Origin of the sequence: Rhizorhapis suberifaciens, assembly GCF_014200045.1 — a bacterium.
GTDB lineage: Bacteria > Pseudomonadota > Alphaproteobacteria > Sphingomonadales > Sphingomonadaceae > Rhizorhapis > Rhizorhapis suberifaciens.
Genome location: NZ_JACHOV010000006.1, coordinates 1 through 114,921, shown reverse-complemented (window position 1 = coordinate 114,921; position 114,921 = coordinate 1). Strand labels below are relative to the sequence as shown.

Genomic DNA, 114,921 nt, shown 5'->3' with positions numbered 1-114,921 from the left:
AGAGCGTCCAGCGACAGGTTGATGCCCGGCGCGATGATCCCGCCCTTATAGGCTCCGTTGAAATCAATCACATCGAAGGTAGTGGCGGTGCCAAAATCAATGACGATGAGGTCGCCCGGAAATTGTTGATGAGCGGCGATGGCGTTAAGGACGCGATCAGCGCCGACCGATCCAGGCTCTTCCACGTCCAGCGCAATACCCCAATCAGCGGAGGCCTCGCCCGCGACCAAGGCCTCAACCTTGAAATATTTGCTCGCCAGCACCTGAAAATTGTGGAGCGCGCGCGGCACGACCGTCGCGATCATGACGTCGGTCACGTCCTGCATGACACAGCCCTCCAAAATGAGAAGCTGATTTAGCCAGACCGCATATTCATCCGCCGTGCGGCGCGGGTCGGTGGCGATGCGCCAGCGCGTGCGGATGTCCTCACCCTCTATCAGAGCGAAGACGACGTTCGTGTTTCCAGCGTCAATGGCAAGCAGCATGGAGCAAGTCCCTTTGAGTGATTTCGAGGCGGATGGGAACATCTGCCAATTCGAAAATCACGGAAAATCAACAAATGGTCTCGATCCGGAGCAACCTAAGAGGATCGAGTCTAGATCAAAAAAACGTCGCCGGCATGAATGACATGGCTGTTCCCGTTCGCCAAGCGCAGGGTCAGCGCTCCGCCATTGTCCAGGCCCGAAAACAGGCCCTCCACCATAGTACCGTCCGGCAGGTTTACCTTGAGCGCAGTACCGATGGGATGGGCATGCTTCAGCCATTGTGCACGAATGGGCGATATGCCTTGAGCGCGCCAGATGTCCAGCCATCGTGCAAAAATGTCGGTTAAGGATTCGAGCAAGTAGCCGGGATCCACATTACCCGCGCCGAATGCCGCCATGCTCGTGGCTGGCCGATCCGGAAGATCGGGGTGATGCGCAATGTTAAGGCCGATGCCGATGATAATGGCTTCGCCGCTGCGTTCCAGAAGCATGCCGCAGAGCTTGGCCTTGTCGATCAGCAAATCATTTGGCCATTTTATGATCACTTGCTCATCCGGCAGGAACAGGCTGACAGCCTCCTGAACCGCAACCGCCGCCACCAGAGCGAGGGTGCCGGCCGATGGGTCGTAGGGGCGCAGGCGAACGATGGTGGAACAATAGAAATTGTCCTTCGGACTTTCCCAATGGCGCGCCAGGCGACCCCGGCCGCCGGTCTGCTGCTCGGCGCGGAGCCAGAAGCCTTCAGGCACCCCCTGCCCCGCCAGCTGAAGCAGGTCGGCGTTGGTGGAGCCGGTTTCGGCAATGGTGCGGATATTGGCGGTCAGAACAGAGCCTGTGCCGCCGCGGCTGTTGCGCTATCGAGCATCGGGTTCAATAGATAGCCCAGCACGATGACCGCCGCGCATACAGTTATGATGCCGTTTTCGACAAGGCTGGTGCTCCGTGCATATTCGGGCGCGGGTTCATCGAAATACATCGTCTTGATGATCTTAAGATAATAAAAGGCGCCAATGACCGAGGCCGCTATGCCGATTGCCGCAAGCGCCGTGAGCCCAGCACCTACAGCCGCATCGAACACCAGGAACTTGGCCCAGAAGCCGAAAAGCGGCGGAATACCTGCCAGGCTGAACATGAAGATGGCGATAGCGGCGGCAAGGCCCTTGCGGGACTGGGAAAGCCCGGAAAGGCTGGAGATTTCCTCCACCGGATTGCCTTCAGCGTCACGCATCTGCAGGACGCATGCAAAGCTGCCCAGGGTCATCACCACATAAATGGCAAGGTAGCTGAGAACGGCTGCCACGCCTTCCTTCGTTCCGGCAGCTAGGCCGATCAGCGCAAAGCCGATATTGTTGATCGAGCTGTAGGCCAGCAGACGCTTGATATTCGTCTGGTTGATCGCCGCGACGCCACCAAGCACGATGGAAGCAAGAGCCAGGAAGATGATGATCTGCTGCCAGGCGCTGCTTCCTGGACCCATGGCCTCAATGGCCACCCGGACCGTAAGGCCGAGAGCCGCAACCTTCGGGGCGCTGGCGAAGAAGGCGGTGACAGGCGTAGGCGAGCCTTCGTAAACATCCGGCGTCCACATGTGGAAAGGCACGGCGCTGATCTTGAAGCTGAGGCCCGCCAGAACGAAGACGAGACCGAACAGTTCGCCATTCGAAATGCCGTTGCCCATGGCTGTCGAGACTCCACCAAAGGCGGTGGTGCCGGTAAAGCCATAGAGCAGCGAAATGCCATAGAGCAGAATGCCGCTGGCAAGCGCGCCAAGGACGAAATATTTGAGGCCGGCTTCGGCCGAACGCTCGTCCTTGCGCATGAAGCTGGCGAGGACATAGGAGGACAGGCTGGTAAGCTCCAGCCCGACATACAGCGTCAACAGGTCGGCCGCCGACACCATCATACCCATGCCGATCGATGAAAGCACAATCAGGATCGGGTATTCGGCGCGGAGTGTTCCGCCCTGAAGGAAGAAGCGGGGGGCAATGATGATTGATACGGCGGCTGACAGGTAGATGAGCGCCTTGGCAAAGGCCGAAAAAGCGTCCGCGCTATACAGTCCGTCAAAGGCCACGCCCTGGGGCGCCCGGATCATCCAAAGGCCCGCCGCCAGCAGTGAGAGAACCGAAAGCCAGTTGATGGCCTGCGTGGCTCGGTCACCTGCATAAGCCGCAACGATCAGAAGGATGAGGCCCGCGGCGGTCAGGATGAGTTCCGGCATCACCATCAACAGGGAGGTTGCGTCGATCATTAATGTGCCTCCCCTTCGGCGGCATGGTGGGTTTGGGGCTCGGCGGCCTTTGCTTCGCCAGGAGTAAAGTGTGCGTCGCCTGCCGGTTTTACCGGCTCCATTCGGGCAGCAATGGTGATCACGTCCTGCCGCATGGGAGCGAGGAAGGATTCGGGATACACGCCCATCCAGAGAACCACGGCCGCGATAGGCGCCAACAGCCAAAGCTCCCGTCCAGAAAGATCCGGCATGGTAGCGGCATCCTTGTTCACCTGCTCGCCATAGCAGATGCGGCGATAAAGGTAGAGCATATAGGCCGCACCCAGGATCACGCCGGTTCCGCAGATGAGAGCTACCCAACTGCTCGCTTCGTAAACGCCCACCAGAGAGAGCAGTTCGCCTACAAAGTTGCTGGTGCCGGGCAGACCGACCGACGCCATGGTGAAGAGCAGGAACAGCACGGCATAACGCGGCATGTTGATGGAAAGGCCGCCATAGCGGTTGATCTCCCGCGTATGCAGCCGGTCATAGATCACGCCGACGCAAAGGAACAGCGCGCCCGATACCAGACCGTGGCCAAGCATGACCATCATCGCGCCTTCAATACCCTGCTGATTGAAGGCAAAGAGGCCAGCGGTCACTATCGCCATGTGGGCGACCGAAGAATAGGCGATCAGCTTCTTCATATCGTTCTGCACCAGCGCGACGAGCGAGGTGTAGACCACCGCCACCATCGAAAGCGCGAACACCAGCCAGGCGAGATCCGCCGAAGCCTGAGGAAACATGGGCAGCGAGAAGCGAATAAAACCATAGCCGCCCATTTTCAGCAACACGCCCGCCAGGATGACCGAACCAGCGGTCGGCGCCTGAACGTGGGCGTCGGGCAACCATGTGTGGACCGGCCACATCGGCATTTTTACCGCAAAGCTGGCGAAAAACGCCAGCCAGAGCCAGTTTTGAGCACCGGCCGGGAAATCATATTCCAGCAGTACCGGGATCGAAGTCGTACCGGCTTCACGCACCATCCACAGCATCGCAACCAGCATCAACACCGAGCCGAGCAGCGTGTAGAGGAAGAATTTATAGCTGGCGTAAATCCGGTTCGCGCCGCCCCAGATGCCGATGATCAGGTACATTGGAATGAGGCCAGCTTCGAAGAAGATGTAAAAGAGGAAGATGTCCTGTGCGGTGAAGACGCCGATCATCAGCGTTTCCATGAACAGGAAGGCCGCCATATATTCGCCAACCCGCTTGTCGATGCTGACCCAGCTAGCACCGATGCAGATGGGCATCAGGAAAAGCGTGAGCATGATCAGCATTAGCGAAATGCCGTCAATTCCCATGGCCCAGGCGAAGCGACCGAAGATGGGAGCATATTCGGTGAACTGCCATTGCGGGGCATCTACGCCGGTGTCGAAGCTCATCCAGAGGACAATGCCTAGAACCAGGTCGATCAGCGTTGCGAGCAGGGCGACCTGCCGGGCGGCCTTTGCCTCAAGATAAAGGCAGGCGAAGGCGGCGGCCATGGGCACCGCCAGCATCAACGAAAGAATCGGGAAGTCGAGCTGGTTCATATCAGCGCACCATCGCCCAGGTTACTGCCGCTGAGAGGCCGATGAGCATCACCAGAGCATAGGTATAAAGATAGCCGGACTGCATGCGGCGCGTGACCTGGCCGCCCGCAACCACCAGCGCTGCCGCGCCATTGGGTCCGAAGCGGTCGATCGTTCCTTCATCACCACCCTTCCAGAGGAGGCGGCCGATAATGAAGGCGGGCTTTACGAAGAGAACATCGTAAATCTGATCGAAGTACCATTTGTTGAGCAGGAATTGGTACAGCACCCGGAATTGGCTGGTAAACCGTTCGGGCCAGCCAGTCGGTCGCATATAGGCCATATAAGCGATGAAGAGGCCGATCAGCATGACGGCAGCGGGGGTGAGCTTCACCCAGAGCGGCACTTCATGCATGGCGTGCATCAGGTGCGTGTCGAAGGCGATGCTGCCCTTCCAGAATTCTACTCCATGTTCGGCATCGACAAATTGGTGATGGAAGATGAAGCCCGCGAATACCGCACCCAGCGCCAGGACACCCAGAGGGATCAGCATGGACAACGGGCTTTCATGCGGATGATAACCTGCTGTGCCTGTGGGAACGGCATGATCGTCATGCTCGTGTGCGGGCGCTTCTTCCGAAGGGTCTTCATGATGACCATGAACGGCGTGCTGGATATGTTCCGAAGCGGCCCAGCGCGCCTTACCGAAAAAGGTGAGGAAGATCAAACGCCAGCTGTAGAAGCTGGTGAGGAGCGCGGCAAACGCGCCGACATAAAATGCCCCTTCTCCACTGCCAGACGCAAAGGCGGCCTCAAGAATGGCGTCTTTCGAATAGAAGCCCGCAAAGCCGAAGACATTGAGGATGCCCACGCCGGTGATTGCAAGCGTGCCTGCCATCATCGCCCAGAAGGTGAGCGGGATCTCTTTTCGCAGGGCACCATAATAGCGCATGTCCTGCTCATGGTGCATGGCATGGATGACGGAGCCCGCACCAAGGAACAGCAGCGCCTTGAAGAAGGCGTGCGTGAAAAGGTGGAACATCGCAGCGCCATAAGCGCCCACGCCCGCAGCAAAGAACATGTAGCCCAGCTGCGAACATGTCGAATAGGCGATGACCCGCTTGATGTCGTTCTGGCAGGTGCCGACCGTGGCGGCGAACAGGCAGGTGGCGGCGCCGATGAAGGTAACGAACCCAAGCGCTACATCGCTGGTTTCGAACATCGGTGAAAGGCGGCACACCATGAACACGCCCGCGGTCACCATCGTGGCGGCGTGGATAAGCGCGGACACAGGGGTCGGGCCTTCCATCGCGTCCGGCAACCAGGTGTGGAGGCCAAGCTGCGCCGACTTGCCCATCGCGCCGATGAACAGCAGCAGGCAAAGGATCGTCATCGTGTCCCAGCTGGTGCCAAGGAAGCTGATCGTTGACCCTGCCATCGCGGGTGCGGCCTCCAGGATTTCAGGGATGGAAACCGAACCGAAAACCAGGAAGGTGCCGAAAATGCCAAGCATGAAGCCAAGATCGCCAACGCGGTTGACGACAAATGCCTTGATCGCGGCCGCATTGGCACTTGGCTTCTTGAACCAGAAACCGATCAGCAGATACGAGGCAAGGCCGACGCCTTCCCATCCAAAGAACATCTGGATGAGATTGTCCGCCGTCACCAGCATCAGCATGGCGAAGGTGAATAGCGACAGATAGGCGAAGAAGCGCGGCTGATCCGGGTCCTCTTCCATATAGCCCCAGCTATAAAGGTGGACGAGCGCGGACACCGTAGTGACCACGACCAGCATGACGGCGGTCAGCGTATCGACGCGCAGCGCCCAATCGACGTTGAGGTTGCCGGAGCGCAGGAAGGTGAGCACCGGCTGCACATAGGCTTCCGCTTCACCGCCTAGAAAAGCAAGGAAGATCGGCCAGCTCAATGCGCAGGAGATGAACAGCCCGGCAGTGGTGATGATCTTGGCGGGCAGAGCGCCAATAGCCTTGTTACCCAGCCCCGCAATCGCAGCCGCCAACAAAGGGAGAAAGACAATAAGCTGGATATTCATGACAAAGCTCAGCCCTTCATCCGGTTGACATCGTCGACGGCGATGGTGCCGCGGCCACGGAAATAGATGACCAGGATCGCGAGCCCAATGGCCGCCTCGCCCGCCGCGACGGTGAGGACGAACATGGAGAAGACCTGACCCACCAGATCACCCAGATAGGCGCTGAACGCGACGAAATTGATGTTCACCGCGAGCAGGATCAGCTCGATCGCCATCAGGATGATGATGACGTTCTTGCGATTGATGAAAATGCCCAGAACGCCAAGCACGAACAGGATCGCGCTGACCACCAGATAATGCTGGATACCGATCACAGCTCCACCCCCTGCCCAACCGGCTGATTGACGGTGCGGATGGCCTCTTCCGGCCGCCGACGGTTCTGCTTGCTGACATTCTGCGCCCGTACGCCACCACGCGCGCGGTGGGTGAGGACAATCGCGCCGATCATCGCGACCAGCAGGATGATGCCGGCTGCTTCGAAGAGGAAGATGTAGCGGGTATAGAGCAGTTCGCCGATGGCCTCGATATTCGGCTTGGCCGCAGCGACCGGAGCAACACGCTGGCCCAACTCGACCTTACCCGCTTTCCACGCACCGATGCCTAAGACGATTTCCGCCGCCAGAACCGTCGCGATCATCGCGCCGAAGGGCAGATATTCCACGAAACCGGCGCGCAACTCCGCAAAGTCGATGTCGAGCATCATGACAACGAACAGGAACAGCACCGCGACCGCGCCCACATAGACAATGACCAGCAGCATGGCGATGAACTCTGCCTGCAACAGCACCATCAGGCCCGCCGCATTGAAGAAGGCCATGATCAGCCAGAGCACGCTGTGCACCGGATTGCGCGCGAATATCGTCAGCGCGCCGCTGGCGATGACCAGCGCGGCGAACAGATAAAAGGCCAGGACGTGAATCACTTTTGGTCTTCCCCCTTCAGGTGGGCCTGCGCTTAACGGTAGGGCGCGTCTGCGGCAAGGTTCGCGGCAATCGCCCGCTCCCACCGGTCGCCATTTTCAAGGAGCTTGGCCTTGTCGTAGATCAGCTCTTCCCGTGTTTCGGTCGAAAATTCGAAATTCGGGCCTTCGACGACGGCATCCACGGGGCAAGCCTCCTGGCAAAAACCGCAATAGATGCACTTGGTCATGTCGATATCGTATCGCGTCGTGCGGCGGGAGCCGTCGGCGCGCGGTTCGGCCTCGATGGTGATCGCCTGCGCCGGACAGATCGCCTCGCACAGCTTGCACGCGATGCAGCGTTCCTCGCCATTGGGATAGCGGCGCAGCGCATGCTCGCCCCGGAAACGCGGCGAAATCGGGTTCTTCTCGAACGGGTAGTTGATCGTGGCCTTTGGCTTGAAGAAATATTTCAAGGTCAGCCAATGGGCCTTCACGAACTCCCAGAGGGTGAAGGATTTGATGTAGTGGGCGATCATTTTTGCGCACCATTCGTGAAAGCGGAAAACGTTACGTCGAGCGTTACCTCGCAGAGACCGCGATAAGTCCTAACTGGGGTGATCTTCCCGTCCTGCGAGCTGCTATCGTCCTTGGGATCAAAATGACTTATGTCAGCAAGAAAGAGCTTGCCATCATTAGATCGACTAAAGATGCTCAACAAAGCGGATGGAATGCCGCCTTTTCTGTCAGGTTCAAAGTAATTCACAGTGAACTTTTCGGGCCATTCGTCCGACACCCAAAATGTCATCCGGTTGCCTTGGGTCATACCACCGCGAACAAAAAGTTTGCTCGCGTCGACAATTTGCGGCGTTTTAGCATTGGTCTTACCCATCTGCCCATACCACAATGTCAGCTTTTCTGCACTCGCCAAGCCAATTTGAAAGCTGCAATTGAAGCCCTGGTCAGCCTTTTCCAGCACCGCAGCGGCAACGGGCTGGGGTATGAGCGCCAGCATCAAGATTATAAGCGCGCGACGATCCATTTTAGCCCCCATACCTCGTCAGCATGAGGAAGCCTGAGACCAGGAACACCCAGAAGAGCGACAGCGGCAGGAAGATTTTCCAGCCAAGGCGCATGAGCTGGTCATAGCGGTAGCGGGGCACGGTCGCCTTCACCCAGGAGAAGACGAAGAAGAAGAACAGGATCTTGGCGAAGAGCCAGATGATGCCCGGAACGGCATAAAGCGGCGCCCAGTCGAAGGGCGGCAGATATCCGCCCCAGAACAGGATGGCGTTCAATGCGCACATCAGGATCACGTTTGCATATTCGCCGAGCCAATAGAGCGCGAAGGCCATGGAGCTGTATTCGGTCTGATAGCCCGCGACCAGTTCGCTTTCCGCTTCGGTCAGGTCGAAGGGCGCGCGCGCGGTTTCGGCCATGGCGGAGATCAGGAACACTACCGCCATCGGGAAGAGCAGGGGGTTGAAGCCGTTGCCGTTGATGAAACCGTACAGCCCCTTCTGGCTTTCAACGATCGTCGAAAGATTGAACGACCCCGCCCAGAGAACGACCGAGATGAGCACGAAACCGATGGAGACTTCGTAGCTGATCATCTGCGCGGAGGCGCGCATCGCCGAATAGAAGGGATATTTGGAGTTGGACGCCCAGCCCGCGATGACGACGCCGTAAACGCCCAGCGAACTGATCGCGAGGATGTAGAGCAGGCCCACATTGATGTCGGCTAGCACCACGCCCACGTCGAACGGCACCACCGCCCAGGCCATCAATGCGACGGTGAAGGTGATGATCGGCGCGATCAGGAACAGACCACGATTGGCCGCTGACGGAATAATGGTTTCCTGGAGGAAGACCTTCAGCCCGTCCGCGAAGCTTTGCAGCAGGCCGAAGGGACCAACCACATTGGGCCCGCGCCGCAGCGCCATCGCCGCCCAGATCTTGCGGTCGGCATAGATGATCATCGCGACCGCCAGCATCAGCGGCAGGGCGATGAGCAGGATGCCGGCGATGGTGGCGATCAGCCACGCGCCTTCGAACGGCAGGCCGAGGGATTGGAAGAAAGCGGTCATATCAAATCCTCCCCGCTTGTGGGGAGGTGGCGGCCGCGCAGCGGCTGACGGAGGGGGTTATCCTCCGGATGCAGCCTTGCGTCAGGGCACGAGCCCCCTCCACCGCACTCCGTGCGGTCCCCCTCCCCCTTCCGGGGAGGATTGCGTAGGTCCCCATCACTCCGCCGCCTCCGCAAATTCTTCGCCATGCAGCAGCTCAGCCGAGCAGCGCTGCATGGTCGGGCTGGCGCGGCAGATGCTGTTGGTCAGGTAAAAGTCCTTGATCGGGTAGGCGAACTCGCCCTCGGGCTTGAGGGACAGCTTGGGCGGCGCCCATTCATAAGTGGCAAGCCCTTCGACTCCCAGCGCGGGAACCGCCTCGACCATCTTCGCGCGCAGCTGCTCGAAGCTGTCGAAAGGCAGCGTGCGGCCCAGCTTTTCCGAAAGCGCGCGCAGGATCGTCCAGTCCTCGCGCGCGTCGCCGGGGGCGAACACCGCCTTGTCGCCGCGCTGGACCCGGCCTTCCAGATTGACGTACGTGCCGGCTTTTTCAGTATAGGCCGCACCGGGCAGGACGACATCGGCCGCATGTGCGCCCTTATCCCCATGATGGCCGATATGGACCTTGAAACTTTCGGGGAACGCCGAATAATCGGCCTCGTCTGCACCGAGCGAAAATAGCAGCTTGGGCTTGGCCGCCGCCATCGCCTTTATCCCGCCGTCCATCGCATAGCCGAGCATCAGCCCGCCCATGCGTGCGGCGACGAAATGCAGGACATTGAAGCCGTTCCAGCCATCCTTGATCAAGCCGAGCATGTCGGCCAGCGCGAGAGCCGCACCGTGCACGCCATCCTTGGCCAGCGTGCCGCCGCCCAGGATCATCGCGGGGCGCTGCGCATTTTTCAACGCATCAGCCACCGCCTTGGGCAATTTCGTGAGCAGGCCAGCGTCGTTGCCCAGCCATTCGACTGGGTAAGTAAGGTCGGTTTCGGGCCCGATGGCATAGACCTTCGCCCCGCCCTTGCGGATCGCCTTGCGGACGCGGGTGTTGACCAGCGGCGCTTCCCAACGGAGGTTGGTGCCGACGAGCAGGATGACGTCCGCCGTTTCGATGCCCGCGATGGTCGTGTTGAAATTGACCGCGGCAAGGTTCGACACGTCATAGGCAAGGCCGGTTTGACGCCCTTCGAACATCGTGCCGCCGCAGCCCTTCACCAGTTCACGCGCGGCGAACATGGTTTCGCAGTCGAGCAGGTCCCCGGCTACGGCCGCCACACTGTTCCCGGCATTTTTGGCGGCTTTGGCAATAGCGGTGAACGCGTCGTCCCAGGTGGCTTCGACCAGCTTCCCGCCCTTGCGGACATAAGGCCTGTCAAGGCGGCGGCGGACGAGGCCATCAACAGCGTGGCGCGTCTTGTCCGACGCCCATTCCTCGTTCACATCCTCGTTGATGCGTGGCAGCGCGCGGAGCACCTGACGGCCCCGGCTGTCGATGCGGATATTGGTGCCGACCGCGTCCATCACGTCGATGGCGAGTGTTTTCTTCAGTTCCCAGGGCCGCGCCTCGAAGGCATAGGGCTTGCTGGTCAGCGCGCCAACCGGGCAAAGATCGACGACATTGCCGGACAGCTCGCTGGTCAGCGCATGTTCCAGATAACTGGTGATCTGCATATTCTCGCCGCGATAAAGCGCGCCGATTTCCTCAACGCCAGCCACTTCCTCGGCAAAGCGGACGCAGCGGGTGCACTGGATACAACGGGTCATGATCGTCTTGACAATCGGACCCATATATTTGTCGGTGACGGCCCGCTTGTTCTCGTCATAGCGGCTATAGCCCTTGCCATAGGCCACCGCCTGATCCTGCAAGTCGCATTCGCCGCCCTGATCGCAGATCGGACAGTCGAGCGGGTGGTTGATGAGCAGGAACTCCATCACCCCTTCGCGCGCCTTTTTCACCATCGGGCTGTCGGTGCGGATTTCCTGCCCCTCCGCGGCGGGCAGCGCGCAAGACGCCTGCGGTTTGGGCGGTCCGGGCTTCACCTCGACCAGGCACATGCGGCAATTGCCCGCGATGCTGAGGCGCTCATGATAGCAGAAGCGCGGAATTTCCTTCCCCGCCAGTTCGCATGCCTGAAGCACGGTTGCGCCCGCGGGGACTTCGATCTCTACGCCGTCGACGGTTAGTTTAGGCATGATTACTCCGCAGCCTCCATCATCGGGGCGCTGCCCTTGTTCTCGGTGATGCGCCGCTCGATTTCCGGGCGGAAATGGCGGATGAGGCCCTGGATCGGCCAGGCGGCGGCGTCGCCCAGGGCGCAGATGGTGTGGCCTTCGACCTGCTTGGTGACTTCGTAGAGTGTGTCGATCTCGCTGATGTCGGCCTCGCCGGTGCGCAGGCGCTCCATGACGCGCCACATCCAGCCCGTGCCCTCGCGGCAGGGGGTGCATTGGCCGCAGCTTTCATGCTTGTAGAAATAGCTGAGGCGCGAAATGGCGCGGACGATGTCGGTGGACTTGTCCATGACGATGACGGCGGCGGTGCCAAGACCGGAGCCCAGCTCCTTGAGGCCATCGAAGTCCATCGGCGCGTCCATGATCTGCTTGGCCGGAACCAGCGGGACCGAGGAGCCGCCGGGAATGACCGCGAGCAGATTGTCCCAGCCGCCGCGAATGCCGCCCGCATGGCGGTCGATCAACTCGCGGAAGGAAATGCTCATGGTCTCTTCGACGACGCAGGGCTTCACCACATGCCCGCTGATCTGGAAGAGCTTGGTGCCCTTGTTATTCTCCCGCCCGAAGCTTGAGAACCAGGCCGCGCCGCGCCGCAATATGGTGGGTGCGACCGCGATACTTTCGACATTGTTGACCGTGGTGGGGCAGCCATAAAGGCCCGCGCCCGCCGGGAACGGGGGCTTCAGGCGCGGTTGGCCCTTCTTGCCCTCCAGGCTTTCGATCTGCGCGGTTTCCTCGCCGCAGATATAGGCGCCCGCGCCCCTGTGGACGAAGACATCGAAATCATAGCCCGAACCGCAGGCGTTCTTGCCGATGAAACCCTTCGTATAGGCTTCCTTGACGGCAGCAAAAAGGGTTTCGGCCTCACGAATGAACTCACCGCGAATGTAGATGTACGCGGCGCGCGCGCGCATCGCATAGCCCGCGACCAGCGCGCCTTCGATCAGCTTATGCGGATCGTGGCGGATGATTTCGCGGTCCTTGCAGCTGCCGGGCTCGGATTCGTCAGCGTTGATAACAAGGAAGCTTGGGCGGCCGTCCTTGCTTTCCTTCGGCATGAACGACCATTTAAGGCCGGTCGGGAAGCCCGCCCCGCCCCGACCGCGCAGGCCGGACGCCTTCATGATCTCAATGATCTCTTCGGGCGTGTTTTCAAGCAGCTTCTTCGTATTGTCCCAATCGCCCCGCTTCATGGCGGCGTCGATATTCCATGGCTGGAAGCCATAGACGTTGGTGAAGATGCGGTCCTTGTCGGAAAGGGGTGCGATGGTGGTCATCCCTGAACTCCCAGCCCCTCTCCCTTCAGGGAGAGGGATACGAGGCCTTGCGGGCTGTGCCCGCCAGGCGAAGTTGGGTGAGGGTGTGCGAGGTTGAGGAAAAAGCCGAGGCGTTGAGCCCCCTCACCCCGACCCTCTCCCCGCAGGGGAGAGGGAGTCACGTCGAACGCCATCACCACTCCCCCCGGTAATCATGATTCCCGCCGACCATCTCTTTCAGGCTCGTCGGCCCGCCCTCGGGACAACTCGTCTGCCGCTCGATCTGGGGACCAGCCTTTGGGCTCTCGCCCTTCGCCAGCGCCTCCAGAACAGCGTTCATGCTGTCATAGGTCAGGTCTTCGAAATTATCGTCGTTGATCTGCACCATCGGCGCGTTGGCGCAGGCCCCGAGGCATTCGACTTCGGTGAGGGTGAAAAGGCCATCGGGCGTGGTCTTGCCCTTCACCAACCCCTTGTTCTTGCAGGCCGCAAACACATCGTCCGAACCGCGCAGCATGCAGGGCGTGGTGCCGCAGACCTGCACATGATAGCGGCCGACGGGCGCAAGATTGTACATGGTGTAGAAGCTCGCGACCTCCAGCACCCGGATATAGGCCATGCCGAGTTCGCGGCCGATAAATTCCATCACCGGAATGGGCAGCCAGCCTTGTGTGTGCGTCTCGACGCCCACCTGCCGTTGGGCCAGGTCGAGCAGCGGCATCACCGCCGACTGCTGCCGTCCCGCAGGATAGCGAGCGATGATGTCCTTCACCTTTTCGGCATTTTCCGCCGTCCAGGCGAAATTGCCCCAGCGGGCGCGGACTTCGGCTTCGTCGGGAATTTGGGGTGCGTCAGCCATTATGCCTCCCGTGCTCCTGCGAAGGCAGGCGCCCAGATTTTGAGGATTATTCTCACCGGTCACACTCCCCGAACACTACGTCAATCGCGCCCAATATAGCGGTCGCGTCGGCGAGCATGTGGCCCTTGGTCATAAAGTCCATAGCCTGAAGATGGGAAAAGGCGGTCGGGCGGATTTTGCAGCGATAGGGCTTGTTGGAACCGTCGCTGACCAGATAGACGCCAAATTCACCCTTGGGGCTTTCGGTGGCGACATAGACTTCGCCGGCCGGAACGTGAAAGCCCTCGGTATAGAGCTTGAAATGGTGGATAAGCGCTTCCATCGAATGCTTCATCTCGCCGCGCCGGGGCGGGACCACCTTGCGGTCGAGCGATGCGATGGGGCCTTCGGGCATTTGCTGAAGGCACTGCTTCATGATCTTCGCGGACTGGCGCACTTCTTCGACCCGGACCATGAAGCGGTCGTAGCAATCGCCGTTGGTGCCGACGGGAATTTCGAAGTCCATGCGATCATAGATGTCATAGGGCTGCGACTTGCGCAGGTCCCAGGGAATGCCGGAGCCTCGGATCATTGGGCCGGAAAAGCCCCATTTGACGGCGTCTTCCTTGTTCACCACAGCGATGTCGACATTGCGCTGCTTGAAGATGCGGTTGTCGACCACCAGGCTCATCGCATCCTCGAACAGGCGCGGCAGGCGGGTGTCGAGCCAATCGGCGATGTCGGTGAGGAGCTTCAGCGGCACGTCCTGATGGACGCCGCCCGGCCGGTAATAGGCCGCGTGCATACGCGCGCCCGAAGCGCGCTCGAAGAAGTTGAGGCAATCCTCACGGATTTCGAACAGCCAGAGGTTGGGCGTCATCGCGCCTACGTCCATGACATGCGAGCCGAGGTTGAGCATGTGGTTGCAGATGCGGGTCAGTTCCGCGAAAAACACGCGCAGATATTGGGCGCGCAGCGGCACTTCCAAGCCCAGCAGCTTTTCGATGGCCAGCACATAGCTGTGCTCCATGGCGAGCGGCGAGCAATAGTCGAGGCGGTCAAAATAGGGCAGCGCCTGAAGATAGGTCTTATACTCGATCAGCTTCTCGGTGCCGCGATGGAGCAGGCCGATATGCGGATCGACACGTTCGACGATCTCACCGTCCAGTTCCATCACAAGGCGCAAAACGCCATGGGCGGCCGGATGCTGAGGTCCAAAATTGATAGTGTAATTCTGGATCTGGGTTTCGTCGGCAGTTGCGGGATCGCCCTGCATGAGATCTTCGGTTGCGGAGGTCATTTCTTCTCCCCATCTGCCTTGACGGGCGATGGCGCGCCTGGGGCTTCCGGCTTGGCCTTTTCATCGCCGGGCAGCACGTAGGCCGCGCCCTCCCAAGGGCTCATGAAGTCGAAAGTCCGAAAATCCTGGGCCAGCTTGACGGGCTCATAGACAACCCGCTTGGCTTCCTCGGAATAGCGCATTTCGACATAGCCAGTGAGCGGGAAGTCCTTGCGCTGGGGATGGCCCTTGAAGCCATAGTCGGTGAGGATACGGCGCAGGTCCGGATTGCCGGAGAAAATGACACCGTACATGTCGTAGACTTCGCGCTCCAGCCAGCCCGCGACCGGCCAGACATCCGTGATGCTGGGCACCGGTTGTTCCTCGTCGGTCGTGACCTTGACGCGGATGCGATGGTTTTTCGTGAGGCTGAGGAGATGGTAGCAAACCTCGAACCGCTCCGGACGATCCGGATAGTCGACGCCGGCGATTTCCATGAGCTGCTGATAAGCAAGATCGTCGCGCAGCTTGGTCACACTGGCGGGAAGCGCATCACGCGCCACAGTGACGCTGATTTCGCCTACCGCTTCCACCAGATCGACTATGGCATTGCCAAGCGCAGCGCGGATCGCATCAGCTACGCCTTCATTGCTGGCATATTTGGGTGCGGGATGGTTCATATCAGCGTTCAATCGTCCCGATGCGGCGGATTTTGCGCTGGAGTTGCATCACGCCATAGAGCAGCGCTTCGGCGGTCGGTGGGCAGCCCGGGACGTAAATGTCCACCGGCACGATCCGGTCGCATCCGCGAACGACGCTGTAGCTGTAATGGTAATAGCCGCCGCCATTGGCGCAACTGCCCATGGAGATGACATATTTGGGCTCCGACATCTGATCATAGACCTTGCGGAGTGCAGGCGCCATCTTGTTGCAGAGGGTGCCGGCGACGATCATCACGTCCGACTGACGCGGTGATGCGCGGGGAGCGGCACCGAAGCGCTCCATGTCATAGCGCGGCATGTTGACGTGGATCATCTCCACGGCGCAACAGGCAAGGCCGAAGGTCATCCACCAGAGCGAGCCGGTGCGCGCCCATTGGAACAATTCCTCGGTCGAGGTGACGAGAAAGCCCTTGTCCGTTACTTCGGACGAAAGGCCATCGAAAAACGCCCGGTCGGGCGGCGTTCCTTCAGGCGGAAATTGCCCTTCGGTGCGCGGATCAAGTATTACTCCCAATCGAGCGCTCCCTTCTTCCATGCATAAATGAGGCCGAACACCAGTTCGAGAATGAAGACCATCATCGTCGCCCAGCCCGCCCAGCCGATTTCATCCAGGCTGACCGCCCAGGGGAACAGAAACGCCGCCTCCAGATCGAACACGATGAAAAGAATGGCGATCAGGTAGAAACGCACGTCGAACTGGCTGCGGGGATCTTCAAATGCGGGGAAACCGCATTCATATTCCGACAGCTTGTCAGCGTTCGGCTTGTGCGCACCCGTCAGGCGAGACACCGCCATCGGCAGAAACACGAACGCACTCGAAAGCGCCAATGCCACGCCGAGAAACAGCAGGATCGGTAGATACTGGGACAGGTCGACCAAATGGACTCTCGCTAAGCTGCTCGTCTTGAGGCCGGCTTTTAGGCAGATGTACGGTTAGGGGCAAGCCTGCCGCAGCGCAAAATACGTAATATCGCCTACGATTTCGTCCTAGCGCAGGGACTGCGCCACCAGCTTGTGCAATTTGCTGTGGATTACGTCGTTTCCGGCAAGGAATTCCCGGCGTTGCATGAACTGGTCCCCGCCCCGGAAATCGGTCACGAAACCGCCTGCTTCCCGTATCAGCAGGATACCCGCCGAGACGTCCCAGGGTGCAAGATCGCTTTCCCAAAAACCATCATAGCGTCCCGCTGCGACATGGGCCAAATCGAGCGCCGCAGAACCAAAGCGACGGATACCGGCGACGTTGGGCGCAACGGCCCCGAAAATCCGCGTCCATTGAGCGAAATCGCCATGGCCGAAAAAGGGAATGCCGGTCGCGATCAGAGCCTCACCCAGGTCGCGGCGAGCCGATACGCGCAGACGGCGGTCATGCAACCAGGCGCCACGATTCTTTTCCGCCCAATAGCTTTCATCTGTCAGCGGTTGATAGACGAGACCTGTCGTCACCTCGCCCCAGCCTCCACCGAGCTTGGGTTCCTGCACCGCGATGGAGATGGCGAAATGCGGGATGCCGTGGAGAAAATTGCTGGTGCCGTCGAGCGGATCAATGACCCAGCGCGGCTTAGTGGGATCGCCTTCGATCTCACCGGCTTCCTCCAGAAGAAAGCCCCAATCAGGACGCGCTTTCAGCAATTCGTCATAAAGAGTCCGTTCGGCCCGCTGGTCGGCCATGGAGACAAAGTCCGCCGGCCCCTTTCGCGACACCTGAAGCTGCTCTACCTCGCCGAAATCGCGGCGCAGGCGCGGCGCCGCCTTCCGAGCGGCGCGTTCCATGACGGTAATGAGACCTGAATGGGATACCATGATTGTCTCCGCCCCTCCTTTTCAGGGGGAGGGGGTGGGGTGGGTGCGATTACGCTAGCAATCGCTGGAGCCAGTTTGCCGAGAAGTAGCCGGAGCTTACGACATTTGTCGCCCGCACCCACCCCTCGATCCCCTCCCCTTGAAGGAGGGGGTAAGCAAATCAGTCAGCCCGCTTCACATATTCGCGTTCATACACGTCAACCACGATCCGAGTTCCCGTGGTGATATGTGGCGGAACCATGACGCGGACGCCATTGTCCAGGATGGCGGGCTTGTAGGAGGCAGAGGCGGTCTGCCCCTTCACTACCGCGTCCGCCTCAACCACTGTGGCTTCCACCTGTTCAGGCAACTGCACGGAGATCGGGCGTTCCTCATACATTTCGAGAACCACGTCCATCCCATCCTGCAAGAACGCGGCCGCATCACCGATCAGGTCCTGCGGCAGGTTGATCTGGTCGTAGGTTTCCTTGTCCATGAAGACGAGCATGTCGCCCTCGGCATAGAGATACTGAAAATCCTTGGTGTCGAGACGGATGCGCTCAACCGTTTCGGCGGAACGGAAGCGGACATTGTTCTTGCGGCCATCGATGAGATTCTTCAGCTCTACCTGCATGTAGGCGCCGCCCTTGCCCGGCTGAGTGTGCTGAATCTTCACAGCGCGCCACAAGCCGCCTTCATATTCGATATTATTGCCAGGACGAATGTCCACGCCGCTGATCTTCATCGCGCTTCTCGCTTTTTCAAGGATGTTAAAGAGCCGTTGGGCGGCCCTCTATCCTGTGCGGCTTCGGGTGGCAAGGGGGTGGTGGGCGGCTGCGCCCTGCGTCGTCAGATCCCGGAAAGAAGCGCCGCAAATTCCGCAACAGCAGCAGAAGGGCCTTGGGGATGGTTCCAAACCGCGCCGCTTACGGCCAGGAAGTCAGCCCCGGCTTCGACCAGCGGCCTGGCATTTTGCGCCGTAATCCCCCCAATAGCGACGCATGGCAGTTCGAATACGGCGCTCCACCAAGTCAAGATCGATGGGTCGGGCCTGTGCGTCGTTTCCTTCGTGGCGGTCGGATAAAATGCCCCGAAAGCCACATAATCGGCCCCCGCCTCCCCTGCTTCCATGGCGAGATGCCGGCTGTCGTGGCAGGTTACCCCGATCTGCGCCGCGGGGCCCAACAGCCTGCGGGCCTCGCGAGGGTCGCCGTCCCCCTGCCCCAGATGGACGCCGTCCGATCCCAGCCGCTGGGCAAGCGCGATACTGTCATTGATCATGAAGGCAACGTCGCGCTCAGCGCAGATTTTCTGTAATGGAGCGGCAAGGCGGGCGATGCTGTCATCGTCGATGCCTTTCAGTCGCAACTGGAAAGCCGCCACCACCGGCCCCGCGTCGAGCGCAGCCGCCAACTGCTCTGCAAAAGAGTCATCGATGCTTGCCGGCGAGATCAGATAAAGCTGGCATTGCACCCGGCGTTCAGGGGGAGCGAACTGATCGGTACGAACTTCGTTGGGCATTTCATGATCCATATCGGCTGTTCAGGCTGGAACTACCGCCATTGGCGCAGGGCCTTCTACCCCGAAGGCCTGCCCGTCAAGAACTGGTTTGCGCATTATGCGGAGCATTTCGATACCGTGGAGATCAACGCCAGCTTCTATCGCCTGCCCAAAGCAGAAACCTTCGAAGCTTGGAAGCGCCAGGCTCCGGAGGGCTTCTGCTATGCGGTGAAGGCTCCGCGCTTCATCACCCATATGCACAAGTTGAAGGATGAGGGCGCATTATTCCTGGAAAATGTGCGGCATCTTGGGACCCGATTGGGACCAATCCTGTACCAGCTTCCGCCGCGCTGGAAATATGACCCGAACAGGCTGGAAGCCTTTCTCGCGTCACGCCCCAAAGATCTAAGGCATGTTTTCGAATTCCGGGACCCGAGCTGGATTACCGAGGAAGTGCTGGAACTGCTTGGGAGCAAAGGTGCGTCCTTCTGTACCCATGACATGCCGGGGCAGCCTACGCCGCGCTGGGCGACCGGACCTGTCGCCTATATACGCTTTCATGGGGCTGGGCAGAAATATGGCGGCGATTATAGCCGGAAGACGCTGATGAGCTGGCGGGACTGGATTTTGGAGCAGTCCCGCCAGGGCCGCGATGTGTGGGCCTATTTCAACAACGATATTGAAGCACGGGCGATAGCCGACGCCGAGGAGTTGAAAGAGCTACTCGCCCCTTAAATCGCGAGATTGACGAACGTTTTGTTTGTTATCCGTACCATTTGAAGCTCAGGCCGCGACAGGCGTCTTGGCGGTCGACGCGGCGTGGATCTCGTTAATCGCAGAACCGAGCGAGTTGTTGAATTCCTCGTCGCTCATCTGGTGCCGCAGGTCTTCGAGCAGCGCCCGGCTGAAGCTGGCGATGATGCCGCGATTTTTTGCGAGTTCAACGCAAGCCTCGGGACGGGCATAGCCGCCTGAAAGCGCCACGACGCGCAGTACGCGCGGATGGTCGACCAGCGGATCGAACAGGCCGGATTGAACCGGAAGCGAAAGCTTCAGCATGACCTTGTCATCGCCCGGCATTGCGTCGAGCGCCTTCACCAGTTCCTCCAGCAGGATCTGGTCGGCTTCCGCGCGTTCGGGGCTCTTGATATTGACCTCGGGCTCCAAGATCGGAACGAGGCCTGCGGCCAGAACCTGCTGTCCGACTTCGAACTGCTGCTTGACGATCGCAGCGATGCCAGCGCGATTGGCAAGATTGACGACGGAGCGCTCCTTGGTGCCGAAAACGCCAAGAGCCTTGGCGCGCTTTAGCAGCACGTCGAGCTCCGGCATGGGCTTCATGAGCTGAACGCCATTTTCCTCGGCCTCCAGACCCTTGTCGATCTTGATGAAGGGCACGACTCCGCGCTCGATCAGAGCCTGCGGCACCGACTTGCCGCCCGCTTCCCCGTCCATGGTGCGCTCAAACAAGATCGCTCCAATCACCTTTTCGCCGGTAAAGGCGGGCGAGGTGATGATGCGGCTGCGCATCTGATGGATGAGGCCGAACATTTCCTCGTCCGAACTCCAGGCCCCTTCCTCAATGCCATAGCCCTTGAGCGCCTTGGGGGTCGAGCCGCCACTCTGGTCAAGTGCGGCAATGAAGCCATTTCCGTCTGCAATTTTCTTGGTCATGTTCTGGTCGAGCATCTGCACATACCTCCAGTTGTCTCGCCGGATCCAATTCCAGCGAGATGATTACTATTTTGCGGAACCGCGCCTCACTTCGTCAAAGCTTTGACACCCGGTAGTTCCTTGCCTTCCATCCATTCCAAAAAAGCGCCGCCAGCGGTCGAAACAAAAGTGAAGTCGCCTGCCACTCCAGCATGATTGAGCGCGGCCACGGTATCACCGCCGCCCGCAACAGAGACCAGAGTCCCTTCTTTGGTAAGCGCGGCTGCGGTTTTTGCGAGGACAACCGTTGCGGTATCGAAAGGCGGTGTTTCGAAAGCGCCCATGGGGCCATTCCAAACCAATGTGCAACAGGTCTTGAGCACGTCAGCCAGAGCCTCAACCGCAGCGGGTCCTACGTCCAGGATTATCTCGTCGGCGGCGACTTCGTGAACATTCACGGTGCGAGTGGGGGGATTGGGAGCGAACACCTTGGACACGACTACGTCATAAGGAAGGTGAACGGTGCAATTCGCTTTTTCGGCAGCTTCCAGAATGGCTTCCGCCGTGTCCTTGAGGTCGTGTTCACAGAGCGACTTGCCGACATCCACCCCGCGCGCGGCGAGGAAAGTGTTGGCCATGCCACCGCCGATAATGAGATGATCGACCTTGGCGACAAGATGCTTGAGCACATCAAGCTTGGTGGAAACCTTCGCGCCCCCCACGACAGCCGCAACCGGATGTTCGGGCGAGCCCAGCGCCTTTTGCAGCGCATCGAGTTCCGCTTCCATGGAGCGTCCGGCAAAGGCGGGCAGCTTATGGGCAAGGCCCTCCGTAGAGGCGTGCGCCCGGTGCGCGGCCGAGAAGGCGTCGTTGACATAGAAGTCGGCAAGTTTCGCCATGCCTTCGACCAGACGTTCGCGATTCACCTCCTCGCCCGAATGAAAGCGCGTGTTTTCAAGAAGCGCAATCTCGCCTGGCTTCATTTCTGCAACGGCAGCCTCTGCGGCCTCGTTGACGCAATCCGGGACGAAGCGCACCGGGCGGCCAAGCACGTTCGAGAGCGGTCCCGCCACCGGCTCAAGCGAATAAGCCAGATTGCGCTCGCCCTTTGGACGGCCGAAATGGGCCAGGATCAGCACTTTCGCGCCTCGGTCGGACAGTTCGTTGATCGTCGGAACAGCCGCGCGGAGACGGGTATCGTCCGTCACCGCGCCATCCTTCATCGGCACATTCAGATCTTCGCGGACCAGCACGGCCTTGCCGGCAATGTCGCCCATATTATCCAGTGTTTTGAATGGCTTCACGGCTGTTCCTCTAATATCATGGAAAATTCTTCCGTTCGGTTCGAGCCTGTCGAGAACCATTCTCGATGTGCCCTCCTGTTTCTCGAGACACTCGAAGCGAAGGCTGCTCGAACCAAACGGATCAGAGATAGCTTACAGCAAGCCCGCAACGACGCCGGTGGTGTCCACCATGCGGTTGGAGAAGCCCCATTCATTGTCGTACCAGCTGAGCACACGCACCAGCTTGCCGTCGATGACCGCCGTTTCCAGGCTGTCGACGGTGGAACTGGCCGGATCGCCATTGAAGTCAATCGAGACGAGCGGTTCGTCGGTATAGGCCAGCACCCCCTTCATCGCGCCCTGGGCCGCGTCTTTCAACAGGCCGTTGACTTCCTCCACCGTGGTGGTGCGGCTTGGGATGAACTTCAGATCGACGACCGAGACGTTGGGAGTCGGCACGCGGACCGAGGAACCGTCGAGCTTGCCTTTGAGCTCGGGCAGCACCTCGCCAACGGCGCGGGCGGCGCCGGTCGTCGTTGGGATCATCGATAGCGCGGCGGCACGAGCGCGACGCATATCCTTGTGCAGCTGATCCAGCGTGTTCTGATCGTTGGTATAGCTGTGGATCGTCGTCATGAAGCCGCTTTCGATACCGATCGCATCGTGGAGCACCTTGGCGAGCGGAGCGAGGCAGTTGGTGGTGCAGCTGGCGTTGGAAATGACAATATCTTCCTTGGTCAGCGTGTCATGATTGACGCCAAATACGATCGTTTTGTCGACACCGGTCGCAGGAGCGGAAATGACAACGCGCTTGGCGCCAGCGGTCAGATGCGCGCTCGCCTTTTCCTTGCTGGCGAAGATGCCGGTGCATTCCAGGGCGATGTCCACGCCCTGCGCCGCGTGCGGCAGCTTGGCGGGATCACGCTCGGCGGTCACCGCGATGCGCTTGCCATTGATGACGAGCGCGTCGCCGTCTACCCTGACCTCGCCGGGAAAGTTGCCATGGACGCTGTCGCGCTTGAAAAGCAAGGCATTGGACTTGGCGTCGCCCAGATCATTGATGCTGACCAGTTCCAGATCATGGTCGGTGCGCTCCAGAATGGCCCGGGCCACCAGGCGGCCGATGCGGCCAAATCCGTTGATCGCAACTTTAACTGCCATCTTCTTCAAGCTCCTTATTTGCCAAGCGCCAAAACGATCTGCGGCGCAATCTTAGCGGCCGTAAGGCCGAAATAGTCGAACAGTGCTTCTGCCGGGGCGGACGCACCGAAACTGTCGATCCCGAAACGCAACCCATCAAGCCCAGTATAGCGTTCCCAGCCGAAGGTCGTACCGGCTTCAATGGAAACCTTGAGGCAATCCGAAGGGATGATCCCGGCTTTATAGGCGGCGTCCTGCGCGTCAAAGAGGGACCAGCAGGGCATCGAAACGACGTCAGCCCCGATCCCCTGCCCTTCAAGGGCATCTGCAACGCCCATCGCCACTTCCACTTCCGAACCGCTGGCAAGCAGCACTACCCGGCGCGGCGCGCTGGCCGCACGCAGGCGGTATGCGCCCTTTGCGCTGAGGTTTTCGCTCTTTGCCAGGCGGACTTGCGGCAAATTCTGACGCGTGAGGGCCAACAGCGAAGGACCATCCTGATTCTTCAGGGCCAATTCCCAGCATTCGGCCGTCTCGACTACATCGGCCGGACGATAGACGTCGAGATTGGGGATCATCCGCAGGCTCATGACGTGCTCGATAGGCTGGTGGGTAGGACCGTCCTCCCCCAGACCGATGCTGTCATGCGTCATGACATAGACGACACGCGCCTTTTGAAGCGCTGACAGTCGGATCGCCGGACGACAATAGTCAGAGAAGACGAGGAAGGTGCCACCATAGGGAATAACGCCGCCATGCAGCGCCATACCGTTCATCGCCGCCGACATGCCGAACTCACGAATGCCATAATAGACATAGCGGCCGGAATAATCGTCTTTGCTGAACGGGCCGGTCGTCTTGGTCTTGGTATTGTTGGAGCCGGTGAGATCGGCCGAACCCCCCACGGTTTCGGGCAGCAGCGTGTTGACCGCTTCCAGGGCCATTTCGCTCGCCTTGCGCGTCGCTACTGTCTTCGGATCCGCAATGAGGCCGTCTATATAGGCTGACAGCGAGAAAGCAGCAGGCAGATCGCCTGCCATTCGGCGACGAAATTCCATTGCCAGGGAGTGGCTTGAAAGCCTTCCCAGCCATGCTTCATGAGCAGCAGCGGAACGCTCGCCCAGTTTCTTCCATTCCGCCGCCACATCGGCCGGAATGACGAAAGCTTCGTGCGGCCAGTCAAGATGGGTGCGGGCAGCGGCGATTTCATCGGCTCCCAGTGGCGAGCCATGAACGCTATGCGAGCCGGCCTTGTTGGGCGCGCCATATCCGATGGTAGTGTTGCACGCGACCAGCGAAGGACGCGGATCGGCAACCGCCTCTGCCAAGGCACGGCGGATATCGGCGAAATCGTGGCCGTTGCAGGATACCACATGCCAGCCAGTCGCGGCGTAGCGGGCTGGAATGTCCTCACTTGTCGAAAGGCTGGTGGAACCGTCGATCGTAATCTTGTTATCGTCCCAAAGAACGATCAGTCGACCAAGGCCCAAGTGCCCGGCAAGGCCAATCGCCTCATGGTTGATGCCTTCCATCAAGCAGCCGTCGCCCGCGATCACCCATGTGCGGTGATCGACAAGCGCATCGCCGAAAGTTGCGTTCAGATGCCTTTCCGCCATGGCCATGCCGACAGCGGTCGCAAGGCCCTGCCCCAGGGGACCAGTGGTGGTTTCCACACCCGCCAGCTCGAAATTCTCCGGATGACCGGCGCAGGGGCTGTGTAATTGGCGGAAGTTTCGGATATCCTCGATATTTGGACGTGCATAGCCGGTCAAATGCAGCAGCGAGTAAATGAGCATGGAGCCGTGGCCGGCAGACAGCACGAAACGGTCACGGTCCGCCCATTTGGGCTCTTTGGGATTATACTTCAGAAACTCGCTGAACAGCACGGTCGCAACGTCTGCCATTCCCATCGGCATACCGGGATGGCCACTGTTTGCGGCCTGAACCGCGTCCATCGACAATGCCCTTATGGCGTTGGCGAGCGTCTGTTGGGTGGCGGTCATTAAAGCTTCCTGTTCGAGGGACGGCGATGGGCACGCGCGCCCGAGTCGCGAAAAATCGCCCCCATTTGTCCCGTCGGGCGGCAAGCGTCAACCGCAGCGTATAATAGGGTTTTTGCACCGGCACCCAGCCGTGCTATTTGGGATAGCATGTCCGACGACCGCATGATCAACGCCATTGGGCGAATCGAACGGGCGCTGAGCCGATTAGAGGCTCTCAAAGCGCCAGACACCGAAACGCTTGAGCACCTTCAGGAAAAATATGCCCTGTTAAAAAGCGAGACGGGGCAGGTCCTGTCCGATCTTGACGGGCTCATCCTGCAGATCAAGGAGGAACAGCATGGCTGAGGTTAGCCTGCCCATTGGCGGGCGCAGCTATGTAATCACCTGCCGCGATGGAGATGAGGCGCGGCTTCAGCACCTGGCCACGCTGGTAGATGCCAAGACTCAGGACGCCCGGCGAGCCGTTCCCGGCCTAACCGAAGTACGGCAATTGCTGTTCGCCGCTTTGTTCCTGGCAGACGAACTCAACGACATTAGAACAGGAGAGCTACCCGCTCATTCGCCCGCCCCCGATCCCCGTCTGTCGGACGCGCTGGAAAAGCTTGCCGACCGAATGGAATCTGTTGTCTCAAGGCTTGCCGCATCACCACAGAGCGCCTAAATTACGCCTTGACGGGTACTGCCTGGTACGAGCTTTAGCGAACATCCCTGAGGCGATATCACATCCAAGGGAGCTGTCCCTGCCCGGGTTCCGGCCTGGATTACACGGCACCCACCTGACGTTGAGGCGTCAGAGGATATTCCAGCAAACGGCCGAGGCGGTCCCGTCACCAATCTTCAGCGGCATCCCCCGATACACAGATATTTCCACGCGGCTGCCAACGGGGTAATCATCCGCCCATGAACACCCTTTCCAAACAGGATATTCGCCGCGATGCTCGCAGGCGCCGGTCGCTTTTTGTGGAATCTCTTCCGCCGATCGCTTTGAAAATTGCCTTTCACGCACCGCCGACCGCTTTGATCCGATTGATCGCGCCGGCATCCTGCGTGGCGCTGTACCTGCCGGTCGGTAGCGAAGCGCCCGCCGATGCCTTTGCCGAACCTCTGATCCTGGCGGGGAAGTCGCTATGCCTGCCCTGCATCGAGGACAGTTCGGACGAGATGGTTTTCAGGCAATGGACGCCGGGCGACGAACTGGTGCTGGGCTACGCCGGCGTCGGTGAACCCTCCCCCAGCGCGCCCTTGATTGTACCAGACGCCATATTGGCGCCGCTCGTTGCTTTTGACCGTTCGCTCAATCGCCTGGGCCAGGGCGGCGGGCATTATGACCGGGTTTTTGCCCGATACGACCATGCGACAAGGATTGGCGTCGCCTGGTCGGGGCAAGAGCGCGACGATCTTGTGCTTGACCCCTGGGACATGCCGCTCCACGCGATTGTCACTGAACGCGAATTTATTGAAGGGCCCGCAAACCCATGAATCCCAGTTGGCGCAAACCGGTCGGCATGTTTCTCATATTAGGGATCATTGCCGCCTGGGCGTTTGTTATCGCCAGCATGTCGCATCAGATCGGACGGTTGCCAGGACTGGTGCAGTTAATCATCTATGCTGTGGCTGGGATCGTCTGGATCTTGCCGCTAAAGCCACTCCTCGCCTGGATGGAAACAGGGAAGTGGCGCGAGTGACGGGGCTCGAACCCGCGACCTCCGGCGTGACAGGCCGGCGCTCTAACCAACTGAGCTACACCCGCGTTCTGCGGTGAGGAGGCGCAGTTAGAAGAGCCCGCCTGCCCTGTCAACTCTCCTCAACGCTCTTCTGCAAATTATCCGGCAATTCCTCCTGATGGCCATGCATCAGCGTGCCATGCTCAAAGAGAAAACCCGCAATATCCGGGGTTCCCGCCGCGGCAATCACAGTTTGAAGGATGATGAGCAATGGAACCGCGAGGAGCGCGCCCGGCGTTCCCCAGACCCAACCCCAAAAGCTTAACGATACCAGAATCAACAGCGGGTTCATCGTCAGCCGCCGCCCAAGAACCAGCGGTGTGATGACGTTCGCTTCGACGATGTGAAAGCTGATTTGGATGAGTGCGGGCAGCAGGGCAAGCCAGACGTCATTGAAGATCATCAAACCGCCCAGGCCCAGTAAGATCGCCGCCAGGATGGGCCCGAAATAGGGAATGAAATTCAAAAGCGCGACGATGCCGCCCCACATCAGCGGCGAAGGCATGTCGATAAGATAAAGAGCGATCGCCACAGCCATGCCAAGACTGAGGTTAATGACGGCGATGGTCGTGACATAAGCGGAGGTCGCGTCCACCACATTCTGTATGACGCGGGCGATGCTCAACGCCCCATCAAAACTGCCCCGGCTGCTGATCGTCTGGTTCCGAAGGCTGGTCCAGCTTGCAAGAAAGAAATAGATCACCAGCAGCGCAAAGAGCATCTGGATGATCGCCGAGGGCGCAGAGGTCGCGGCCAGCTCCAGCAAAGACCGGGGCGCTTCCACAGCAGCAGTCTGCGCCGCCGCGACTGGCCCTGTTGCCAGCATTCGGACGGTTTCATCCACAAAGCGTTGAAGTTGCGAATAAAAGTCGATCAAGGGAGCGAGATTGGCCTGAATCTGCGGAATACGTTGGGGCAATATCTCGAACCAGTCGGTGGCGGGCACGATAATCAGCACCAGTGCGACATTGCTGACCGTGAGGAAGAAGATTACCGCGACCAACGCCGCCAGCTTGGACGGGACGCTATGCCGCTCCATCCACTCCAGAAAGGGGACCAGGGCGATGGCGATGACCAGCGCGGCAGTCAGCGGCAGGAAGAATTCCGCCCCTGCTTGCAGCGCGAAAGGAAGCGCAAGAAAGAAACTGGCTCCGCCGACCAGCGCCAGCGCTCCAAGCAAGCGGTCCCGCCGCCGCTCCATTTCGGCCTGCTCCCTGTTCCTCATGCCCCGCCTTATTTCCGTCCGAACAATTTCTCTATGTCGCCGTGGCCCAGCTTAACCCAGGTCGGACGGCCATGATTGCATTGCCCGCTATGCGGCGTCACCTCCATTTCGCGCAACAGGGCATTCATTTCAGCCACGGAAAGTATCCGCCCGGCGCGAACCGATCCGTGACAGGCCATGGTGGCGGCCACATGATCAAGCCGTTCCTTGAGAGACAGGGCCTCGTCATAAGCGGCGAGTTCATCGGCCAGATCCGTGACCAGAGCTTTCACATCGCCATTTCCCAGGAGGGCGGGTGTCGCGCGGACCAATATGGCCGCCGGACCAAAACGCTCAAGGTCGAGGCCGAACTCCGCCAACTCCCCTGCCCTCGCTTCCAACCGGTCACAGGCGACCTCATCCAATTCGACGATCTCAGGCAATAGCAGCGCCTGCGACGGCACGCCCCTATCAGCCATGGCGCGGCGCATGCGTTCCAAAACCAACCGTTCATGGGCGGCATGCTGATCGACGATGACCAGCCCGTCCTCAGCCTCGGCAACGATATAGGTCTTCGCCACCTGCCCGCGCGCCACCCCCAATGGAAAGCTGTGGACCTCTGGCGGAGAGGCATAGGCAGGCTCTGTCCGCGCCTGTGGCGGAGGGGTCGTGAAGCTGGTCCTCCGATCGCCAAAACCCTGATGGGCGGCTACCGACGGTACGGCCCAGCTATCCGCGAAGATCGGCATCGAACTGATTGGGCTCGGCGACCCCACAGGTTCCTGCCGCCAATTGCCCAGCGCCTCGGCATTTGGGCGTTGTACGGAGCGGAAGCCGGCCTCATCCAGCGCGCGTTTCAATCCGCTGACGATCATGCCGCGAATCATCGCCGGTTCACGAAAGCGAACCTCTGTCTTGGCCGGATGGACGTTGACGTCCACCTCGCCGGGCGCAAGGTCGATGAACAGGGCGACGACGGGATGCCTGTCCCGCGCCAGCAGGTCGGCGTAGGCGCCTCGCACGGCGCCAATCAGCAACCGATCTTTCACGGGGCGGCCGTTGACGAACAGGAACTGATGATCGGCAACCCCGCGATTATAGGTCGGTAGACCGGCAACGCCACTGACCCTCACGCCGTCCCGTTCCAACGACACCACCACATGATTGTCCGCAAGATCCCGATCGGTAAGAGCCGCCACGCGCGCTTCCCTGCTCTCGCCGGATTGAACGGCGATGCTTCTGCGACCGTCATGTTCCAGGAAAAAGCCAATGTCAGGGCGCGCCATGGCCAGACGGCGGACCGCATCCGAGCATGCGGCGAATTCCGCCCGCGGGCTCCGCAAGAATTTTCGGCGGGCGGGCACTTTGCCGAAGAGCTGCTCGACCCTGATCCGAGTTCCCGGCGGGATGGCGGCAGGTTCCTGTTTCACCAGCTGACCATTATCCATGATTCGAATCCAGCCATCAGCCCCGCTCTGCCGACTCTCGATTGAGAGAAGGGCCACGCTGGCGATGGAGGGCAAAGCTTCCCCTCGGAAGCCCAGGGTGACGACATTTTCGATGGCGTCATCGGGAAGCTTGGAGGTCGCATGCCTCTCCAGCGCCAAGGCCATGTCGGTCGGCGACATGCCGCAGCCATTGTCGGTCACCTCGATCATGTCCAGACCGCCAGAGGACAGCCGCACATGAATCCGATTCGCGCCCGCATCAATGGCGTTTTCCACTAATTCTTTCAGCGCACTGGCGGGCCGTTCGACCACTTCGCCTGCAGCGATGCGATTGACCAGATGTTCGGGCAAACGGCGTATTGACATAAGCATGTCCCTAGCCCAAGCGGACGCATTCCGCGAGCCGTCGTCCAAACATTTGTGAAAAGCATCCTGTGACTTTGCGCCTGTGGAATGAACGACTATAGCGTAGCGCGCCTAGCCCATGAAAAAGCTCCGGTTGAACAGGACAAAAGATGATCTTTTCGCGATTTTTCAAATTCTCCTCCCACGACATGGCAATCGATCTGGGTACGGCGAACACCGTGGTCTATGCGCGCGGCAGAGGGATTGTGCTCAATGAGCCTTCGGTGGTCGCCGTTGAAACGTTGAACGGCATCAAGCGGGTAAAGGCGGTAGGTGACGACGCCAAGCTGATGATGGGCAAAACGCCCGATTCGATCGAAGCGATTCGTCCCCTGCGCGACGGCGTGATCGCGGACATCGATATCGCCGAGCAGATGATCAAGCATTTCATCCACAAGGTGCATGGGCATCGCCGTTTCCCTAGCTGGCCTGAAATCGTCATCTGCGTGCCGTCGGGCTCCACCTCGGTTGAGCGCCGCGCCATCCGCGATGCCGCGAGCAATGCCGGAGCGAGCCAGGTCTTCCTGATCGAGGAACCTATGGCTGCTGCCATCGGGGCTGATATGCCGGTGACCGAACCCATCGGCTCTATGGTGGTGGATATTGGCGGCGGCACGACCGAAGTCGCGGTACTGTCTCTGCGCGGCCTTGCCTATACCACGTCGGTGCGTGTCGGTGGCGACAAGATGGACGAAGCGATTGTCTCCTATGTCCGCCGCCACCACAATTTGCTGATCGGCGAAGCGACGGCCGAACGGATCAAGAAGCAATATGGCGTGGCACAGGCTCCCGCGGACGGTGTCGGCGAAACCATCTATATCAAGGGCCGGGATCTCGTAAACGGCGTTCCCAAGGAAATCACAATCAATCAGGGGCAGATTGCAGAGGCGCTGAGCGAGCCGATCAGCACGATCGTCGAAGGCGTCCGAATCGCTCTGGAAAATACCGCGCCGGAACTCGCAGCCGATATTGTGGACCAGGGCATTGTGCTGACCGGCGGCGGCGCATTGCTGAAAGGCCTTGATGAAGAGCTGCGCGACGAAACCGGCCTTCCGGTTTCCATTGCGGACGATCCACTGACCTGCGTCGCCATTGGCACGGGACGGGCGCTGGAAGATCCAATCTTCCGCGGCGTGCTACAAACCGCCTGACAGGGGGAGAGGCCACATGGCGGCGCCTCCCAGCCGGCGCCCCGGTTATAACCGCAAGGCGCAATATGGACTGTTCGCGAGCTATATCATAGCCGTCGCGGGTGCGTTGCTGGGCTTGTTGCTGGCCATCATATCCATCGCCGACCCGACCGGATTTGCCGTAATCCGTAACACTACGGCTGAGGTCACTCGTCCCGTCTCCGCCACATTGCGCAGGCTGGTGAGCGGCATCGGCAGCGCTGATGAACATATCGTCGCCTATGTCCGGGCCGGTTCGCAGAACGCCGCCCTGCGTCGCCAGGTCGAAGCCAATCGTACGCGTCTTATTGAAGCGGCGGCAATCGAGCAGGAGAATCGCCAGCTAAAAAAACTGTTGAAGCTGGTGGAGACCCAGGACGATGAAGTTGTCGCCGCCCGAATGATCAGTTCGACCTCCACAAGCCTCCGCCGCCTTGCCCGGCTAAGCGCGGGACGTCGCCAAGGCGTCAGGCCGGGGCAGCCGGTGCGGGCGCCGGACGGACTGGTGGGACGCATTTATGAGGCGGGGCCCAATACGGCCAATGTCTTGTTGCTGACGGACCCCGAAAATATCGTCCCCGTCCGGCGTACGCGGGACAATGTGGCGGGCATCTCCACAGGGCTTGGCGATGGCTCGCTTGAAGTCCGGCCCCTCAGCATGGGACGCAATCCGTTCAAGCCCGGCGATATCATGGTGACATCTGGTACGGGCGGGCTTTACCGTCCCAACATCCCCGTCGCCATCGTCCTGCGCGTGGATGGCGATGCGGCCATAGCCGTTCCGCTGGCAAACCCGGCCAAGGCCGACACCGTCATTGTTCAGCACATATTCCAGCCCAGGATGGTACGTCCGGAGGCTCCGGCAGAAGCCTTGCCCGCGAACGCAACGGGGCAGGTCGAACCCTGATGCCACGATATCGCTCCACCATCGCGCAGGACCGCTCAAGGCTGAGGACACAGGGCACGCCCATCATCATGGTGATGCTGGGATCTGCAATGACGATCATGCCGATGATCGCGGTAACCCCCGCTCTCCCGCCCTTTGGCCTACTGGCTCTTCTTGCCTGGCGGCTGTTGCGGCCGGAACTATGGCCGCTTTGGATCGCAGCGCCTCTGGGCCTGTTCGACGACATCATGAGCGGCCAGCCCCTTGGCACCGCCATGTTTCTTTGGACGGTGACGCTGATCGGAATCGAAATTGCGAGCAGCAAGCTTTTGTGGCGCGATTACTGGCAGGACTGGCTTATTGCCGCTATTGCCATTATTTTTTGCCTCTTGGGTGGTTCTTATTTCGCCCGCCTGGCTGCAGGCGGAGGTTTGATGTTGGTGGTTTTGCCGCAAATTGTCTGGTCCATATTGCTGTTTCCGGCGGTCGTGCGGCTATGCGCCACGGTTGACCGCTGGCGATTGCCCTGATGGTGCAACCCATTCGTATCGCAGGCTCAGGCAAGAACGTAACCGAAGCCGGACAGTCCTTTACTTTCACTCGCCGGGCCATGGTTCTGGGGAGTGTGCAGGGCGGCATAGGCGTATTGCTTGCGGCCCGTATGGCCTGGATCAGCGTCGCCGAAAATGAACATTACGAACTGCTTTCGGAAAGCAACCGGGTCAATCTGACACTAATTCCACCGCGCAGGGGCTGGATCATCGATCGCTATGGCAAACCCCTCGCCAATAACCGCACCGATTTCCGCGTCGACATCATCCCGGATCGCCTTCACGACAAGGACGCTACTGTAGCGTCCCTGGCCGAGCTGTTGTCGCTGGAGCCTGACGAGGTCCAGCGCATCAAGGACGATCTGAAAACCGCAGCGGGGTTCCAGCCGGTGCAGGTCGCCGACAAGCTCGATTATGATCAATATGCTGCGGTTTCCGTTCGCTTGCCCGAGCTCGCCGGAGTAGCTCCTGCACGGGGCTTTTCGCGCAATTATCCTGCAGGAGCGGCAGTCGGTCACCTCATCGGCTATGTCGGCGCGGCCTCTGCCGAGGATTATGAGGAGAACAAGGACCCGCTGCTCATCACACCCGGATTCAAGATCGGGAAGGACGGCCTGGAAAAGGCGTTCGACAAACGGTTGACCGGCAAGCCCGGAGCCAAACGTGTCGAGGTAACGGCGCGTGGCAAGGTGGTGCGGGAACTCACGACACGGCCCGATACGCCGGGTGATGTGGTCAAGCTCACGATCGACGCGGGTCTGCAACATTATGCCGCCCGCCGGCTGGGGCCGGAATCGGGTTCCGTAGTTGTATTGGATTGCTTGACCGGGGATGTGCTCGCCCTGGCGTCCATGCCGAGCTATGATCCCAACAGCTTTTCCGACGGGATCAGCCATCTTGAATGGAAGATGCTGGCAGAAGACGACCATGTGCCATTGCGCAACAAGACGCTGCAGGGGCTTTACCCGCCCGGTTCCACGGTAAAACCAATGGTGGCTCTCTCTTTCCTGGAGGCGGGCCTGGATCCCAACGCCTCTGTTAATTGCTCCGGTTCTATTCGGGTCGGAACGGGTCTCTTCCACTGCTGGAAGCGCGGCGGCCATGGCACCGTCAACATGGCCAAGGGCATTTACCAAAGCTGCGACGTCTATTTCTATCATTTCGCGCAGCAGATCGGCATGCAGCAAATCGCCGGCATGGCGCGACGGCTTGGCCTGGGCGAAAAATTCCCCCTGCCCTTCCCCTCGCAAAGCTATGGCACCGTGCCCGATCCTGCCTGGAAAATGAAAAAATTCAGTCAGCAGTGGGAACGCTATGACACTGTGAATGCGACCATTGGCCAGGGCTATATGCTCGCCAATCCAACGCAATTGGCCGTCATGGCCGGCCGTATCGCGTCCGGGCGGCAACTGCTTCCCCGCTTCGTACTGGGTAATAAGCAGCCCCAGCCACGCTCGCTCGGAATCAGTCCTGAACACCTCACCTTTGTCCGGAAAGCGATGAGCGACGTCGTTAATGGGCCTGGCACGGCGGGTCGCGCCCGGCTGCCCATTCCTGACGTGTTGCTGGCGGGAAAAACCGGCACTGCGCAGGTCCGCCGCATCACCATGGCTGAACGGCGCGGAGGGGTGCTATCCAACGCCAGCTTGCCGTGGAAATTCCGAGACCACGGGCTGTTCATCTGTTTCGCGCCGTTCGATCGGCCCCGCTATGCGGCTGCTGTGGTGATAGAGCATGGCGGCGGCTCCGGCGCTGCCTATCCCATTGCTCGCGACGTCCTCACCTATCTCTATGACAAGAAAAAAGCGATGGAAGTGCTTGAACCCATGGAGAAAGCCTGGGGCGGCACCATCGATGAACGAATGGCGGCGGCCATGCGACATTTCAAGGAAAAGGCGGCCATCGAGGAAGCCATCAGACGTGGCGAAATCACCCTGCCGCCCCAAAACGCTGCAAGCCCTGTGGAGACACGGTGAGCACGCTCGTCCCCGCCGCTGTGGCCCGGTTGCCGTGGCGCCTGTTATTTCTGGTTTCGGGCATCGCGACCTTTGGCTGTATTGTCCTGTACAGCGCAGCCGGCGGCAGCTTCACCCCCTGGGCATTGATGCAGGGCGCACGGTTCATCGTATTCCTTGGAATGGCCATCGTCGTCTCCCGCTTGCCGGTCAACCTGTTCAAGCACCTTGCCTTCCCGGCCTATGTCGGCATCGGCATATTATTGTTGCTGGTGGAACTGATTGGCGCGGTCGGCGGCGGCAGTCAGCGCTGGCTGAATCTCGGCTTCATGCAGTTGCAGCCGTCGGAACTCATGAAGCCCGCAATTGTGCTGGCCGTGGCGCGCTTTTACTCGATGCTGCCGGCGGGAGAAATTCGGAAATGGACGGCCGTGTGGCCCCCATTATTGCTGATCGGCGTACCCGCAGGCCTGGTATTGATCCAGCCCGACCTGGGCACCGCGACCACCATCGCCGTGGGCGGAGTGACTGTCGCCTTCCTGGCCGGACTGCCGCTGCGCCTCTTCATCGGATCGGCTTTGGCCGGGATTGCCGCCCTACCCGTGGCATTCAGTTTTCTGCACGATTACCAGCAAAAGCGTGTGCTCATTTTCATGGACCCCGAAAGCGATCCGCTAGGGGCTGGATATCATATCAGCCAGTCCAAAATCGCTATCGGCTCCGGCGGAGTTTTCGGCAAAGGATTCCTCCGTGGCACCCAAAGCCATCTGGATTATCTGCCTGAAGGTCATACCGACTTTGTCTTCGCCACCATGGCCGAGGAATGGGGATTGATCGGCGGAGTTGCTCTGATCTTCGCTTTCATGATGTTGCTGCGGTGGGGAAACCAGGTCGCCTTGCGGGCAGAAGACAAATTCTCGCGCCTCACGGCCGCCGGCCTCACGATGACAATCTTTTTCTATGTCTGCGTCAACCTGATGATGGTGATGGGCCTTGCGCCGGTAGTCGGCATACCTCTGCCTTTCATGTCATATGGCGGTTCTTCGATGATGACCATTATGCTCTGTATCGGAATGATCATGGCAATCGATCGCCAAAAGAAACGCATGAATGGACCGCTGAGCTGGTAGCTGCTCACATTCCGGATTTTTTGCGAAATTCTGCATTGCCACCCAACGAATCCCATGCTAACCGCCGCGGCCTGGAACGACGAGTTCATGGCGTTTTGACATGAATTTCCCGGCATCAGTGGACGCATAGCTCAGTTGGTAGAGCAGCTGACTCTTAATCAGCGGGTCCTAGGTTCGAGCCCTAGTGCGTCCACCATTTTTCAATGACTTAGAGGCAAAACCGCGACGGTGATCCGGCGCGGGGTCCCATACGGGTCACAGAATTCGGCCTGCTCGAAGCGGATAGATATCAGGTGGTTTGAAAGAACAGTTCATCGATCCGGCACGCGGCTTTGAAAACGAAGCTAAGTGCGTTGCTGTCAGCCGCAGCCAAATCATAGCACTGCTTCAGGGAGGCCAGTGCATCGGTCAGCGACATTTTGGTTTTCGAGATTGAACAGATGGCCTGACAGAAAGTCCCGACATCCTCTAGCTTTGTGGGCACCTTAGCCGTCCCCTGCTCGACATCGAATGCCACGCTGCTGGCTTTTTTCGTCGGCGAGGAGGTGTGCGCCTTTTCCTTGCCAGAAAGGCGCTTGATAACGGTCTTCTTTTTCTCCTTTTGCGATGTGGCAAGGGCCTTCACTTCATCGATCATCGCCGTTGGAGTAAGGCTCGCTTGATTGGTGAAGTAGAACAGCGGGAGCCATTTGCGCGGCTGAGACACTGCAGCGAGTACATATTCCTTGGGATTCGTGACGGTCTCTTGGGCAAGGAATGCTTCGAGAATCCGCTCCTGTGATATTGCCTTATCGATGTGCTTCTCGGCCAGCAGCGACTGGACATTTACTGCCTTCACCTCGCCCACCAGTTTCAGCGTGGGCGCTCCATCCACCTCGTCGAAATGACCTTCACGAATGAAGTTGATGCCCTTTGCCAGTTCCTCGTCGATCAGGATTTCACGGCCGTCGGCATCAAGGACATTTTTGTCGGTATCGAGGATCAATGCGTTAGCGGTTCCAACCGTCGCGAGTTTGCCTGCTGCACCAGCCAACGCGAGTTGCGCTTTCCGATCGCGCTCGGCCAGCAGTTCCCTCAGATCGGTAAACTTGATGCGCGACGACTGGCCAGCGTAGCGAAAGAGGATTTCCCCCTCCTTCAGCTTATCGCCGTCGTCCTTGCATACGATCACCGGCTTGTGCGGGTGCGGCTCCAAATGGATGAAACCGACCGTCGTGCCGTCCAGATCCACTACTTCCTTTGTGGTGATAACCGGCGTGGGCGCGAGGTGGACCTTTACCTTGTCCATCAGTTTAGCAACGTCGAAATTCGCAAAACCATCGCCGATGCCAACGGCTTTGCAATCACTGTTGGACACTCCAACAAACAGGTAGCCGCCCCGGTTATTCGACATGGCCGCTATGGCGCACAAGACAGCCGACAGCTTCTTTGGGTCGAACTCCTTTTTGCACTCGTGCTGATCCGTTTCGCCGTCCTTCAGCCTCCACGAGCCGTCTTCGAGTTTCTCGAAAAGTGCTCGCGCTCGCTCTGCCCTTGATGGCTCCGTGGCGGGTGCTGGTCCGCTTATGACCGCCCCGATTTCAGCGGCCTTGAAAGACGCAAGAAATGTATCGAGCGCAGACTTTTCTGCTGTCGGGACTTCGGGACCATAGCTGCCGTCACGAATGCCCGTGATCCGCCCGCTGTTCACCGGGCGATCCTGACGATTGAAATAGAACTGAATATCCCGGTTCTTCATGCCGCGCCCGAGCATGGCTTTAATCAGCCCTATCTCCTCATCGTGGATGCTGCGCTTCGCCATCCGCTATTCCCGTGAAACGCAGATATCGCCGAGGAATTCGGAGACTGGCTTGGTCCCACTGATATGCAGCCTGTCGCGCGCGCGGGTGCAGGCAACATAGAAGAGGTGCCGCTCCGTTTCGAAGACTTCGCGTAGTTCGTCTTCGTCGGTCGCGTCATCCACGCGCGATTGCAACGGAAGGGCTTCATCGTCGCAGGCCATGACCGCGACGGCCTTGAATTCGAGGCCCTTGGCGAGATGCATCGTCCCAATCGAAACGCAGTCTCCGAAATCTTCGGCGCGCTCGGTCAACTGCCGGGCTTCCAGACCGGCAGCGGTCACAGCGGCGCGAGCGCGTGACAGCAAATCGCCAGAGCGGACGAACAGGCCCATCTCGGACGCCCCAATACCGTCTTCGCTTGCCGCGCGCAGGAACGCGGCGACCGCTTCGGTTTCGGCGTCCTGATCGGAGCAAAGCGCAACAACCGGTGCGGGTCCCTCGAAAACCGATTGCGCGCCGCGCCTGTCATCTTCCAGCCCATCGGCATCGCGGACTGTGGGTGGCAACAGATGGTCGGCGGCCTCCCTGATCTGGCGTGACGTGCGGTAATTGATCCTGAGCATCGCCGATCGACCACGCACATCAACGCCGAGTGCCTTCCAAGAAAATGGCTGCTGGAAAATGCGCTGCCCAAGGTCACCCGCGAAGAACAAGGCGTTCGGCCCCGATGAAAGCGCCGCCAGCATCCGAAGCTGCGCCACGCCCAAATCCTGCGCTTCATCGACGATGATGTGGGTGAAGGGCTTTTCGACCTTGCTCGAGTATTCGTGCTCAACGGCGGCGAACATCTGTGGAATGGTCACCATGCCGCGCGCCGACAACGCCGCTCGCACCGCTTCGAAGATCGGCCATAATGTCTCGCGCTGGCGCGTTCCGAGTCGATTGCGCCGACCGATGCGCGGCACATCAGCATAGTCCGCAAGACTGGCAATGCCCCAGCCATCCACCACATGCCGCCACTCCGAAACGACGAAGCGCAACGGCAGGCCGGTAAAGCCCGCTGTCTTCATTTGAGCCTCTATCAGCGACTGTTGTGCATCGTCGGTAGCGATTGAGGCCCGGCGTCCAGTCGACAACTGGAAAAGTTCGGAGGCCGTGTCATCGAACGACGCGACAGTCACGCGGTCCAGCGCCGCCCGATCCCCCGACAGCAACATTGCCAGCTTTGGTTGCAGCGCATTGGCCAGCGGGCGCGAAAATGTCGTCAGCAACACGCGGGCATTAGGATCGCTGCGCACGGCTCGTGCGGCACGATGCAGGGCGACGATGGTCTTGCCCGTCCCTGCCGTCCCTGTGACCCGTGCAGGGCCGCTATAGTCACGTTCCACCACCGCACGCTGCGACGGGTGCAGGAACACGCTCCACTTGTCCCACGGATAATCGAGAGCAAGGCGAAGCGCGTCCTCGCTTTCCACGGTCTGGACACGGCGCAAGGTATCGGGATGCGCGAACGGCTCGACCGATATCGGTGCGGGCGTTGGCAGCCGTCCTGTGGCCGCATAATCGAGTAAGGCTTCCGCGACCTCTGCGGGAACGCGATCACTCATCTGGAAGAAGCGATCCTCGGTCCAGCTTCGGATATCCGCCAGCCAATCCTCCGGCGTTCCGATGTTCAGCAAGTCATCGTCGGACAAGGCCGCGAAAATCGCCGGGGCCTCGACCGCTGGCGCTTCAATCAACGGCTCCTGGACAGATGCAGCGAATAGCGGCCCGATTTCCTCGATCCGCTCATGCACCTCGACAATCTGGATCGCCCCTGTGCGCGGGTGCGCCTCGATCCGGCGACGCTCGGCCCACGCATAAGCCTTATCGTGATGATCGACATAGGCGATGAGCAAGCTGTCGTCGGTCTTGTGGACAATCAGCCGCAGGTCGCGTGTTACCCGCACCGACCAGAAATTCGCGTCCTTGGAACGATCGATCCGGTGGAATGAAAGCCCCTTACCGGTCGGATCGATTTGCAGATCGACCACAGTTGCCTTTGCCGCCTTGCTCTCTTGAGCGGGCAACCGCGCCAGTGCGGCGGTGAAAGTTTCGGCAAGGTGGAACTTCATACGGTCTTGGCCTTCGCGGTCAGGCCGCATTTCCCATAGGCTTCCAGCAGCCGCAGCGTCTCGTAACCGTCAATGACGCAATAGGTGCGCGGATTGCCCATTTGCTGCGCGAAGGCGCGCATCGTTTTCCGCACATCGGGAGTGATCTCGTGGCAGTGCTGGAGAACGAGCAAATCCGCTGGCTCTTCGAACAGACGGCTAATCTGGTCTCCATTTTTGCCGAGTTCTGCCATCCGCATCGGCGTGAACTTCGCAGGCCCCTTGAAGGCGAACGCGGTGGCCACTCGCTGCCCGTCGATACGCACATTCGTTGAAAAGAGGTCCGACTTCTCCCCGCCCCAGTCTTTGGGCACCGTCGGTTCGTTAATGATTTCGGCAAATGCCTCTTTGACTGACTGCTCGGGAATATCCTTGAGCACCGCCAGTGACTTCTTAGTCATGCGCGGGTTGTGGTCGCGAACGGCTGAGAAGTTTTCAATCTGCTCAATGAATACCTCCAGATGATTGGCCCACCGCCCGACCCCGAAAAACTCCCCCTTATTCTCAACGATGTTTCCGATGACGTAGGGCTTCGCCTTGATCTCCGTTTCAGAGATTTCGGTTATGACGCCAAGGACGAACATCCTTTTTTGGCCGCTTAGCTCAACCCAAGACGAATTGGATGTCAGATGCTCGGGGTGAAAGTCGAATGTGAGTTTTCCTCCCTCAATCCACTCATCAAGTTTTGCATATCCTTGAGGCAAAGTGGTGAGCGGCATCCCTTTTGCCATCTTTCCACTGACCGCTGACAGGCCCTTGAAAAAGAAGTTCGTATTGTGGGTGAACACCGTGCCTTCGGTCAGCCTGCCCTCGATGATTAGCTTACCCAGAGGTTCCGGCTTGCGGGCGCGTATCCACTCGGCGATGCCCCGCCGCAGCGCATTCAGTTCAGCCAGCCGTTGAAGATGGTCGGACGTCGTGGTTGTGTTCGGGAGAAGCGCAGATATCCCGGTCAGCTCTGCGATCCTGCGAGCATTGAGATACCAACAGGTGAGATCGAACGGGACGCTCACCGCCTAAACCCCGAAAACCTTCATCACTTCATCGCCGAAGTGATTGATGACCTTTACCGCGATCCGCCCTGTCTCGGGCCGGTCGAACGGGCGAGATGTGGCGCGGTTGAGGGTGGCCCATGCTTCCTCGTCGATTTCGGCTTTCAGGGCGTTCTTCAACTGCTTGTAGGGTTCGTTCGCGCCGAGGAAGTAGGCGTGGCGGACGAAAAAACTTTCCTCGTTATAGGCGGTGTCGATAAACCATGCGGCGATGCCCTTCACGTCGTTTGAGCGGACTTCGCCGGTGTTGGGATCATAGATATCGACACCGTTGACGCGCACCGCGATGCGGCCATCGGCTTCGTCGAGGATGTCGATATCGGGTTCGCCGAAGACGGTGAACAGATTGCCCTTGCCCGTATTCTTGAGTTCGCCCGCCATGTGCAGGTCGGGGTTCATCTTGGCCATGAGGATCGGCAGCGGCCCAAGGCGGGTGAGTTCTGAGGCGTGCGCGTCGAAGGAAAAGGCGGTGGCGATCAGTACGTCGAAACGGCTTTCCGCTGCTTCACGGGCGGCAGCGGTCAAATCGATGCGCGACAAGGTGCCGAATTCCGGGCCGATGAAGATCGCGGCACGGCGTTCAGTTTCGCCTTCCATGAAGCGCCCTTCCGCGCCGATATAGCCGCGTCCGGCGAACGGAATGACGCTGGTGAAGGTGATGCGATCATCGCGGTCGGTCTGGTGGACGCCCGCCGTTTTCAGATGCTCGATCACCATCGCCGCGAAGTCGGTTTCGGATGAAGACAGCGGCCCGCGCTTCTTCTTGCCGTCCGCTGCGTCGAGAACGTCGATCAATTCTTCGGCATCGGCGGGGACGATGCGATGCGGTGACAGGCTTTCGACCGTGAACGGCCCTGCAACGCGGACGCGGTTCGGGTCGGCATAGGGCTTGTCATAGAGATATTCGACATCCGCCGCCTTAGCGATCGAGGCATCAATTTCCTTCTGACGGGTAATGCGCGCTTCCCACCAAGAGGCATGGACGCCCACAATATTGCTCGACCATCCCGTATCAGGTTCGCGCGGGATTTCCCATTCCTGCCAGTTCTTACCTGTGAGGCTATTCAGTTCGGCACGGCGCGGTTCGAGAACCTCCTGCCACTTGTCCCAGATGACATCGATCTCGCTGTTGTTCGCGATGTCTCGAAGCGTGACGTGCGGCACGCGGTCATAGACAAAGCCTTGCCGCACATCACCATAAGTCGCCACGTCGCTGGGTGGCTTGCCGGTGATCTCTGCCTCTTTGTGCTTCCCCTCGGCACTGTCAGTGAGCAAATACCAAGGATAGCGCGCCGACATGATGCGGGTGCGCGCCAGCGCCAGTGCCACGCGGCTTGTATCGATGGTGATCCAGCGACGCCCCCATTGTTCGGCGACATAGGCTGTGGTGCCGGAACCGCAGGTAGGGTCAAGCACGAGATCACCCGGGTCTGTGGCCATCAAGAGGCAGCGCTGCACAATCTTCTCTGACGACTGAACTACGTAAGTCTTCTCTTCCGAACGGCTGGAGAACTTCACGTCACTCCACTGGTTGCTGATCTGCATCACAGGGAAGTCATCGAGATAGCGAACGTAGGAAAGCATTTTTCCGCGTTGTTGGAGCCGGGCCGCATGAACCAAACGCGACATGCCAAGCTCGCCAGTCTTCCAGTATCCAGTAAGCGGACGATAGGTTTTTCCTTCAAACGGTACCGGAAACGACCCGGGGGGCTTCTGTGAGACAATATTGTCTTGCCGGTAGATTCGTCCAGTCTCTCCGAGTTCCTCGGCATCGCCGTGTCGAAGGTCGCTCGTAACTGCTCGGCGATACTCCCGTCTGATACTCTCCGAAGCTCCCTTGTCCGACCACGCATTTCTGAATTTTGGCGATGCGGTTCGATCTTTGAAATACCACAACACATAGTCAGCAACGCTCGGCAGATACCGATCCGTTTGGGCGCTGGTTTTCTCGACTGTTATAAGAGACGCGCAGTTCGTAGGCCCGAACACCTCGTCCAGCACCGCTCGCACACGATGAACATTTTCATCGCCGATCTGAACGAAGATCGAACCACTTTCAGCTAATAGCTCGCGCATCACCGTCAGTCGGTCACGCAAATACGTCAGGTAAGAGTGGATGCCATCGCTCCATGTATCGCGGAATGCCTTCACCTGCTCTGGCTCGCGGCTTAGGTCAGTCTGCTTGCCGTCTTTCACGTCGCGGCTTTGCGTGGAAACCTGCCAGTTCGAGTTGAACTTGATGCCGTAGGGCGGGTCAAAATAGATTGCCTGCACCTTGCCTTTGAGCGCCTCCCGCTCGGCAAGGCTCGCCATCACCTGAAGGCTGTCGCCAAGGATCATCCGGTTCGACCAGTGCTGATCGTGCTGGTAGAATTCGGTGCGCGCCATCGGATCGGCAAGGCCGTTGAAATCCGCGAACAGATCGGGCGCGTCGGTATCCGCTTCCTTGGTCGCCTTCGACCGGCTGATCAGGTCATCGATGATCGCCTTGGGGTGCACCTTCTCCTGAATGTAGAGCGGTGGCGCGGTGACGATCAGGTCCGACCAGTCCTGCCGGTCCTTGCCGCGCCAGACTAGCTGGGCATCGCCGATTTCGACCTCGCCGGTTTCGGATAGCTGAGCGACCTGAGCCTTGGTCAACCGGATGCGCGCGCCGTTCCACACGATCTGCGGATCAAGATCGGTATCGCGCTCGCGCGTCTCCCCTTCCGCCAGCGGTCGGGCGCGCGGATAGGCGATCGGCGCAAGCGGATCGAGTTCCTCCTGCATAGCCGCCAGATCGGCCATTTCAGCGGTCGGGATATTGCGGCGCGCATCGGTTTCATGATTGAGCGCGGTGACCTGCTTAGGGCCTTTGGGTGAACGGGGTGCGCGGGCCATTATTTACGGTCCTTGGGGGCTTCAAAGTGAATGATGTTGTGCTTGGCGATCAACTTTTGGTGTTTGCCGGAAATCGGTCGCTCGGTGACCAGCACAGCGTCGATAGGAACGGCGCGTTTATGCTTCATGGCCTCCATCACAGCGCGATACTTGATACACTGATAGATACCGCGCTCGACGTCATCCTCGTTTGAAATCCATGATTTCACTTCGATGACGGCGATGCGGTCCCTGCGGTCATAGACGTTGTCCACCCGGTCGCCAGACAGGAGCGGGACTTCGGTGTCGGCTGTTGCCTTCGCGTAAGATGGCAAGACAGATGCAGGGTTTGCTTCGACCCATAGTCGCAACGCCTCGTGGAACGGGCTTTCGCCTCCCCCGCCAAATCCGCCGCCGCCATATTTAAACTGAGCGCCTTCCTCGGGGGAAACGTAAAGCGGTTCCTCTTCCTGTCCAAGATGGGCGAGCCAGCGGGAGCGATAGGCGAGCAGCTTCTCGGCCAGTTTCTCCTCATAGTCGCCGGGATTCGCATGGCCACGCAAATAGAGGATGTGGCGCTTCATTACATCGCCGGAGAACCATTCGGTCCGCTCTGGCCCGTCTATGGCGTAGGCTCTCGGCGCAGTGATTGTATAGACAATCTCATGTCCGTCATCGCCTCGGCCAAACCAAGGTTCGCCATCTTCGTATTCCGGACGCACTTCATGGCGATGCAGAAACAAGGCGTCTTCATACCAGCCGACCACATACAGCCCGCCCGTTCGCGGATTGCGCGAGACTGCAAATACTAGCCAACCGTTCGGATTTATCGGCTTCGGCGCAGAGCCGAATGGTTTGACCTTTTTATTTCCGCCGATGGGTGGAACGTAGCAGAAGTAGCGGCCATCAGGCCCCGGAAGAAAGTTCACCTTCTCGTGGTCGGGATGCTTATAGCTGTAGTTCCCGACAACCTTCGCACCGCGATAATCCTCGGACCAACCAGTTTTGATAATGGCGACCCGGTCAAACATCGCGGGTCACATCTTTCACCAGTGTTGCAAATGACTGCTCGATCTCGAACACATCCGTAAACTCAGCGAACTGCCACTGGCCGAACGTGCCGAGGTTGTTCACGCCCGGGACCCACAGGGTTTTCATCGTCTCGGCCTTCAACTGCGCATCCCCCTTGCGATACCCCTTGGTTTCCAGAACCAGATTGAGCGGCTCGTCCCGACCGGCATCAATCTTCACTATCATGTCGGGGAGGTAGCGGCGCGGCGTCGATCCGTCGCGATAGGGGACTTCGAAGCCAAGCCCCTGATTTTTGACGAAGGCGACCACGCGCGGATGCGTTTCGAGCACACGGGCAAGTTCCGCCTCCCATGTAGAATCGCAGACGACATGGCTGACATGGGTGCGGTGATCGCTCTTGTAGGTGTCCTTGCTCGTCGTGAAGTTGACGAACCGGGACGACGCCTTGGGGTTGTAGGGGTCGAGGATGGCCTTGATTGCCTTCGATCCATGCTCGAAACGCTGGCAGGCGAGGAAGATGCGTTCCGCCGCCTGATCCTTGATTTCAAGATAGTCGAGAACGCCCATCGGCACCCCGTTCAGCACCAGATAGCCCTCGTCGAGCCATTCGCGCACAACCCGGCGCACCTGCCCGAACAGGTGAACCGGCAAATCCCCGTCGTCGCCTGCAAAGCGTTTCAGCAGATGTGCGGCAAGGCTATAAGCAATGGCGCTAGGACGTTGATCGCCGACGCCCTGCGCGGTCAGTTCCTCACTCGCGCCGACGATGCCCTGCATGGTGACGCGCGACGGGCCGATCATCGAAGGATCGACGACAAGGCGACTGTCGGCATTGAACGTCGCGGAAATACGTTCTTCGGGCAGATCGACCCGATAGCCCTCGACACGCGGGAACACGATTTCGAGTTCAGGCTTGGCCGCAACCCGTTCCTTCACCGCCTGAACGCGCGTGACGACCTTGGGCGTGGTCGGCTTCACCACAACCGGCTTGGCCGTAAAATCGAACGGGATGCCCAGCACGTCGGCATATTCGACATCGAACAGGCCGTGCTCGTTCAGTTCGTAGGACTGGCGACGTAGGCCGCGCCCGACGACTTGTTCGCAGAGCAACTGCGTGCCGAACGCCCGAACGCCGAGGATGTGCGTCACGGTGTTCGCGTCCCACCCCTCGGTCAGCATCGACACCGAGACGACGCAGCGCACGCACTCGCCCAGCCGACCCACGCGCCCCACGGTGTTCATCACTTCACGGAGCAATTCGGCGGGATCGATATCGTCTGCGTCTTCCGCTCTGCCCGTTCGTTCCTGCTTCTCACGGCGGAACTGTTCGATTTCGGCTGCGGCGATCTTGCGGAAATCCGCGTCCATCGTCTCGCCGCTCTCTACCTGCGCGCTGTCGATCAGGAACGTGGGGGCTTTGGCCAGCCGGTTGCCGTGCTCGTCATAATTGCGGAACAGTTCGAGATGGCCGCGATGGATGTTCACCATCTCCCCATCCGCGTTCGGGCGGTTCCAGCCGGAAATCCACTCAGCGATCAGCTTGGAGGTCGAGGTATTGTTGCACACTACGATGAACACGGGCGGGACCGGAATGCCCGCACGCCGCCAAGCCTCATCGACTTTGACATAGTGGTTGTAGAGCGCATCCAAAGCGGTCAGCAATTCTGTGGGCAGTTTCAGCGGATCAAGGTCGCCCGACTTGGCCGCGCCCTTCTTGGGCATTTCCTTGCCGATGTGGTCCCACAGCTTGCGATAGATCGGCATGTCAGCGATCGGGAGATTGTCGGCGACCGGCACGCGGGGAAGCTTCACGATTCCGCATTCGATCGCGTCCATCAGCGAGAAGTCGCTGACCACCCACGGAAACAGCGTGCCCTCGACATAGCCGGACCCGGACAGAAAGAATGGCGTTGCCGACAGGTCATAGACCGCCCGAACGCCGGTCTTCCGCTTTAACGCTTTGATGCCGTTGATCCAGAGGCGCGCGGCTTCCTTGTTCTCCTTCGCCTCTGCCTTGCTATCCGCGTCGGCCAAATCCTCGACGCTGCCCAATGGGCGTTCTTCGTAACAGTGATGCGCCTCATCGTTGATGACGACGACGTTCTTGATCGCCATCAGGTCACCGCAAGCGCGTTGCAACATCTGGCCTTCGGTCTCGGTCGTCATCGGCGCATCGCCGCGCCCTTGCAAAAGCGCCTTGCCGACCTTGGTGACGTCCATCGTCTCGCGCCGTTTGAAGGCGTGGTAATTGGTGATGACTATCTTTGCCTTGGCGATTTCGGGCAGCATGTCCGATGGCACGATATCGCGGAATCGGTAGTAGTTGTCCGGATCGTCGGGGAGCAGCACGCGCAGCCGGTCCTTGATCGTGATACCGGGAGCAACGATCAGGAAGCCCCGGCTGAACAGGCTGCTGGTCGGCGAACGCACCGCGTTGACGGTCTGCCAAGCGATCAACATCGCCATGACGGTGGTCTTACCCGCACCCGTCGCCATCTTCATCGCGATACGCAGTAGATCGGGGCTGGATTGCCGGTTTGCGCCTTCGATATGCGCCCACAGGTGGGCATAGCGTTTCTGGCTACGAGCGACTTCGGTCAGCCAGATGACCGTCTCGACCGCTTCGACCTGACAGAAGAAGGGTCGCAGCCCTTCAACCTCCGTCCGCCGCCAATGATGCAGCAGCCGCGCGGTAGCGGGTGACACCCCCCAATCGCGATCACTCGGCAACGCCCGCCACGTTTCGACATGCGAGCGGATTTCGTTGATGATTGGCTTGGGGTTATATTCCTGATCCTCATCCGACAGCCCCTCGGTGTCGGTGAAAACCATAGACGCTTGCGCCGCCTTACCGGACTTGCGCTTGGGCTTGGGAACCGGAGTGATGAAGTCGCACGGACGCCGCCCGCTGATCGGCGGGGCTTCAAGCGGCTGTCCCTCCTCGTCCAGCGCGTGATACCGGGTCGGAGGCTCATATGGCGAGTTAAGAATCGGATGTTCGAAGAAACTTTGCGACACGGTATCCCCCTCCGATAGAAGGAGTATTGGCCGCAGCTTAGCGTTGCAAGGCTCGACAGGCCCGAAGTCAAACTAATGTGATTTTGATGCCGATGTATGGGCATTTCAAATATATGCAGTTCGCGCTCAGGATCCCGCAAATTGCAGGTTACGCCGTCCAAGTCGCCCTATCGTCTTCGCCAGCGGTCGAACCAAGCCGTCCAGCTTTGTTCAGGTCGCCATTCCTCGCCTTCGCGCTTGATTCGCACTACTTCCAGCCGGTTGAAGCCTGTTCGGACACCTTCGATCACTACCGCGCAGTCAACGTGGCGCACGACATGGCGATCCGGCTCAAGCTCCCATTCCCCGCCGCCATGAACCACAAGGATGAACCGGCGCGGCTCGCGGCGCACGATACCCTCCACGGTATGAAGCGTGCCTAACGGCATTGGTCTGTTTGGCGATGCATAGCCACCTCTCGCTGTAGTCGATAAGTGACATCGATAAGAAAGTGGCGGCGGTCTGGCAAAGTGAATTGTCACCGATTGTCTGTAGACTGATTGGCTACATCACGGTCCATGTCGCAGCGATGGATATTCGGGAACGTCTTGCGAGAAACCTGCGCCTGCTGCGGCAGGAAAAGGGTTGGTCGCAGGAAGCGTTCGCGGACGAGGCGGGCTTGCACCGCACCTATATCAGCGACCTTGAGCGTGGCGCGCGGAACCCAACGATTACCGTGGTGGACAAGCTCGCTACTGCCTTGGGCGTTACACCGGGGCGGCTACTGGACTAGCTGTATAGCCAGGCTGCACAGGCGGGGTTCGGCCTGATCTTCGCCAGACTATTTCGTATAATGGCCAGCATCAGCGACACAGAGAGGCCATCATGGGCGGCATCAATTCCGGGCGGCGGCGTAGCGTCCATAGCGGGGCCGTCGAGCAGTTTCCTGCCATCGACCTGCGCATTTTGCGGCGCGCGGGCCTGCTTCGATCCGGCGAATGCACGTATGACACGTTGCGCTGGCAAAATCAGGCTCCAGAGGCGCTCAGCGTGCGAATTTTTATCAACCTGAGCGATACCGGCGATGCATCGATGCGCATTATCAGAGCTGGCGGCGGCGGCACCATCAACCAGCGCGTGGCTATAGAATGCGTCCCTTGCCGCTATGGTGGCATCCGCTGCTATTTCCTGTGCCCTATCGAAGGCACCCGATGCGAGTTGCTCCATCTCGTTGGTGGCATGTTCGCCTCGCGAAAGGCCCACAGGCTGACTTACGCAGCGCAGAGCGAGAACGAGCTATCTCGCGCCCGGCGCAAGGTCCGCGCGCTGTGTAGGCAGGTGAAAGGCGATGCGCGCTATCCGCGACCACGTGGACGCAATCGTTGGCAAAAGGTGCAGCAGCTAAAGGCAGCGTCGTCCAACGCCCGGGCGCTCTATCTCGATCGTCTTCGCGGTTTGGTCGAGGATATCCTCTAGGAACACTGTCTTCGGGAGGCAGGGGCCGCAGGTTCCGCATCGCGTGACCCCATGCAGACTTATTCGGGTCTGGTGCCCACAGGTGACCCGGCACAGCCGTACCATGACGCCAAGACCCGCAAAACTGCGATCCACGCCCTGCGGACGGCCTAATTCATTATCAGCGGGTCCTAACCGAAATCAGCCGTTTCGCGACCTTGCGCTCTTCGCGGCATCGGCGCTGCTCGACCCGATAAAGACGATACTCGCGGATGCGCCGGAACATACCTTCGGTGCGCCACTTGGGAATTCCATAGTCGCGCGCGATTTCACGCTTCAACCGCACAAGGCGGCGGACAAGCTCGTCCACAGTCTCGTCCTTCCAGTAGAACCATCCCGCGCCATGCGTCATTAAGTATGGCAACTCTCCCAAGTCGCCTTTATGAAACACTGCCACGCGCCCCGGCTCAGCCGATCCTTCACGCCGTTCAATGCAGGTCGGCTGCCACGCAATAATTACGTGACGGATCGGGATGTTGGTTCGGGAATACTTTTTCCTCATTACGCCATCCTATCTACCGAATATTTAGAGAAAACTCTGATTCGACTAGGATTTTTCCTGACCGCAACTATCCGCCTGTCTTAATTGGTCTGTCGTCAACGAAAGGAGTGACGATATGTACCAACCTCAAGATCACGATCACCTTGTCCATCATGCCCGCCTGCTATTCCCCGGCAGCGCGGTCGCGGTGACCTATGACGACGAGATCATCCATCTCGATATCGATGGCGTCCGCTTCACCTTTGAAATCGGCAGCGACGACGACGCCTATGTCTTTCACGGCCCGGGCCGTTCCTTCGTCATTCCGCTCATGGATGAAGCCGACGACGTGCCCACAGCGCCCCACATCATCTGATCAAAGGACCGAGATCATGACCACGGAAAAGACCAAGACGATCACCCTGCACGACCTGTGCACCGAACTGAAAATGAAGCCTCGCGAGGCACGAATGCTGCTCCGTCTTGCAATTTCGAAGAAGGCGGAGTTTCCGGCCTTGGCGGACGGGCATGTCGCCCGCCAACCTTGGCAATGGACCGCAGGATCGAAGGCATTGGCGGAAGCGAAGAAGGCGCTCACGACGCTGGAAAACGGGTAATCGATCGTCGTCGGCCGAACACTTGAACAGTTCGATTATATAATTGGCATAGGTTTCAGTTCACACTCTGTGCGCCATTATATGCTGACGCTGTTCAAGTGTTCGCCTTCAACTTTATGCCGATGAAGCAACGCGAGCGCACTGCATCCCTGTGGGCCTTTGCCAATTGCCGCTCGTAGCCCCGCGCTCTCAGTTGCCTGCCAAAATAGCTTGCATCAACCTCCAACATATTCCGCGACCGCAAAAAGCGATTGTAGCTTTCGCACAGCGCGGATGATGGCGTTATTACCCCCTTCGAACGGCGGGTCCGTTCGCGCAGCCATGTTCCCATGATATCCTGCTCCTCGAAATACTCGTCGGTCGCGAGCATGACGGACGCCGGTGGATTGAGGCCCTGTTCGCGCCATTCTTTCGTGCCTTTCATCATCCACGCTAGAATCGCCTCGTGCTCGTCGCGGAGCTTGGCCTCCAGATCTGGATCGGGCGTCCTTGGTACATAGTCCAATTCCACAAGATGGATGCGCCGACGCATCGCCGGTCCCACCGATTTAATCTTGGGCAGGTGATTGGTGCCGATCCATATTTTGTAATTGGGTCGATAAGTGAATGGGTTTTTGTATAGCAGGCGAGTGGTGACCGGATCGCCGGCGACCGCCCTTTTCATCGTTGCCTCGTTCCATGCCCCGCCGTGGTCTGTCTCGCTTAATGTCACGAACCTCGCCTCTGCGATGAAGGCCATCGCTGTTTCATGGGCACGCCCCTTTCCTTCAACAAAGGCTTCCGGCGCTGCCTCGCGGTGGTAGGTGCCCATGATGCTGGCAAGAGTGTTGAACAGAACGCCTTTGCCGTTGCCCCCCGGACCGTAAATGACGAGCAATGCATGTTCGGCAACGCTGCCCGAAAGGCTGTAACCTGCCCATCTTTGAAGGAACTTCACCAGTTCCATGTCGTTCCGGCAAATCTGATTGAGGAACTTTTCCCACCGTTTGCAAACCCTGCCGAAGTCGGGATCAACCGATGTTCGATTGACGATGTAAGCGTTTTTCGGCGGCGAAATGGGGCGGTGCAATTCGAAGGAATAGACACCTGTTTTGGTCCCAAGTAGCATCGGGTCCGCATCGATCTCGCTCACGGACAGGTGCAGCGCTGGATCGCGCATGGCAAAGCCCTTTACATTGCGGACGACCGCCAGCGACCCTTTCCACTTCGGATCAATGTCGTTCCGACTTCCCAGCAAGTTTCTGATCATGTCATCGACCCGCAACGACGTGTCGAACTCCCACTGCTTTCCGACCTTGACGATCCACGCTTCCCGCTCCGTTACATAACGAACGAGATGCCCGCATTCGTCGCGAAACAGGTCCGCAGCCTCGCTTTCGGATTTGATTTGACGAGCATCGTCATCCTTGTTCCCAGTCATGCAGCCTCTCCCCGCGCGAGAGCGAGCGCTTCAATATGGGCGTGAATTTCGGAAGCCAGCCACGCGACCGAATGGTCGCCGATCCGCAGCCGTTTAGGGAACTTTCCTGCGGCCTCGAGCCGCAACATGGTGGAGTTCGATATCCGAATGCCGAGGCGCGGCAGATCGTCGCGCGTCAGTAATATCTTGGTATTCATCATCGCCGTCATCGTCTTGGCCTTTCATTGTCGTGATTGACGGCAATGAAATATTCTCAGACGGCGAAGAGATGCTACAGAGGCAATGGCACCTTGGAACTGCGTTTCCGTCCCAATGTGCAAGCGGGCTATGAGGGCAGCGCGATTTCTGCCCGAATAAGCCTGTCCAGATTGTCCGAGGCTCCGGTTATCTTCTTGAAAATCAATCTTATGGCATCGACGTAATTGCCGACGCGATAGCGTAGCTCGGGATCATAGACACCTCGGCTTGGCTGCACTTCAGAGTGCTTGCGCAAGGCTCTGGCAATCGAAGCGAACACCTCGGCCCTCAATTCCTGACTGTGACCGGCATCGTCAGACTGCTGTGCGCGGAGCGAATCGAGCAACTGAATTGCGGAATCGCGCAGCGCTTCAAGTTCGCTCCCAAGGGTAGCGTTGTTCCGAAACTCCGGCACTGTCAGTGGATAGGGCCACGTTGAAAACATCGCCCGTTTCTCATCGTCGATGGCCGTGAGCAGCCGCTCGCTGGGCTTGATGACGTTCGTTTCGAGCCACTCGGCGCGCTTTGTCAGAGACAGATTGAATGGCGCATCTGGAAGATCGCACGGCAGCGTCGTGATGATCGCACGATAATGTGCGCACAAGTCGATGAGGTCAGCCTGAAACGCGCTTGCGGCCGCGCCGTTTGAAACGCTGAGCATTGCTGTAAGTTCGGCCATTATGGCCTCATCAAACAGGGCCTGAGCTTCTTCCAGAAAACTGCTCAAGAACATCCCCCCATTTGTCGAGCGCCTCCTTCTTTTCCTCGTCATATGCATATCGGTTGTAGACGGCGGCGACACCCGAAATCGTGCCGGAAATGTGGTTCAACACCTTCTCGACAACATAGGGCGGCACCTTCGCGCGGGCCATGCCGGATGCAGCGGTTCGGCGCAGGTCATGCATGTGCCAATCGGCGGTTTCGGATCGTTCGTGAATACGCCGCAGAGCCTTGCTGAAGCCGCTCACGGCGGACCGGCGCGTGGTCGTGAACACATAATCGCAATCGAGAAACCGGGGCGCCTCGGACAGCAATTCGAGCGCATAGTCGCCGAGCGGCACGACGTGCGGTTTACCGTTTTTCGAGCGTTCGGCGGGAATGACCCACGTCCGCGCTTCAAGATCGATTTCGCTCCACCGCATGTTGGCAAGCTCGCCGCGTCGTTGCGCGGTGGCGAGTAGCAGCGGCACGAACTGGCGAAACGGATATTCGTCATTGCGGCACGCTCTCAGGACGCGGACGATTTCATCATCATCCAGAACCCGGTCGCGCGAAACTTCCTTTGTGGGTGCTTTCAGCCCGCCGATTGGCGATGTCTCGATAATCCCGCGTTCAAGGCACCAGTTGAACAGCTTGCGCACGGTCGCGAGGATACGGTTGGCCTGATATCCTGCACCGCGCTCAACGGCACCATCCATGATTTCCAGAATGTCGGCACGTTTGATCTGGCGGATATCACGCTGCCCGTGGATGCTTACAAATTCGCGGTTCAGAACCCGTTCGGTTTCGCGCCAGTTCCGATTGCGCGGCTTGGCATATTGCCGGATGAAATCCGCACAGATCGCCGCAACGAACATGCCGGGCTGACGGCGACGACTTGCGGGATCAATCCCGTCTCCCACTTGTCGAAGCGCGTCCATTGCCTTTTCCCGCGCCTTTGAAAGCGAGATGATCGGGTAGTGGCCAAGGCGCAATCGGCGCTGCTTGGTTCCGTAGTAATATTTGACCGAAAAGGTTCTGCGTCCGTGCGGAGTTACGCGGATACCGAGGCCCGGGCACAAGGCATCGAACACCTCATAGCGTTTCGGCTTTGGCTTGAGCGCCAATATCGTCTTGTCAGAGAGCGCCTTGCGCATGTGCCGTTTCCTTTCAACGGCACATCAATAATCATGGATTTCCAGCGATCTCAAAGAAAATCCCAGGTCGTGGATAGCGTGAGACAGGAAAGTTCAGCCTGCATGAGTCTGCATAGATGAATAGCAGAACTTGGGGTCTCCGCCCGCCTCCGAGTTAGTAACGAGATCGTTACTTAGTCGGCCCGCTAGTCACGTGATCGTTATTAACGCCCCGTCCTATGGACGCCTAGAGTCAGCCGTCGTCACGCATTAGGAGCGTCAAAAGCGCCGGATTGACGAACAGGGCTTCCCGTCCGGCTTTTCGCTCTTCGAGCAATCCGATCAATGCCAGCGTTTTGAGGTATGTTGACGCGGCCTGACGCTTAGCCAATCCAGCATCAACCACATTACCGATGCGGCAATAGGGCTGCGAGAATATCAGTTCGGCCAGTTCCCTGCTGTAGATGCGCGGCGCTTTGTCCCGCATCGCCTGTGCGGTCTCATCCAGAAGCGCGCGGATCGCTCTGACCTTGCGGCCCGTCCAGTCTGCCGTGTTCCGAACAGCCTCAATCACGAAGAGCAGCCAAGGCTCCCATTCGCCCTTTGCCGTTACATCGAGCAGCAGCCGGTAATAATCATTCTTCGCCCGGATAATCGCCCGGCTCAGATACAGGACGGGAATGTCGAGCAGGCCGTGCTGCACAAGAAAGAGCAGGTTCAACACCCTTCCCGTGCGCCCGTTACCATCGGTGAACGGATGGATCGCTTCGAACTGATAATGCTGGACGGCAAGCGCGATTAACGGGTCAACGTCCCCGTGGTCGTGGATGTAGCGTTCCCAGTTGGCGAGCAAGTCCCGGAGCAGCCGCTCCCCTGTCGGCGGCGTGAAGATGATTTCCCCGGTGCGATCGTTCGCCAATGTGGTCCCCGGCGTAACCCGAATGTCCATATCGACGCCCTTGATCGCGCTGCATATCTCGACAGCCGTGCGTGTCGTCAGTGGCCGCTCGTTTAGGCTTGCAAAGCCATTGGCGAGAGCCGTGCGATACCGGAGCGTCTCTTTCGTGGCTGCATCCACGCCCGTTCCCGATGGCGTGTTCGCAAATTGAAAAAGGCGGTCGCCCGTCGTGACGATGTTCTCGATTTCCGAACTGGCTTGCGCTTCCAGCAGCGGAATCGAATTGATCAGGATCGATTGGTTAGGGATGATGTGGCCGATTGCCTTCAGGTCGGCTAAGGCAGCGCGCGCGCCGATGCACGCTTTCAACACCGCCGCTGTCTCAAGCGCATCCTTCGGCGGAAGTAGCGGCAACTGATTATGCGGCGTAGCTGGGTCAAACTTCATGTGTCGATGTTTATCGAAAAAATCGACACATTCAATCGATATGTCGATAGCATCGACACATCAGGATTTTGCCTGACACGCGACATCCCACCCGTTATGAACGGTAATGACCGGCGGGTCGTTTAGACCGAACTCCGCCGTCCAGCGTCGCACCAAGTGCCGCGCGACATTTTCCAGAAATCAAAGTCTCAATCAAATGCATGTCTACCCTGTGGGTCCCACACGGGTATCAGACGCCTCCATTTGCATGAATGGACCTGCGAGAGCGTGAATCGATCTGAAGACCTCGGACCCGCTGATTTCCGGCGAATATGGGTCAAAATGAAGAGATTTGATTAGGTATATCAAGAGCTTAAGCCGCGCTCTTAATCAGCGGGTCCTAGGTTCGAGCCCTAGTGCGTCCACCAAATTTTCTAGCATTTACAGCCACTTACTCCCTTCGGGGATAGGTCTTACAAGCTGCCCCGAGCGCCGTATAAGAGCAGTGTAAGAGCGCACCACTACGGCACGTTGCGTCCTACGCCAGACGCCCAGAGCCGCGCTTGAAATGCAGAAGGCTGCTTTGTCGGCGGGTCGTCAAGGTCTGCACGAATCTCCCACACAAGCCGTGACCAGAGTTCGTCATGCCGATCCTTGGTGAAGGTAGCAGCGTTCGACTCGGCAATCTCGTCGGTGAATGCGTGCAGAGCTTTGATAACTGCGCCGGAGGCGATCAGATGAAGGTTGTTCACTGCCGTTGCAAACCTGATCTTTGCGCCTGGCGGTGCAGTGTCGCCAACGATGCCGCTGGCTGCGCCGAAGAACTCCTCATAGTATGCGAGCTTCTTTGAGCGCCATTCTGCTTCGCGTTCCTTCTGCTTGGTCAGATAGATTGCACCGGCAGATGCAATTATTGCAGCGAGGGCGGATATGAGGGCGGTCCACATGACACCATCGTAACGTCGGCGTCGGCGGTTGACGAGCTTCAAAGCAGCACCCCGCGCCCGAAGGCGCAGGGTGCCGGCAACGTCAGGACGGAAGGAGTGTCGCCTATCCCCGCTGCTGCGGATGTTCGATTAACGAGGGACCGTCCGCTGATCCTCGGCGTGGGTGAAGGCAACCAAGCCCCACGCAACCCCTACGCTGGCACCGGCAGGCACCGTCAGCGGCTATACGCCAGCGCCCAGGTGATCGAGGATATACAGAAACTGGCGGTCAAGCGTGCCCGCCACGACCTCGGCATAAGTAGCGTCCGCGAACTCCTCGAACGAGCCGCAGAGGATCACGAATGGCGATGGTCGTGGCTTCCGACCCTTCTCAATCTTGGCGACACGCCGTTGAAGGGTGCGGAGCGACATGCGCGATTAGCTCTTCTTGGCGAGCGCCTTGCTCACCTCAATGTCAGCGGCGATGTGTCCGCCTGCGAGTGCGGCGTTATCGTCCGTCACGCCGAAGTGCCGCTGCACGATCCGGTCGGCATATTCGATGGGCATTCCATACTTCTCTGCCTTGGGATGCGAACCGGGGTCAGCGGCCTTCAGGGACTCGTTCGTATCAGTCATCGTCGTATCACCTTCAGTTGAGTGAGAATGTCGTAGGCTTCGGCGCGAACCTCGAAGTCGTCGCAATCGCGCATCAGTTCGCACATGCTGGCTACCGCCGTCTGGCGCAGTTCCCCGCGCTCCTGATCGTTCAGGGTGGCGAGCATTTCCGCGTATGGATTCCAGCGGTCCGTATGCAGAATGTCGTCATGGCTGAACACATAATCGCAGTCGAGAAAGCGCGGCACCTCGTTCAAGGCGTCGAGTGCATAGGGGCTGAGCGGCACGACATGCGGCTTGCCGTTCTTGGATCGATCGGCGGGAATGACCCACTGCTTGGCGTCAAGATCAACCTCGCTCCAGCGCATTTCGGCCAGCTCTCCCCGGCGCTGCGCGGTCGCCAGCAGGATCGGCACGAACTGGCGAAAGGGATAGACATCATTACGGCACGCGCGCAGCAGCCGGACGATTTCGTCATCCTCCAACACCCGGTCGCGAGATTCCTCCTTGGTCGGTGCCTTCAATCCGGTGATTGGGCTGGTCTCGACAATCCCGCGCTCCACACACCAATTGAACAGCTTACGGATGTTCGAAAGGATGCGGTTGGCCTGATAGGTCGATCCGCGCGCGACGGTGGCGTCCATGATTTCCAGCACATCGAACCGTTTGATCTCACGAATATCGCGCTGCCCGAAGGTTCCGACCAACTCCCGTTCCAAGATGCGCTCGGCCTCGCGCCAGCTTTTGTTGCGGGCCTGCGCGTGAAGGCGGATGAATTCGCCGCATACGGCTTCGACCTTCATATTGGGCGTGCGGCGGCGCTTGGTCGGATCGATGCCTTCATCGACCTGCCGCAAGATATCCATCGCCTTCTCGCGCGCTGTGGCCAACGTAATGCGGGGATAGACGCCGAGCTTCATGCGCTTCTGGTTAAGGCCATATCGAAACTTGACGGAGAAGACCTTTTGCCCCTGCGCCGAAACCCGAACGCTCATGCCGGGGCATAAGAGGTCATGGACCTCATAGCGCTTCGCATTCGGTTTCAGAGCTTCGAGCGTCTTGTTGGTCAGGGCCTTTACCGGCATATGTCATCCTTTCGAATGACACTTCAATAATCATGGAAATCACCCAATCTCAAAGAAATTCCCAGTCTCCGAACGGCCTGCGTCGGGAAAGTGCAGTGCGATGCGATCTGACCATGCCGCCCGTGACCGGGGGGTGCTTTGGACCGAGGCTCCGCGTCGATATTCGAACCAGATGGCGCGACGCTGATTCCGGTTTTTCAGTCTCACGTGATTACGTGTCGAGGCAATATACGGTTGAGCGTATATACTGAAAATATACGCCATTTCGTATATTGCACAATTATCCGAGTTAGCGTATATGCGGGACATGGAGAATGTCATGGCCCAGATTGCTCGAACACCCAAGCAGCTCGGCAACGCTCTGCGGCGTCATCGCACACATATTGGCCTCAGCCAATCACAAGTCGCGGCCAAGGCAGGGCTCCGCCAAGCTACCATTTCACAGATCGAAAACGGCCATGACGCGACCAAGGTCGAGACCATCTGCGCTCTGCTCGCAGCGCTTGACCTTGAACTGACGGTCGCCTCGCGTTCAAAAGGTTCATCCCAGGACATTGAGGATATCTTTTGATGGCGCGCCGAAGCGTTCGCACGCCGCTCAATGTCTTCCTGAACAATCGTCATGTCGGTCGCCTGACCCGGCAATCGAGCGGTGCGATCGACTTTACCTATGACGATAGCTGGCTGGAATGGGAGCATGCCATTCCCGTTTCACTCTCCTTGCCGCTTCGGAAGAGCCGCTATCTAGGCGACCCGGTTGCGGCGGTATTCGAGAACCTCCTGCCGGACTCCAGACCGATCCGAACGCGGGTCGCCGAACGTGTGGGCGCGAAGGGAACCGACGCCTTCAGCCTCTTGAGCAAGATCGGTCGCGATTGTGTGGGCGCACTCCAGTTCATGCCCGTTGACGACATTCCGCCGCCCGCAACGAAGGTAGAAGGAACGCCGATAGGTGAGGACGAGATTGCGGCCATGATCTCGAACTTGGCCCGCGCGCCACTTGGCCTCGGTGATGATGACGATTTCCGCATCTCGATTGCAGGCGCACAGGAGAAGACGGCGCTGCTTCGCCATGAGGGCAAATGGCTGCGTCCTCACGGCACGACCCCGACAACGCATATTCTGAAACCGCAAATCGGCACACTGCCGAATGGCATCGACCTATCGAACAGCGTAGAGAATGAATTCTACTGCCTGAAGCTCATCGGTGCGTTCGGCCTTCTGACAAACGAGGCCGAGATTGCGACATTTGGCGACAGCAAGGTTCTCGTCATCACCCGGTTTGATCGGCGCTGGACCAATGACGGCCGGCTGCTGCGGCTACCGCAGGAGGATAGCTGTCAGGCTCTTTCGGTCGCTCCCACCAACAAATATGAGAATGAGGGTGGCCCCGGGATCGCCTCGATCGCGAAGCTGTTGATGGGCAGCGACAATTCGCAAACGGACCAACTGGCCTTTTTCAAGGCGCAAATTCTGTTCTGGTTGATCGGTGCGACCGACGGCCATGCGAAGAACTTCAGCATCTTCCTGGCACCGCGCAGCCGTTATCGGCTGACGCCGCTATACGACATACTGACGGCCCAACCCAGCCTCGACACCCATAAAATCCGCCGTAACCAATTCAAGCTAGCGATGGCGATCGGCAACTCTCACCGCTATCGGATCTTCGACATCCACGGACGACATTTCGTCGAAACCGGTCGTGCTGCGGGGCTTTCAATTCAACTCATCGGACAGGCCATCGACGAGATCAGAGCAAGTTTCGACCGTGCATTCAGCGACGTAGCGCACCAGCTTCCCGCCCATTTCCCCGAAGCGATCCATGCATCCGTAGTGGCAAGCGCAAGGGACCGGATTCGGCAGCTCGACACCGCAGATGCGGAATTGAAACGATAAAGGCGGTAGGAATTCCTGCCATGCCATATCCTCCCCACGCCTGGTAACGACTTCGTGACTTGCGCTTTCCGATAGTCATCCAAGCGTTACCAACGGCGGCCGCGCTGTGACAGCAACGAGATTCTCCTGACAGAGGCCGCCTCAATCGATATGGTATTTGCTCGACCAACCGATTGGCTGCGAAGGAAACTATGGTGGCCATCGATTCACCCGATCAACCGCAGTCGCGCGAAACGAGCCGCGAATGCATGAAGCTTGACCGGCGAGACACTGAGGCATTCTTGCAGGCAGTCGACACCTCCCCCGCCCCAACCGATCGATTGATCAAGGCATTTGAGCGCCGCAAAGCAATCACAGGCTGAATACATATTCGATGGCGCGGGATGGACCCTGACATACCGGGCGGGATGGTCCAGCGCGGCGGCGACGCGCTTGGCCAGCGTGTCGCGGTCAGCCACGCAGCTCCGCCATGCGCCGGTCGATGGCCGGGGCGGTCCGCACAAATGCCTTCTCCGCCGCGTCGATGAACTCGGTGGCATCCTGCACCCGCGTCGGCCGTCCCCGGATCATGCGGACGTTGTCGGTATATTCGGTGCGGCCATTGGGATGCTGGCGGCGGTTCATATTTTTCCGGCTCTATCTCGACCTCGACGATCACACGTTCGTCCCACACGAGCTTGAGCAACTCGCGAACCGCCTCCATGCCGCGAAGCTTGGTTGTTGGCCACGGATTCAGGCCCAGCCGCCAGTGGTCGAGATATTCCTTCCCGGGCCACTGATCGGCAAACATCATCAGACCGATGCGATTCATCGCCTCGCGAACGGTCAACGCGTCGTCGGGTCGTTCGTTAGTCGAGGCCATCGAGAAAGCTCCCCCATTTCTCCAGCGCCGCGCGCTTCTCATCCGTATAGCCATAGCGGTTATACACCGCAGCCACCCCGGAAATTTCGCCGCTGATGTGGTTCAGCACCTTCTCGACGATGTGCGGCGCAACGCCCGCCCGCGCCATGCCAGAGGCCGCCGTGCGGCGAAGATCATGCAGCCGCCAGTCCGATGTGCCTGACGCTTCCGAAATGCGCCGCAGCATCTTCGAAAAGCCGCTGACGGGCGTGCGGCGGTTGGTACTGAACACAAGGTCGCACCCATCGAACATCGGCACCGCTTCGAGCCCGCGCATGGCGAAGGGCGTCAGCGGCACCGTGTTCGCCTTGCCGTTCTTCGAATATTCAGCCGGCATCTCCCAGATCGCCGTCTCGCGATCGATGTGGCTCCAGCGCATTTCCGCAAGTTCGCCGCGTCGTTGTGCGGTGGCAAGCAGGAGCAGAACGAACGGGCCGAAAGGAAACGGTTCCGCCTTCGATGCCTTCACGATGCGCGCGATCTCATCATCCGACAAGACCCGATCGCGGGCACGCTCGCGGCTTGGTGCGCTGATGCCGAGGATCGGATTGGCATCGATCATGTTCCTCTGAGCGCTCCAGTTGAGGAACTTGCGCGTATGGGCAAGGATGCGGTTCGCCTGATAGAGCGCGCCGCGTTCGCTGGCGGCATCGACAATCCCCAATATGTCGGTCTTCGTGATCGACCGGATATCACGCTGGCCAAGGACGGTGACCAGTTCGCGGTTCAGGATGCGTTCGGCCTCGCGCCAGCTCTTGTTGCGGGGCTTGGCATAGCTGCGAATGAAATCCGCGACCGCCTCGTCAACGCTGGTGATCGGCCGTCGGCGCTGTTGGGTCGGGTCAACGCCCTCCTCGATCAGCCGCAGGATATCCATCGCCTTCTCGCGGGCCTTCGCCAGTGGCGTTGCGGGGAAGGTGCCGAGGACTTCGCGGCGCTGTTCGAGGCCCCAGCGATAGTTGTAGACGAAGGTCTTTCGTCCCCGTGTCGTGATCCTCACGCCAAAGCCGGGGAAACTCGCATCACGGATATCGACCCGCTTCACGCCTGCCTTCGCCGTCTCCAAGAACCTGTTCGATAACACTCGTCGCACCGTCGCCATCCTTTCGATGGCAACCTAATAATCACCGATTTCTGTATTTCTCAAAGAAATAATCTGCCGTGGACAGCATGATGCGGAAAAGTTCATCCTGACGCAGAATGCAACAATGCCTATAGTTCAGTTGACCGGGGGGTCGAATGGACCGAAAGCCCAGGTGGTTGCACGCACCATCTTCCGCGACACTGTTTCTTGATTTTCAGAGTCATGTAATTACGTGATTTCTGGCAATGGCCGGGAGCCTCTGGGCCATAATGTTGTGGAATACCCATTTCACGCCGTCTTTCTCCGGCCGCACTTTTGCGGCGGCGCGCTCTGCCTGGATGCGGTCCAGCAGAACGCTGGCGGGTTCGTCAGCCGGGTCTCACCATATTGCCTATAACCGCCGACAGCACCGCGACGGCGGGCTTGCTGTCAAGCGCACGCTCGCCCGGCCCCACCGCAACCGCCGCCTCGCCAAACACTTCGAGCAAATCATCGCCACAGCAGCGTGGCTGATCGCTGCCTCGGATCAACTGCTCGTCGGACGAATCGCAAGACACTGTTACTTAACGAAATAATTTTGAATTGACTCTGCGCGCTCATTACAGGCAAGAAACCATGACGCTTCAACGTGCCTCGCGCACAGTTCAACTAAAAATTATTGAAAGACGCCCGCTGTCTGAGGCTGAGTTGCTAGACATAATGGCATATTTCTCAAATAATGGCAGATAGGAATTGGGATTTCTGAAGGTCATGCTAATCGCTGCTCTTTAATGGAGCCGATGAGTTCAACAACGAGTTCGTTTTTGAGCTACCGCCTTTGGAGATCGTCTGATTGATAAATCATATTCATATCGGCGGCACCAGTCGATTGGGATTGGGTTTGGTAGTTCCAGCGGTCGCCTCGGCTAATATGCGGACATCGCTATTTGTTCGATCATCTATAATTGGGACGAAATCTGTCGCCTTGTCAGACCATATAGCACGAACGGGAATGGTGCGGGTCCACACACCATCTGGCGATTTCGACTACGCCGCCGACAACTTAGTCCAGCTTTATGATGCACAGGGAGCCCCGCATCCGGATTTTACGTCGGCCATAAAGCGTCCTGATGCAAGATTGTTGACCACATCAATCGGCGATGGCCTTCAGGATGAGCGCGTTGCCAATGCCCTAGCGGTAGCACTCGTCGAGCGGATGCGTACAGGCATTACGGCTCCTATCTATATAGTTGCATGTGAAAATACCATCACATCTCTCTGGCTTAGGACGCGCGTCGAGCAACTGTCTCCCGAACTTGCCGAGCAGCGGCGACTTGGTCGTCCGCTTCCGGCCGTGTTTCTGCCATGTGTCATCGATCGGACTTGTACGAAAATCGAGATCGTCGAGGATCGGACCGTCGTGACCGCCTCGGATCATGCAACCTGGCTAATTCAAAAAGGCCCCTCGCCCGAATTGGAATCCATTCTTTCGTCAGCGACGGCCGTAAGAACGCGATTCGTCAATAATACTGAAATGTTATGGTGCATGAAACTTTGGACTGTTAACTGCCTGCACTTGGCATTCGCGCTAATAGCTGCTCGAAATGGGTGGAATGATCTGCACTATTACGCGCGTACGTCGAAAGGTACAGTATATCTCCATAATCTGGTGAAGGAGATTGGCATCATGATCTCTCCACGGTTTACGGACCGTCTCCGGCCGCTGCTGAAATTGCTTCTAAACCGAACGGCAACCCAACTATCGCGTCAACCAGATTTTACCTCGCGGATACTGCGGAAGATGTGGTCAAGCCCCACGTCCTTCGCACGCGATTCCTATTTCAAGATGGGCATACCAATGGACGCGTTTCTTAGAAACGGCGGAACCCGCCGTGATGTTTCCCTGCTTTCATCCATCAACGACGATATGAAACCGATTGAAAACAAAGGGGGCTTGCTGCTCGATTTCCAAGCCTCCCTTGGGCGTCCGATCACGGATATCGCGTGATGCGAACGACCATACCTGACTCTTCCTTGAGCGAATCTCTTGTCAGTCTCGGTTTCGACAAACCAAGCCTCGTTATTTTCGACTGTGATGGAGTGCTGGTGGACAGTGAGCCGACCAGTTGCGCGGTTACGGCCGATCTGCTCACCCTTTCGGGATGCCGGATATCCGCAGTTGATGTGCAAACTCAATTTCTGGGCATGTCCGTCGAGACGATGCGCCGCAGCGTCGAAAGTCGCCTGGGCATCATGCTGCCGCCAGATTTTGCCGATCGCCTGAACGAAAATTTTATACGGAGGATTAATCGTCTGAGCCCTGTCCAGGATGTCGAGAAGCTGCTCGAAGACATCAATGTCGCATCCTGCGTCGCCTCCAGCAGTGCCCCGAACCGGCTGGAAATGAGCTTAGCGGCAACCAAGCTTGATCGTTTTTTCGGGCCGCATGTCTACTCCGCCTCAATGGTGTCCCGAGGCAAGCCTGCTCCCGATCTTTTTCTGTTCGCGGCCCGAGAAATGGGGTGTCCCACGGCTACCACGATAGTCGTGGAGGACAGCGTTGCCGGGATCGAGGCTGCCAACGCGGCAGGCATGCTGCCGATCGGTTTCATCGGGGGATCGCATTGCGGTTCTGGCCACGGACAACTTTTGAGGGAAGCTGGCGCACCCCTGATCGTTCAGAATCATCGCGAACTGCGCACTCTGCTTTGTCCCTACCCGGATGAATACCGCTCCCACGTCTGAAGACCCACTTACCTATTTGCTCTGTATTGTAAGGAATGGATATGTCAGTCGCGAAGATGAGGAATTTACTTGGGGTCGGCGATATTTTCGATGGTTTCGTGCCAGAGTTCGATGTCGACCTTCAGGGATGGAACAGCGATTGTAAGGCGTTCGACATCCTCTCGGAAACAACCCGTCCGATGATCGCGTTTGATGTAGGGGTATGGAAAGGCGGTTCAACTATCGCCATGGCGCAGCGTATGCGGGACGCGGGCACACCTGGATTCGTCATCGCTATCGACACGTTCCTAGGGAGCCCGGAACATTGGTTGCCAGGACCCCATGGCGATTTCCGCACGGACCTGATTTTCCATAGGGGTTCGCCTCGCCTATATTGGCAGTTCCTCAGCAACGTGGTTCATAGCGGATTGCAGGACTACGTTATTCCCTTGCGGCAGACATCGACGAACGCGGCAACGATATTGGGCCAGCTGGGCGTTTCCGCCGATGTTATCCATATCGATGCGGCCCATGATTATCGCTCGGTTTATGATGATCTAACGATGTACTGGAATCTGGTCCGAAATGGCGGTGCCATGGTAGCCGATGATTATATCGAAGAATGGCCAGCCGTTCTCAAGGCCGTTGATGATTTTTGCGCGACTGTGTCGTGCCAGAAAGCCACGGTCGTGCCAAAGGCAATTTTAACGAGGCCCGGCCATGCCTGACATATCCGATTCACTCATTTTCTTGTCGGCCATGATATTGGCCCTTTCCTCTGTTCGGCTCTCGACCGTGCGGTTTCGCGTGCTCGGGGCCGCAATAGGCGCCGCCGCGACAATCGCTGCTTTTGTGCTACCGACCGATGCGGCGTGGGACAATTGGAGCGATTTCCCCGCCCTTCTTGCCGTTGGAATTATGATCGCAGCGCTGTTCGCATGGTCATTGAACCTTTCTCTGCGCGTGCAAGGATATATATATTTATTCATCAGCGGCCTGAGCGTGTCGACAATGATCGACCACATGATATCGGCCGATCCGGTAACAGGCCCCGAATGGGTTAGCTTAATCATCATCTCTCTCTTGCTGCTCTTGGTTTCGGGACACTTTTTCTTCGCACCACTTATAGAAAATCCGGGTTTGAACCTACATTTTAGGCGTTTGAAACGCGCTTTGGCTCATCGGTCGAACAATGAGCCATTCGTTTCTATCATCGTCCCATGCTATTCCGAGCCGCCCGAAGTCGTTATCCGCACCATAAATGCACTCGCCAACGTTAAATATAGCAAATACGAAGTTATTGTCGTGGATAATAATACGAAGGATCAGATGCTATGGAAACCTGTAGAACATGCCTGCAAACATCTGGGAGATAAATTCCGTTTTTTTCATATAGACCCTTTGGATGGAGCGAAGGCTGGCGCTCTAAATTTTGCTCACCGCCATCTCGACAAGAGATCAACTATATTATGCTTGGTTGATGCTGATTATGTCGCCCAATCTGACATATTCTCTGTGCTTATACCGCTTTTGAAAGACGATGTTGCGTTCGTGCAGGCTAGTCATGATTACATGTCATGGGACAATAACATCTTTTTGAGAGGATGTTATTATGAGTACACCCGTTTTCACAAGCTTTCCATGGCTGGATTGAACGAAGCTGACGTCGTATTTCCAGTGGGCACAATGGTTCTGCTCGACCGGAAGGCGGTTGAACGCGCGGGCGGATGGGCGGACTGGTGCCTCACGGAGGACTCCGAGATAGCAATCAGGCTTTCGGCCCTTGGGTATCGGGGTTTTGCGGTGGCCGATACAGTCGGCCGAGGTCTTCTTCCCGGCAATTTCGGCGATGTCAAAAAGCAGATATTCCGCTGGTCGGCCGGGCCTATCGAGCAACTTGTCGCCTATCGCAAATATTACTTCATGCGCGGGCTCGAGTCTCGCGGTCGGGACATTACAAAGTTGATCTTGGTGCTCCGCAATCACCTTAATTATGTCGTGATCGCCATCCGCCCTTTCGGCGTATCCCTATGGTTGGGAATTGCGTACTATCTTGAAACGCAAGGAAGCAGCTTCCCCCTGCCGATTGGCCTTCTCGTGTTATGGTCCGCTTACCGATTGTGGCTCTTTGGCGAACGCCTGATCTCGGTTCGAGCTATGGGCAGTGTGTCAATCATCGATTTTCTCTTCAGTATCGCGGTCGCATCGGCCCTCCAATTCACGAAGGTCCAGGCCACGTTGGTCGCCCTAACCGGCAGGCGGATGCGTTGGCGCCGAACGCCTAAATTTCCGCACAAGGGATCCATAGCTAAAGGCGTCGCGAATGCGTTACCGGAGACTATTCTAGGCTTTGCATTTTTAGGCATTTCTGGCGTTTTGGCCTGGTCGTGCCGTCATGAATTCTCGCTCGGTACCTATGCGGCTTTGCAAGGTCTTTGGCTTGGAATCACTTTGTGCACGACGCTCTTCGTATCCGTGACATCCGAGATCACTGGCGCGCGTGAGGCAAGAAGGACGGTGAAAGATTTGGCCCTGCTTCAATAGGATGAGGGCATGGCCGGACCTGTGATTCGGAATCCTTCATAAACATGGCGCGAGCTTCGCCCATCCGACTTATGGAAGAGGTTCGCCTCCTTCTAGGGCTTGCGTGGCCCGCAATTATTACCAATCTTTCTTGGGCAATTATGCAGGCGATAGACGTCAGCATACTGGGGCACCTTGGGGCTGATGAACTGGGTGTACTAGGAGGAGCACGGACCCTTTTCTTTCTAGCCATCGTCATCGGAATTTCCGCGATATCTGGCGTCTCCCCATACACTTCGTACGCATTTGGCGCGCGGGACGAATCTGGGGTATCATCCTGCTTCCGATCGGGACTGACACTGTCGGTCATCGTCGGTTGCGCGGGGTCAGGCTTGCTGATTTTCTTTCCCGCCATGCTGCTGTCTCTACTTGGTATTTCACCCGATCTGGTGGTCGCGTCGACGTCTGTCGTCGTGTCGATGGCGATCGGCCTGCCCGCTCTCATGATTGCGAGCACGGCAAGCATGGTCTTGGAAGCGACGGGTCGCCCCGTCCGAATTACCATTGTCAATCTCGCACTACTTCCCGTCAACACGTGGCTCGCGTGGAAATGGTCAGGAGGAATTCCCGGTTTACCCGGGGCCGGGCCAGTTGGCGTAGCAGCCGCGACTTCTGTCAGCATTTGGATGGGCGCCGCGATCCTTGTATTTCTAGCTTGGCGGGCAGTGCCCCCGCGGAAGGGTGGCTTGGTGACTGGCATGAAACCATGGTCGGCGGAAATAGGTCGGCTCGCCCGCTTTGGACTGCCGCCGGCTTTGGCGGCCGCGCTGCAACTGGCCGGGGTGACCTATCTCACCTCCTTTTCCACCCGGCTTGGCTCATATTCCGCAGCCGCGTTTCAAATCATTTTATCCGTACAAGCCCTTTTTTCGGTGGTGTTCATCGGCTTAGCGGTCGCGACAGGGGTGAGGGTAGGCTTAGCCTATGGCGCGCGGGATACCGAGATGCTTTGGTATCGCGCGCGGCTGGCGGCTGGGATTTGCTGCTTGAGCGGGTCGATCATTGCCCTCTTATGCTTCGCCGCATCCCGAAAAATCGCCGCTGCTTTTTCCGAAGACGCCACAATAATCCCGTTGGCCGCTTCCGCGCTAGAAGCAATCACGCCCTATTTTTTGGCCGGCGGTCTTCAGGCGGTGTTCGGATCGGTGCTTTTGGCGACTGGCAACCAGATCACCGCGAGCGTGAATAACTCTCTAGCGGTGATCGTCACCATCTCCACGGGATATGCCTTCGTCAGCAACGGCTTTGGTGTCGCAGGCCTGGCGATGGGTTTGGGATCGGGAGCTGCCTTTGCGCTGACGCTCCACTTGTGCCGGATTGCATGGGCAAGCAAACATGGTCTACCGGCGCTTGCCGACGTTTAGAACCTTTGGCTGTAATGACGAGGCGCGTCGCCCTCTCGTCATCAAGCACCATAAGCTATTTGCATTTTGGGCGTCCGGGAGACAATCTACGTCAACATCCCCGTTAATCTTGGGTATGTGGGAACAGCCGCTCGAAGACGATCAGCGCCGCTCCTTGCCCTTGAGCGCGAAACGCTGCGCACGATCCCGAATAATGTTCGCCTGTGCCACTATGGGTTCCCGATCATCAAGACCCGGAACGGCCAAGTCGCACCCGATTGCATCGGCCACGGCTTCCGCCAATTGCGATGCCCGACGCCGCACGAAGGGCGCTGCGACGCCTGCATCGGCTGCGAACCGATCGAAATGCTTGGCCTCCAACTGCTCCAATGTCCCGGCCCCGCCGAACGTCATTGCGAAGCGCGGAGACAGCTCGGGCCAGACCACCGTGCCGACCAAATCATAGAGCGGAGCGAGGACAGTAGGCCCCCCGCCGTCTTCCTGTCGCAGCAGGCTGAAGTTCTTCGCATGGGCGTCGGCGTTGCCGATGATGACGTTGAAGATGGCGGCATCGACCAGCTTCAACACCTCAAGCGCCGGACGTGCTGCCGCCTCGCGCAGCAGCGCGAAGCAGTCCCGAAACACCGGCCCGCCTTCAGCCGCATATTTGCGGTTCGATGGAACGCCAAGCGCCTGCGCAAAATCCTCCTGATGCAACCGCCGGACTTCGCCATCCGCTGCCACACGATCGTAGCGGGTCACAAGCAGATAGGGCCGCCCGTTGACCTGCCTCCATTCCGCATCGACGGCATCAAGACCAACGGTGCGCGCGAGGGCAAGACAAAATGCCTCATTCGCAGCAAGAGCGGGAAAGCGGTCCGGTTCGGGCTTTATCAGATGGGTTGAAGGCTGGCCGGGTAACGGAACGGCGATCTCGCCACCGACAAGCACGACCGGCAGCTTGGACTGCGCACCGGCGAGACTGAGGCGCGCGCGCCCTTCCCCGGCAAGCATGGGCACGCGCGGCAATCGGCTGATTAACTCGCTAAGCGCCGTATCGTCCAAGGGCTCCGGGTCGCCCGTCACCGCCTGTGGCGTATCTTCGCTTGTGGGCAGGAACGCGAGCGCGCCCGCGACATCACCGCCCAAGGCTGCCAGCAATCGAATGGGGTTATCTGGCGAAACACCCAGTGCGCGGGCAATCGCGGTGCGCTGCCCTTCTTCGGGAAGCAGACCGCCGAAGACCGCCTTGCAGATGGCATCATCATATTCGGCTTCGCGCTTGGGCATCGCCCGCGACAAGTCCGGGGCGGCGGTATCGGTCAGCCAATCGGGTGCATAGGCGAAGTGCATCGCGCCGCCGCGATCGATCGAAAGCGTCCCGGCAATACGCTGTCCCCACCAGACGCTCAGGCTGTCGAGGATCGGCCCGCTCATTGCGGTCGCCGAATATCAAGCGAGCACCCCAGCGCCGCGAGCACCGCCAGAACCCGTCCAAGCTGGACAGTTGGCTTGCCTCGTTCCAAGTCCACAAGGAAGCGCACTCCAACGCCGCTGGCAGCAGCAAGCTCTGCCTGACGCAGTCCCAGCGCCTTGCGTTCCTCGCGGACGATTTTTCCTATGGCGTTGGTGTCGAACATTACGGTTTTCCCGATCGGGACATTATGAGCCTTTTCGCCCCAATGCAACAACAATATTCCCGATCGGTAAATTTAAGTGCGCAGAGCTATGCGCGGCTGAGATTTTTACCGTTCGGGAATACTGCTAGCCACAACGGTGGCCCGCGATGGGCTCTCTGCCGACAGGTTGACCGCTACACTGGGGATCGGTCCGGCGCAACGGAGGCAACTTGTTCATTAATCCATGAATTCGAAAGCTTGGCGATAATCTCGCGGAGGATCATCCGCTCGCCCGCGCTAAGCGAGGCCCAAGCCTGCTCTTCCGTCTCCCTGATCCGCGGAAGCACGCGACGGTAGAGCGCTTCGCCGCCACTGGTCAACCACAGCCGGTTTTGGCTGCGGTTGTTGGGGTCGGCTTCGATCGTGATCAGTCCGCCGTTTTCCAGGTGACGGAGAGCGCGGCTGGCAACCGACTTGTCTACCATCACCATCCTGACTACCTTTGAGGCAATCGTTCCCGGCTCGATCGACAGGACGGTGAGGACACGCCATTCGGTCAAGGTCAGATCGGCCGCCTCCTTCACGCCGCGAGCGGCCAGCAAGGTGAGGCGGTTAGCCGCCGACAGGAAGCTGAAGCTCAGTGAAAGGTCCGCCGCGGTTTCTGCGTCGAACACTGGCGCCGCCGCCATCACCGAGGGCTCGTCACCCTTGCTGGGTATCATATGCGAAACGGTTCGTCAGGAATAGCATGGCGCCTGCGGATATAATCCATCCTATGGCCAAAGTCAGCGCGAACGGGCTCCAGATACCACTCGCAAGCATCGACTGCCAGAATGGCGGATTGATGAAGGTCGCGAGCGCTCCCGCCTGGTTGACGAGCGCCGCTGCGGCGCCATGATGCGCAGGCTGCGCCGCCAGCGGTAGCGCCGCCATGACGATCGCCAACGCTGCACCGGAACATAGGAACCAGCCTCCCACCGCCACATAGCGCGTAACAAGCGTCATTTCCGGCTTGAAAGCGAGCGCGCCTGCCGCGAACCCCAGCGGAGCCAAGATCAGGAACAGCCGTGGCGGCGACAGTCCGGCGCCGCTCATCAACGTGCCTGCACCGAACGATCCGGGCAGCATGAGCAATGTCAGCAACGACAGTATGCCGGCCGCTTCAGCCGGGGGAATGTGATGGTTCCGAACTAACCAGTCCGGCAAGCTGATGTTTGCACCAAATCCCAAGCTGATCACCACGAGGGCGGCAAGGCCGAGCGCGAGCAGACGCGGGCTGGTGCATGCCGCCGCTAGGTTCCTGACCTGCTGGCCGAGCGTAGGAGTGGCAGACGCACCTTCAGGCAATGATCGCACCCGCGGCAGCAGGCAGCCGAGCATCGCGACGCCAGCCGCGATCCCGCAGAACAACGCAAACGGCAGACGCCAGCCGGGCGATCCCGCGCCCAAGCCGCCCAGCCCCAGTCCCAATGCGGTACCGACCGGCGCATAGGTCGCCCATAGCGTCAGCGCGTGCGTTCGGCGTGGCCCAGTCACCGTCGCCATCAGAAACGCCGGAGCGGCCGTATAGATGTGAACTACGGCGATACCTTCGATCAGTCGAGAAATCTGCAGGATCGAGAAATGATCAGCAATCAAATCGAGCATGTTGGCGATTGCCGCCATCACCGCTGAACCGATCAGCACGGCTCGCGGCCCGAAACGGGCGACCGCCAGGCTGCTGGGAATCGCGAGTAGCACCGCTGGGATGGCGATCAGCGAAATCAACCAGCCGAACTGGCGATTGTCGATCACAAACCGCGCCATGATGTCGGAGCCAAGCGGGATGATCCGCGTCACCGCCGACGCCGCCACGACGCCGAACAAATAGATGACAAGGATGGATGGCCAGCTTCCAGCCTTCATGGAGACCGTCGCGCTGAGCGAAAGCTAGCCATCGGCCAGTCCGAACGCGTCATCGGGATTGGTAGGAGCGAAGCAAAGCGCTCCTTGCCGTCGCTGAAAGCGCCAGCCTGCCTCGGTCCGTACCACATCGTCAACCATGGTGCCGATCCCAACATCGGGGTCGCGACGTGGAAGACTGCCGCTTTTGGCAACGCTGCCGGTGTACAGAAGTACGTTCGCCGTGGCGCGGGCGCGATCCGGAGCGATCACATCCACAACGATGTTGGTGTAGAAATGTCGCAGCGCTCTGGGCGGCATGGAGGAATAAGCGGAGCGGATCGCATCGATCCCTTCCAGCCGCTCATTATTCCGCGGACCGATAAGCACGGCTTCATCAATAAACAGATCAAGTGCGCGATCGATCTGGCCTCCGTCCACAAGCGTTGCGTAGGACAGGATGAGGCGTTGGCAATCGCGCTCGATCAACAGTTGTTCGATCGCGTCTATCATGGCGCCGGCTGCTTCGAGTGGGCCGGGATGGCGAGGGACAGCCGCATCAATAGCCGACCGTGAAACGACGACGGCTATGGACAGGGTTTTCCAGTTCGTCGACCATGGCCACGGCATAGTCTTCGTAGGAGATCGCGCTCGATCCGTCCGGCCGAGTGATCAGCTCGTCCAGCCCGGTGCGGAAGACACCGGTCCTGCCGCCTGGCTCGGTGCCGTAGAGTTCGTCATTCGAAAACATCATGGGGGGCGACAGGAAGGTCCAGTCGAGATCGTCCGCCTGCTTCAATTCACTGAAAAAGGCGATGCCCGCGGTTGGCTCGGCCATGAATTCGGCGGGGATCTGGCCGCTATCGATCACCTTTGTGCGCGTGCCCGGCAAGTACAGGCTCGCCGCTCCGCCGACCATCAGATACCGCGGCACGCCCGCCCGCCGCACCGCGCCCAAGATCTTGCTGGCATCCATCTTCAGGAAGCGGATTGAGACGATCACCGCATCGTGCCCGCGGAGCAGGGGGACGAGTTCGTCCGGCTTGTCGATGTCACCTGCCTGCGCGGTCACGTTGGGGTGAGGAGGCACGTTGCCGGGATTGCGGACGATCGCGGTCACCGCATGTCCACGGTCCAGCATCTCTTGGAGCAGCCGCTTCCCTACCGGCCCAGTGGCTCCGAGCAGTGCTGCCTTCATATTGGATCTCCCATTGACCGCCTCAGCAAAAGCGTGACTCTGTGTTGCTTATGCAACATCTATCCGTTATCGTCAACTATCGAAGGCCGGGCATGTCCAGCGTGGCCATGACCTGTCAGGAGAGTACGCTATGCCGCGCGAGGACCACATGACCATCGACCCTGCGGACCGATTTGCCGTGCAGGATTGCCTGGGCCGGTACCTGTCGGCGCTCGATCGCGGGGATCTTGACGGAGTATTCGCCACGCTCGCGACGCCCGATTGCCGTTTCGTGGATACGCGCGGCAATATACATTCCGGGCCCGCGCAGATTCGCGCGATGCTGGAGGGGCTGGTCGGCGATCCGGATTTCCGCGGACGTCAGCACATCGTCACCCCGCTCTTCGCCGAACGGATCGGCGCCGACATCATTGTCGAATCCTACTGGATGGTCGTGAAGTGGAGCTTCGCGGAAAACAGGAAAGAGATTTTTTCTATCGGCCATTCGCGCGACACGCTGACACAGTGCGACGATGGCTGGCGCATCCGCGAACGGCGCCTTTCGTGGCGGACGGAGCAGCACGGGCCTTGGCACGGCGCGCACTAACCACGCACGCATCAAGGCCTCGACATCGCGATCCACTCGTCAGGCGGTCCGATCGAGCGACGCGAGGATCGCGTCGTGGCGCTGCATATAGTCCTTCATCAGCTCCGGGTGCGTGATTGCCCAGAATCGGCCCTCGCGATAGGCGCGGAGTGCTATTTGGGCCGCCACGTCCGCGTTCATCCGGGGATAGGCAAGTCGCGCCTTCACGTCATCCGATGCGGACGATACCTGGGGTTGCGTCGGCTTCCCAAGCCTCGCGGCGCGGCGGCGCTCGCTGTCACCGATGTCGCTCTCCACCGGGCCCGGGCAGAACGCGACGCAGCGCACATTGCTGTCGGCCGCGACCAGCTCGGCCTGCAAAGATTCGGTCGCGCCCAGCGCGGCGAACTTGGATGCCGCGTAAGCGCTCGCGCCGACCTGCCCTGAAAATCCCATCATCGAAATTGTGTTGATGAGGTGGCCGCCTTCCGCATTCGCCCGAAGGACCGGCAGGAATGCGTCGATCCCATAGATCGTGCCCCAGAAGTTGATGTCCATGATCCAGCGCCGATCTTCATCGCTGAGATCGAGGAAGGACGCATATTTTCCGACGCCGGCGTTGTTGCAGAGCAGGTGCACCGTCCCGAAGCGGCCGATGACTTGGTCCCGGAGCGCCTCGACCGATGCGCGGTTGCCCACATCCACCACGCAGGTGGGCAGACCGAGTGCGTGACCGGCTGCGTCGAGCCGCTCAGCGTCGATATCGGCGATGACTACGGTCATTCCGCTATCCCGCAACGCTTTGGCGAGCGCCAGGCCGATGCCCGAGGCGCCACCCGTGACGACCGCGATACCCTGCCGGCCTACAACATACTTCATGCGAGCACCCTTTTTTGATATGCCGCCGTCAACTCGACGGAGCGGAGTTCTATCATTGAACATATCAGCAAGAGTTGCGTTTGCAACCATCTAGCCTCGCAGCGCCTAATTGACACTAATGAGGACGGTTTGAAATATCCGTGGCAATGAAATGAAATGGAGAATCCTTTTTCGGGACAGCTAACAGTTTACCGGCAAATGGCTCCGCGTCTGCTATACCGCCGGCCATGAAAGTACGTCGTCTTCTATGAAATCTGGTCTTGGAATCTGCCTCTGCTGAGAGATCCCCAGATACCAAACCAACAGTTCACGCGCCGATGAAATTCCTATTCGTTGGTAAGCTCGCTTTCGATACGTCTTTACACTTTCCTCTCCGATTCCGAGTTCGAGGCCGGTACTATGTGATGAAAGTCCGAAAAGCGTGCGTGCGCACACCTCGACTTCGCGGTTCGTCAGTTTCACACGAGCCTTAGACATTGTAGCCGCGATTTCCGCTGTTGAAGCCAGTGCTTCCTCGAAAGCCTCGCGCCGCGTCGACAGTTCGGCATGCTTTGCAACCATTGTAACGACTAGGTCGGCGGTTTCGACAACAGCATCCACTCGATCGTCGGGCATCATACCGCGTGGGTCGGAGCGCACCATCGAACAACCGATCCGCCGGTGCCCGCGGCTACTCGAAAGCATCAGCCGATCCTTCCCGTCGAGCCTGCGAAAGACCAGGTCCCGAAGCCCGGAAGGCGGAAGGCAGTCAAGATCCATTCGGGTAAGCGCGGGCTGCCGATGGAAGGGCATGTCGCGGATTTTCTGCATAAGTGGGTCACCGTGCCAATGGCCGGACAAGTAAACATCGACGGCGCCGTCGCAATTGTCCGAGCCGGTTAGCGAAGCAGCACCAAGCTTGGTTGGGCGTTCGCCATCGAGGCGATAGAGCGCGCAATGGTCAACGCCGCCCAACGCCTGATCGAGGTATTTCAGCAAATTGGGTGCGAAACTCTCGGTACCTACACTGTCGATTACCGCAGGCAGCAGCCCCGAATGATAGGATGTCTGAGGCTTGGGGCGTGAGACGGTCATGTCAATCGTCTCGATACAACCAGATTGCATTTTCCCGCTCCCCTGAATGGCCACGCCTCTGGGCCTGATCCACCCGAGAAAGTACACCGTCAAGGCTCGACTGCAAACCATGCGTTGAGGCTGTCACCCGACGGGGGACAGACGGTGTCCGCGCGTCGCGCTATCGGCAGGTGAGCCTGACATTGGGGACAGTTATGATTCGTTCAAGCAACGCCGTAGGTGCACATGTGCGGAGCCTGTCAATTCTGGCGCTGGGAACGGCGATCACATTTTGTATTGGCAACCCGGCAGCCGCCGCCGATTCTGTTGCGGAGACAGGCAGAGCCTCGACGGTTGCCGCGCCTGCCACTGTGGCTGTTCCTGCCGCGGCAAAATCCGTCATCATGCACGACGTTATGGTGCCGATGCGCGATGGTACGAAACTGGCGGCCGACGTCTATTTGCCCAGCGGCGATGGCGTGAATCCTGCGCCCGGCCGCTATCCCGTCCTATTGGTGCGCACTCCTTACGGTAAGGCGAGCCGGTTGTTCGAGGCGCCGCCGGAGACGAGCGGCGCCGCGCTCGCTTCGATGCGCCCCGCCGTTGCGAACAGCCGCGGATATGTTGTCGTAATGCAGGATGTCCGGGGGACGTTCGGTTCGGAAGGCAAGTTCGAACCGATGCGCAACGAGAATGCCGATGGAGTTGATACTGTCGCCTGGCTGAATGCCCAACCATGGTCCGATGGCCGCGTCGGCACTTATGGGGGCTCCTATCTCGGCGGTGTTCAAATGTTGCTCGCGGCAGAACAGCCTCCCGGGCTTGTCACCGCGTTCTCGCAGGTCGCTGCCACCGATCAGTTTTCCAATGAGTGGGTCTACCGGGACGATGTCCTCGCAATGACCAGCGCGGTGTGGACGTCGGCCATGGTCAGCGCTGAAGTCGCGCGCGGCTCCAAGGACGATCAGGATTTGCTCAGGGCCGACTATGAGATGCTGGGCCCGGTGGAGGGCGCCGCGTCACCTCTGGAAGCCAACGTCAAGATGCTGGCGATGTTGCCGCTGGCCGACATGCCGGTCGTCCGGCGTGCCCCGTGGTGGAGCAAATGGCTGCAGAACCGGGACAATCGCAAATATTTCAAGATCAATGAAATGGCCGATCGCTTCGATAGGATTGACATACCGATCCTGCATCTCGGGGGGTGGTACGATCTTTTTCAGCGCAACAGCTATTCACATTTCAAGGCGATCGCAGCCGAAGGGGCGACGCCGCTGACGCGGCAGAACCAGCGTCTCATAATGGGCCCCTGGTCGCATGGCACCTGTATCGGCTGCCCGGCGAACAGCGCGATCAACGCCGAGGAGATGCAGCTCGCCTGGATGGATCAGTGGTTCAAGGGCAAGCGCAACGACTTTTTCGACCATCGCGTCGTGATTTATGTGATGGGCGAAAACCGCTGGCGCGCGGAGGCCGACTGGCCGCTGCCGGGCACCGAACGCACCCGCTATTACCTGCATAGCGACGGGGCCGCCAATTCGGCCGCTGGCGATGGAGGGCTGAGCACGACGCTGCCCGGATCGGAACCTGCGGACCGCTACACTTATGATCCGCGAAATCCCGCGCCGACGCTTGGCGGACCCGGCCTGACCGGCAGTCGCGCGATACAGAACCCCGCCGAACAACGCGCCGACGTGCTGGTCTATACGACACCTCCCTTGGATGAGGATGTCGAAGTCACGGGTGAAATCAGTGCCACGCTTTTCGCCGCCAGCTCGGTCGAAGACACCGACTGGTGGGTGAAATTGGTCGATGTAGATGAAAACGGCGAAGCCCGGATATTGGCTCAAGGCGTTGCGAGAGCGCGCTATCGCATCTCGAGGGACGACCCGCAGCCGCTGACGCCAGGCAAGGTCGAGAAATACAAGATCGACCTCTGGGCCACGAGCAACGTATTCAAGAAGGGGCATCGTATCCGCATCGACATTACGAGTAGCAACTTCCCCTATGCTGAGCGGAATCCGAATGCCTTCATCGACATTTCGACCGCGACCGACGCCGATCTCGTGGTTGCGTCCCAAACTATCTTCCATGATGCCGGCCGAGCATCGTTTGTGGAGCTGCCGATCATTCCGATGTCGCGTGAGCGCGAGTGGATCGGTGTCCCCAATCCAGGAGCTGTCGAACAGCTTGAGACACCTTGAGGAACGCGAAAGGAGTTCACAGAAAAGGGGACGCGTAATGGCTGAGATACAACGCTTTTCCACAAAGAGGGCGTGACGCGCTTTGCAGCAGGCGACCGCGTGATCGGGACCTTGGACCTCAAGCCTGTGGTCGATCGCATCTTTGGCCTGGAGGATATCCGCGAGGCCTTTACCTATCAAGCCGGAAAGACCTATTTCGGCAAGATCGCCCTTTCCTTCTGATCTGGAAAAATGGCCTTCGGGTGACATCGACTGGCGCCATCGGACGGTCATTGTCCACTGCGCGAATTGCCTCTACCGGTTCTGGAAGATTGCCCTGCCTGCATTGGTTCGATCGGCGCTATGCGGGAACGACAGTCTGCATCATGAGGGTTGGGAATGATGGTGTGGAAGGCTGATTGAACATGGCTGTCGCGATTGCTGCCACCTATGAGCTGGTGCCGGGCCGCTATCCCGACCTCGATCCATTCGATATGTTTCGTGCCGTGCTGAAAGGCGCGCTGGGCAGTTGGGGTATCGGCCCCCGCGACATTGACGGCCTGTTGACATCCCCTGCGGGACAGTCGGCCGGCGCGACCGACACCTATGTGTCGGCGGGCGGAATGCCCATGTCATCGGTGTAGACGAGCAGTTCGCGGGCATAGACACCAAGCGCATGCGCCATGCCCTGCGCGCCGAAATCGTCGCCCGGCACGATATTCACGCCAGCCGCATTGGCCCTGGCGAGCATCACCTTCATATTATCCCAGGCTTCGTCCATCTGACCGCCAGGCTTCGGTTCACCGACGCCGCCATAGCTGAGCAGTTTGGAAAACAACATGCTTGGCACCAGCGTAGCGCCATGCTTGACCATGGATTCGATACAGGCGTCGTCCATCTCGTCGGCATGATCGATGATGTCGACGCCGATTTCCAGACATTCCAGAATTGCCGATGCACTGGCGACATGCGCACGAACCCGCGCGCCCCGTTCATGCGCGGTACGCACCACGGCTTCGAGTTCCGGAATGGAAAGCCCGCGGTAGCCGGGCAGGAGAGCGAACCCATGGCCGCCGGTCGGAAGTACCTTGATAACCTCGGCACCACGCAGGATCTCCTGACGGACTGCCTTGGATATCTGCTCGGGACCATCGGCGAACACATTGCCGCCGATCCGGCGCACACCGTCATATTTCTTGTCGTCGTCGTTTTTCCACCAGTGACCGCGATCTTCATAATCGCCGGTAGTCACGACATGACGGCTGCAAGGGGTCAGATGAGGCCCCTCAAAGAGGCCACGCTGGATGGCAACCTTCATCTGCCAGTCCAGATCGTTGCTGCAGCTACCGGAGACGATCCGTGTTACGCCCGACATCAGCGCCGTCTGGAGCGAACTCGCGGCACAAAGCGCCAGAACGGCCGGCGGTTCTTCCGTGCCCAGGAAAACGCCGCCGCGGCCGGCGCTGAACAGTGGCGGCCCAATGTCCACAAACTCGCCATGCCAGTGACCGACCGTCATGCCCGGCATCACCGTGCGACCGTCAAGGTCAATAACTTCGGCATGGCTGGGTGCGTCGCCCGAACCGATGCCGGCGATGCGACCGTTTTCGACCAACAGGGTCTGCCCGGCCTGCGAGCTACCCTTGCCGTCAAAAATATGTGCGTTGATGAAGGCCGTCGTGACAGCCATTGCGCCTCTCCTCAGACTACGCGCTTCAGCGAGCCATGGAAGCTCACCCAGTCAGTCTGAACATATTGCACCACGCAGGTTTTGCATCAGCGTTCATGAAGATTGCATGCGCAAACAAATTTCAGTGCTGCTGTGTACCAAAACGCGCGCTTGGAACATTGGCCTGGCCGCGCGATCCGCCAAACTTGCTCGCAGCCGATCACTTTTGCAACTGACACCGCAATGCCATGACCGATGCAAACTGGTCCGGTGTGTCGGTCCTGGATGCTCCGCCCCGCAAGATCGCGAACGGATCGCGCCTTCGTCATTTGGCGTCCCATTTGTCATGCCATTCCGGATTTTGCCAAAGCGCCGGGTCTATGCGCCACGACCAGCCCGGATGGTCGCCTTCGACCTGCCGCAGCCCGTGTCGCGCAACCCAGTCCATATAATAGAGGTTGTCGCATGGCTGCGGTGGGGCAAGCCGGAACTGCGCCAGGCCGGGTGAATCCTGACCGGCCATTCGTGGCCGGTCGAAAATGATCCCGGTCCCGGCCTATACGATGGCGCGAATATGCGCGTCAGCGACCGCCTGTACCAAAGCGTGGTCCAGTTCGTCGACATGCACGGCATGGGGATGCGCGATGACGGCAACACAGTCATCCTCGCCGGTGAAGATCGTCGGGATCACGTGCAGGCTCGATCCGCCATCGCATGCTCTATCACTGAAGGCGCGAGCCGGTCCCTGCGCTGATCCGGCGTCTCGTAGAGCATCTCATTGAGCAGCGCGCGCTTGAGGAACAAATGACAGTCGTGCTCCCAGGTGAATCCGATCCCGCCGTGCAGCTGGACCGAATCCTCGGCCATCGCATGATAGGCGTCATTGGCGATCAGCCGTGCCTGACCGGCAAGAATCTCCGCCCCGGCATGGCCGGCCGCGAAGGCTCCGGTCGCATGGCGCACCAGCGCGGCTGCGATCTCGATCGCGACTTTATGGTCGGCCGCCCGGTGCTTGAGCGCCTGGAACGAGCCAATCTGGCGACCGAACTGCTGACGCGTGAGCATGTAGGCGACCGTTTCCTCCAGGGATCGCTTCGCGCCGCCAAGCGAATCCCATGCAATCGCCAGGTCGATATGAGCTCGCACGCGCCCAAGCACATCCGCCACGCTGCTTTCCAGCAAGCCCGAGGCGCTCACGCAATCGAGTGAGATGTCGATCACGCGCCGGCTGCGGTCCCACATTTCGGTCTGCTGCATCGTCACGCCAGCACTCGCAAAATCGACCAACCAGGCTGACGGGCTTTCGTCCTCGATCAGCACCAGCAGATGGGTCGTGCGTGAATCCGCCGGGACGGACCCAAGCTCGCCGGTCAATGTTCCGCCTTTGACGGTCAATACGCCCGGCGGCACAAGGCCAACCGCCACTTGCGCTACACCAATCGCGACCTGTCCGGCCAGCTTGTGCGCCTGATCCCCCGCATCCGCCAGCGTCAGCAATTCCAGGCTCGCCAGCGAAGGGAACAGCGCCACGGGTGCCGTCACCCGGCCCATTTCCTCATAGATGGGTGCCAGTGCCGCGAAGGATTGCCCCAACCCTTCCATGTCCGCAGGCACGGTGAGCAACGTCCAGCCCAGTTCGGTCATCGCGCTGAATAGCGGGTCCGCTTCATCCCTCGACGGCTCGGCATATGTCGCACGGATATCGACCCGATCGGCGAGCAGGCGCTTGGCCGCATCGCGCATTTCCTCCGGATCGATGACCGGATCGTCCACAAACACTTCGCTCATGCCACCTTCTCCCTGGGTAGCATCAGCACACGCTCGGCCAGAATGTTGCGCTGAATTTCGTTGCTGCCACCCGCAATATTATACTGGTAGCTATTCAGGAAATCGAACGTCCAGTTGCCCGTTTCATACCCCGCACCCAGCACATAGGGCGTGAAGCGCGTGCCATCGATGCCGCGAAGCCGCAGGCCAAGAGCGGTAAATTCCCGCGCTGTCCGCGCATAAGCCAACTTGATGATCGACGCGTCGCCAAACTGCTCGTTGCCGGCCATGCGGCGGGTCATGAACTCCGCGATCATCGCGCGCACGGCTTCGATCCGGGTCGCGAGATCGACAATCCGGCGGCGGGTCTCGCCATCGATCCCGCCTTCGCGGCCATCGGCGGCATCCACCACCAGCCACAGTGAACGATACATGCGCTCGGTCAGTTCTACCAGGGTCAGGCCCCGCTCGGATGACAGCGTGACCTGCGCCACCCCCCATCCCTCATTTTCCGCACCGACGCGGTTCTCTATCGGAATTTCCACGTCATCGAGGAATATTTCGGCAAATTCCTCGTCACCAGTCGCCTGACGGATCGGGCGGACGGTGACGCCCTTGGCCTTCATGTCCATCAGCAGGAAGGTGATGCCGGCCTGCTTCCTGGCCGTCGGATCGGTGCGGACCAGCAGCATGCAGTAATCAGCGAACTGCCCCAGGGTCGACCAGATTTTCTGGCCGTTCACCACATAATGATCGCCCTTGAGTTGAGCGCGGGTCTTGAGGCTTGCAAGGTCGGAACCGGCGCCAGGTTCAGAAAACCCCTGTGCCCAGATATCTCCATTCTGGATGCCGGGAAGATATTTGTCCTGCTGCGCCTTGGTGCCGCATTCGACCAGAGTCATCGCGGCATGATAGAGCGAGACGAAGAACAGGCTCATGCGCGGCGCGCCCGCGCGGGCGATCTCCTCGAACAGCGCAACCTGCTCGGCGAGCGAGCGCCCGCCACCCGGCCAGCCTGCGGGCCAATGCGGCGTCGCATAGCCAGCGGATGCCAGACGCTTCAGCCATTCACGCTGCGACGCGAGAAAACCCTCGATATTGTCCCCGGCCTGCCGGGTTCGCCAGTCCGCAGGCACGTTGGTCGCCAGCCAGTCGCGCACTTCGCTGCGGAACGATTCCAGTTCCTGATCCCTACTCATCCGAGCAACCCTTCGCCTCAGGCGGCCGTGAATGACGGCGCGCGTTTTTCCAGGAAGGCGTTGACCGCTTCCTCGTGGTCCGCCGTCGCATGACAGATGGCCTGCACCACCGCCGCCAGAACGTCCTTGTCCGATATCGGATTGCGCAGTTCGGGCTTGTTCAGCGTCAGGGTCAATATGCCATCGACCTCGCTTCGCCGCAGGGCGCCGGTCATCGCGGCGGCATCCTGATGGCACCGTCCAGACGGATCGTTTCGCCGTTCAGCATGGGATTTTCGATGATGGAAGCCGCCAGCATGGCGAACTCGGACGGCTGGCCAAGGCGTGAGGGATGCGGCACGGCCTTGGCGAGGCTTTCGCGCACATCCTCGCTCAAGCGCGCGAGGATGGGGGTATCGAACGTGCCGGGGGCGATGGTGCAGACGCGGATCGCGCGGCCGGCCAGATCGCGCGCGGCGACGATGGTCATGCCGACGATTCCAGCCTTTGCCGAGGCATAGGGAATCTGGCCGATCTGCCCCTCAAAGGCCGCGACCGATGCGGTCATGATGACGACACCGCGTTCGCCATCGACCAGATCCGCCTTGGCCATACGCGCCGCGCCCAGACGCAGCACGTTGAAACTGCCGATCAGATTGATGCGGACGACCATTTCATAGGTTTCGAGCGAGCCGGGATTGCCATGCTTGTCGACGACCCGGATCGGGCCGCCGCGCCCCGCACAATGGATCACGGCACGCAATGGTCCCAAAGCGTCGGCCGTATCGAAAACCGCATTCATCTGCTCTTCGCTGGTGACGTCGGCCGGCACGAACGTCGCGCCGATTTCGCGTGCCACGGCCTCTCCGTCCGAGGAAGAAAGGTCGGCGATGACGACTTTGGCGCCACCGGCCAACAGCTTCTCGGCTGACGCCCGGCCCAGGCCCGACGCACCACCGGTGACGACGGCCACCAAGTTGCCATCAATTTTCACAACTCTATCCCCTTGTTAATCAAAGACGTTCAATGATCGTGGCATTGGCCATGCCGCCCGCTTCGCACATTGTCTGGAGCCCGTAGCGCCCGCCCGTGCGCTCCAGTGCATTCAGCATGGTCGCCATCAGCTTCGTGCCCGATCCGCCCAGAGGATGCCCGGTCGCGATCGCGCCGCCTGCCGGATTGAGCTTGGCCGGGTCGACCTTGTGCTCGCGCAACCAGGCGAGCGGCACCGGCGCGAATGCCTCGTTGACCTCGAAATGGTCGATCTGGTCGGCGGTCAGGCCGGCCTTCTTGAGGACGCGGTGGGTCGCCGGAAGCGGCGCGGTCAGCATCAGCAGCGGATCATCAGCGACCACGTCGAACGCGACGAAGCGCGCGCGTGGCCTGAGGCCCAGCCGGTTGGCGGTGGCTTCGCTCATCATCAGCGCCAACGACGCGCCGTCGGATATCTGCGAACTGTTGCCTGCCGTGATGCTCCAGTTGATCTGGGGGAAGCGCGCGCTCATCGAGTCACTATTGAAGGACGTCTTTAGCGCCGCGAGCGATTCCGCCGTCGTACTGGCCCGGATCGTTTCGTCCCTCTCGAACAGGCCGTTCGCGGTCTTGATTGGCACGACCTCATTGTCATAATGACCAGCGGCCCAAGCGGCTGCGGCGCGCTGATGCGACTGGGCGGAGAAGGCGTCCATCTCCTGTCGGCTGATCCCCCATTTCGCGGCGATCAGTTCGGCCGAAATGCCCTGATTGACCAGCCCTTCGGGGAAACGCGCGTTGAAGATGGAGCCGTTCGGCTCGGCGCCTTGGCGAGCGGTGAACATCGGCACGCGGCTCATCGATTCCACGCCACCGGCGATCACGATGTCATAAGCGCCAGCCGCAATGCCATGGGCGGCAAAATGCACGGCCTGCTGGCTGGACCCGCAGCGGCGATCGACCACGGTGGAGGGAACATGGACGGGATAGCCCGCCGCGAGCCACGCCGTGCGCCCCGGCGTTACGGCTTGCTCGGCCACCTGACTGACACAGCCGACGATCAGGTCGTCCACCGTGCCCGGGTCAAGCTTGTTGCGGTCCACCAACCGGGTAAGGACCTGGCTCAACAGGTCGACGGGATGCGTACCCGACAGCGCGCCGACTTCGGCCTTGCCCCGTCCGATAGGGGAGCGGACGATGTCCACGATTACTGGGATATTCTGCACTATGGGACACCTTTCGGGCTTCTGACCGGCATCAGCGGTTACGATGGCGAGTGCCATAACCCGGCGCAGTCGCAACCGCGCGGGTTTTTGGCGACCAGATAAATATCGCTGCAAGCAGGGTCAAATGACCCCAATGCACTCAAAGCAGGCTGGGCAGGTGAAGCCCAGCATCATAGGCGTGGATCGGTTCCCCGACCCGCGTCTTGCGCGCCCATTGCGCATCGCCCAGCATGGCGCGCCCGACCGCTACCAAATCGAATTCGCCAGCATCAAAGCGGTTCAGCAACGGTTCGACATTCTCCACAGCCTTGGTCGCGCTGCCACTGTCGTAGACCCCTTGATTGATACCGACGCCACCGACCGCCATGGAGTGGCGCCCCGTCACCTTTTCGAACAGGCAATCGCGCGATCGTGACCGGACACCATCTGGTCCTGAATTTGCTTTCGCGGCGAATGCCGACCTACTCCAGGCCAACTGCCATGAAGCGATCCCGCAATTCTCTTTTGAGCACCTTGTTGCCAGCGCCCGCCCATCAAAAGAGGCCAGTTTATTCGCCGCGCCAGACGGGTGCGCGCTTCTCCGCGAAAGCGCGCGCCCCCTCCTTGGCGTCTTGGGATGCAAAGACCGCCGCTGTGATCGCGTTCTGGCGGTCGAACAGTTCATCGACAGGCCATTCGAGGCTCTCGCTCATCACCTGTCGGCTGATCGCCACCGCCAGCGGGCCGTTCGCCGCGATCTGGCGTGCCAGTTCCAGCGCGCCGTCCAGCGCACCGCCATTCCCTGTCACCTTGTTGATCAGCCCATGCGTGGCGAGCAGCGAGGCGGGATGCAGATCGCCGACCAGCACCAGTTCGGTCGCGATCTTGATCGGCAACTGGCGCGGCAGGCGCACCAGGCCGCCGGCATTGGCCACCAGCCCCCGCTTCGCCTCCGTCAGGCCGAAGCGCGCATCTTCGGCGGCCACGACCATGTCGCATGCCAGCGCGATCTCGAAGCCGCCGGCCAGCGCATAGCCCTCGACCGCCGCGATCAGGGGCTTGGAACAATAGCCCTGGGTAACACCGGCGAAGCCCGTTCCCGGCAGACGCACAACTTCTCCACGCAGAAAGGCCTTGAGGTCCATGCCCGCGCAGAAATTGCCGCCGGCACCGGTTATGACGCCGACGCGGATGTCCTTTTCGCCATCGATCCGCTTGACCGCAGCTTCCACCGCCAGGGCCGTTTCCCGATCGACCGCATTGCGCGCCTCGGGGCGGTTGATCGTAATGACGGCGATGCCGCCAGTGATGTCGAAGTCCACGGCCATGTGAGTTCATCCCCAGGTAGATCGAACGCGGTTAAAGCGATCGCGCAATCAGCAGTTTCATGATTTCGTTGGCGCCGCCGTAAATGCGAAAGGCGCGGGCATCCTTGTACATTTCGGCAATCGGATATTCGAGAATATAGCCATAGCCGCCGAACAGTTGGAGGCATTCATCGATGATCTTGCCCTGTGCTTCGGTGATCCAATATTTGGCCATCGATGCTGTTGCAGCATCGAGCTGTCCCTCCAGCAGCTTTTCGGTGCAATAGTAGAGAAACGTCTTGGCGATCGTAGCCTGCGTCTTGCACTCGGCGAGCTTGAACTGCGTATTCTGGAGGTCGAACAATGTTTTACCAAAGGCCTGACGCTGCTTGACATAATCCACCGTGAGCGCCAGCGCGGCTTCGATCATACCCATGGCCTGCCAGGCGATCACCAGCCGCTCCTGGGGCAGCTTGGTCATTAGCATCTTGAAGCCCTGACCCTCGACGCCGCCCAGTAGATTTTCGGCCGGCACGCGCATGTCCGAAAAGAAGAGTTCGGCGGTATCGCGACCCTCCTGCCCCAATTTGTCGAGCAGGCGACCGCGCTCGAAACCTTCCACCTTGTCGGTCTCGACAACGAACAGTGAAATACCCTTGGCTCCGACGCTGACGTCCGTCTTCGCCGCTATGATGATGATATTGGCGTGATAGCCGTTGGAAATGAATGTCTTCTGGCCGCTGATGACGTAGCTGTCACCGTCGTGGATGGCCGTCGTGCGCATCGCCTGCAGGTCCGATCCGGCGCCCGGCTCGCTCATGGCCACCGCCAGGATATTCTCGCCCGTGACGGCGCCTGGCAGCCAGCGTTGCTTCTGGTCCTCGCTGGCATAGTCAATTAGATAGGGCGCAACGACGGCATTGTGCAGCGGCAGGGCAAAATTGAGCGCATGCTTGATGCCCAATCGCTCGATCAGCAGGGCGTCATAGCGAAAATCCGCGCCCGCACCGCCATAGGCTTGCGGGATCCCAACGCCGAGCAGGCCGACATTCGCCGCGGCGGTCCAGGTCTCACGATCGACAAAGCCCTGGTCCCGCCATTTGGCCGAAGCTGCGGCGCCCGCATGCTCGTCGAGGAAGCGATCGGCGGCATCCCGCAGCATGCGCAACTCGTCGCTGTCCATGAATGCAGGTCTCGGCAAATCAAAAGCAGCCACTCAATCCCCCTTTGTGTGCCCGGCATGACGGGCAACTTGAAGCGTAGCAGCGGGCATAAGCGCGACTGATCGCTTGGAGAAGCGGGGGGAGACCAGACGCAAAACCCAATTCGGCTACAGACAAAGGCGGCATTGCGCAGCCACGCATGCTGCCCGACCGTCCCATTCCAATGTCGGCAAAATCCATCGGCCGAAGTGTAGAAGCGTTCGGCAAAAACAGAATGTTGCGATCAGGTAGCGGGGCGGGATCTGCCGCAGCGCGCATCCACGCATCACATTCACAGCAGAGAGCGAGACATGATCAGGCTTGAATCCCGCTTGAACCAGCCGGTCGCTCCCCGGACGTGAGCCCCTCCGCCGCCTGATCCCAGGCCATAGACTATGGTTTCAATCTCAGAGTCGACACCGATCAGGTTTGGACAGCCTTCGATCCTCCCTGCATCCTGCCGGCGCGCACCCTCTCGGCGCCGACCGGCACTTCAGGCGGCTATGCGTTCTAGCATATGCAGGTCGACGCCGATTTGACCGAAATCTGCTAATTTCGGTTGAACCCCTGCCATACGGAACTCGCGGGGCGGGCAGCCATAGGCGGCCTTGAACATGCGGCTGAAATGCGCGGCGCTCTTGAAACCCGACATGAACGCGATCTCATGGATCGGATAATCCCGGGTTGCCGGTGCCACCAACAGATCCCGTGCCTTGGGCAGGCGGTTCTTCCAGAGCAATTCGGAAAAGGATGTGTTGTTCGCCTTGAGGACATAGCAAAGATAGCGTGGGGATATGCCGCAACTGGCCGCCACGCGATCGTAACAGAGATCGGGGTCGGAAAGATTCATCAAGATATAGTTCTCAATGTCGGCCAGGCGCTTGTCCACCAGGCGCTGACGGCGAGGCAGGCTCGCGCTCCTGTAGCCCATGCAGTCGGCGATTGCCTCCAGCAGGCTTTCGCTGAGCGGCAACGCCGTACGACGGCTCAGATTTTCGCCATCCCGAATGAGCAGGTCGAGCAAGTGCAGAACGACCTGCCCTTCTGGCGTATTGAGCGAAAAGGGGGCAGCAAGCTTGTCGGCCTCCTGCAGATGCGTCAGAAACAGGGAAGCAGGTATGATCAACTGGCATGATTCATGGACACCCTGCGAATCCGGCGTGACCCTGTTGTAGAACGGCGGGCCCGAATCCACGATCGCGGCATAGCCTTCATCGACGTCGCACGTTCCTTGCGACCGGACGATCTGCAAGGACCCGCGGCGGACGAACCAGATCACGCGAAATCCCACATTGTTTTTGCGAATGTCCTGCTGGGTCCGGCGATAGGATATCCCCGATGTCGATGACAGCTTCGTCAGGGAGACGGGATAGCTTAGCGCCTTGTCGAACGAGAAGTCCGGGGTGCCCGGTGCATCGAACTCGACCGTACCATCGTAAAACTCTCGCGCAGCAATAGCCGCCCAATAGTCCGACACTTCAGGAGCAGTCCGCCCCTTAGTGCAAAAAAGCCGTTGCATCCTATCCTCCATCCCATCCCGCGTCTAAATTCCGGCGGTACGAAGCATTTTACGCCATTTCGCCTGCATCGAGTGGCTCACCGGCTGATCGTTGCCGATTATAGGAATGGTTATTCACCCCGAGGAATGGATTGTCAAATGCTCTCTCACAGGAGCAGCGTGGCTGGTCCAGCCGCACATGTGCGACGAGCCGAGACGCGATTGATCTGCGTTCTGGAAATGCGATCCGCTGACGAGGATGTCGCTAAGCACCGACACCCTCCACGCTCCCCATGCGATAAACGCGCGCCGCCGTTCCTGCAAACAGGGCGGTCCTGTCTTCCGACGACAGATCGGCTGTGATCCGCTTGAACGCGTTCCAGATCAGCGTGTAAGAAATGGACCGCATGTCCACTGGGAAATTGCTCTCAAACATACAGCGCGAAGGGCCAAACAGATCGATCGCAGTGAGGATATGGTCCCGCTGGAGCCGCGCCGTCTCTGCCGAACTGTGCGGGCGAAGCGCATCGGTGGCGTCCATCCCGGTCTGGCTCATGTTGATGCCGCCCAGCTTTAGCGAGACATTGGTGTTGCGGGCTAGCAGGGCCATGTCCCGCTTCCATTGCGCGAAAGCTTCGTCGCGCCGCCCGACGAAGCGGCCGATCGCCAGCGGTCCGCCAAGATGATTGACGACAATGTTCGCGTCCGGAAATGTGTTGGACAGATCGACCAGTTCAGGCAATTGCGGCTGGAATGCCCAGGCGTCGAATGTCAGGCCGCGCTTGGCCAGTTCGGCGAAGCCCGCGCGGAACGCCGGGCTGGCCATGATCCCCGGTTCGGTGGCGCCGTAGACCGGTGGCAGATCGACATCGAATGCGGTCATGTGACGGATGCCGCGGAAGCGGGACGATGCTGCAATATGGGCGTCCAGCACCTCGCCGGCCTCTGCGCCCAGGGTCAGATCGGCATGGGCCACGATGGCGGCGCACATACCTGTCGGCAGTTCATGGCCGGCTTGCGCCTGGCGGGCGACGGAATCGGCAAATTCCGTTTCGCCTACGACCTTGAGGACATCGGGTCCTGATGTCCGGTAATTGGCGTGCGAATCCGTGTAGATCGTCGCGACGACATTATGGCCGCAAGTCTCGATATCCTTCGCCATGTCCTGCGGCGTATAGGGCTCCCACGGCTCGGCCGGGGATGACATCCAAAGATGATGATGGGAATCGATGATCGGCAGATCGGGGTCGAGAGCATTCTCGATCATCTGGTCGCGCCATTGTTTGCGGGTTTGCATTGCCTCGCTTCTCCTATGTTCTGATCTTACGGACATCGATCTTTCCGCGAGCGGCGTTAGCCTGGGAATATCTGCCCTTCAAAGTCAGTTCGTAAAAATGGTGCCATGGGTCATGGGACATAGGATCAGGAGATAAATCGCGGCGACGGCCACCTAAGGGCGCACCAATCCTTATCATCGACAAGCGGCTTCATTATCAGAGGCGGGCTGCCCACATAAAAATAGCAAAATTGGCCTGGACCGGCAGCAGCCGATGCATTTGGATACACAAGCCTTTGCAGGCAGGGGCAATAGCGCGACTAGGTGTGGATCAACGAACAGGCTAATGTCGCGGTTCACATACCTGTCGAGGATATACGTCATCGCCACGCAAGAATATGCCTGCCTTCAACTCAGTTTGGTGGATGGCATCGCCGAAATCCGTTTGGCCCGGCCAGATCTTCTCAATCGCTTTGATGCGCCGGCACATATCGAGTTCGTTGCCGCATTGCGCCAGCTTGCCGCGGTGGGAGCGGCGTTGCGCGTAGTCGTGATTTCGGCCGAAGGCAGAGCCTTTTCCGCCGGTGGCGACTTCGACGAGATGCTGGATGCGAACGCATCCGCCGACATCCGTGCGCAGATGGCACGGGACGCGCGTAACGTCCTTTACGGGCTGATCGATTTCCCCGTTCCAATCATTTCCGCCGTGCAGGGTGCCGCCATCGGCCTGGGCGCGACGATCGCGATTCTGGCCGATATGGTGGTCGCGTGGAAGGGCGCCAAGATTGCCGACACCCATGTCAATGTCGGCCTGGTGGCAGGCGACGGCGGCGTACTCGCATGGTCCCAGGCCATCGGTATCAGCCGAGCCAAACGTTATCTGCTGACCGGCGACATCATGACGGGCGAGCAGGCCCATGCCATGGGTATCGTCAGTGATCTGGCGGACACCCCCGAAGAGGTGTTGCCTATGGCGCGCGCGCTAGCCGAGAAGATACGCGACCTGCCCGCAGAAGGCGTCAACGGCACACGCCGTACCTTCGCTGCGCTCACCCGCGCGCGGGCGAACGAGGCGTTCGAACTGGGAATTTCGCTGGAGATGGAATCCATGGCGAGTGCCAATCTGCGGCGGACCGTCGAGACATTACTGAAGCGCTGAATGCGAAGTCACGGCTAGAGGTGGGCAAGCGAGACTGCGCCCTTCCCACGGCGCTAGCCGGATCGCTGCGTTCTTTGCGCGTGCAGTTCGCGAAGGCCATGCAGGTTGCATTAACCCAACAATGAAGCAGAGAAACAATGCAGCTAAAGGACAAGGTCGCCACCGTGCTCGGTGCATCGGCGCAGGCCGGGACGGGCTGGGCCATCGCCGAACGCTCCGCTAAAGAGGGTGCCAAGGTCATCGTCGCCGCGCGGGGCGAGGCGTCACTTCAGGCCCTGGTCGAGTCCATCGGGTGGTTGCCCAGACCTGCGACCTGGCAAGCGAGATCGATATCGCGGCGCTCACGCAAACCGCGATCGAACGGTTCGGTCGCCTTGACGTCGCGGTCAACGCCGGGGCCATGCCCCTGGGCGGAACAGTCGCCAATACCCCGCCTGAGGACGCGATGCGGTCCATGGAGGTCAACTATCTTGGCAGCGTTCATTTCGTCCAGCACATGGCCGCGGCGATGGAGACGGGAGGATCGATTATCCTCCTTTCCTCGCTCGCCAGCACGCATGTGATGGAGCATGTCTACAGCTATGCCTGCGCCAAGGCGGCGGTAGATTGTCTGGTCCGCTATGCCGCGCTCGAATATACCTATGGAAATGAGGAAGATCATGGACGACGCAGTGATTCTGGTTGAAAAGATCGACCGCCAGATTCTGGTGGTCAGGCTCCACCAGCCCCAGCGCCTGAACGCCCTGACGCGCGACATGGTGGATATGTTCAATGCGCAACTGGACATGATCGCGGCGGATAGCGACGTTCGCGCGGTGATCCTGACGGGCAGTGGCCGGGGATTTTGCGCCGGGCAGGATGTGGCGGCGGCAGACGCGCGCAACCGGGAGGCACCGAGCCGGGTGGTCGAGCGGATGTATTGGCAGGAGCGGTTCGCCGGCATGGTCGAACGGTTGCACCTGATGCCGCAGATCGTCATCGCGGCGGTCAACGGACCGTGCGTGGGCGCGGGCATGGCGATCGCCCTGGCGTCCGACGTGCGGATCGTGTCCCGGTCCGCGAAGTTCATGAATGCCTCGGTCCGACTGGGGCTGACCGCCGGCGAGACCGGGATGAGCTATATGCTGCCCCGGCTGATCGGGGCGGCGCGCGCGTTCGACATATTGTTGACCGGGCGCGCGGTGGAAGCGGAAGAAGCCGAGCGGATCGGACTGGCGATACGCATGGTTGACGACGCGGCGCTCTTGCCCGAAGCGACGGCTTATGCACGACAGATCCTGGCCAACAGCCCTTTCGGGATCAAGCATACCAAGAAGATATTCTGGCAAAATCTGGACGCCCCCAGCTTTCGCGCGGCATTGGAACTGGAGAACCGATCGCAGATCCTTGCGTCGATGACAGACGACTATAAGGAAGCAACCGCCGCCTTCACGGAGAAGCGACCCGCCGCCTTTACCGGGTGCTGATACGCGCTTTCGAAATCACGCGAAAAAAAGGGCCCGGTCATTGCGACCGGACCTATTGTCAGGTCCGTCGGGCCGGCAGATCAGCCGACCAGGGTTGGCACCGGGTCGGCGGCCGCGATCTCCGGCGGAGCGCAAAATGCCGCGCGAAGTTCGCCGATCCGCTTTTCATATTCCGCGATCGACTCTTCCTTCACATGGCCATAGCCACGGATGTCATAGGCCGCGCTCGCCAGTTCGAGCGCTACCGGCAACGTCCGCTGATCGACCCGGTCGATGACATCGGCCATCAACGCGCGATAATCCTCGATCAGCTTGCGCTCGAAACGGCGTTCGGCGGTGTAGCCGAACGGATCGAACGCCGTGCCGCGCAGACCCTTCAGCCGCGCGAGCGCGCGGAACACCGGGAGCATCCAGCCGCCGAATTCGCGCTTGCGCGGCTTTCCGTCCTGATCCTTACCGGGCAGCATCGGCGGGGCGAGGTGGAAAGTCACCTTGAAATCGCCGTTGAACTGACGGTTCAGACGGTCCCAGAACTTGGGATCGCTGTGCAGGCGGGCGACTTCATATTCGTCCTTATAGGCCATGATGCGACCGAGCGTCAGGGCGATGTCACGCACCAGCAGGTCGCCGCCTTCCAGCCCCCTCGCCGCGATCCGCCGCTCCATGTCCCGCACGAAGCTGGCGTAGCCGTCGGCATATGCCTGGTTCTGATAGTCGGCGAGCAGGTGGCCACGGCTTTCTAGGACCGCATCGACAGTGTCGAGCCTCGGTAGTTCCGTTGCAGCGCCGATTTCGCGGGCGAGCCCCCCTGGATCGTACGCGGCGAGGCGACCGAGCGCGAAGGTGCGCAGATTGCCCTTCACGAATGTTCCGTTCAGCTTGATCGCTTCCTCGATGGAAGCGACACTGACCGGGAGCAGGCCCTTTTGCGCGGCATAGCCCACCATCATGATGTTGGTCGCGATGCTGTCGCCGATCAGGTCAGTCGCCAGGCGGGAGGCGTGGAAGGGCAGATAGGCCCCGCCCCGCAGCGCCTTGAGGATCGTGGCCTCCATCGCCTCTTCGCCCAGGTCGAGATTTCGGTTGGTCTGGAACTCGCCGGTAGGCGTGACGTCCTGGTTGACGACAGCGGCGGTATGGCCAGGCCGGATGCTCTTGAGCACGTCGGCGCCCGATCCGACGATCATGTCGCAAGCGAGAATCACGTCGGTCGCACCGATGCCCAGGCGCGCGGCGTAGATAGTCTCAGGCGAATGGCCGATGCGGATGTGGCTTGTCACCGCCCCGCCCTTCTGCGCCATGCCAGTGAGGTCGAGGACGCTACAGCCCTTGCCCTCCAGATGGGCCGCCATGCCCAGAATCGCGCCGACAGTCAGCACCCCGGTGCCGCCGATCCCGCCGACAAGGATGTTATAGCATTCTTCACCCAGCACATGGATTTCCGGCGTGGGAAGCGCCGCGATCATGGCGTCGATGCGCGCTGCATCGCCTGACACATGGGTCGCGATCTTGGCGCCCTGTACCGTCACGAAGGACGGGCAGAAGCCCTTCACGCAACTGAAATCCTTGTTGCAGGTCGACTGGTCGATCGCGCGCTTGCGACCAAATTCGGTTTCCAGCGGCGTGATGCTGACGCAGTTCGACTTGACCGAGCAATCGCCGCAGCCTTCGCAGACATCCTGGTTGATGAACACGCGCTTGTCGGGATCGGGATAGGACCCGCGCTTGCGGCGGCGGCGCTTCTCCGTGGCGCAGGTCTGCTCATACACGATAGCAGAGACGCCCTTCTGTGTCCGCAGGCGGCGCTGGAGCATATCCATCATGTCGCGATCGAAGACTTCGACGCCTTCGGGCAGTTTGGACCGCGCATATTTTTCCGGATCGTCCGACACCAGCAGCACCGGCGAGACCTGCTCCGACACCAGCTGGTTCAGCATGTCGATGGGCGAGATATGCATCTCGACCGGCTGGCCACCCGTCATCGCCACCGCATCGTTGAACAGGATCTTGAAGGTCATGTTCGCCTTGGCGGCGACAGCGGCGCGGATCGCCAGGATACCGGAATGGGAATAGGTGCCGTCGCCCATATTCTGGAAAACGTGTGGCATTTCCACGAATTTCCCGACCGATACCCACGGCATGCCATCGGAACCCATGCCAACAGGCAGCATCGTGCGACGTTCGGGCATCACATAGGCAGCCAGACCCTGACAGCCTACCGCCGCGATAGCGATGCTGCCATCGGGAATCTTGGTCGACGTGTTGTGCGGGCAGCCCGAGCAATAAAAGGCGGGACGATATTTGCCGCCGCCGCCGATCAATATGGCCTGCCCTTCCAGGTCGTGGAAATAGGCGAAACGCTTCTCGACATCCTCATCCTCGATGCCGATCTGGACCAGCGCATCGCGCAGCGCCCTGCGCACCAGCTGCGGATTGAGTTCGCCGATTGCGGGCAGCATCGGCTTTCCGGCCAGGTCCTGCTTGCCCAGGATCGCGGGGCGGCGATCAGCATCGAGCGCATAGAAATAGCGGGCTAGCTGGTCTTCCATCACTGGCCGCTTTTCCTCGACGACCAGCAGCGCGCGATGACCCGACGCGAACGCCAGCGCGCCTTCGCGCTCCATCGGCCAGATGAGGCCCGGCTTGTAGAGACGAATGCCGAGCGCGCGGCACTTTTCTTCGCTGAGGCCCAGGTCAACCATTGCCTGGCGCAGGTCGAGATAGGCCTTGCCAGCGGCGACCAGGCCCAGGACGCGACGTTCGCCGTCGATCGGGGTCCGGTCGATGCGGTTGACCCGCGCGAACGCCTCTGCCGCAGGCAGGCGATAATTGACCAGCATCTCTTCCATGCGCAGGGGCGTCATGCCCTTGATGAGATTGAGGCCGTCGGGCGGCATCGTCATGTCATCCGGCTTGGAGTAAACGCGGTGAATGTCCGGCAATTCGACCGATGCGGTCAGGTCTAGCGTGTCTGTAATGCATTTCAGGCCGACATAGGCACCGCTGCAGCGCGACATTTCCCAGCCGAACATGCCATATTCCAGCATCTCGCCCGTGGTTGCCGGATAGAGGGTGGGGATCAAGCTGGCGATCAGCGCATGTTCCGACTGATGCGCAGTGGCAGAGGACTTGCCGCCATGATCGTCGCCGGCAACCACGAGGAACCCGCCGGTGGCCGAGGACCCTTCCATATTGCCGAGCTTGAGCGCCTCGTTCGCGCGATCCAACCCCAGCCCCTTGCCGTACCAGAGGCCGAAAATACCCTCATAATCGGATTTTCCAAACCAGGCGAGTTGCTGGGTTCCGCGAATGGCGGTGGCGGCCAGTTCCTCGTTGAGGCCAGGCTCGAACATGATGGCGTGCGCGTCGAGATGTTTCTGGGCGGCCCACAGGGCGGCGTCGTACACGCCGAGCGGCGAGCCTCGATATCCCGATATGTAGCCAGCGGTCTTCATGCCCCTTGCGGCGTCGCGCCGGGACTGGTCGAGCGGCAGGCGCACCAGGGCCTGATTGGACGACAGAAGGACCCTGCCGGTTTCCTGCAGATATTTGTCATCCAGCGTCGTTGCGGTCTTTGTCATCGGGCGCTTGCCTTCTTTAGGAAAGTCTCGGTTGTCGGCGCGATCAGGCGCGGAGATTGGCGTCACAGATAGCAGAGGGATGGGGCAACTTCTTGTCCGTCGATGATCTGACTTTTGTTCATGCTCCTGGAACAGTGTTTCGTAGCGCGACAAGCGGACCGCGCTGCGGCTAGGTCGCAGCCGATTTCACCCCGCATGACCGAAAGGCAAGGTTTGGCATGGACGCCTACCAACATATTAGTTTGACCGTCGGGGAAGGCATTGCACGGCTGCGCTTAAGCCGCCCGGCCACGCTGAACGCGCTCAGTCGACCGCTTTTAAGGGAAGTCACCTCCGCGCTCGACCGGGTGAGGGACGACAGTGGCGGGCGGGTGCTGGTGCTGAGCGGGGAAGGCAAGGCTTTTTCGAGCGGTGCCGATCTGTCGGGTGGCGCTTCACCCGTCGGCAGTACCGGTTTCGATGCGGGCGAGGTGCTCGAACAATATTACAACCCGCTCATGGAGCGCCTGTTCGCGCTGCCACTGCCCGTAATCTCGTCGATCCAGGGCCCCGCCGTGGGCGCGGGATGCCTGCTGGCACTGGCGGCCGATATCGTCGTCGCTTCGCGCTCTGCCTATTTCATGCAGGCGTTCATCAATGTCGCCCTGGTTCCGGATGCCGGCAGCATGTGGCTGTTACCACGCCTGATCGGTCGTTCGCGCGCCCTGCACATGATGATGACCGGTGAGCGCGTTCCGGCGGTCAGGGCGCTGGAATGGGGCATGATTTCCGAGATGACGGAGGATGACGAACTGGATGCGCGCGTCGATGCGATCGCGACCAAGCTCGCGGCCGGGCCAACGCGCGCCTATGCACTGATCCGCCATGGCGTCCAGCAGGCATTGGCACAGCCGCTGACCCAGGCGCTCCAGATGGAACGCAACGCTCAGCGTATGGCTGGGAACAGCGTGGATTTTGCCGAGGGCGTCGCCGCCTTTCGGGAAAAGCGGCAGCCGCGCTTCACCGGCGCATGACAGCAGATCATATAGAACGGAGTGCAAGATGACAAACGCAACAGGGCCGCTCGCAGGCGTCAAGGTCGTGGAATTCGGCGGGCTGGGACCGGGGCCCTTCGCTGGTACGATGCTGTCGGACATGGGCGCGGACATATTGCGCATTGATCGAAAGGGGGCGGGCGATCCGCCCGCGACGCGTATCGATGCGCGTGGCCGCCTGACCATTGCGCTCGACCTCAAAAGCCCTGCCGATATCGCAAAATGCCTGGAAATCTGCGAATCTGCCGAAATCGTCTTCGAAGGTTTTCGTCCCGGCGTCATGGAACGCCTTGGTCTGGGCCCCGATGTGATGCTGGCCCGCAATGGAGCGCTGGTCTATGGTCGAATGACCGGATGGGGCCAGACGGGTCCCTACGCGCCGATGGCAGGGCATGACATCAACTATCTGGCCATTACGGGCGCGCTCCACGCCATTGGAACGGCCGACAAGCCTGTTCCCCCGCTAAACCTGGTGGCCGATTATGGCGGCGGTGGCATGCTGCTGGTTGCAGGACTCCTGGCCGCGCTGATCCAGGCCCGCGCGAGCGGTAAAGGGCAAGTCGTCGACACCGCCATCTGCGACGGGAGCACCTATCTCATGTCGCTCTTCTACGGCATGCTGGAGGCTGGGACGTGGACAGACAAGCGCAGTTCGAATCTGCTCGATGGCGCTGCGCACTTCTACGACACCTATCGTTGCGCCGATGGTGAATGGATATCAATCGGGTCGATTGAGCCGCAATTCTATGCCCTATTGCTGGAAAAGACCGGGGCGGAAGATCTGGCTGCGTCTGATCAGATGGACCAAGCGAAATGGCCTGAGATGAAAGCGCGTCTCAAGGCGATATTCCTAACCAGGACTCGGCAAGAATGGTGCAAAATCATGGAATATACCGACATCTGCTTCGCGCCGGTGCTAAGCATGACCGAAGCGCCCGATCATCCGCACAATGTTGCGCGCGGTATGTTCGTGACCGTCGATGGCGTACGGCAGCCCACACCTGCGCCGCGCTTCTCGGCGACGCCGAGTGCCATACGCTGGGCACCGGCACCGGTCCGCGAAGATATCGATGAAGCGGTTAGCGAATGGGCAAGGGAATAGGGTGTCGCCGAAGCATTTTCACGTCAGGTGGTTCACCTGATGGCTCGTACAATGCGGGAAACAAGAGGCAAATATGCTCTGGCTAGGCGGCTTGGCTGAAGGAGCGAAAAGCTTCAGCCGAACCGCTCAGCCATTAAATGCACGTGGCTGCCACAGCCATGGCCGTATCGTCCAGCAGGTCCATGTCGATCAGTGCCATCGCCATAGTGCCGGCTTCACGCCCGCCCATGATTAGCCGACGGCAGTCCAGCCGATTTATCGCATATTTCTATGGTTTTGCAGACCAGTACTCTTACGGCATCGGTAACCGGGACTATCTCTTGGCATGGCGTCAATTTTTTCCGTTTCGATCGCTCACAAGCCGGGTAGCCAGCCTAAATGGACTTTTGCCGCATCAGCGAGTTCCACAAGGGCGTTGCCGATGCGCGCAATCATATCGTCCGTATATTCCCCGTTGAACATGATACCGGAAATACCGAACCGGACGATCCCTTCATCATCACTGATGGTGGTTGCGACAGTACAGACGCCATGCGCGAAATTGCCGATATCAACGGCATAGCCGTTTTGGCGAGCGAAATTTACCTCCCTCTCATATTCCGCAAAGGAAAGGGGCGTCCGCCAGTTAAGCAGATCGAATTCCTTCTGCATCTCTTCCTTCGATAGGTTCAATTCCGCAGCGATCGCGCGACCGACGCCGCCCACGAGGCGAGGCAGCCGCTGGCCGACGGTCATGTGAATACGCATGGTCCTGTTGTCCTCGACAAACCCTGCAAGGACCATGCGTCGGTTGGGGAGAAGTCGCCAGAAACCGATCGCAATCGAATGGCGATGAGCCGCATCTTCGAGGAGATAGCGCAGTCTGGAGAAGCTGTTGACAGGGTCCAGCGCCCGGCGGCCGAGCGGAATGACGCCCGTGCCCAGCGAATAGCATTTGTCCATTTCATCGCAATCGACGAAATCCTGCGCCTGCAATTGCTTGAGAATCTTGAAGCAGGAGCTGGGCGGCATCGACAATTTCCGTGCGATGGCGTTCACGCCCAAGGCGCTGCTGGACTCCGCAAGCAGCCGCAATATTGCGCAAGTCGAGCTCACGATCGTGGGCTTGGGTGGATCCACAGTCTTTTTAAGAGTGGAAACCGGCGCCCGATTCACTGAACTTTCCTTCCCCAATTCGCTCACCCGCGCCTGACCAAACAGAGATTAAGCGCGGCAGATGCCAGCCTGTGCAACGTCTACCGAACGACGAATTGGCGACCGGGTCAAGCACCGGTTGCGTGAGCCATGCCAATTTGGGGAAAGCCTGAAAACGCGCAAGTCAGCATTAATACCCTGATTTGACAGGGATAATTTATAAATTGTGCAAAAATGTGCTTGGGAGGGAAAGGCTGCGTTCATGGGTAGACCATGCATTTCGGGTTGTTTGTTCTAAATCGGGCCGAAGTAGTGGAAACCATATGTCAGCGTTCAACCATGCCTTTCGCGCAACCGCCCTCCCCGGCGAGGCGGAAAGTTTCCGTGCGGAGGTCAAGGCCTTTCTGGTTGAACATGCGCCCGTCCGCCCGCCCCATGTTCGTGCTCGCAGCTGGTCCGGCTTCGATGCCGAGTTAACCTTCCAAATCAATATCCCAAACCAGCGTGGCGCTCGCCTCCTTCAACGCATTCTCCAGCATGGCGTTGTTAGGCGCACTGACGCTCAGAACGCCCAGATAGTCCTTGTTGGAGTTCGTTACGGCCACACGTTCGCCAAGGCTTCGGAGCGAACGATATTCGACGCGCAATTCGTTATCCCTGCGAAGAAAACCCCCTGGCGCGGAGACAATCCGTCCCGACCTGTCAGCTGGGAAATATCGGATCGCGGCTGCCCTGCCTGCCAACGGCATCGCACCGAGTTGCTCGCCGAGATGAAGGCGCAGAATTTTTTCGAACAGCGCGACGTCGAGGGTGTGCTCCAGCATGAACTCCATGTGATCACCGACCGTCCGGTAGTTGATTTCAATGAGCCGTGGCCCCTTTTCCGTCAGCACGAACTCGGTGTGGCACGATCCAAATCCGACCCCAACCGCTTCGATCTGACGTAGCACTTCGGCCTCTTGGGAGGGCGTGAGCCAGTTACCCCAGCGGCCCTCCATTTCGACGAAATTTGGCGGCGGCCCCAGCGCGACATGAAATCCTCCAAGAACGACAATGTCTGTTCCATCGCCCAAGGTTTCGAGCGTGTAGAGGTCCCCCGCGATATATTCCTCGATCAGCATGACGCGGCTGGCGTCCAGGTTCCAGACATGCTTGGCGTGCGAGACCAGCGCATGCTCATTCTCGCATAGCCGCACGAGTTGGCTACCGACGCCTTCGCGAGGTTTGAGCACACAAGGAAAGGGAACAGTGGAAAGACGAGCGATTTCGTCTTCGTTCGTCACCACGGCGTGCCACAGCAGATCCATCCCCTGATCTTGTAGGCATTCGCGCATCGCTGCTTTGTTTTTGGCTCGGTAGGTGACTTTCCAGTCCTTGCCGGGCAGACCGAAATAATCGGCCGACAGCGCTGTGCTGGTTTGGAGATGATCGCTGTTCGAGAAGATGGCGGCGGGTCGCTCGGCATGGCGACTGATTTCGTTGATGACCGAGACCGGATTGAACACGTCACATTCGATGATTCTGTCAGGATAGGTGGGCCTATCCTCAGCTGAGAAGTAATGTCGATGTGCTTCGGCGCGGTCGGTAAGCAGGGTCACACTGAGGCCGAGACGTCGCGCCGCCGGGAGAAAGCCTTCGTTGACCGCGTCTGTCGGCACATGGGCTAGCAAAATCAGGGTCGGCATTGGCAATCCTTCCGTGGTCCGCGTTTCTGCGAGTGTCGCCCGTGGGCAAGCTATCTGCCATTATTGCATTTGACTCGCAATAGCGAATCGCTCTATGTCATTGGAGCAGGCAGAAAAATCACTACCCGGCCTAAATTCCCGCAGCGGCCATCGCGCCCTACGCCCATCCAATTGGAAGGAGCTGTCATGCAATTTTCAGCAGAACTGTCTGTCGGCAACACACCTCTTGTTGCCCTTGACCGAATGTTTCCACCAGAGGTGGTTCCAGTATTCGCAAAGCTGGAAATGCTGAATGTCGGCGGTAGCGTGAAAGATCGCACCGCGCACTATATGGTGTCGCAGGCGCTGGCGACGGGCAGGATCACGTCGGAAAGCCACTTGGTGGAGAGTTCATCCGGCAACCTCGCCATAGCGCTCGCGATTATTGCCAAGCGGGTTGGCATCCCCTTCACGGCGGTCGTCGATCCCAACCTCGCTCCTGCCAACAGCCGCCTCATTGAAGCGTTCGGCGGCCATATCGACCTCGTCACCGACAAGGACGAGGGCGGCGGCTATCTGCACACTCGCATCCGGCGGGTGGATGAACTGGTGCGCACCATTCCAGGCGCGGTCTGGCTCAACCAATATGCTAATCCGGATAACTGGCGCGCCCATTATAACGGGATCGGCGAGGAAATCGTCCGCGAGATGCCGGTGGAACCCACGCATGTGGTAGCGGCCGTTTCGACCTGCGGAACATTAATGGGTCTGGCGCGCCGCCTGCGCGAGCGCTGGCCGAACATCGAGGTCGTGGCTGTCGATCTGGAAGGGTCCGTTATCTTCGGGGGAGCGGGCGGCAACAGGCAGATCCCGGGTATCGGCGCGAGCCGCGTGCCGGAGCAGCTCGCCCTGCCCGAGGTGGACGCCGTCATCTATGCGACGGACTGGGAATCGACGCTAGCCTGCCGCCGCCTCGCGGAGAGCCAGGGCATATTAGCGGGCGGCTCTTCGGGCTCGGTGATGGCGGCGATCACCAAGCTGATCCCGAACCTTAGGAAGGGATCATGCATCGTCACCCTGCTGCCCGATCGCGGCGAACGCTATCTCGATACGGTCTACGATCCCGCCTGGCCGGCCGAGGAACGTCGCCAGACCAGACCCTTCGCGGCGTCGTTCCGCCGGCTGGGCGAACGGCCCGCGTTGGCGTGGCAATCTCGGCGCCCCACCGCCGCGGCGTCTTCATGGATGCCGGAGGCTCATGTCTTGTCGGCCAATTCCCAGTCGGAGGGTGCAGCGCTATGAACACGGCTACTCTGCGATATCTGTCCCGTTCGGATGTCGCCGCGCTCGGCGGGGACCATTCGGACCTCTATATGAGCGCGATCGAGGCGGGCTTCCGCAGCCATGCCGCCGGCGACTTCGTGCAGCCCCTCAAACCCTATCTGCGTAGCCCCCGCACGCAACATATTGCGGATCGGATTATCGCCATGCCGGCTTGGATCGGCGGCGAGCAACCCGTTGCCGGGCTCAAATGGATTGGCTCCAAGCACGACAACCCGGCCAGAAGAGGGATGGAGCGGGCGAGTGCCGTCATCGTGCTCAACGATCCGGAGACCAACTATCCCATGGCGATCATGGAAGGCGGACTCCTGAGCGCGATGCGGACCGCCGCCGTCACCGGCGTCGCCACTCGGCATCTGGCGCGGAAAGGCTTTGATGAAGCCGCCATTATCGGCTGCGGGCCGATCGCCGAGCGACAGGCCCAGATGCTGCTCGAGCAATTCGCGGACGTGAAGGCACTGCGGCTGTTCGATCTGCGCGAAGATGCGGCGAACGCGCTTGCCGCGCGGCTACGGCAGCGCTTTGGCGACCCCATCGTTATCGTTGCGAATAGCGCCGAAGCAGCGGTTCGCGACTGCCCGGTTGTGATCACCTGCACGGTGACCGATAGCCCCTATCTAGCCTTCGACTGGCTCAGTAGGGGCACATTCCTAGCCAACGTCTCGATCATGGACGTGGAACGCGACGTGTTCCTTAAGGTCGACAAGGTTGTTGTCGATGACTGGGACCAGTCGAACCGCGAGAAGAAGATCATCAACTTGCTTGTCGAAGCGGGTGAGTTCTCGCGCGAGCAACTGCACGCGGAGCTTGGTGAGATCATCGTCGGGTCCAGGCCCGGCCGTGAGACGGATGACGAAATCATCCTGCTCAATCCGATGGGCATGGCGATCGATGATATAGCCTGCGCAAAGGCGATCCTCGGCAGGGCTGAGGACAGGAATATCGGCACGGTCTTGCCCCTCCTCTAGGGCGACGCTTCGTCGCCGGCCTGCATGCACGGGCCGCCGCCTTCCTTTCTTCACCCCCATCGAGAGACCCGTCTGATGACGATGCCCCTGCCTGTGGAGAGAACAGTCGAAGATGCCGCCGCCATCCGCGCCGGCATCGCAATGGAGCGCCTGCTCAATACATGGCTGCGGGAACGCATGACCGAATCCGTGCCGGTCGAGGGTGAAGCCTGCACCTTGAACGTGGGTGCGAACAGGCTGCGCGCCTCGTGCCTGCAGGCATCGCCGGGAGGCTTTCATCGTTGGCGGCTGCCGGTATTGATTGAAGGGGCAGATGGATCCGCAACAGTTGCCAACGACCCCATTCCGGTTGCGAACCTGATGACGGAAGCGCTTGCCCAGGAGAACGGCTCCGTCTCGCCGGCGGTAAGGGAACGCCTCATCAAGGCTCTCAATGGCGCGGAAGAGCATGCGTTGGCCTGCGCGGCGCGTCCTGTCGATCTTTCCCCCATGGGACTGGAGCAGAGCCTCTGGCACGGGCATCCATTCCATCCATTCGCCAAGAGCATAGATGGCTTTTCAGCGGACGATATCGACTGTTATGCGCCGGAGCGCGCCCGTGGTTTCCAGTTGCGCTGGATCATCGCCGAGGCCGACGTCGGGGCGGCGCTGTGGCGCGACGGGCAGGCCAAGGAGCGGGTGAACCGCATCCTCACCGATCTTTCCGGCCTGCCGGAAAAGGCCATCGGGGGCCGCCTTCTGATTCCGAGCCACCCCTGGCAGGCCGCCCGCCTGGAAAACGATCCATCATTCGCTGATCTCGTCGAGCGGGGACGCGCGATCCTTACCCTGCCCAACGGCGCGACGATGCAGCCGACCTCGTCGGTCCGCACGGTGTTCGCGCCAGGCGCGAACATTTTCGTCAAGCTGCCGATCGCAGCGCGGATCACCAATTTCGCGCGCACCAACCCGCGTGACCAGATCGCGCGAAGCATGGCGGCTGGGCGGGCGCTTGCGGCGATTGCGGAACAGGTTACCGCCTGCGGCCTCGACACGCTCGATGAGCCCGGCGCTGTCTGGATCGATCGTCCTGGCCTCGAAGCGATCACCGGTGTCGTCCTCCGGGAGGCTCCGGCGCGAGATGCATTCGTACTGGCTGGCCTGCTCGAACCGTCGCCGCACGATGGCCGCCCCATGCTGGCGGCGATGGGCTGCGATCTTTCCAATCCTGCCGCGGCGCAAGCCTGGCTACGTGCTTACGTTCAGACGGCCACACTCCCGCCGCTTCGGCTGTTCGCCCGAACCGGCGTCAGCCTCGAAGCGCACAGCCAGAACAGCCTTTTGGCGCTGGACCGGGGAAATCCGGCTCGCCTGATCGTGCGCGACCTGGAAGGGGTCAGCATCGACCGCGAGCGCTTCGAGCACGCTGCGCCCGATCTCGAACTCGACCCATCGGTATTCTTCCCCGCTGCGGAAGCACGCCAGCGTCTAGTCTACTACCTGGTCAGCAATCAGTTGAACCATGTGGTCGCGGCAGTCTCGCGTCTGGCTGATGCGCCGGAAGGCGACCTGTGGGGGGTCATTGCGGAAGCATTGTCCACGGCCAACGAGGACAGGGAGATGGCCACCCTCATCACGTGGCTTCTCGAAGCGGAAACCCTGCCCGCCAAAGCGAATTTCACCAGTTGTTTCGCCCGTCGGAGCGAACGGCCCGATTATGTCGAAATCCCCAATCCGCTCCGACGTGCCGTCCGAGATGGACATGCACTGCCGCAACGGACGGTGGCACTGTCATGACGCTGCTGAGACCGCGCGTCGCACAAGTCTTCGCCGTGGTGGACGATGAAGGGCCGATCTGCGCCTTCGTGCATGATCTCGATGCCCTGCGCCGTCACGCGCTTGACATCGCGCGATCGCTGCCGCGCCGGGCGGAACTGTTCTACGCCGTCAAGGCTAACAACGACCCCCGGATATTGCAGACGCTCGCCCCGCATGTCGCCGGGTTCGAAGTCGCCTCCTCGGGCGAAATCCTGAAAGTGCGCGATGCGGTCGGTGCCGACGCCCGGATCATCATGGGTGGGCCCGCGCGCACGCGCCAGGATATTGAGTTGATCCTGGCGCAGGGTGTCGAACGGCTTCATGTCGAAAGCCTGCATACATTACGCCTTGCGAACGCCGTTGCGGCAGATGCGGGAGCGGTGCTGCCCATATTGCTGCGCGTGAACCTTGCCGGTCCGGTGCCGGGAGCAACTCTCACGATGGGAGGAGCGGCCACCCAGTTCGGCATCGCGCAATCCGACATCCCCGAAGCCCTGAAGCTACTGGCGCATTGCCCAGCGCTTCGGTTCGAGGGATTCCATTTCCACACGGTCTCCAACAACCGCGACGCCGCCGGACATGCCGCGCTCTGCGTGATGGAGCTGGAACTCGCCCGGTCCTGGGCGAACGAACATGGTCTGGACTTGGCGGTAGTCAATCTCGGCGGCGGCTGGGGCGTCGATTATGGCGACCCGGACTGGCGGTTCGACGTTGAAAGCTTCACCCGAGCGCTCGCGCCACATGTGGCAGGAGATCTGAACCTGCAGTTCGAATGCGGCCGGATTCTCGCTGCCTATCATGCCGTCTATGTCTGCGAGATTCTCGACATCAAGGCCGTCCATGGACGTGCCTTCGCCTTGTTGCGTGGCGGCACCCATCATTTCCGGCTGCCGAGTTCCTGGGCGCACAATCATCCTTTCGTGATTCTGCCCCGCGATGCCTGGCCTCATCCCTGGCCTCGGCCCGAATGCACCGACACCAACCTGACGCTCGCGGGCGAGCTATGCACCCCCAAGGATGTGTTGGCCCGCGATGTGCCCGTCGCGCGGGCACGGATCGGCGATCTCGTCTGCTTCCTCATGGCGGGCGCCTATGGCTGGGACATCTCTCATCATGATTTCCTGTGCCACGCCCACCCCGAGCGCCTCTATCTGGACGACGCAGGGGCATGAGCACGGCAATCCGCTCACCTTTTCAATTATTTGGCGGACACAAAATGCGGCGCGGCCTCGCCGCCGTCCTTGACTTCGATCGCAATGCTACCCTAACAGCCCAGATATGCGAAAGATTCGCATTAGCATATATTGGGGGGCAGCACATGCTTGCGACTTCTATGAATACCTGTGTCGTTCGGAAATACGGCACCGTCTCGATACTGACTTTGCTTGCGGTGATGGCGTCATCACCGGCCATTGGCGCGGAGAGCGCGGACGGCGAAGCAGCGGCAACCGGTTCGGGGCGCGACGACATCGTGGTGACGGCCACGAATCCTGAATATCGCACCCCCGACACCACGGCGTTGAAAATCGACGCGCCGCTGCGGGACATCCCGCAGACGATTGACGTCATCCCCAGTCAGGTGATGCGCGATCAGCGTGCCTTGTCGTTGCAGGATGCGATCAAGAACGTGGCCGGCATCGGCATGGCGACCGGCGACGGTCAGCGCGACCAGTTCGTGATCCGCGGCAATATCGCCTATGGCGATCTCTTCATCGACGGCGTGCGCGATGACGCTCTCTATTTCCGCGACCTGTCGAACATCGAGCGGATCGAGATTCTCAAAGGGCCGGCTTCCGTTCTCTACGGACGCGGCTCCTCCGGCGGTCTCATCAACCGTGTTTCCAAGAAGCCGGGCACGGAAGGCGGCGAAATCGTCGTCAGCTATGGCAGTTGGGATGACAAGCGCGGCGAGATCGACCTTGGCCATGTCTTCGCCGGCAACGATGTGGCGGTCCGTCTGACGGGCGCCATCGAGCGGTCGGACAGCTATCGCGATCAGGGTTTTCTCAAGCGCGAAGCCATCGCGCCGTCGGTGCTCTTCGCGCCAAGCGACCGCACCCGGATCCTGCTCCAAGCCGACTATCTGCGCGACCGCCGTTTGACCGATAACGGCATCCCGGCCTTCCAGGGACGCCCGGTCGATGTGCCGGCCTCGACCTATTATGGCGCGGCCAACGGGAAGGACGTGGACTTCAGCCAGTCGGAAGTGTGGTCGACAACCGCGACGCTCGACCACGAGTTCAGCGATACGCTCAAGCTGCACAACGCATTCCGCTATTATGACTATACGCTCGACCGTCAGAATACGATTCCGAATATCGTCAACGAAGCTGCGCGGACGGTGACGCTCAATCGCCAAAGTACCGATCGCACCGAGCATGGCTGGTTCAATCAGCTCGAACTATCCGGACAATTTTCCACCGGGCCGCTGGAACACAAGCTGCTGCTGGGTTTCGAAGCGGGCCGGCAGTCCAAATTTGAGCGACGGATCGATGCGGCTGTACGGGCTCCTGATGGAACGCTCTTAGCGGTCGATCTGTTCAACCCGGTTCTGCCCGTCCTGCCATTGGAAGTCTCCGGCAATCCGAGCACGCACCGGACGGGCGTCTACAAAACTATCGGTTTCTATGCCCAGGACATGATCTCGCTGGGCGAGCAGTGGAAGGTGCTTGCTGGCCTGCGGCATGACCGCTTCCGCCAGGAAGTCCACCAGCGCATAGCGGGACAGCCCGACCTCGCGCGGACAGACAATTTCTGGAGCCCGCGCGTCGGACTTGTCTGGCAACCGACGCCGACCCAATCTTACTACGCCTCCTGGAATAAATCCTACCAGCCTTCGGGCGAGACTTTCGCTCTCTCGACGAGCAGCGCGGACATCGCACCGGAAAAGACGATCAACCGCGAGATCGGGGCCAAGTTCGACCTGTTCGATGGCAAGCTTTCGGCGACGGTCTCGGCCTTCAACCTCAAGCGCTCGGACATCAAGGCGACTGATCCGGTTCTGCTCAGGGTCGTGCCGGTTGGCGTACAGCGCACGCGCGGTATCGAAGCATCGGCGCAACTGGAACTGGCGCAAGGATGGCAGGCCATCGCCAGCTATGCTTACCTCGATGCCCGCATCACCAAATCCCCAGCACTGGATTCCGGTGTTCCCATTCAGGGCAATCGGCCCACGCTGACACCAACCCACAGTGCGAGCCTCTGGCTAATGCGGAATTTCGGAGACCGCTTTGGCCTAGGCGGCGGCGTCAACTATGTCGGCGATCGTCAGGCCAATCTCGCGAACACCGTCGTTCTGCCCGAATATGTGACCGCCGATGCCATGGCATGGGCGCGTCTGGGTAAGTTCAAGGCGCAGGTCAACATCCGTAACATCTTCGACCGCGACTACATCGTATCGGCCCACGGCACCGTCGGAAACCTCAACATGCCCGGCGCTCCGCGGTCCGTGATGCTCACGTTGCGATACGCGATCGACTAGCCGCTTCCAGCCACTCGTCCTCAGGAGAAAACGCATGAACATCGCCACCGCCGTCAAACCTGCGCCGTCGGTCCGTGATCACAGCCGTTATATCCTGAGGCGCGTGGCAGATTGCCTCGTGCGGGAAAACTATCGGGAAATCGCGCTCGGCACGGTCATTCGAGCCGAGAGCGCGCCCTTCGACAGGCTGATCGCGCCGACGGATCACTATCTCGCCTATGAGGCCGCGGATGGCGGCACGCTTTTCATGCCGGTCGAGCCTGACGGGTTCATGCAGACGTGGCGTGTCTGCGCACCGCCATTCGTTCATGTATCGCGGCAGGGTGCGCGCCTCATCGACAGCGTCACTGAGTTCCTCGAGATCATCAAGGCCGGGCTCGAAGGCGAGGACAGCGGCAATATTTCCGCCTTTCTCGACGAGTGCCAGGCCGCTATCGAACAGGGCGCCATCTGCGACGCCGCCCGCGATACCGCCCCGCTTGCCGCCACACGCCTGGCCGCCCATCCCGAATGGCACAAGCAGATGCTTGCCAACGACAGGTTGGCATCCTTCATCGATCATCCATTCTATCCTACAGCGCGGGCGAAGCACGGTTTTGCCGCCAACGATCTCATCGCTTATGGTCCGGAATATCAGCAGTTGTTCCGCCTAGCCTGGCTCGCCCTCCCCAGAGACGGTCTGTCCGTGCAAGGTGAAGTGCCTGCCCGTTGGCCGTCGTTCGCCGATGTGGGGCTCGATCCAGCGCTGGAGCAGACGCACGCGCTCCTGCCCGTCCATCCGTTCATGCGCGGCGAGAGAATGGCCCGGATCCTCGCCGAGGCGGGGATGGCCGATCGCGCCTACATGGCGCCGCGGGACTATCTCGAAGTCGTTCCCACGCTCTCGGTGCGGGCCGTGGCGGTGGTCGAAGAACCTGGTGTCCATATCAAGCTTCCGCTCGCGATCAGCACGCTCGGCCGTCTCAACCTGCGTGCAATCAAGCCGGTCACGATCAACGACGGCCATGTCGTCCATTCGCTCTTGGAGGCGATACGGGCCGATGACGCTGAGCTGCGGGCAAAGCTTCTCCTCACTGACGAAAGCGGCGGGGCGCATCACCGCGGGGAGCGATTCCTCGCCTATATCGTCCGCCGCTATCCCGAAGGACTCGACGGCTGCGAGCCGGTGCCGGTCGCGGCCATGATGGCGCCAATGTCCGATGGCCGTCCCTATGCGCTGCATCTGGCAGATCGGTATTATCGGGGCGACGTTGAGCGGTTCCTCGGCGAATTTTGCGACCTGCTCCTGAGCGTCCACCTTCGCCTGGCGGCTCGTTATGGCATCGAACTCGAAGCCAATCAGCAGAATTCCGTAGTGCTCTTCGATCGGAACGAGGGCGGCTTGCGGCTGCTGCTCAAGGACAACGATTCTCCCCGGATCGATGCTTCCGCCCTGCTTGCGGCTTTTCCCGGAGCGGACGCCTGGATCGGCAGGCTGCAGGATGCGCGCATCACCCAAACCGATACCGCAGCCATCGCTGAGATGCTGATCACCATAACGATCCAGCTCAATCTGGGCGCCGTCATCGAAGGGCTAGGTCGTCATCTGGGCAGGCCCGGCGCCTATCGAAACCTGTTGCGCGCGGCCGTCGAGCGGCAACTCGACCGGATGGATGGCGAAGGCATCGTGTCCGGGCCGCTGCGCGCTGCGCTGCTGGAGGCGCGCCTTTTCCCGATCAAACATCTCCTGCGCGCCGCAACGCTGGAACCCCGCGAGGCGATCGGCGCTGCCGACGTCAACAAGGCCTATGGGCATACAGCGCCCAACTTTCTCCTTGGCGAGGCTGGGCGGTGAGCCCCGGCCGCATCAAGGCCACTGTTCTCGCGTGCCATTTCGCGGGCGCGTTTGGTCCCATGGGCCTGCCGCCTTTTCTGGGCCTCATCCTCGTCGGGCTTGCGCCCGATGCCAGTGAGAGCCTGATCGGCTGGCTCTATATCGTGCCGACCGCATGCCTTGCCATCTCCGCGCCGCTGTGGGGCCGTTTGGCCGACCGCTGGGGCCGCAAGCCCCTGCTGCTGCGCGCGCAGATCGGGCTGGCCGTCAGCTTCCTGATCGCCGGCCTCGCGGGATCGCTGCCGCTGTTCGTGGTGGCGCTCTGCCTCCAAGGCCTCTTGGGTGGCACCTTCTCGGCCAGCAACGCCTATCTCTCGGAAGCCTTGCCGCGCAAGGAACTGTCGCAAGCGCTGAACCTGACCCAGGCGAGCGCGCGTCTCGCGCTCATCCTGGCGCCGATGGCCGTGGGCTTCCTGATCGATCGGCATATCGTCCCACAGAATGTCTATCTCGTCGTGGCGTTGCTGCCGATGATCGCCGTCCTGATGCTGCTGCCCCTTCCGGCAAAAGGCGATCCCAGGACTGTTCCGGCCGTGGACGGTGCGGCCCCGAGTGCCCATGGCCGGCAAGTGCTCTCGCGCGGCGCGATCATGGCCGGCCAGACGGGGTTCACGCTGGCCATGATTTCCACATTCCCGTTCCTCGTGCCGTACAGCATGAAAGCGTTCGGCATCGGCGCCGGCACGGCCGGATGGCTCTTCGGCTTGCCCCATATCGTCTATCTGTTCGCCTGCCTGCCGCTCGGCCGGCACTTGCGCGATCGCGATCCCGCCCCCTGGTTCGCCGCTGGATGCCTGATCGTAGGGGGGATGCTCGCGGTGCAGGCGCTCACCACGTCGCTGCTCGTTTTTGCGATGGCGCGGGTCGCGCTGGGGGCGGGCATGACGCTCGGCTATGTCGCGCTCAATGCCCTGATCACCGAAACGATAGAAGACGCCAGCGCTGGCCGGACTTTCGGCTGGTTCGACAGCGGCGCCAAACTGGCGACAATCGCCGCAAGCGTGGGGGGAGGCATGATCGCGGCCAGCGGCGGGATCGGCCCCCTGTTCTTCACCGCCGCGCTGTGCGGGGTTCTGACCACCGCCATGATCATGCTGCTTCGCGGGTCGACGGCGTTCACCCGGTCTGCCGCCCTGAAATAACGGCTACCGGCATTCCAAAGTACGCGCCGCAACTTTTGCAAGGAGAACACCGATGCTGATGTCCGAACTTATCGCGCCCACTCGCGATCCCAAAGACGATAGCCGCCGCCCGATCAAGCTGAACCTCTATCGCGACTATGAGGTCGAAGCTGTGGCCAGGGCCATGACGGACAATCCCCTCCTCCAGATGGGCATCCGGCTGGATTGCCTCATGGTTTCCGATTCCTATCTGATGACGCATCTGGGGCGTGAGAGCACCCGGCTGGCGAAGGGGGAGCAAGCCCTGTTCCTCGAAATCATGGCTGGTCTGGTCAAGGAGGTCTCTCACCGAGCGAAGCAGCTTTTTCCGGACGACGCTCCCTACATCGTTGGCGACATGCCGGACGGGTCCGTGGTGAACGGCGAAATCGCGGTTCGCAGCGCCGACCGGATGCGTCGTGCCGGCGCCGATGTCGTCAAGCTCGAGGTCCATTCGGAAACGGTCATCGCCATTGTCGAGCGGCTGACGCGGGAAGGATTCCGGGTCATGGCCCATTTGGGCTACACCCCGCAGGGAGGTGACGGCCGCCGGGTCGGCGGATCACTAGACGGCGCGTATGCGCTATTCGCTTCGGCCCGCCAAGTCCGTGACGCGGGCGCCGAGAGCATCGTTCTGGAGAAGGTCGACGAGTTCGTGCATCGCGCCCTCGTCGACCGGCCCGAAGCCTTGCCGAGCTATGCCATCTTCAGCGGGAAGTCGGAAACTGGAGGCCAATCGCTCAATATTTGGGATTCCGTTTTCAAGCCCGGCTTCCGGGCACGCTATTTTCCACCTACCGCGCGGGAGACCATCGACGCGTTCCCGATGGCCTATTCTGCGACTACCATAGCAGAGCACATCGGTGCCTTGCTCTCCCTGACGGCCGCGGGCGAATTCCCTCTCTCTCCGCCAACCTTGCTCTCCATCGATGATGTGGTGGCACTGGCCTCATCTGATCCTTGGGCAGATTGATAGCCCTTCGATCAGGGGCCTGGCCGGTGAGCCATGTGCCTATCTAGCTGCAACGTCTTCACGCAGGCTACTCGAAAAGCGCGGCCGAGTTCTCTAGCTGAGCGCGGGAAACCACCATCCGTGAACCTGCGGACCGGCCGGCGAGCGCTCTCACGCTCTCTCCACTCCGCTGTATAGCTTTACGGACTGCCTCAGTCGTCCGGGCTGCCATGTAGACCCTGGCTCATAACTCCCCCCAGCCATTCCTAATGAGCAAGCGCCCCATTACACCGCAGGACACCTAAATTGCGGCTGGCATCCCATCCAGCAGGATCGATTTGCTCTCCAGATAGGCAGCAAGCCCCTCAACTCCACCCTCTCGACCGATGCCGGATTGCTTGAATCCTCCAAAGGGCAGGCCGAACTCCAGCTTCATGCCATTCTGCCCAAAACCGCCCGTGCGGACCCGGCGCGCGATCCGATAGGCAGCATCGACATCATTGGTCAGAACCGATCCGTTGAGGCCATAATTGCTCTCATTGGCAATACGGATCGCGTCTTCCTCATCTTCTGCCGGAATCAGGCACAGTACGGGGCCAAAAATCTCCTCCTGCGCGATGCGGCTCTGATTATCGACATTGGCGAACAAGGTGGGCTCCATGAAGAAACCCTTGTTAGGGTGCGCGGGGCGCACGCCGCCCGTGACGAGGTCCGCGCTTTCCTTGCCGATCGCGATATATTCCTCGACGCGCACCAGCTGCCGCTTCATCGCGAGGGGACCAAGCTGAGTTTCGATATCCTCGCTATTGCCGATGCGGATGCCCCGCATGACTGCCTTGATCGCCTCGGCCAATTCATCATGGCGCTTCTTGGGGACGATCGCGCGGCTCAGCATCGCACAGACCTGGCCGCTCATGATCGTGATGGTATTGCCAAGAATGGCAGCCGCCACCTCGATCGGAAAATCGTCGCGCACGATCGCAGCTGACTTGCCGCCTAGCTCCAGCGTGCAGCGTGCGACGCGGCCCGCGCAGACTTCGCCAATGCGCTTGCCAGCACCGGTCGAGCCCGTGAACGTCACCTTATCGACGCCAGGGTTATTGACCAGATGGTCGGACGCATCGCGCTCGCCGCAGACCAGATTGACCACACCTGCAGGGATGCCCGCAGCCTGCGCCGCCTCAGCCATAATATAGGCTTCCAGCGGCGTTTCGGGTGATGGCTTCATGATTACTGTGCAGCCTGCGACCAGCGCATACGCGACCTTGCTAGCCATGATGCCATAGGGCGCGTTCCACGGTGCGATGGCCACCACGACGCCTGCTGGTTCATAAGCGACAATTGCCGTATCCACCTGAAAGGACGGTCGTCGCTCCACAAACTTGAAAGTGTCGGCAAAGGACGCAATCTGCATGAAGGTGGCGGTCGCGCCACCGGTCATGATTGGCGCGAAGCTCGCGAGTCCGCCCACCTGCAAAGTCCAGGCTCGCGCCAGTTCGGGTTCGCGCTTTTGCAATTCCTCGCCCATCCGACGCACCATCGCGCCGCGCTCGGCAGGGCTGAGCGTCGGCCACGGCCCTTCATCGAACGCCTCGCGTGCAGCGGCGACGGCCCGGTCCATATCCGCCTCGACCGCCTCGGCTACGCGGGCAATCAACTCCTCACTATTGGGAGAGACGATCTCAATCGACTTTCCGCCTGCGGACTCTACCCATTGCCCGCCGATATACAGCTTGTCAGGGTTCGCGACGCGGATGTCGTTGGGTATCATCTTGGTTTCCTCTCCTCGATTCCAGCTACATTCATAACGACCGTTATTATTATTTCAAGCGCAATGACGCCCTACTGACCTCTTGACAGTCACGGCTCGGCATGGCGTATTCATATCATTCGTTATGATGCTGTCCCACAACGAGCGGCATTGGTACATCCCAACGGGAGAGGATAATGCGAGACACCCTGACCGCGGCCTGGACATGCGAGCGGCGCCATGCAGTGCTGGACGAGCACGGCGCCACAGGACATCGCCCATGACGACACAAAGACTAGTGGGCGAAGTCGCCTTCATCACTGGCGGAGGCCGCGGGCTCGGCCAAGCTATTACGGAGGCACTGTCTGATGCGGGAGCCGCCGTGGCGGTCGCTGCGCGATCGCAAGGCGAGATTGTCAAAGTCGCTACGGACCTGCGAGGCCGCGGCGGCAGCGCTATTGAAGTCACCTGTGATGTTACCGATGCCGCTAGCGTCGAGGCGGCCTTTTCGCGCGCGGAACAGGAGCTTGGCCCCATCAGCATCTTGGTGAATAATGCAGGTGTGCAGGGGCCGATCGGGCCGATAGGTCATGTCGATGTCGCCGATTGGTGGAGCGCCCAGACTGTTCATCTGCTCGGTGCGCTGCTGAGCACGACGCGCGCGCTGCGGAGCATGGAAGCGGCAAATCATGGCCGCATTATCAACATCGCTTCTCAGGCTGGAACCTTCGTCGCACCCAACGCCTCAGCCTATGCCGTCGCCAAGGCCAGCCTCATCCGCCTCACCGAGCACATTGACGCCGAGCATACACGCAGCGCCATCCGTGCCTTTGCCATCCAGCCCGGCACGATCCTAACCGATATGTCGAACCAGACCCTAGGTTCGCCCGACGCTCGCGAACATGCCGCACCCCTTGTCGCTCTGCTCGAGAGCATCACGCCAGAAGACAGCGCGACCGCTCGCAAAAAGCTGCAAGATCTTGTGGTCGATCTAGCATCTGGACGGTTCGATCCGCTGTCCGGCCGTTATTTAGAGCGTCGGATTGGAAATGTGAATCGCTGGGGATTCCCCTGGCGTGAGATTTGTGATTCCTTCTCTTTGGAGGTGGATCATGGGCAAAGCACA

Annotated in this window: 109 protein-coding genes, 2 tRNA genes, 1 other RNA gene and 1 pseudogene (1 of these 113 only partly in view); 42 read left to right on the top strand and 71 right to left on the bottom strand. The window is 59.9% G+C overall.

The features are described from left to right. The 20 genes and pseudogenes from HNQ99_RS09090 to thiE form a co-directional block, all read right to left on the bottom strand. A protein-coding gene (locus tag HNQ99_RS09090; protein ID WP_184475338.1) for a type III pantothenate kinase crosses the window boundary here: on the bottom strand, positions 1-485 show its 5' portion. The gene continues 295 nt to the left of window position 1, outside the view; the window shows 485 of its 780 coding nt (coding positions 1-485); it begins with the start codon at positions 483-485; its stop codon lies beyond the left edge, outside the window. Positions 486-595: 110 nt separating this feature from the next. Then, positions 596-1,258: a biotin--[acetyl-CoA-carboxylase] ligase gene (locus HNQ99_RS09085; protein WP_246414857.1), complete on the bottom strand. Its 663-nt coding sequence runs from the start codon at positions 1,256-1,258 to the stop codon at positions 596-598. A gap of 47 nt (positions 1,259-1,305) precedes the next feature. Continuing rightward, positions 1,306-2,736 (bottom strand): NADH-quinone oxidoreductase subunit NuoN, encoded by a 1,431-nt coding sequence (gene nuoN / locus HNQ99_RS09080; protein WP_184475337.1) that lies wholly within the window; start codon positions 2,734-2,736, stop codon positions 1,306-1,308. After that, positions 2,736-4,289 (bottom strand): NADH-quinone oxidoreductase subunit M, encoded by a 1,554-nt coding sequence (locus HNQ99_RS09075; RefSeq protein WP_184475336.1) that lies wholly within the window; start codon positions 4,287-4,289, stop codon positions 2,736-2,738. Before HNQ99_RS09075 ends, nuoN begins: the two co-directional genes overlap by 1 nt. 1 nt (position 4,290) lies before the next feature. Then, positions 4,291-6,321, bottom strand: coding sequence for an NADH-quinone oxidoreductase subunit L (gene nuoL, locus HNQ99_RS09070; RefSeq protein WP_184475335.1), 2,031 nt, complete (start codon positions 6,319-6,321; stop codon positions 4,291-4,293). 8 nt (positions 6,322-6,329) lie between these two features. Next, a complete protein-coding gene (gene nuoK, locus HNQ99_RS09065) occupies positions 6,330-6,635 on the bottom strand; it encodes an NADH-quinone oxidoreductase subunit NuoK (protein ID WP_184475334.1) in 306 nt (101 codons plus the stop codon). Then, positions 6,632-7,243, bottom strand: coding sequence for an NADH-quinone oxidoreductase subunit J (locus HNQ99_RS09060; RefSeq protein ID WP_184475333.1), 612 nt, complete (start codon positions 7,241-7,243; stop codon positions 6,632-6,634). The genes nuoK and HNQ99_RS09060 overlap by 4 nt, the downstream gene beginning before the upstream one ends. A gap of 32 nt (positions 7,244-7,275) precedes the next feature. Next, the gene (gene nuoI / locus HNQ99_RS09055; RefSeq protein ID WP_184475332.1) at positions 7,276-7,758 is read right to left on the bottom strand and encodes an NADH-quinone oxidoreductase subunit NuoI; all 483 of its coding nucleotides are present in this window, start codon (positions 7,756-7,758) and stop codon (positions 7,276-7,278) included. Further along, positions 7,755-8,261, bottom strand: coding sequence for a hypothetical protein (locus HNQ99_RS09050; RefSeq protein WP_184475331.1), 507 nt, complete (start codon positions 8,259-8,261; stop codon positions 7,755-7,757). Before HNQ99_RS09050 ends, nuoI begins: the two co-directional genes overlap by 4 nt. Before the next feature lies 1 nt (position 8,262). Next, complete coding sequence (gene nuoH / locus HNQ99_RS09045; protein WP_184475330.1) at positions 8,263-9,306, bottom strand: NADH-quinone oxidoreductase subunit NuoH; 1,044 nt, start codon at positions 9,304-9,306, stop codon at positions 8,263-8,265. Positions 9,307-9,462: 156 nt separating this feature from the next. Further along, on the bottom strand, positions 9,463-11,478 hold the full coding sequence (gene nuoG / locus HNQ99_RS09040) for an NADH-quinone oxidoreductase subunit NuoG (RefSeq protein WP_184475329.1): 2,016 nt from the start codon (positions 11,476-11,478) through the stop codon (positions 9,463-9,465). Positions 11,479-11,480: 2 nt separating this feature from the next. Further along, positions 11,481-12,794, bottom strand: coding sequence for an NADH-quinone oxidoreductase subunit NuoF (gene nuoF, locus HNQ99_RS09035; protein ID WP_184475328.1), 1,314 nt, complete (start codon positions 12,792-12,794; stop codon positions 11,481-11,483). A 172-nt stretch (positions 12,795-12,966) separates the two neighbouring features. Next, the gene (locus tag HNQ99_RS09030; RefSeq protein WP_184475327.1) at positions 12,967-13,632 is read right to left on the bottom strand and encodes a complex I 24 kDa subunit family protein; all 666 of its coding nucleotides are present in this window, start codon (positions 13,630-13,632) and stop codon (positions 12,967-12,969) included. A gap of 52 nt (positions 13,633-13,684) precedes the next feature. Next, positions 13,685-14,887 carry an NADH-quinone oxidoreductase subunit D gene (locus tag HNQ99_RS09025; RefSeq protein ID WP_184475443.1) on the bottom strand — a complete coding sequence of 401 codons (1,203 nt, stop codon included), beginning with the start codon at positions 14,885-14,887 and terminating at the stop codon, positions 13,685-13,687. 38 nt (positions 14,888-14,925) lie between these two features. After that, positions 14,926-15,570: pseudogene (locus tag HNQ99_RS09020) on the bottom strand (NADH-quinone oxidoreductase subunit C); the annotation flags it as partial. A 1-nt stretch (position 15,571) separates the two neighbouring features. Further along, positions 15,572-16,147, bottom strand: a complete 576-nt coding sequence (locus tag HNQ99_RS09015; protein WP_246414825.1) for a NuoB/complex I 20 kDa subunit family protein — start codon at positions 16,145-16,147, stop codon at positions 15,572-15,574. Next, positions 16,117-16,491, bottom strand: coding sequence for an NADH-quinone oxidoreductase subunit A (gene ndhC / locus HNQ99_RS09010; protein ID WP_184475325.1), 375 nt, complete (start codon positions 16,489-16,491; stop codon positions 16,117-16,119). The genes HNQ99_RS09015 and ndhC overlap by 31 nt, the downstream gene beginning before the upstream one ends. Positions 16,492-16,599: 108 nt before the next feature. After that, entirely contained in the window at positions 16,600-17,415 is an 816-nt protein-coding gene (locus tag HNQ99_RS09005; protein WP_184475324.1) for an inositol monophosphatase family protein, read from the bottom strand. Positions 17,416-17,575: 160 nt separating this feature from the next. Next, the gene (gene efp, locus HNQ99_RS09000) at positions 17,576-18,139 is read right to left on the bottom strand and encodes an elongation factor P (protein ID WP_184475323.1); all 564 of its coding nucleotides are present in this window, start codon (positions 18,137-18,139) and stop codon (positions 17,576-17,578) included. Between the two features lie 104 nt (positions 18,140-18,243). Continuing rightward, on the bottom strand, positions 18,244-18,915 hold the full coding sequence (gene thiE, locus HNQ99_RS08995; protein WP_246414823.1) for a thiamine phosphate synthase: 672 nt from the start codon (positions 18,913-18,915) through the stop codon (positions 18,244-18,246). A 3-nt stretch (positions 18,916-18,918) separates the two neighbouring features. On the opposite strand from thiE, the gene HNQ99_RS08990 reads away from it, so the two are divergent. Continuing rightward, a complete protein-coding gene (locus HNQ99_RS08990; RefSeq protein WP_184475321.1) occupies positions 18,919-19,629 on the top strand; it encodes a DUF72 domain-containing protein in 711 nt (236 codons plus the stop codon). A 48-nt stretch (positions 19,630-19,677) separates the two neighbouring features. Here the strand turns inward: HNQ99_RS08990 and HNQ99_RS08985 are convergent, their stop codons facing one another. The 4 genes from HNQ99_RS08985 to tkt all read right to left on the bottom strand — a co-directional run bounded on the left by HNQ99_RS08985 (position 19,678) and on the right by tkt (position 24,973). Further along, positions 19,678-20,583 carry a fructose bisphosphate aldolase gene (locus tag HNQ99_RS08985; protein WP_184475441.1) on the bottom strand — a complete coding sequence of 302 codons (906 nt, stop codon included), beginning with the start codon at positions 20,581-20,583 and terminating at the stop codon, positions 19,678-19,680. Between the two features lie 71 nt (positions 20,584-20,654). Next, positions 20,655-21,824 carry a phosphoglycerate kinase gene (locus HNQ99_RS08980; protein ID WP_246414856.1) on the bottom strand — a complete coding sequence of 390 codons (1,170 nt, stop codon included), beginning with the start codon at positions 21,822-21,824 and terminating at the stop codon, positions 20,655-20,657. 159 nt (positions 21,825-21,983) lie between these two features. Further along, positions 21,984-22,991 (bottom strand): type I glyceraldehyde-3-phosphate dehydrogenase, encoded by a 1,008-nt coding sequence (gene gap, locus HNQ99_RS08975; RefSeq protein WP_184475319.1) that lies wholly within the window; start codon positions 22,989-22,991, stop codon positions 21,984-21,986. Positions 22,992-23,005: 14 nt separating this feature from the next. Then, on the bottom strand, positions 23,006-24,973 hold the full coding sequence (gene tkt, locus HNQ99_RS08970; RefSeq protein WP_184475318.1) for a transketolase: 1,968 nt from the start codon (positions 24,971-24,973) through the stop codon (positions 23,006-23,008). Positions 24,974-25,120: 147 nt separating this feature from the next. Here tkt and HNQ99_RS08965 point away from each other — a divergent pair, with 147 nt between their 5' ends. The 5 genes from HNQ99_RS08965 (at position 25,121) to HNQ99_RS08945 (ending at position 26,658) form a co-directional block, all read left to right on the top strand. Continuing rightward, a complete protein-coding gene (locus HNQ99_RS08965) occupies positions 25,121-25,318 on the top strand; it encodes a hypothetical protein (protein ID WP_184475317.1) in 198 nt (65 codons plus the stop codon). After that, entirely contained in the window at positions 25,311-25,634 is a 324-nt protein-coding gene (locus tag HNQ99_RS08960) for a cell division protein ZapA (protein WP_184475316.1), read from the top strand. Before HNQ99_RS08965 ends, HNQ99_RS08960 begins: the two co-directional genes overlap by 8 nt. A 12-nt stretch (positions 25,635-25,646) precedes the next feature. Beyond that, positions 25,647-25,802: non-coding RNA, 6S RNA (ssrS, locus tag HNQ99_RS08955), on the top strand. Between the two features lie 71 nt (positions 25,803-25,873). Beyond that, positions 25,874-26,452, top strand: a complete 579-nt coding sequence (locus HNQ99_RS08950; RefSeq protein ID WP_184475315.1) for a 5-formyltetrahydrofolate cyclo-ligase — start codon at positions 25,874-25,876, stop codon at positions 26,450-26,452. Beyond that, positions 26,449-26,658, top strand: a complete 210-nt coding sequence (locus HNQ99_RS08945; protein ID WP_184475314.1) for a DUF2842 domain-containing protein — start codon at positions 26,449-26,451, stop codon at positions 26,656-26,658. The genes HNQ99_RS08950 and HNQ99_RS08945 overlap by 4 nt, the downstream gene beginning before the upstream one ends. On the opposite strand, the gene HNQ99_RS08940 is transcribed toward HNQ99_RS08945, so the two are convergent. The 3 genes from HNQ99_RS08940 to mutL all read right to left on the bottom strand — a co-directional run bounded on the left by HNQ99_RS08940 (position 26,647) and on the right by mutL (position 29,715). Beyond that, positions 26,647-26,723, bottom strand: a tRNA-Asp gene (locus tag HNQ99_RS08940). The two genes, HNQ99_RS08945 and HNQ99_RS08940, sit on opposite strands and share 12 nt — an antisense overlap. A 44-nt stretch (positions 26,724-26,767) precedes the next feature. After that, entirely contained in the window at positions 26,768-27,922 is a 1,155-nt protein-coding gene (locus HNQ99_RS08935) for an AI-2E family transporter (RefSeq protein WP_184475313.1), read from the bottom strand. An 8-nt stretch (positions 27,923-27,930) separates the two neighbouring features. Further along, on the bottom strand, positions 27,931-29,715 hold the full coding sequence (mutL, locus tag HNQ99_RS08930; RefSeq protein WP_184475312.1) for a DNA mismatch repair endonuclease MutL: 1,785 nt from the start codon (positions 29,713-29,715) through the stop codon (positions 27,931-27,933). A 149-nt stretch (positions 29,716-29,864) separates the two neighbouring features. On the opposite strand from mutL, the gene HNQ99_RS08925 reads away from it, so the two are divergent. From HNQ99_RS08925 to HNQ99_RS08900, 6 genes are all read left to right on the top strand, one after another. Next, on the top strand, positions 29,865-30,905 hold the full coding sequence (locus HNQ99_RS08925; RefSeq protein WP_184475311.1) for a rod shape-determining protein: 1,041 nt from the start codon (positions 29,865-29,867) through the stop codon (positions 30,903-30,905). 16 nt (positions 30,906-30,921) lie between these two features. Further along, the gene (mreC, locus tag HNQ99_RS08920) at positions 30,922-31,830 is read left to right on the top strand and encodes a rod shape-determining protein MreC (RefSeq protein WP_184475310.1); all 909 of its coding nucleotides are present in this window, start codon (positions 30,922-30,924) and stop codon (positions 31,828-31,830) included. Further along, on the top strand, positions 31,830-32,339 hold the full coding sequence (mreD, locus tag HNQ99_RS08915) for a rod shape-determining protein MreD (protein ID WP_184475309.1): 510 nt from the start codon (positions 31,830-31,832) through the stop codon (positions 32,337-32,339). Before mreC ends, mreD begins: the two co-directional genes overlap by 1 nt. Continuing rightward, complete coding sequence (mrdA, locus tag HNQ99_RS08910; protein WP_184475308.1) at positions 32,339-34,336, top strand: penicillin-binding protein 2; 1,998 nt, start codon at positions 32,339-32,341, stop codon at positions 34,334-34,336. The genes mreD and mrdA overlap by 1 nt, the downstream gene beginning before the upstream one ends. Then, entirely contained in the window at positions 34,333-35,445 is a 1,113-nt protein-coding gene (gene rodA / locus HNQ99_RS08905; RefSeq protein WP_184475307.1) for a rod shape-determining protein RodA, read from the top strand. The genes mrdA and rodA overlap by 4 nt, the downstream gene beginning before the upstream one ends. A gap of 120 nt (positions 35,446-35,565) precedes the next feature. Then, positions 35,566-35,641: transfer RNA gene (locus HNQ99_RS08900), tRNA-Lys, on the top strand. A gap of 93 nt (positions 35,642-35,734) precedes the next feature. On the opposite strand, the gene HNQ99_RS08895 is transcribed toward HNQ99_RS08900, so the two are convergent. The 7 genes from HNQ99_RS08895 to HNQ99_RS08865 all read right to left on the bottom strand — a co-directional run bounded on the left by HNQ99_RS08895 (position 35,735) and on the right by HNQ99_RS08865 (position 47,768). Continuing rightward, the gene (locus HNQ99_RS08895) at positions 35,735-37,246 is read right to left on the bottom strand and encodes an AlbA family DNA-binding domain-containing protein (RefSeq protein ID WP_184475306.1); all 1,512 of its coding nucleotides are present in this window, start codon (positions 37,244-37,246) and stop codon (positions 35,735-35,737) included. A gap of 3 nt (positions 37,247-37,249) precedes the next feature. Then, positions 37,250-39,340 (bottom strand): 3'-5' exonuclease, encoded by a 2,091-nt coding sequence (locus tag HNQ99_RS08890; RefSeq protein ID WP_184475305.1) that lies wholly within the window; start codon positions 39,338-39,340, stop codon positions 37,250-37,252. Continuing rightward, positions 39,337-40,392 carry a hypothetical protein gene (locus tag HNQ99_RS08885; protein WP_184475304.1) on the bottom strand — a complete coding sequence of 352 codons (1,056 nt, stop codon included), beginning with the start codon at positions 40,390-40,392 and terminating at the stop codon, positions 39,337-39,339. The genes HNQ99_RS08890 and HNQ99_RS08885 overlap by 4 nt, the downstream gene beginning before the upstream one ends. Positions 40,393-40,395: 3 nt before the next feature. Beyond that, the gene (locus HNQ99_RS08880) at positions 40,396-43,311 is read right to left on the bottom strand and encodes a site-specific DNA-methyltransferase (protein WP_184475303.1); all 2,916 of its coding nucleotides are present in this window, start codon (positions 43,309-43,311) and stop codon (positions 40,396-40,398) included. Continuing rightward, the gene (locus HNQ99_RS08875) at positions 43,311-44,321 is read right to left on the bottom strand and encodes a hypothetical protein (protein WP_184475302.1); all 1,011 of its coding nucleotides are present in this window, start codon (positions 44,319-44,321) and stop codon (positions 43,311-43,313) included. The genes HNQ99_RS08880 and HNQ99_RS08875 overlap by 1 nt, the downstream gene beginning before the upstream one ends. Further along, positions 44,314-47,340, bottom strand: a complete 3,027-nt coding sequence (locus HNQ99_RS08870) for a BPTD_3080 family restriction endonuclease (protein ID WP_184475301.1) — start codon at positions 47,338-47,340, stop codon at positions 44,314-44,316. The genes HNQ99_RS08875 and HNQ99_RS08870 overlap by 8 nt, the downstream gene beginning before the upstream one ends. 167 nt (positions 47,341-47,507) lie before the next feature. Further along, a complete protein-coding gene (locus tag HNQ99_RS08865) occupies positions 47,508-47,768 on the bottom strand; it encodes a DUF5818 domain-containing protein (RefSeq protein ID WP_184475300.1) in 261 nt (86 codons plus the stop codon). A 62-nt stretch (positions 47,769-47,830) separates the two neighbouring features. Between HNQ99_RS08865 and HNQ99_RS08860 the strand changes: the two genes are divergently transcribed. Then, positions 47,831-48,112 (top strand): helix-turn-helix domain-containing protein, encoded by a 282-nt coding sequence (locus tag HNQ99_RS08860; protein WP_322790348.1) that lies wholly within the window; start codon positions 47,831-47,833, stop codon positions 48,110-48,112. Between the two features lie 92 nt (positions 48,113-48,204). After that, positions 48,205-48,795: a hypothetical protein gene (locus HNQ99_RS08855; protein WP_184475299.1), complete on the top strand. Its 591-nt coding sequence runs from the start codon at positions 48,205-48,207 to the stop codon at positions 48,793-48,795. Between the two features lie 160 nt (positions 48,796-48,955). Here the strand turns inward: HNQ99_RS08855 and HNQ99_RS08850 are convergent, their stop codons facing one another. Then, positions 48,956-49,336 carry a hypothetical protein gene (locus HNQ99_RS08850; protein ID WP_184475298.1) on the bottom strand — a complete coding sequence of 127 codons (381 nt, stop codon included), beginning with the start codon at positions 49,334-49,336 and terminating at the stop codon, positions 48,956-48,958. Between the two features lie 115 nt (positions 49,337-49,451). Between HNQ99_RS08850 and HNQ99_RS08845 the strand changes: the two genes are divergently transcribed. Both HNQ99_RS08845 and HNQ99_RS08840 read left to right on the top strand, forming a co-directional pair. Then, on the top strand, positions 49,452-49,691 hold the full coding sequence (locus HNQ99_RS08845; protein ID WP_184475297.1) for a hypothetical protein: 240 nt from the start codon (positions 49,452-49,454) through the stop codon (positions 49,689-49,691). 16 nt (positions 49,692-49,707) lie between these two features. Continuing rightward, entirely contained in the window at positions 49,708-49,932 is a 225-nt protein-coding gene (locus tag HNQ99_RS08840; protein ID WP_184475296.1) for a hypothetical protein, read from the top strand. Positions 49,933-50,026: 94 nt separating this feature from the next. On the opposite strand, the gene HNQ99_RS08835 is transcribed toward HNQ99_RS08840, so the two are convergent. From HNQ99_RS08835 to HNQ99_RS08795, 9 genes are all read right to left on the bottom strand, one after another. After that, entirely contained in the window at positions 50,027-51,352 is a 1,326-nt protein-coding gene (locus HNQ99_RS08835; protein ID WP_184475295.1) for a phage/plasmid primase, P4 family, read from the bottom strand. Then, positions 51,349-51,561, bottom strand: a complete 213-nt coding sequence (locus HNQ99_RS08830; protein ID WP_246414821.1) for a helix-turn-helix transcriptional regulator — start codon at positions 51,559-51,561, stop codon at positions 51,349-51,351. The genes HNQ99_RS08835 and HNQ99_RS08830 overlap by 4 nt, the downstream gene beginning before the upstream one ends. Positions 51,562-51,677: 116 nt before the next feature. Next, positions 51,678-52,316 (bottom strand): hypothetical protein, encoded by a 639-nt coding sequence (locus HNQ99_RS08825; RefSeq protein WP_184475294.1) that lies wholly within the window; start codon positions 52,314-52,316, stop codon positions 51,678-51,680. Continuing rightward, positions 52,279-53,445 (bottom strand): tyrosine-type recombinase/integrase, encoded by a 1,167-nt coding sequence (locus tag HNQ99_RS08820; RefSeq protein WP_184475293.1) that lies wholly within the window; start codon positions 53,443-53,445, stop codon positions 52,279-52,281. Before HNQ99_RS08820 ends, HNQ99_RS08825 begins: the two co-directional genes overlap by 38 nt. Positions 53,446-53,677: 232 nt before the next feature. Continuing rightward, positions 53,678-54,769 carry a protein adenylyltransferase Fic gene (gene fic, locus HNQ99_RS08815; RefSeq protein ID WP_184475292.1) on the bottom strand — a complete coding sequence of 364 codons (1,092 nt, stop codon included), beginning with the start codon at positions 54,767-54,769 and terminating at the stop codon, positions 53,678-53,680. 500 nt (positions 54,770-55,269) lie between these two features. After that, positions 55,270-55,695 (bottom strand): hypothetical protein, encoded by a 426-nt coding sequence (locus HNQ99_RS08810; RefSeq protein ID WP_184475291.1) that lies wholly within the window; start codon positions 55,693-55,695, stop codon positions 55,270-55,272. A 222-nt stretch (positions 55,696-55,917) separates the two neighbouring features. Then, the gene (locus HNQ99_RS08805) at positions 55,918-56,106 is read right to left on the bottom strand and encodes a hypothetical protein (RefSeq protein WP_184475290.1); all 189 of its coding nucleotides are present in this window, start codon (positions 56,104-56,106) and stop codon (positions 55,918-55,920) included. A 6-nt stretch (positions 56,107-56,112) separates the two neighbouring features. Further along, positions 56,113-56,310, bottom strand: a complete 198-nt coding sequence (locus HNQ99_RS08800) for a hypothetical protein (protein ID WP_184475289.1) — start codon at positions 56,308-56,310, stop codon at positions 56,113-56,115. Continuing rightward, the gene (locus HNQ99_RS08795) at positions 56,307-57,374 is read right to left on the bottom strand and encodes a tyrosine-type recombinase/integrase (RefSeq protein ID WP_184475288.1); all 1,068 of its coding nucleotides are present in this window, start codon (positions 57,372-57,374) and stop codon (positions 56,307-56,309) included. Before HNQ99_RS08795 ends, HNQ99_RS08800 begins: the two co-directional genes overlap by 4 nt. A gap of 298 nt (positions 57,375-57,672) precedes the next feature. Here HNQ99_RS08795 and HNQ99_RS08790 point away from each other — a divergent pair, with 298 nt between their 5' ends. From HNQ99_RS08790 to HNQ99_RS16960, 3 genes are all read left to right on the top strand, one after another. Beyond that, on the top strand, positions 57,673-57,945 hold the full coding sequence (locus tag HNQ99_RS08790) for a helix-turn-helix domain-containing protein (RefSeq protein WP_407692312.1): 273 nt from the start codon (positions 57,673-57,675) through the stop codon (positions 57,943-57,945). Continuing rightward, entirely contained in the window at positions 57,945-59,270 is a 1,326-nt protein-coding gene (locus HNQ99_RS08785) for a type II toxin-antitoxin system HipA family toxin (RefSeq protein WP_184475286.1), read from the top strand. The genes HNQ99_RS08790 and HNQ99_RS08785 overlap by 1 nt, the downstream gene beginning before the upstream one ends. A 191-nt stretch (positions 59,271-59,461) precedes the next feature. Then, on the top strand, positions 59,462-59,632 hold the full coding sequence (locus HNQ99_RS16960) for a type II toxin -antitoxin system TacA 1-like antitoxin (protein WP_407692311.1): 171 nt from the start codon (positions 59,462-59,464) through the stop codon (positions 59,630-59,632). Positions 59,633-59,720: 88 nt separating this feature from the next. Here the strand turns inward: HNQ99_RS16960 and HNQ99_RS08775 are convergent, their stop codons facing one another. Continuing rightward, positions 59,721-59,894, bottom strand: a complete 174-nt coding sequence (locus tag HNQ99_RS08775; protein ID WP_184475284.1) for a hypothetical protein — start codon at positions 59,892-59,894, stop codon at positions 59,721-59,723. 224 nt (positions 59,895-60,118) lie between these two features. After that, positions 60,119-61,237 (bottom strand): tyrosine-type recombinase/integrase, encoded by a 1,119-nt coding sequence (locus HNQ99_RS08770; RefSeq protein ID WP_184475283.1) that lies wholly within the window; start codon positions 61,235-61,237, stop codon positions 60,119-60,121. Between the two features lie 1,009 nt (positions 61,238-62,246). Here HNQ99_RS08770 and HNQ99_RS08760 point away from each other — a divergent pair. From HNQ99_RS08760 to HNQ99_RS08740, 5 genes are read left to right on the top strand one after another with little or no spacing between them, the layout of a single operon-like run. After that, positions 62,247-63,242, top strand: coding sequence for a mannitol dehydrogenase family protein (locus tag HNQ99_RS08760; RefSeq protein ID WP_184475282.1), 996 nt, complete (start codon positions 62,247-62,249; stop codon positions 63,240-63,242). After that, positions 63,242-63,979 carry an HAD family hydrolase gene (locus HNQ99_RS08755; RefSeq protein ID WP_184475281.1) on the top strand — a complete coding sequence of 246 codons (738 nt, stop codon included), beginning with the start codon at positions 63,242-63,244 and terminating at the stop codon, positions 63,977-63,979. Before HNQ99_RS08760 ends, HNQ99_RS08755 begins: the two co-directional genes overlap by 1 nt. Positions 63,980-64,020: 41 nt before the next feature. Next, positions 64,021-64,686, top strand: coding sequence for a class I SAM-dependent methyltransferase (locus tag HNQ99_RS08750; protein WP_184475280.1), 666 nt, complete (start codon positions 64,021-64,023; stop codon positions 64,684-64,686). After that, complete coding sequence (locus HNQ99_RS08745; RefSeq protein WP_184475279.1) at positions 64,679-66,502, top strand: glycosyltransferase; 1,824 nt, start codon at positions 64,679-64,681, stop codon at positions 66,500-66,502. Before HNQ99_RS08750 ends, HNQ99_RS08745 begins: the two co-directional genes overlap by 8 nt. A gap of 44 nt (positions 66,503-66,546) precedes the next feature. Further along, positions 66,547-67,905: an MATE family efflux transporter gene (locus tag HNQ99_RS08740; protein ID WP_322790347.1), complete on the top strand. Its 1,359-nt coding sequence runs from the start codon at positions 66,547-66,549 to the stop codon at positions 67,903-67,905. 141 nt (positions 67,906-68,046) lie between these two features. Here HNQ99_RS08740 and HNQ99_RS08735 read toward each other — a convergent pair whose 3' ends face one another. The 6 genes from HNQ99_RS08735 to HNQ99_RS08710 all read right to left on the bottom strand — a co-directional run bounded on the left by HNQ99_RS08735 (position 68,047) and on the right by HNQ99_RS08710 (position 72,582). Continuing rightward, positions 68,047-69,321, bottom strand: a complete 1,275-nt coding sequence (locus HNQ99_RS08735) for a type II toxin-antitoxin system HipA family toxin (protein WP_184475277.1) — start codon at positions 69,319-69,321, stop codon at positions 68,047-68,049. Beyond that, positions 69,318-69,524, bottom strand: coding sequence for a type II toxin-antitoxin system Y4mF family antitoxin (locus HNQ99_RS08730; protein ID WP_184475276.1), 207 nt, complete (start codon positions 69,522-69,524; stop codon positions 69,318-69,320). Before HNQ99_RS08730 ends, HNQ99_RS08735 begins: the two co-directional genes overlap by 4 nt. Positions 69,525-69,697: 173 nt before the next feature. Beyond that, positions 69,698-70,225: a MarR family winged helix-turn-helix transcriptional regulator gene (locus tag HNQ99_RS08725; protein WP_184475275.1), complete on the bottom strand. Its 528-nt coding sequence runs from the start codon at positions 70,223-70,225 to the stop codon at positions 69,698-69,700. Then, a complete protein-coding gene (locus HNQ99_RS08720) occupies positions 70,206-71,408 on the bottom strand; it encodes an MFS transporter (protein ID WP_184475274.1) in 1,203 nt (400 codons plus the stop codon). Before HNQ99_RS08720 ends, HNQ99_RS08725 begins: the two co-directional genes overlap by 20 nt. Positions 71,409-71,432: 24 nt before the next feature. Further along, on the bottom strand, positions 71,433-71,897 hold the full coding sequence (locus HNQ99_RS08715) for a nuclear transport factor 2 family protein (RefSeq protein WP_184475273.1): 465 nt from the start codon (positions 71,895-71,897) through the stop codon (positions 71,433-71,435). 46 nt (positions 71,898-71,943) lie between these two features. Beyond that, positions 71,944-72,582, bottom strand: a complete 639-nt coding sequence (locus HNQ99_RS08710; RefSeq protein ID WP_184475272.1) for an NAD(P)-dependent oxidoreductase — start codon at positions 72,580-72,582, stop codon at positions 71,944-71,946. A gap of 130 nt (positions 72,583-72,712) precedes the next feature. On the opposite strand from HNQ99_RS08710, the gene HNQ99_RS08705 reads away from it, so the two are divergent. Then, on the top strand, positions 72,713-73,168 hold the full coding sequence (locus HNQ99_RS08705) for a nuclear transport factor 2 family protein (protein WP_184475271.1): 456 nt from the start codon (positions 72,713-72,715) through the stop codon (positions 73,166-73,168). Positions 73,169-73,207: 39 nt separating this feature from the next. On the opposite strand, the gene HNQ99_RS08700 is transcribed toward HNQ99_RS08705, so the two are convergent. Then, positions 73,208-74,026, bottom strand: a complete 819-nt coding sequence (locus tag HNQ99_RS08700) for an SDR family NAD(P)-dependent oxidoreductase (RefSeq protein ID WP_184475270.1) — start codon at positions 74,024-74,026, stop codon at positions 73,208-73,210. Between the two features lie 213 nt (positions 74,027-74,239). Continuing rightward, complete coding sequence (locus HNQ99_RS08695) at positions 74,240-75,130, bottom strand: helix-turn-helix transcriptional regulator (RefSeq protein ID WP_184475269.1); 891 nt, start codon at positions 75,128-75,130, stop codon at positions 74,240-74,242. A 164-nt stretch (positions 75,131-75,294) separates the two neighbouring features. Between HNQ99_RS08695 and HNQ99_RS08690 the strand changes: the two genes are divergently transcribed. The 3 genes from HNQ99_RS08690 (at position 75,295) to HNQ99_RS08680 (ending at position 77,903) form a co-directional block, all read left to right on the top strand. Further along, on the top strand, positions 75,295-77,280 hold the full coding sequence (locus tag HNQ99_RS08690; protein ID WP_184475268.1) for a CocE/NonD family hydrolase: 1,986 nt from the start codon (positions 75,295-75,297) through the stop codon (positions 77,278-77,280). 72 nt (positions 77,281-77,352) lie between these two features. Continuing rightward, entirely contained in the window at positions 77,353-77,502 is a 150-nt protein-coding gene (locus HNQ99_RS08685) for a zinc-binding dehydrogenase (protein ID WP_184475267.1), read from the top strand. Between the two features lie 182 nt (positions 77,503-77,684). Next, complete coding sequence (locus HNQ99_RS08680; protein WP_184475266.1) at positions 77,685-77,903, top strand: hypothetical protein; 219 nt, start codon at positions 77,685-77,687, stop codon at positions 77,901-77,903. Here the strand turns inward: HNQ99_RS08680 and HNQ99_RS08675 are convergent. The 13 genes from HNQ99_RS08675 to HNQ99_RS08620 all read right to left on the bottom strand — a co-directional run bounded on the left by HNQ99_RS08675 (position 77,864) and on the right by HNQ99_RS08620 (position 89,354). Further along, a complete protein-coding gene (locus tag HNQ99_RS08675; protein ID WP_184475265.1) occupies positions 77,864-78,949 on the bottom strand; it encodes an amidohydrolase family protein in 1,086 nt (361 codons plus the stop codon). The genes HNQ99_RS08680 and HNQ99_RS08675 overlap by 40 nt on opposite strands. A gap of 304 nt (positions 78,950-79,253) precedes the next feature. Further along, positions 79,254-79,451: a hypothetical protein gene (locus HNQ99_RS08670; protein ID WP_184475264.1), complete on the bottom strand. Its 198-nt coding sequence runs from the start codon at positions 79,449-79,451 to the stop codon at positions 79,254-79,256. Between the two features lie 33 nt (positions 79,452-79,484). Further along, on the bottom strand, positions 79,485-79,619 hold the full coding sequence (locus HNQ99_RS16775) for a hypothetical protein (protein ID WP_281376783.1): 135 nt from the start codon (positions 79,617-79,619) through the stop codon (positions 79,485-79,487). Continuing rightward, positions 79,616-80,716, bottom strand: a complete 1,101-nt coding sequence (locus HNQ99_RS08665) for an acyl-CoA dehydrogenase family protein (RefSeq protein WP_184475263.1) — start codon at positions 80,714-80,716, stop codon at positions 79,616-79,618. Before HNQ99_RS08665 ends, HNQ99_RS16775 begins: the two co-directional genes overlap by 4 nt. Continuing rightward, a complete protein-coding gene (locus HNQ99_RS08660) occupies positions 80,713-81,894 on the bottom strand; it encodes an acyl-CoA dehydrogenase family protein (RefSeq protein WP_184475262.1) in 1,182 nt (393 codons plus the stop codon). Before HNQ99_RS08660 ends, HNQ99_RS08665 begins: the two co-directional genes overlap by 4 nt. A gap of 17 nt (positions 81,895-81,911) precedes the next feature. Beyond that, the gene (locus HNQ99_RS16630) at positions 81,912-82,109 is read right to left on the bottom strand and encodes a hypothetical protein (protein ID WP_246414818.1); all 198 of its coding nucleotides are present in this window, start codon (positions 82,107-82,109) and stop codon (positions 81,912-81,914) included. Next, a complete protein-coding gene (locus HNQ99_RS08650; RefSeq protein ID WP_184475261.1) occupies positions 82,106-82,867 on the bottom strand; it encodes an SDR family NAD(P)-dependent oxidoreductase in 762 nt (253 codons plus the stop codon). The genes HNQ99_RS16630 and HNQ99_RS08650 overlap by 4 nt, the downstream gene beginning before the upstream one ends. A gap of 19 nt (positions 82,868-82,886) precedes the next feature. Then, positions 82,887-84,071, bottom strand: coding sequence for a thiolase family protein (locus HNQ99_RS08645; protein WP_322790346.1), 1,185 nt, complete (start codon positions 84,069-84,071; stop codon positions 82,887-82,889). A 139-nt stretch (positions 84,072-84,210) separates the two neighbouring features. After that, complete coding sequence (locus HNQ99_RS08640) at positions 84,211-84,438, bottom strand: hypothetical protein (RefSeq protein ID WP_184475259.1); 228 nt, start codon at positions 84,436-84,438, stop codon at positions 84,211-84,213. A 181-nt stretch (positions 84,439-84,619) separates the two neighbouring features. Further along, the gene (locus HNQ99_RS08635) at positions 84,620-85,378 is read right to left on the bottom strand and encodes a crotonase/enoyl-CoA hydratase family protein (RefSeq protein WP_184475258.1); all 759 of its coding nucleotides are present in this window, start codon (positions 85,376-85,378) and stop codon (positions 84,620-84,622) included. A 31-nt stretch (positions 85,379-85,409) separates the two neighbouring features. Continuing rightward, entirely contained in the window at positions 85,410-86,573 is a 1,164-nt protein-coding gene (locus HNQ99_RS08630; RefSeq protein ID WP_184475257.1) for an acyl-CoA dehydrogenase family protein, read from the bottom strand. Between the two features lie 479 nt (positions 86,574-87,052). After that, positions 87,053-88,078 carry an AraC family transcriptional regulator gene (locus tag HNQ99_RS08625; RefSeq protein WP_184475256.1) on the bottom strand — a complete coding sequence of 342 codons (1,026 nt, stop codon included), beginning with the start codon at positions 88,076-88,078 and terminating at the stop codon, positions 87,053-87,055. 244 nt (positions 88,079-88,322) lie between these two features. Continuing rightward, positions 88,323-89,354: an amidohydrolase family protein gene (locus tag HNQ99_RS08620; RefSeq protein WP_184475255.1), complete on the bottom strand. Its 1,032-nt coding sequence runs from the start codon at positions 89,352-89,354 to the stop codon at positions 88,323-88,325. A gap of 325 nt (positions 89,355-89,679) precedes the next feature. Here HNQ99_RS08620 and HNQ99_RS08615 point away from each other — a divergent pair, with 325 nt between their 5' ends. The 3 genes from HNQ99_RS08615 (at position 89,680) to HNQ99_RS08605 (ending at position 91,958) form a co-directional block, all read left to right on the top strand. Continuing rightward, positions 89,680-90,492, top strand: a complete 813-nt coding sequence (locus HNQ99_RS08615; RefSeq protein WP_221232635.1) for an enoyl-CoA hydratase/isomerase family protein — start codon at positions 89,680-89,682, stop codon at positions 90,490-90,492. Positions 90,493-90,784: 292 nt separating this feature from the next. Beyond that, positions 90,785-91,177, top strand: a complete 393-nt coding sequence (locus HNQ99_RS08610; RefSeq protein WP_184475254.1) for an SDR family oxidoreductase — start codon at positions 90,785-90,787, stop codon at positions 91,175-91,177. After that, positions 91,152-91,958 (top strand): enoyl-CoA hydratase/isomerase family protein, encoded by an 807-nt coding sequence (locus HNQ99_RS08605; protein ID WP_184475253.1) that lies wholly within the window; start codon positions 91,152-91,154, stop codon positions 91,956-91,958. The genes HNQ99_RS08610 and HNQ99_RS08605 overlap by 26 nt, the downstream gene beginning before the upstream one ends. 80 nt (positions 91,959-92,038) lie before the next feature. On the opposite strand, the gene HNQ99_RS08600 is transcribed toward HNQ99_RS08605, so the two are convergent. Continuing rightward, on the bottom strand, positions 92,039-95,539 hold the full coding sequence (locus HNQ99_RS08600; protein WP_184475252.1) for an indolepyruvate ferredoxin oxidoreductase family protein: 3,501 nt from the start codon (positions 95,537-95,539) through the stop codon (positions 92,039-92,041). Between the two features lie 218 nt (positions 95,540-95,757). Here HNQ99_RS08600 and HNQ99_RS08595 point away from each other — a divergent pair, with 218 nt between their 5' ends. Together HNQ99_RS08595 and HNQ99_RS08590 are read left to right on the top strand one after the other, a co-directional pair. Continuing rightward, a complete protein-coding gene (locus tag HNQ99_RS08595) occupies positions 95,758-96,552 on the top strand; it encodes an enoyl-CoA hydratase-related protein (RefSeq protein ID WP_184475251.1) in 795 nt (264 codons plus the stop codon). A 28-nt stretch (positions 96,553-96,580) separates the two neighbouring features. Then, a complete protein-coding gene (locus HNQ99_RS08590; RefSeq protein ID WP_184475250.1) occupies positions 96,581-97,675 on the top strand; it encodes a CaiB/BaiF CoA transferase family protein in 1,095 nt (364 codons plus the stop codon). A 354-nt stretch (positions 97,676-98,029) separates the two neighbouring features. On the opposite strand, the gene HNQ99_RS08580 is transcribed toward HNQ99_RS08590, so the two are convergent. After that, positions 98,030-98,830 carry an IclR family transcriptional regulator gene (locus HNQ99_RS08580; protein WP_184475248.1) on the bottom strand — a complete coding sequence of 267 codons (801 nt, stop codon included), beginning with the start codon at positions 98,828-98,830 and terminating at the stop codon, positions 98,030-98,032. A gap of 452 nt (positions 98,831-99,282) precedes the next feature. Next, positions 99,283-100,494 carry an ATP-grasp domain-containing protein gene (locus HNQ99_RS08575; protein ID WP_184475247.1) on the bottom strand — a complete coding sequence of 404 codons (1,212 nt, stop codon included), beginning with the start codon at positions 100,492-100,494 and terminating at the stop codon, positions 99,283-99,285. A gap of 186 nt (positions 100,495-100,680) precedes the next feature. Between HNQ99_RS08575 and sbnA the strand changes: the two genes are divergently transcribed. The 8 genes from sbnA (at position 100,681) to HNQ99_RS08535 (ending at position 112,066) form a co-directional block, all read left to right on the top strand. After that, complete coding sequence (gene sbnA, locus HNQ99_RS08570; protein WP_184475246.1) at positions 100,681-101,775, top strand: 2,3-diaminopropionate biosynthesis protein SbnA; 1,095 nt, start codon at positions 100,681-100,683, stop codon at positions 101,773-101,775. Further along, positions 101,772-102,782, top strand: a complete 1,011-nt coding sequence (gene sbnB, locus HNQ99_RS08565) for a 2,3-diaminopropionate biosynthesis protein SbnB (protein ID WP_184475245.1) — start codon at positions 101,772-101,774, stop codon at positions 102,780-102,782. The genes sbnA and sbnB overlap by 4 nt, the downstream gene beginning before the upstream one ends. Positions 102,783-102,857: 75 nt before the next feature. Further along, positions 102,858-104,558, top strand: a complete 1,701-nt coding sequence (locus tag HNQ99_RS08560) for an IucA/IucC family protein (protein WP_184475244.1) — start codon at positions 102,858-102,860, stop codon at positions 104,556-104,558. Beyond that, positions 104,555-105,751 carry a type III PLP-dependent enzyme gene (locus HNQ99_RS08555; RefSeq protein WP_184475243.1) on the top strand — a complete coding sequence of 399 codons (1,197 nt, stop codon included), beginning with the start codon at positions 104,555-104,557 and terminating at the stop codon, positions 105,749-105,751. Before HNQ99_RS08560 ends, HNQ99_RS08555 begins: the two co-directional genes overlap by 4 nt. 146 nt (positions 105,752-105,897) lie before the next feature. After that, the gene (locus tag HNQ99_RS08550) at positions 105,898-108,060 is read left to right on the top strand and encodes a TonB-dependent receptor (RefSeq protein WP_184475242.1); all 2,163 of its coding nucleotides are present in this window, start codon (positions 105,898-105,900) and stop codon (positions 108,058-108,060) included. Between the two features lie 34 nt (positions 108,061-108,094). Beyond that, a complete protein-coding gene (locus HNQ99_RS08545) occupies positions 108,095-109,894 on the top strand; it encodes an IucA/IucC family protein (RefSeq protein WP_184475241.1) in 1,800 nt (599 codons plus the stop codon). Next, complete coding sequence (locus HNQ99_RS08540; RefSeq protein WP_184475240.1) at positions 109,891-111,075, top strand: MFS transporter; 1,185 nt, start codon at positions 109,891-109,893, stop codon at positions 111,073-111,075. The genes HNQ99_RS08545 and HNQ99_RS08540 overlap by 4 nt, the downstream gene beginning before the upstream one ends. 52 nt (positions 111,076-111,127) lie before the next feature. After that, positions 111,128-112,066: a 3-methyl-2-oxobutanoate hydroxymethyltransferase gene (locus HNQ99_RS08535; protein WP_184475239.1), complete on the top strand. Its 939-nt coding sequence runs from the start codon at positions 111,128-111,130 to the stop codon at positions 112,064-112,066. Positions 112,067-112,346: 280 nt separating this feature from the next. Here the strand turns inward: HNQ99_RS08535 and HNQ99_RS08530 are convergent, their stop codons facing one another. Then, complete coding sequence (locus HNQ99_RS08530) at positions 112,347-113,816, bottom strand: aldehyde dehydrogenase (protein ID WP_184475238.1); 1,470 nt, start codon at positions 113,814-113,816, stop codon at positions 112,347-112,349. A 259-nt stretch (positions 113,817-114,075) separates the two neighbouring features. On the opposite strand from HNQ99_RS08530, the gene HNQ99_RS08525 reads away from it, so the two are divergent. Next, the coding region (locus HNQ99_RS08525; RefSeq protein ID WP_184475237.1) for an SDR family NAD(P)-dependent oxidoreductase at positions 114,076-114,921 on the top strand (846 nt) is incomplete at its 3' end.

Bases quoted from the DNA above. Each gene is read 5' to 3' on its own strand.
- nuoN (WP_184475337.1), bottom strand. From the start codon at position 2,736: ATGATCGACGCAACCTCCCTGTTGATGGTGATGCCGGAACTCATCCTG.
- HNQ99_RS09075 (WP_184475336.1), bottom strand. From the start codon at position 4,289: ATGAACCAGCTCGACTTCCCGATTCTTTCGTTGATGCTGGCGGTGCCC.
- nuoL (WP_184475335.1), bottom strand. From the start codon at position 6,321: ATGAATATCCAGCTTATTGTCTTTCTCCCTTTGTTGGCGGCTGCGATT.
- nuoI (WP_184475332.1), bottom strand. From the start codon at position 7,758: ATGATCGCCCACTACATCAAATCCTTCACCCTCTGGGAGTTCGTGAAG.
- HNQ99_RS09050 (WP_184475331.1), bottom strand. From the start codon at position 8,261: ATGGATCGTCGCGCGCTTATAATCTTGATGCTGGCGCTCATACCCCAG.
- nuoH (WP_184475330.1), bottom strand. From the start codon at position 9,306: ATGACCGCTTTCTTCCAATCCCTCGGCCTGCCGTTCGAAGGCGCGTGG.
- nuoG (WP_184475329.1), bottom strand. From the start codon at position 11,478: ATGCCTAAACTAACCGTCGACGGCGTAGAGATCGAAGTCCCCGCGGGC.
- nuoF (WP_184475328.1), bottom strand. From the start codon at position 12,794: ATGACCACCATCGCACCCCTTTCCGACAAGGACCGCATCTTCACCAAC.
- HNQ99_RS09030 (WP_184475327.1), bottom strand. From the start codon at position 13,632: ATGGCTGACGCACCCCAAATTCCCGACGAAGCCGAAGTCCGCGCCCGC.
- HNQ99_RS09025 (WP_184475443.1), bottom strand. From the start codon at position 14,887: ATGCAGGGCGATCCCGCAACTGCCGACGAAACCCAGATCCAGAATTAC.
- HNQ99_RS09015 (WP_246414825.1), bottom strand. From the start codon at position 16,147: ATGGAAGAAGGGAGCGCTCGATTGGGAGTAATACTTGATCCGCGCACC.
- HNQ99_RS09005 (WP_184475324.1), bottom strand. From the start codon at position 17,415: ATGGTATCCCATTCAGGTCTCATTACCGTCATGGAACGCGCCGCTCGG.
- efp (WP_184475323.1), bottom strand. From the start codon at position 18,139: ATGAAGATCAGCGGCGTGGACATTCGTCCTGGCAATAATATCGAATAT.
- thiE (WP_246414823.1), bottom strand. From the start codon at position 18,915: ATGCCCAACGAAGTTCGTACCGATCAGTTCGCTCCCCCTGAACGCCGG.
- HNQ99_RS08990 (WP_184475321.1), top strand. From the start codon at position 18,919: ATGATCCATATCGGCTGTTCAGGCTGGAACTACCGCCATTGGCGCAGG.
- HNQ99_RS08985 (WP_184475441.1), bottom strand. From the start codon at position 20,583: ATGCTCGACCAGAACATGACCAAGAAAATTGCAGACGGAAATGGCTTC.
- HNQ99_RS08980 (WP_246414856.1), bottom strand. From the start codon at position 21,824: ATGGGCGACATTGCCGGCAAGGCCGTGCTGGTCCGCGAAGATCTGAAT.
- gap (WP_184475319.1), bottom strand. From the start codon at position 22,991: ATGGCAGTTAAAGTTGCGATCAACGGATTTGGCCGCATCGGCCGCCTG.
- tkt (WP_184475318.1), bottom strand. From the start codon at position 24,973: ATGACCGCCACCCAACAGACGCTCGCCAACGCCATAAGGGCATTGTCG.
- HNQ99_RS08965 (WP_184475317.1), top strand. From the start codon at position 25,121: ATGTCCGACGACCGCATGATCAACGCCATTGGGCGAATCGAACGGGCG.
- HNQ99_RS08960 (WP_184475316.1), top strand. From the start codon at position 25,311: ATGGCTGAGGTTAGCCTGCCCATTGGCGGGCGCAGCTATGTAATCACC.
- HNQ99_RS08950 (WP_184475315.1), top strand. From the start codon at position 25,874: ATGAACACCCTTTCCAAACAGGATATTCGCCGCGATGCTCGCAGGCGC.
- HNQ99_RS08945 (WP_184475314.1), top strand. From the start codon at position 26,449: ATGAATCCCAGTTGGCGCAAACCGGTCGGCATGTTTCTCATATTAGGG.
- HNQ99_RS08935 (WP_184475313.1), bottom strand. From the start codon at position 27,922: ATGAGGAACAGGGAGCAGGCCGAAATGGAGCGGCGGCGGGACCGCTTG.
- mutL (WP_184475312.1), bottom strand. From the start codon at position 29,715: ATGTCAATACGCCGTTTGCCCGAACATCTGGTCAATCGCATCGCTGCA.
- HNQ99_RS08925 (WP_184475311.1), top strand. From the start codon at position 29,865: ATGATCTTTTCGCGATTTTTCAAATTCTCCTCCCACGACATGGCAATC.
- mreC (WP_184475310.1), top strand. From the start codon at position 30,922: ATGGCGGCGCCTCCCAGCCGGCGCCCCGGTTATAACCGCAAGGCGCAA.
- mreD (WP_184475309.1), top strand. From the start codon at position 31,830: ATGCCACGATATCGCTCCACCATCGCGCAGGACCGCTCAAGGCTGAGG.
- mrdA (WP_184475308.1), top strand. From the start codon at position 32,339: ATGGTGCAACCCATTCGTATCGCAGGCTCAGGCAAGAACGTAACCGAA.
- HNQ99_RS08895 (WP_184475306.1), bottom strand. From the start codon at position 37,246: ATGGCGAAGCGCAGCATCCACGATGAGGAGATAGGGCTGATTAAAGCC.
- HNQ99_RS08890 (WP_184475305.1), bottom strand. From the start codon at position 39,340: ATGAAGTTCCACCTTGCCGAAACTTTCACCGCCGCACTGGCGCGGTTG.
- HNQ99_RS08880 (WP_184475303.1), bottom strand. From the start codon at position 43,311: ATGGCCCGCGCACCCCGTTCACCCAAAGGCCCTAAGCAGGTCACCGCG.
- HNQ99_RS08875 (WP_184475302.1), bottom strand. From the start codon at position 44,321: ATGTTTGACCGGGTCGCCATTATCAAAACTGGTTGGTCCGAGGATTAT.
- HNQ99_RS08865 (WP_184475300.1), bottom strand. From the start codon at position 47,768: ATGCCGTTAGGCACGCTTCATACCGTGGAGGGTATCGTGCGCCGCGAG.
- HNQ99_RS08855 (WP_184475299.1), top strand. From the start codon at position 48,205: ATGGGCGGCATCAATTCCGGGCGGCGGCGTAGCGTCCATAGCGGGGCC.
- HNQ99_RS08850 (WP_184475298.1), bottom strand. From the start codon at position 49,336: ATGAGGAAAAAGTATTCCCGAACCAACATCCCGATCCGTCACGTAATT.
- HNQ99_RS08845 (WP_184475297.1), top strand. From the start codon at position 49,452: ATGTACCAACCTCAAGATCACGATCACCTTGTCCATCATGCCCGCCTG.
- HNQ99_RS08840 (WP_184475296.1), top strand. From the start codon at position 49,708: ATGACCACGGAAAAGACCAAGACGATCACCCTGCACGACCTGTGCACC.
- HNQ99_RS08835 (WP_184475295.1), bottom strand. From the start codon at position 51,352: ATGACTGGGAACAAGGATGACGATGCTCGTCAAATCAAATCCGAAAGC.
- HNQ99_RS08830 (WP_246414821.1), bottom strand. From the start codon at position 51,561: ATGACGGCGATGATGAATACCAAGATATTACTGACGCGCGACGATCTG.
- HNQ99_RS08820 (WP_184475293.1), bottom strand. From the start codon at position 53,445: ATGCGCAAGGCGCTCTCTGACAAGACGATATTGGCGCTCAAGCCAAAG.
- fic (WP_184475292.1), bottom strand. From the start codon at position 54,769: ATGAAGTTTGACCCAGCTACGCCGCATAATCAGTTGCCGCTACTTCCG.
- HNQ99_RS08810 (WP_184475291.1), bottom strand. From the start codon at position 55,695: ATGTGGACCGCCCTCATATCCGCCCTCGCTGCAATAATTGCATCTGCC.
- HNQ99_RS08805 (WP_184475290.1), bottom strand. From the start codon at position 56,106: ATGTCGCTCCGCACCCTTCAACGGCGTGTCGCCAAGATTGAGAAGGGT.
- HNQ99_RS08800 (WP_184475289.1), bottom strand. From the start codon at position 56,310: ATGACTGATACGAACGAGTCCCTGAAGGCCGCTGACCCCGGTTCGCAT.
- HNQ99_RS08795 (WP_184475288.1), bottom strand. From the start codon at position 57,374: ATGCCGGTAAAGGCCCTGACCAACAAGACGCTCGAAGCTCTGAAACCG.
- HNQ99_RS08790 (WP_407692312.1), top strand. From the start codon at position 57,673: ATGCGGGACATGGAGAATGTCATGGCCCAGATTGCTCGAACACCCAAG.
- HNQ99_RS08785 (WP_184475286.1), top strand. From the start codon at position 57,945: ATGGCGCGCCGAAGCGTTCGCACGCCGCTCAATGTCTTCCTGAACAAT.
- HNQ99_RS16960 (WP_407692311.1), top strand. From the start codon at position 59,462: ATGGTGGCCATCGATTCACCCGATCAACCGCAGTCGCGCGAAACGAGC.
- HNQ99_RS08775 (WP_184475284.1), bottom strand. From the start codon at position 59,894: ATGAACCGCCGCCAGCATCCCAATGGCCGCACCGAATATACCGACAAC.
- HNQ99_RS08760 (WP_184475282.1), top strand. From the start codon at position 62,247: ATGGTGCGGGTCCACACACCATCTGGCGATTTCGACTACGCCGCCGAC.
- HNQ99_RS08755 (WP_184475281.1), top strand. From the start codon at position 63,242: ATGCGAACGACCATACCTGACTCTTCCTTGAGCGAATCTCTTGTCAGT.
- HNQ99_RS08750 (WP_184475280.1), top strand. From the start codon at position 64,021: ATGTCAGTCGCGAAGATGAGGAATTTACTTGGGGTCGGCGATATTTTC.
- HNQ99_RS08745 (WP_184475279.1), top strand. From the start codon at position 64,679: ATGCCTGACATATCCGATTCACTCATTTTCTTGTCGGCCATGATATTG.
- HNQ99_RS08740 (WP_322790347.1), top strand. From the start codon at position 66,547: ATGGCGCGAGCTTCGCCCATCCGACTTATGGAAGAGGTTCGCCTCCTT.
- HNQ99_RS08735 (WP_184475277.1), bottom strand. From the start codon at position 69,321: ATGAGCGGGCCGATCCTCGACAGCCTGAGCGTCTGGTGGGGACAGCGT.
- HNQ99_RS08730 (WP_184475276.1), bottom strand. From the start codon at position 69,524: ATGTTCGACACCAACGCCATAGGAAAAATCGTCCGCGAGGAACGCAAG.
- HNQ99_RS08725 (WP_184475275.1), bottom strand. From the start codon at position 70,225: ATGATACCCAGCAAGGGTGACGAGCCCTCGGTGATGGCGGCGGCGCCA.
- HNQ99_RS08720 (WP_184475274.1), bottom strand. From the start codon at position 71,408: ATGAAGGCTGGAAGCTGGCCATCCATCCTTGTCATCTATTTGTTCGGC.
- HNQ99_RS08715 (WP_184475273.1), bottom strand. From the start codon at position 71,897: ATGATAGACGCGATCGAACAACTGTTGATCGAGCGCGATTGCCAACGC.
- HNQ99_RS08710 (WP_184475272.1), bottom strand. From the start codon at position 72,582: ATGAAGGCAGCACTGCTCGGAGCCACTGGGCCGGTAGGGAAGCGGCTG.
- HNQ99_RS08705 (WP_184475271.1), top strand. From the start codon at position 72,713: ATGCCGCGCGAGGACCACATGACCATCGACCCTGCGGACCGATTTGCC.
- HNQ99_RS08700 (WP_184475270.1), bottom strand. From the start codon at position 74,026: ATGAAGTATGTTGTAGGCCGGCAGGGTATCGCGGTCGTCACGGGTGGC.
- HNQ99_RS08695 (WP_184475269.1), bottom strand. From the start codon at position 75,130: ATGCAATCTGGTTGTATCGAGACGATTGACATGACCGTCTCACGCCCC.
- HNQ99_RS08690 (WP_184475268.1), top strand. From the start codon at position 75,295: ATGATTCGTTCAAGCAACGCCGTAGGTGCACATGTGCGGAGCCTGTCA.
- HNQ99_RS08680 (WP_184475266.1), top strand. From the start codon at position 77,685: ATGGCTGTCGCGATTGCTGCCACCTATGAGCTGGTGCCGGGCCGCTAT.
- HNQ99_RS08675 (WP_184475265.1), bottom strand. From the start codon at position 78,949: ATGGCTGTCACGACGGCCTTCATCAACGCACATATTTTTGACGGCAAG.
- HNQ99_RS08670 (WP_184475264.1), bottom strand. From the start codon at position 79,451: ATGGCCGGTCAGGATTCACCCGGCCTGGCGCAGTTCCGGCTTGCCCCA.
- HNQ99_RS08665 (WP_184475263.1), bottom strand. From the start codon at position 80,716: ATGAGCGAAGTGTTTGTGGACGATCCGGTCATCGATCCGGAGGAAATG.
- HNQ99_RS08660 (WP_184475262.1), bottom strand. From the start codon at position 81,894: ATGAGTAGGGATCAGGAACTGGAATCGTTCCGCAGCGAAGTGCGCGAC.
- HNQ99_RS16630 (WP_246414818.1), bottom strand. From the start codon at position 82,109: ATGACCGGCGCCCTGCGGCGAAGCGAGGTCGATGGCATATTGACCCTG.
- HNQ99_RS08640 (WP_184475259.1), bottom strand. From the start codon at position 84,438: ATGGCGGTCGGTGGCGTCGGTATCAATCAAGGGGTCTACGACAGTGGC.
- HNQ99_RS08635 (WP_184475258.1), bottom strand. From the start codon at position 85,378: ATGGCCGTGGACTTCGACATCACTGGCGGCATCGCCGTCATTACGATC.
- HNQ99_RS08625 (WP_184475256.1), bottom strand. From the start codon at position 88,078: ATGCAACGGCTTTTTTGCACTAAGGGGCGGACTGCTCCTGAAGTGTCG.
- HNQ99_RS08620 (WP_184475255.1), bottom strand. From the start codon at position 89,354: ATGCAAACCCGCAAACAATGGCGCGACCAGATGATCGAGAATGCTCTC.
- HNQ99_RS08615 (WP_221232635.1), top strand. From the start codon at position 89,680: ATGTCGCGGTTCACATACCTGTCGAGGATATACGTCATCGCCACGCAA.
- HNQ99_RS08605 (WP_184475253.1), top strand. From the start codon at position 91,152: ATGGACGACGCAGTGATTCTGGTTGAAAAGATCGACCGCCAGATTCTG.
- HNQ99_RS08600 (WP_184475252.1), bottom strand. From the start codon at position 95,539: ATGACAAAGACCGCAACGACGCTGGATGACAAATATCTGCAGGAAACC.
- HNQ99_RS08595 (WP_184475251.1), top strand. From the start codon at position 95,758: ATGGACGCCTACCAACATATTAGTTTGACCGTCGGGGAAGGCATTGCA.
- HNQ99_RS08590 (WP_184475250.1), top strand. From the start codon at position 96,581: ATGACAAACGCAACAGGGCCGCTCGCAGGCGTCAAGGTCGTGGAATTC.
- HNQ99_RS08575 (WP_184475247.1), bottom strand. From the start codon at position 100,494: ATGCCGACCCTGATTTTGCTAGCCCATGTGCCGACAGACGCGGTCAAC.
- sbnA (WP_184475246.1), top strand. From the start codon at position 100,681: ATGCAATTTTCAGCAGAACTGTCTGTCGGCAACACACCTCTTGTTGCC.
- sbnB (WP_184475245.1), top strand. From the start codon at position 101,772: ATGAACACGGCTACTCTGCGATATCTGTCCCGTTCGGATGTCGCCGCG.
- HNQ99_RS08560 (WP_184475244.1), top strand. From the start codon at position 102,858: ATGACGATGCCCCTGCCTGTGGAGAGAACAGTCGAAGATGCCGCCGCC.
- HNQ99_RS08555 (WP_184475243.1), top strand. From the start codon at position 104,555: ATGACGCTGCTGAGACCGCGCGTCGCACAAGTCTTCGCCGTGGTGGAC.
- HNQ99_RS08550 (WP_184475242.1), top strand. From the start codon at position 105,898: ATGCTTGCGACTTCTATGAATACCTGTGTCGTTCGGAAATACGGCACC.
- HNQ99_RS08545 (WP_184475241.1), top strand. From the start codon at position 108,095: ATGAACATCGCCACCGCCGTCAAACCTGCGCCGTCGGTCCGTGATCAC.
- HNQ99_RS08535 (WP_184475239.1), top strand. From the start codon at position 111,128: ATGCTGATGTCCGAACTTATCGCGCCCACTCGCGATCCCAAAGACGAT.
- HNQ99_RS08530 (WP_184475238.1), bottom strand. From the start codon at position 113,816: ATGATACCCAACGACATCCGCGTCGCGAACCCTGACAAGCTGTATATC.